This is a genomic window from Candidatus Acidiferrales bacterium (genome assembly GCA_035934015.1).
Classification (GTDB): Bacteria; Acidobacteriota; Terriglobia; order Acidiferrales; family UBA7541; genus DAHUXN01.
The window spans coordinates 1-115343 of the sequence record DASYYH010000027.1; the positions used below are offsets into that span (position 1 = coordinate 1).

Genomic DNA, 115343 nt, shown 5'->3' on the forward strand with positions numbered 1-115343 from the left:
TTGGCCACTGCCAGCGCGATGCGAGAAAAAGGCAGGAGTCCGACTTCGGCCATCGCACCTCCTGCTTCGATAGCAAACAACAATGGACCAGCGCCGAATATCTCGAATTTTCATCGCCGTAGCGAGGATGTCAACAGAGCCAGCTTTCTTCTTGACTCTATGCGATTCGCGAATGGTACAGGTCAGACATCCAATCAGACTCCTAGCCTTGTACTCTTAGTGAATCAGACCGATAATATACGGTGGAAGGACGGAAGATTTTGCGCCGAACATTGGCAATATTGGCGGGGATGGCAGCGCTAGTTACGGTTTGTTTGCTGACGTTGGCCGGAATCCACGCGCGGGCTCGGAATCGAGCTGCCGGGTCCAATGCTCCAACATCAGAAAAAACCGTTTCCAAGCGAGCCGTGAACGCTGCTCAAGATGCTTCCGACGACAAGCCTGCGATTTTGTATTTCGCCAAAGATCCCGAGCCAGTACCGCCATTTCTTACTCAGGACCTTTCCGGCAAGCCCGTCTCGACAACCGCTCTAAGAGGCAAAGTTATCCTCCTCAATTTCTGGGCGACATGGTGCGGCCCCTGCCGCGAAGAAATACCGGAATTAATTGCCTTGCAGGCTCAATATCCTGACCAGCTGGCGGTCATCGGTGCCTCGGAAGACGACATTCCGCCTGCGCAAGTTGCAAAGTTTGCGCAGAAAATGAATATCAACTATCCGGTCATCATGGCTACTCGGCAACTCGACGAGGAATACGGGGGAATCGCAGCATTCCCAACTTCATTTTTGATCAACACGCAGGGCCGCGTGGTACAGAAAGACGTCGGTGTATATTCATTCGCATACTACAATATGCAGATCCGGGCTCTCCTCGGACTTCCCGTAAACGCGAGGATCGAGACCTTCGAGGATGTGGGGCAAATTTTCTTGAAAAATGCCGCGCATGCCTCCCAGTTGCCAGGTGTCAGTTTCTCAGGCTTAACGCAGGCGCAGAAAAAAATCGCGCTGCACAGATTGAACGCCGAGTCTTGTACATGCGGATGCAAATTTACGCTGGCTCAATGCCGGATTAATGACACGAGTTGTCCCGTAAGCAACAGTATCGCCAACCAAATTGTCCGTGAAGTTGCAAAAGGAAGCACATCAAAGAACGTTTTTTCTCCGAAGACGCAATCCGAAGACCGATAACAAAAGCTGCAAATACTCGAAACATCTCGCGTTCAAATGAAACGAGCGGCGTAGTCCTCGTTGTTTCTCGAACTGAAATGCATACGCCGCTCACCCTAGTAGAAATTCTATAGGTCCGACGACATCTCGGAGAGCCTAGTGCGTGTCAGCGTACTTAAGGGCTGCGTCAAGTTCCGCAAGAGCCTCAGCGATATGGTGCCTTGCTTTGTCGCGATGACCGCCGAAATCGTGCGCCGCATGAGCCAGGTGATTGTCAGCTTGCCTTAAAAGACGCATGGCATCGTCAATCTCCGGGTGTGGCCTGGGTGCGGGCATCGCAGCCGTGGCAGTTGTCATCGATGGCCCCGGCTCTGCAGAGATTGCCAAGGGAAACGAAAGGGCGATGCCGAAGGCCATTGCGGCAAGGATCGTCAAAATGCGCTTGGAAAGTGTCATCCAGAAATCCTCCTCGTCCGACATTCGGCTCGGACAGCCGAAATCATCCAACAGAAGAATCAAATCGTCTCAAAAAGCAAACGAAACAAACCGGCCCGTATGACTCGACTGGAAAATCGAGTCGCGGTTTTTTTGGACCATATCCGGATGGAACGCGATGCGCAAATATCCGAACAGGGGATCCCAATTGCTCCTGCAATGAGGATTCTACTGTGCAAGCCGCGACGGCTCATTGCTCTCAGTGGATCATGCGTACTAAAAGTTATCTTAAAGAAGTCAGTCCAAGGCGGTGAAAACTTGGAAAGCCCTCATGCCGTATCGTTTGACTATCGAATCTTTGCAGTCTATTCTGAGTTGTTCGCTTTCCGATCCGAAGCTGAACAGACTGAGGGAGCTTTGCTCTTACATCTCTTATACGCAACTATTGCCGTCGTTCTAGTGGTTCAACTCTCTGCCTTTGCAACAAGCATTTATCTCCATCGGACGCTGGCTCACCGTGGGGTTTATTTGCACCCGGTTGTGGCATTCCCGATGCGCCTTCAGCTATGGCTCTGGACCGGAATCAACACAAAGGAGTGGGTAGCGGTGCACCGAAAGCATCATCGCCACACGGATGTAGAAGGTGATCCGCACAGTCCTGTTCTCGAAGGTTTGTGGCGGATTCTTCTTGGGAATGTCTACTACTACACGCGGGAAGCGAAGAATGCGGAAACCCTCACGACCTTCGCTCCGGACATTGGCAACGACTGGCTCGACCGCTATATTTTCGGCTTTGGCCTCGCTGGTGTGATTCTCGGAATTTCCATTTTCATGTTGATTCTGGGACCTGTTTGGGGCGGTGCGGCATTCCTGGTGCAGGCTTCGACGTACATTTTCCTCAATGCTGTCATAAACGGCGCGAATCACGCGATTGGCAAGCAGAATTTCGACAATACAGCGACGAATCTCGGTTTCATTGCATTACTTACTGCAGGAGAGGGTTGGCACAACAATCACCACGCGTATCCGACATCGGCACGCTTCAGCATATCTCGCGGCGAATTCGATCCCTCTTGGCCGGTGATTAAGATGTTGACGTGGATGCACCTTGCGCGTCCGCTGAAGCTGGCACCAAAAATGGAGTAATACGGCCTACTATGGCCGGCGATTGGAATCCCGAAAACTACTTAAAGTTCGCTGAAGAGCGTACGCAACCGTGCCGCGATTTAGCAGCACGCATTGCTGTTCCTCAAGTTCGCACCGTAATCGATCTCGGCTGCGGCCCGGGCAATAGCACGCAAGTTCTCACGGAACGCTGGCCTGGCGCTCAAGTCACAGCGCTTGACAGTGACGCGTCGATGATCAACGCCGCGATTGAATCGAATCCACGCGGGCGATGGATCACAGGCGACATCGGGAAGTGGGCCGCTGGCGAGCCGCCCAATGCTACAGCGGAAAAATCTGCTGAAAGAGTCGCTGAAAACAAATCAGAGAATGAACTTTATGACGTCGTTTTTTCCAATGCTGCTCTGCAGTGGCTGCCCGACCATGCCACGCTTTATCCTCAACTTTTTTCCCACGTCGCGCCCGGCGGCGCTCTGGCCGTTCAAATTCCAAGCAGCCAAGACCGCCCAGCCTATCGGCTTTTGCGTGAAATGGCTGCGTCAATCAGCTGGCGGAAATGGTTCCCTACGGGACGAGTCCGTACCTGGCACGCACACGACTGGGAGTTTTACTATGACTTGCTTGCCCCCTTGGCCTCACGCGTCAATGTTTGGCTGACGGAATATTTTCACGTTATGCCTGACGCTAGAACCATTGTGGAATGGTACAGCGCCACGGGCATGCGCCCATACTTGACGCCTATTACGGAAGAGACTGACCGTGGGAAATTCATCGCCGAGTATACGGAAAAGATCCGCGTCGCCTACCCGTCCCGCCCTGACGGCAACATTCTGTTTTCATTTCTTCGCATCTTCCTCATTGCCTACCGCTAAGCACGTTCACCGGCAAGCGTCCATCGCCGTAGTTAGCTCAGCCAGCCGATCGCATTTCGAGCCTCGGATGCTTGAGGTGGAAGGGTGTCGCGTTCTGATAGGCACGGGCAAACGCGAGTAGTTTGCTTTCTCCAAACAGTTGCCCAAGAAATGTAAGGCTCACGGGAGTACCGGGTCCGCCATAATTTCCAACCATTCCATCTTTGTTCTCGACCGCCGGCGGAGCATCGTCGCCGCGAAAGCCATTCGGAAGAATCAGGGCTGGATGCCCCGTGAGATTCGTCACCGTGAGCTGCTCACCATTTGTCGGCGCAACAATGACGTCAAAACTCCCGAAGGCCTTCGCTACGCCTTGCATCGCAAGGAATTTTGCGCGGTTTGCCTGAACATATTCAACGGCTGGAACGAAACGCGCGGCGCGGAAAGTATTCGGCCAGGCAGTGGGCCCCTGATCCACCATCAGTTTGTCGCGACCGGTGCGAGTCAATTCGTCGAAAGCCGCCGCTGCCTCCACGTTGAGGATCGTAACCATCGGCTGGTACGGTAGCTTCGGGAGTTCGACAGGAATCAATTTAACACCCATCTGGGACAATTTTCGAAGTGCCGCATCGTTAAACTTTTGATCTGACTCCGCTGATGCAATGAATTGTCGACGCTCCTCATCGCTGATTCCCCGAGATCCCTTCAGACGTTCTTCCAGCGCCGCTCGATCAAATTTGAATTCCGATTCGAGGTATCCGACGCGGAATTTGCGCCAATCCTGATGTGCGTTCCAATTAAAAACAGCCGGTCGAACCGAACGATCTTCCCCATCCGGCCCGGCTATCGCGTCGAGTACAAGTGCACAATCCTCGACGCAGCGACAAATAGGACCTAGCTTGTCCTGGCTCCAAGACAATGCCATCGCTCCGGTGCGCGGCACATGTCCAAATGTCGGACGCAGCCCCGTACAACCACAGCGTGTGCTGGGTGAAGAAATTGACCCGAGCGTCTCAGATCCAACCGAAAAGCCAACGCATCCTGCGGCGGTCGCTGAGGCTGGCCCCGCTGAAGAACCACTCGATCCTTGATCAGGATTCCAAGGATTGCGTGTAACACCTCCGAACCAGCGGTCTCCCTCTGCAAGCGCTCCGAGCGTGAGTTTTGCGACAAGAACGGCGCCCGCGGCGTCGAGCCGCTTAACTACAGTTGCATCCTCGTCAATTGTCTGCTCTTTGTAAGGCGCGGCGCCCCACGTGGTTGGATAGCCCTTGACTGCAAGCAGATCCTTCGCGCCCCACGGAATTCCATGCAGGGGTCCACGATATTTCCCAGCAGCGATTTCGCGATCTACCTCCTTGGCTTTGGCGAGCGCACGATCCTCGGTCGGCGTGATTACGAACTGCAAAAGGGGGTCGTAACGCTTCAGGCGGGCAAGATACATCTGCGTCAGGGCCGTTGACGAAACTTTCTTTGTGCGCAAAATCTCGGTGAGCTCACGAACAGTATAAAAAGCAACCTCCTCGAGATCCTTTGGCACTCCGCGAACACCTATCGCAGGCGCCGCGGACATTGCCGGCGGACGCTTTACTTTTTCGAGATGCATATCTGTGCTGATGAATGGGTCGAAAACCATTGCCGGTTGCACGCCGTTGGCGATGTGTAGTTGATATATCTCATCGTAGCCTTTCGCCGCGCTCTCAAGATCGCGGAGCATCATCTCGCGATCTTCCGGCGGAATGGGAACATCAGCGATGATTGCAGCCTGGCTGATCATGTCCGATGTAATTTTTTGCGCATCGCCATCCGCCATAGCCCACAGCACCCCTGGCAAAAGAGTCCCCGCAAGTCCGAATCTCGAGCAAGCGGAAAGGAAATGGCGGCGATCGATCATTATTTTCTCCATGTCAGCAGCCTCACTGGCATCACCATGGTAGAGTATCGTGCAAATCAACTCTTGATGTCGGCGGCGCATTCTCCAACTACACGGCTAGCGAGTCAATAACAATAGGAGGCCCCTCTATGAGCAGAAGAATAAGAGCATGAAATCGATTGAATACGAACGGGCTATTGGACGGTCAAAACGAGAGTGGCAGTCTTCTTCTCGCCAGAAGAATTGGTTATGGTCAAAGTATAAGTCGTCGTTTTTTCTGGTGAAACCGAAACACACCTTTCAGGGGATGGCCAAACTCCCTCCGAGGGCTTTGGTGTAAGCATCACGTCCTTTGCGTTGGAAACGCCATAGCAAATCTGAGATGAGTCCCCCCGATGGATGGCGCCAGGTGCAGCGTAGAAATTCATAATCTCAAAATTGCTCCCGCCTAGCCCCTCCGCCAATCGTCGCGCGCGTTCTCGCTCCGCCCGTGCTGCTTTTTCCTCGATGGCCTGATTTTCTTCATGACGCGAATAAAATATGCTCGCGACGACGAGGCCGACGATTACGACGACAACCCACGTAAATTTGAACAACGTCTGAGGCAATGATTTGTCGTGGGGATCATTTCCCATTTGAGAATCCTTCCAATAACCCAAGAGGCCGGATCTTCAATCTTCTTTCAGGAGCTCGCGCCATAAATCTCGTTTCAGGGCTTCTCTCAACACGATCCTCATACTTCTACTACTCTATCTCAAGTGCAACTTGGAAGGAGGAGTTTAAGCTTCAACAGCGGTCGACGGGCGTATCCGCTCAAAAATCGAGTCCAAAAAGTCGGGGATTTCAAATACGGCTCGATTAGTCTCGCGGGACGCGTTCTTTCGGCACTCGGCAAGTCTCTCAGGCTGGAGAAGCTCTGCGACAGCCGGAACGATGTTCCGGAAAGAGCGGAGTACAATGCCCACATTTCGCGTGCGGATCCATTCCGCGTTGTATCGCTCTTGGGGGAGCGTCCATGCATTGCATTCGGCGATTACCGGCAGACCCTCGGCGACGGCTTCTGAAATGCTTCCCGGTCCTGGTTTGCCGATGAAGAAATCCGAAATATGCATGTAATAAGGAATTTCGTTTGTGAATCCTTCGACAAAATAACGCACGCAAGATTTCTTCTCGCGGAGGGCTCTGGCAAGATCTCGGTTTTTTCCACAGATCAAAATCAGTTGAAGATCGATCTCAGAGCGAGCCAACCGATCGACAATTTCGACCATGACACGATTTCCATGCCCGCCGAACAACACCAGAGCCGTCGGCACATCCGGCAGTAAGTTCAGCTGATGACGTTCCAGTGCGACATCTGAGGATTGCGGCTCGTAAAAACGCGGATGGAGGATCATTCCCGAAGCCTGAAATATATGGTTCCTCCCATGTCCTAGAGCGATCGCTTGAGCGACAGCTTTTTCTGATCCACAGACGAAAAATTGTTCCTGACGCTCGATCCAAAAATGTGGCGGGTAATCAGCTAGATCAGTAAGGATAGTGACAAACGGCCGACCCGGAAAAACTTTCCTATAACTCTCGCACAAAGCGCGATTGAAGTGCGGGACAAAAGAAACCAGCATATCCGGCTGCGTCATCTCCCAATGCCGTTCGAGCAGCCGAACAATCTGCCGGCGATAAGCGCGAATGACCAGTTGCAGGACTCTCATGAGTTGCGTACTACCGAGCGTCCAGCCATTTCTGAGCATGCCGTTGTAGAAGTCCTGTATCCGGATGCCAGCGTATTTCTTCAAGATGTCAATATCGTCGAGAACTTCTTGGAGGTTGGTGAGTCGAATTTCCCATGGCCGCCGCTGGGCTTGAATGGCCATCTGAAGCGCCGTGGCTGCCGCGCGGTGGCCGCCACCGGCATCGAAAAAGCCGAATTCGATTCGCTCCATGCTTGGCCATCGTGACACCGGGAGTGCCGTCGCGTGCTACAGTTTTGTTAAATGTCCGTTACTATGCTGAAAGAGTTAAGTGCCGTGTTTTTGCAGAACTTTAGCCTCGCCGTCATGCGGGTGTAACAGGCATTTTCTACGCTCGTAGTTGTGAAGTGCGACATGCATGTCCACTCATACTTCTCCGGCCCGTGCACCACTCCTTTTTTTTCTCGGATATGCCGCGAAAGTTATAGCGATCCCGAAGAAGTTTATTCCCATCTGCGTCGCCGCGGGATGAGCCTCTTTACTCTGACGGATCACGACTCAATCGAGGGAGCCGAGAAGCTCCTGCGGCATCCCGGCTTTTTTGTGAGTGAGGAAGTTACATGCCGCATGCCGAGTGGCACGATAGCGCACATCGGCGTTTTTGATATCACTGAAAAGCAGCATATACAGGTTCAGCAACGGCGAGGCGATCTGGTTGCATTGCTCATGTATCTGACAGAGCGCCGAATTCTTTTCAGTGTCAACCACGTGTTTTCCGGTTTGACCGGTCCGCGCGCCGACGAGGATTTTCTCTGGTTCAAACAGTACTTCCCCGCTGTTGAAACACACAACAGCCACATGGCGTTTATTCAAAACGAAAATGCGGCGCAATTTGCCCGGCGGTTTTCAAAGCTGGAAATCGGAGGCAGCGATGCTCACGCTCTGCCGTCCGTCGGCAGCGCATTTACAGAAGTGCCCGATGCACGAAATAAAGAGGAATTTTTCGCCGGCCTGCGTGCAGGAATGGGTCGAATAGGCGGAGAGTCTGGGAGCACTCGAAAATTGGCAAGAGACCTTCTGCTCATCGGCCTTGAAATGATTCGAGAGGACATTCGCACCTCTCCACTTTTGCCATTGGCAATCCTTGTGCCCGTCGCCGCTTTTCTAAACTATCGTAGCGAACACAAATTTAGCAGGTATTGGTCCAAGAAGATTCTTGGCAAGCGCGAACCACGCAAACTTTCCGGCTGGATCAGTGTACCGCAGCGCGCAACGGAGGAATGGACATGACCGTGGCCAGAGCGGTTTGGAACCAGATTCAGTCTAACGATTATCGGCTAATGAAACGTGTTCATCGCTGGCGGGCGCCGCGCTGGTTTCGACTATTTATGATCTATGCCACGCGTCTGGGCGACGGATGGTTGTGGTATGCGATTGGCGTGCTTCTTGTTTTCTTCGGCGGGCCGTCTCGCTTCCCAGCCATTGGCTCCGCGGGGTTGGCGGCACTGCTCGGAATCGCCTTGTTCCGCTTCCTCAAGCAAGTGAGCAAAAGGCCGCGACCATGCGAGATTGAGCCTCATTGCTGGTCCGTGATTCTGCCCCCGGACCAGTTCTCTTTCCCTTCCGGACATTCGATCACAGCATTTGCTGTCTCTATAGTTCTTGGCTCGTTTTATCCGGAACTGCAGGTTTGCTTGCTTTTTGCCGCGGCGAGCATTGCTGTCTCGCGCATTATTTTGGGAATGCACTTTTTGAGCGATGTAATCGTGGGGTCGGTAATCGGGATATTGCTTGGACTCACATGCTTTCATTTTTTCGTGAGAATCAGATAGCTCAGCAAATCGATGCTTACATGCCGCGTCCATGCTCCTTCGACTCACGCGAGATTTGAGTTTTTTGAAAGGGTCATCGCTGATGATTCGCGCTTAGGAAGACTTAAGTGCAGCAGCAGAAGAGGATTCGTTGGTGATTCCCTCGGAAGCTCAGGTTCCGTGCTTCCCGGAGCTTGGCGCGCCTTGCCAACCGGCGGTTTCCCACATCCTGAACGCACCTCGAAAGGCGTTCCTGTTGTCGCCTAGCTCCGCGCCAGGGGGGAGTTCCTTCAATTTCTTCGCGTTTCCTCCACCGATAATCACATAGTCTGGCTCCATTGCCAGTTTCAACCTTTCAACAATATCGGCGACATATCGTCGCCACTTCTTTTTCCCATGTCGCTGCAGACCACGCAACCCGATGTAGTCCTCGTACGTCCGGTCCTTCTTATAAGGCAAATGCGCAATTTCCATCGGCTCGACAATCCCATCGACGATCATCGCCGAGCCGAGCCCTGTGCCCAGTCCCAGAAAAAGCATGCGACCACCGCGATAGCTCCCCAATGCTTGCATCGCAGCATCGTTCATTAGTTTGACGGGGTGCCCAAACGCCTTCCTGAAGTGAAAACCGACCCAACCATGCCCAAGATTATAGGGGTCTCTCAAAACCTGCCCATGCACAATGGGGCCGGGATAACCTATAGACACAACGTCGTACTTCCAGTCCTCAGCCAACCTTTTGACATCGCGGGTCATTTTTTGCGGGGTCATAGCGAGGCCGGAATTGAGTTTGCGCTCTTCGTGTTCTCCCGTCGCCAAGATCTTGACATGAGTCCCGCCAACATCAATGGCAAGGACTCTTAGTTTTCGTTTGCTGACGGAAGTCTTCATCGTGCGTCACCTTCGTAGCGGACCTGAAGTCATAAACAGTTGAATCGTCCGTACAAATTATCCACCGCGCCTTCGCCGAAAACAACGTTTATGAGGCTTTTTTTTTCGGCATATCGGAGCCGTGCTTTCGGAGATTTGCTATGGCCCCCTTGGCAGAGGTAACATCATCCGCCCCGTCACTTACGGCAGGGCTTCATGAACGCGACTTCACATCTAAAGAGCCACATTCAAGATAGTGCTGCGCCAAAGACTGGATTGCCATACTGGATGTCACGTGTCTTGCAGGAACATGCGAAAGCTTCCAAGAATCTGAGCGGCGATCCGATTCACGATTTGCGAACGGCACTGCGCCGGTGTTTGACGATCGAAAGTGCAATGTCTGAATTGGACCCACATCCTGCTTGGAAAAAATTGAGACGTACAGGCAAGAAGCTCATGAAGGGCCTGGGCTCCTTGCGAGATTCCGAAGTGCTTCTCGGTTGGCTGAGTAAATTCGAGAACGCCAATCGCACGGTCGGGCAGGCGCTGGAAACCTCTCTGCAGCTCGAATTTGATTTGGCTAAGAAAGAAGCTCAAGGGGCGCTTAAGAGCTTCGGCCGAGAGAAATGGGCCATTTTGCAAAAGCTTCTGGTCGAGCGGGCTGCACGATTAATACCCGAAACGGCGCCGGCACAATACCTGGCGCTCGAGCGCTGGGATGAAGCGTACAAGAAGCATCGCTTCGCTCTGCGAAGCCGTTCCAAAATCAGCTATCACCGTGCGCGAGCCGGTTTGAAGACTTTCCGGTACACATTGGAAAATTTCATGCCAGGCTTGCACGCCAAATGGCGTGGTGATGTGAAACAACTTCAGGATATGCTTGGCGAAGTTCATGACCTTGACGTGCTCTGGACAAAGATTGTGGCGCTTAGGCCAGCGCAAAACGATGCCGCAGGAATGGAATGGAAGACAGCGATCGAGAGCGAACGAATGTTCCGGCTGGCACAATACCGGACAAAAACCAGAGGTAAGAATTCAATATGGCAGGCATGGCGTGCTGCATTGCCCCATGGAGACGCCCAGGAAGAAGCGGCTCTGGCGAAGCTGTCCGTTTGGTCGGCGTATCGAACGCCTGAGTTCACACGTGCTGAGCGCGTAGCCACACTCAGCGCGGAGCTATACGATTTGCTTGCTGCTCGCGGATTCACTGTTGGATTGCCGACTGAGCGCGGGAGAGTCATTCTTCGGGCAGCCGCATTGCTGGAGGATGTTGGCCGAATGAGCGGCAATAAAGGGCATCACAAGGAATCCTACCGCTTGATCCACAAGTTGCCTCTTCCGCTGGGATGGAGACCATCTGAACTACAGCTCGTGGCGCTTGTGGCGCGTTACCATCGCAAGGCGTTGCCCCAGCTTAAACACAAGGAATTCAGCTCCCTTTCTAGTTCTTTCCGTCAGGCGACGCTTCTTCTCGCGGGAATTTTGCGGCTTGCCATTTGCTGCGAACAATCTCCAATACAAATTCGGAGGATGGATTTGGAAGTGACACTGGACGGGCTGTTGATTCGTGCTTACGGGTTTGACGGAGAAGAGCCGTTGCTGTCGAAGCTCGCAACGGCTAAACACCTGCTCGAAATTGCGTGTCGCAGACCGATCGCCATACTCCCCGGTGTCGCCGGCACCCCGGTCCGGACGTCTGACCTCAAAACGAAAACCGCCGCAGCCTGATTGCGGATCGCCTATTCCACGTGAGAATCACTAATCCGCCAGCTGGCGGAGGGTTTTCGGCAGGTATACGCTGATTATCGACCCTCGTGGCGGAGAAAAGTTCTCCATATCCAGTGCCGCACAACCAGCTTTCTTGAGCGCCGTCACTGTGGAGTGAGATCCGATTCCGAGGGCAATCACCAAGTCTAAATTTGGAGCATGGCCAACGCAAAGCACTTCACCGGCCTTGACGGCGGAGATTTCTTCAAACAGAACTGCAGGTTTGGCCTCTGGTTTCAAGGCTTCGGTTTGGCGTAACTTCTTTACGGGATAGCCCAAGGCCTCACACACAATCTCTGCCGTCTGCACCGCGCGCAGCAAAGGGCTTGCGAGGATAACGCCCGGTTTGATCCCTATCGCACACAGCCCGCGCGCGGCGGCTTTCGTCTTCGCAATGCCTCTCGGCGTCAGGAAACGATCCACCTCTGGCGGGCAGGCTGGGTCCGTGCGGTCAATCGCAATACCGTGCCGCATCAAAAAGAGTCTCATTTCGTCTTCTTTTCCTTCCGAATCACGCGCCGCATCAAGCCAAAACCAAGCGGCTTAAGAAATCAAGCGACTAGGCAGCCCGGTGCGCGCTCGTCGGCAGCCTTTCAAGCGATCTTGAACGACGGACATTGCGTGCACGACCGAAGCGGAACCTCCATCCGGAAACCTCTTCAAAGAACTTCGCAGCCCTGCGGCATGTACTGATAGGCAGGCTATAGTGTCCTACACAGTGCATACGAAGATGGATTGTCTTTCGATGAATCACCACATCGATGCTCTGAACCATTCGCCTGCGGTCCTTATCGAGCGCAATAGCAATTCTCAGGATTCCCGTAAGCAGCCGAACTTCTTCACGACGCCTCGGGTCAAGCAATGAATAAACCTTATGCCCTGGATCCGGACTCGATTTCCCGTGATAACGGACTAGACATGCAACAATCATCTGATTGGCTTCGCTCAATCCTGGAATCTGAGCATTACGAACAATGTATTCGCCATGCTTGTGATGCGCGGTCGAATTAATCGCATACCCCACGTCATGCAGAATCGCCGCCATCTCCAGCGGCAAGCGAAGTTCGTGCGGTAGTCCGTGAATTGGGGTCAGCTTATCGAACAGATAAGCGGCCAGGCTGCGCACGTACTCGGCATGCAAAGGATCACTGTCGAAACGCACGCCGATCCGACGCGCTTCTCGTAGAAGCGGCTCCGCAACAACGGCATAACTCTTGGGTGCGACACCAGAGTAGTGCGACGCTGCCAAATCCCAGAGAATTCCTTCCTTAACTCCAACTCCTGGAACGAGCAAGGCCCGCAAGCGTAACCATTGCGCCAGCGAACTGAAAACAATCGCAGCAATTCCAATAACCTCTGCACGGTCCTTGCGTAGGCCTAACGCCTTCATCCGCTCGCTGACGCCCAACCCCAAGATACCCCATAACCGTTCGTGCAGCAGCCGCAGGTTAATTGTGGCAATACCCCCGATTCGTGGTCCGGGCGCCAGTCGCGCCAGTGCGTCAGCGTTCCCCCCTGAAGCAACAGCGACGGCACCCGAGAGGTCCGGCGGGTTCGGCCAAACGCTTTGCAGAATCGAAAGCACGCGATGCTGCACGCGTTCGCATTCGTCTTCGCTGAATGCGCCATAAATGCCGAGAGTCTCCATTAGACGAACTGTGCCGAGCGGCAACGCAAAAATCTTGACGGGTGCGCGCTTTCGCAAAAGGCTGACTTCCAGGCTCCCGCCGCCAAGGTCCACGATGAGACGAGGCGAAAAGCGCTCCCCCACTGCGCCTAAAATCGTCGAGCGAACCAGACGCGCTTCTTCCGAGGAATCGATTACTTCCAACTCAATGCCGGTCGTGTGGCGGATTCGCCGAATCAGTTCTGCGCGATTGTGGGCTTCGCGAGCTGCGCTCGTCGCGACAGCACGGTAGCGCTTCACGTCATAACGATCGAGCAAAGTCTTGAATTTGCGGAAGGCTTGCGTGGCCTGCAACATCGTCAATCGGCTGAATTTGTGTTTCGTGAACGCGCGGTGGCCCAGTCGAACAGGCCAGCGCTCCGATTCAAGAATTTGGATCTCGGATGCCGAGTTGGCTTGCGCAATGACGAGCCGTATCGCGTTTGAACCTGCATCGATGCCCGCGATTCGAACAGGGTCAGCCAAGGTTATTGCCAGAGGTGCACCAGCGCGTGCGAAGGACGGTAGCGAATGTTGCGGATTCCCAGATAAGAAGCGATTCGCTTGCGAAGGTCCGCGTTGACCGTGCGAATCGTGTTTTCGCCGTTCAGCGTCGCGAAACCATGACGTTTTGCCAGATTTACAAACTCTTTTCGAACCATCGTCTGGTAGCCAATGAAAGAATCGTAAAGATCGTCTGACAAATGTAAATCGCGCCCCGCTTCCCAAAAGCTGATGGCCGGCGATTTCTGAAATTCCCGCTCGAAAGCGACTTGCGGCCGGACGTTAAGGAAAAAAGTCAGGTCCGGAGGAAGCGCAAGATCATAAATTCGATGAAGATACTGATGATCCAGACCGCGAACAGCCGCGCGCGCAATCAATGTGTAGTAATACCGATCAGCCAGCACAATCATCCCAGAACGCAGCGCCGGGAGAATGCGGTTTTCAAGCTGGTCAAAAAAATCCGTGGCGTACATCAACGCCAGCGTATAGCGCGTCACGGAGTTCTTCGCAAGCAGGCTGTCGATATCCTTTGCAATCAGAAAGGATCGGCGCAGCCCCATCGTTTGTACCGCAAAGCCTTGCGATTCAAGCCATTCTGTGAGTAGGGCAATTTGTGTCGAACGGCCAGAACCATCCGTGCCTTCAAGTACGATCAAATGTCCGCTCAGCTCGCTGCGATCCAGCGTCGGCAAACCGGCCGACGCTCGTGTAACGATGGATTCGCCAATCCATGGCTGTACGCCTGACGATGCGGACATCGCACTCATATATTCCTCGGGTGAATCCGCTCTTTCTGCGTTTTCTGCCATGTCCTCGATTAGCCCTTGAAACGCTTCAATTCGATATGCTCGGAAACAACATCACGCATCCTCTGTTGAAGCTGATGCACTGGCAAAGTCCCATCCATCAGAACAAAATTGTCCGACTGGACCATTTGGTCGTAGCGCGCCAGCGTAATTCCCTGAAATTTTGTGAAGCTCTCGATGGGATCAAGCGACAATCCCAAGTCCATACCAGCTTCATAATACTTCAGGCGTGGACGCCCACTGAGGATTCGCCGTATCGCAATTTCTAACGGTGCTCGAAAATAAAACGTAACGTCCGGAACGACCGCATACTGATAGAGGTTCCTCAGCCAATCCACAGGGCATCCACGGGCGCCGTCGCGCGCAAATGCGGTGTAGACGTAGCGATCCGCGAGAACAAGATGTCCACTTCGCAGCAAGGGTAGGATTTGTCGTTCGTAGCGATCCGCAAAGTCCGCCGCGTGAATCAGGGAGAACGTCACGGGAGTCAGCAGGCGGCGCCGCTTGCCCCTTCGAGTCGCCGATTTTACTAAAGGCGAGGAATTCCACTCAGTAAAGTACGTCCGGTAGCCACCCACCTCCAGCCACCGCTTCAGCAGATGGAGCTGCGTGCTTTTACCCGACCCATCAATGCCTTCAACGACGACCAGCGCCCCAGAATATGGGCGCGTCGGTTGTTTCGGCCGTTTCTCTTCGGGCTGTGCGGCCTGCTCAATCGTTGTGCTTGGAGTTCCCATTCGTCCCGACAAACTCTACTAGTCTGCTCCGAAACTGTAAATGCCGCGTGACAGCATCGTTAAAATTGCGTCAACCTACTGGTCGCGGCCCGCTACTTGCTCATTGATATCGTAGAGCGGCATAGCGGGAGTTACACCGTCGCTTTCCTGCGCAACGGTAATCGCCATAACGCGGATTTTATCATTGTCCGGCAAAGTCAGCGTTCTCACACCGGCAGGCACGTCCAGTGCATACGCGAACAGATAGGAATAGGAGTAAGGCACGTTCGCACCATCGGCAGTGTGGTGGTGTGAGGCAAACCACGCCACAGGCGCGCGCTTGATGAATCCGGGCGCTATACCAGCATAATGCGGCAGCATGATTGGCCCATTTTTCTCAATGTACGCGATAAACCTGCGGGTCCGCTGCGCGGCGTTACTGGTGTCGCTTGGATCCGGGGCCACAGGCGGTTTCAGCGCCTCCATCGTAAACGAGCGGTCATACCACTGGCCGATGAACCCTCCCCAGTCTTGAATCGTCAAAGCGTCGCTCCGGTCTCCCAGCCGAAACGTGGCTTTTTGATCGCCATCCGACGATGCCGCCAGAATATAGACCCGATTGTATCGACCGACGGGAAGTTCGATCGTTTGCCCACGAGTTACGACGGCGTCCATTTTTCCAGTTCCCGAAGGGGCCAAGTGGAAATGGATGCCTGCATACGGAATATCTGTTGGCAACATCTCGGCGGGGATCGCATCTCCGGCCGCATCGAACCCGCCCGCGGACTTCATACCGTCATTGCTGGTGACCGCCAGATCGTAGCGCACAGCAACGGAATGTGAAATCGGCGGGGTCGCATGAACGTGTGGTGGCGCAGGGGCAACTTCATAACTCTTGATTTCATAAGGGCTCAGATCTGTCACCAGCTCTCCGCCCTGAATTGCCACTTGTCCTTTCATCGGCAATTCCTGCCCATTGATTTCGCGAACGCTGACGACTGGCGCGTTGAATGACAAACGTACGTCATGCGCCGCCTTGCCAGTCATTTCAACGAGCCGCAAAACTTCGTCCTTGCCATCTTCTGCCTTCTTGAAAGCCATTACGCGCACATCGTCGCTGCTGACTCGCAACAAGGAAAGCGCCTTGCCAAACGTTCCGGCGTGCTTTGCACTCTGAAATGCAATCAATGGGTCATCGAGGCGATATGCCTGCCAGGGAGTGTCTGACTGGTCCCAATTCCCCGCATGACTTGCCAGTCCATATGTGAATTCGTGGTGCCCCCAATCCTGGGTCGCTTGGTCGCGATAATCCTGACCGGCCGGACTGACACCGGGCGTATAAAGCAAAGTCAGACGCAGAGTGTTGTCGTCCGGCTTGTCGGACCCGGTTTTCGCGCCGGAAAGAATCGTCACGCCAAAGTCATCGCTCTTATCCGTCAAATCGAACCAGCGATGCGAGGCCATCTCAAAAGTCTTCTCGTTGTCGGTTGAGCGTTGAATCGTTCCCGCGCCCCAGTTGTATGTAGCCATCGGGTTCGATGCCGTCAGCGGGAAAACCGCTTTCAACGCGGCTTCTCGTGTTTTCCAGTCAATAATGTTGCCAAATTCCACGCGATTCCCTGCATCACCCGCGGACAAGCTGATCGTCTGTACGAATTTCGAACTCTCGGTTTCGCGTTCTACGCGCAAAGCCACGCGCACAGGCCCATCCTCGGCAATCGTGACCTTGCAAATGCCCTCAACATACCCTCGCGGCGGCTGGCTCTGGTCTGACCAGTCCATATTCCATGCCGGCCATTGCGAGGGTTTCTCCGTTTGAAACGCTAACCTCATCGGCGAAGAAAGAAGCTCTCGCCCAAGCTTCTTGTCGTAGATGCTGGAGACGTCGCCGTCCTGATTCAATTCGATTCGATAGCGCGCATTTTCGAGTGAAGCGGCCGTAACCTTCAAATCGGAAGCCTTAAACGAAACTGGCGAATCGGAAGGCTCGATGTCATAAACCGCATATCCAACCGATGGCACCTTCGCCAGGAACAACACTTTCGAGATGCCATCATCTTCTCCACTCAGCTGCGCAGGCACTTCCCCGCCATCTGGCCCGTATGCACGAACTCCTTGCGGCGCGCCGCCGGCAAATTTGATTTTCGCTTCCACAACATCCTGGCGCTCAATTGAAAGAGGGTTATAAACGATGATCGGCGTTCCCTTTGTCTCCGTATCCAATTCGGAACTGATCCCGTTCGTCGCACTCTTCAATACTTGCGCAAACTGGTTCATGGCCAGCACGTCGTCATTCCACGAATATGTGTACGCCTTCGGCGTCGCTGTCCCTGCCATGATGTCGTGAAATTGGCCTCCAAGCACCAATCTCCATGCGTAATTGAGCCGGGCAAAGGGATACGGCCTGCTTCCCAGCCAATCCGCAGCAACCGACGCCGCTTCCGCCGCGCGCGCTAGATTTTCATTTTCGCGATTCCAGCGCTTGTGAACCGCCTCTGACGTGAGCGAACCTGCCGAATGATTTGTTAGCTCCAAATCGCCGTGATACTTCGGCAAGCCCCCAGTCAAATTTTCCGCGACTATGTCCTTAAACATCTGGTCTGCGGGAGACGAAACCACGTGCAGCGCCCCCATGCCCATGCGCATTTTCTGCCCCGTTGTTGGTGGCGCTTGCTCATGCTGATCTTCATCGTCATTGCGTCCCTGCGGCGGCAAAATCCCCATGCTTTTTGTGATCATCTCTTCGATCAATTTGACGGAAGCCTCGTCGGGCGACCCACCGATGTCACCCGTTCCATAATAGTGATAATCCGTGTAGGCGCCGCTCGCTTTGCCGTCCAAATCCACGCGATGTGGCCAGTCCACGAAATTGTGCGCTCCAGGAGGCGGAGTGGAAGCTGTTAAATCATAATGAACGGGAGCGCTGTAGCTACCCGGATTCAGCGCTGCAATCACGCCGTGGCCATCCGGACCGATCCACATGCCGACATTGAATGGAGTACCCACTGGCGTTTCTTCCGGAGAATCCGGGCCGCCGACCGGCGCAGAAGAACCCCATGTAAGCTTTTGTGTCGAGAAACCCTTCACGCCCGCTGCATAGAGAATGCTTGGCAAATCCGCAGGGAAACCAAAGCAATCTGGCAGCATATATTCGTCGCTGGCTTTTCCAAATTCGCGCCGAAAGTATTCATTCCCGTAGAGCACTTGGCGAATGATCGACTCCGGTGAAGGCGAATTGACGTCATTTTCTTCCATGGAGGATCCCGCCGGAAACCATTGCCCGGTCGCGACGTAGTGCCTGATTTTTGCAAAGTCCGCTGGATAATATTCCTTCATCATCATGTAGCGGTTCGCGCCTGTCCAATTGAAGATGTAGTGGGGGTATTTCGGGAACAGCGCGAAATTTTCCTTCATCGTGTTCAGCAGGTATTCTGAGATGACTTGCGGATATTCCCATCGCCACTGCGTGTCAAGGTGCGCGTAGCCGACGAGATACAGTGTCGGCTGCTTTCGCAAATTCGGCATTTTTGATGGCGCAGTCGTACTCAAGTTCTTTGCTGCTTCGCCTCGAACGGGTTTCGTTGCCGATTGTCCAATCACTGTCGAGCCCATCGAAACGAGCCCGAACAACAAGCCACCCGCTACTAACGCTCGTACATGCCAATTTTTCATCAGCTCCCCACGATGTGGATGCTGTGTCGAGCGGCATCCAACATTTCAAATCCCGACAAAAATGTCGTTTTTTATCGCGAATGCTCTGCCGCGAACCATGGCGAAACGATCTCGCAGCGCCATACTATACGCATTTTATAATCGAAGTCCCAACGCTTCATCGATTCAAACCTTTGGTGCTCCTGGCCCGCGCGTTCAATCACTCATTTGGCCAAATCGGCATTGCTTTCAATCGCGCTGCGTCCGAGCTGGCGCGAGAGCGCCCACGCAAAAACAATCGTGAGCCCCGACAACAGCGCCCCCGGCTCCCACCGATGCAGCAGTAGTTTCCCCGCACCGAACAGAGCACAGTAGACCATCGCGCAGCCGAGAATCCAACAGTAGAGATTGCTTCCTAACTCACGCGTCTGCCTAATCTCCGGCGCCTTGGCGGCAATTCTCCCCCAACCATTCACTTGCGGTCTTACTTTGCGATAGAACGAAACCAAAATCTCATCCCTCTCGGGTTTGGTCGCGAACGTCACGATCACCCATACAATCGTCGTAATCAACGTCGTCGTCAGTGCATCCTTCGCAAATTGCACCGTGCTGTCGCCTGTAAAAAGCGTCGGGCGGTTCAGCACGCGCAGCCAAAACGTGTGCCAGTCGAGAGCCAGTGTCGCCGCGAGCGACGATGCCATCGCGGAAATCTCGCTCCACGCGTTAATCCGCCACCAGAACCACCTCAAAATGTAAACCGCTCCTGTACCTGCTCCCAGCTGCAGGACGTCTTCCCATCCGGAGCGAATCGATCCGAGATGTGCCGCTACGTATCCCGTGATCGCTACGAGCAAAAGCGTAATGATTCTCGATACGCGTACATAGTGTCGTTCGCTTGCATCCCGTTTCAGGAATCGGCGATACACATCTCCAATAAGATAGGAAGAACCCCAGTTCAATTGCGTGGCGATCGTTGACATAAACGCCGCCAGGAAGCCTGCCAATACAATCCCGCGCAGCGCATGCGGCACGTAATCGTTCACGATCATCATGTAGCTGGTCTCTGGATGCGAGAGGCCCGGGTAAAGAACAATTGCTGCCAGCGCAGTCAAAATCCACGGCCACGGTCGCAGAGCGTAATGCGCGATGTTGAACCACAGTACGGAATAAAGCCCTTGCTTTTCGTCGCGGGCACTAAAAATTCTTTGCGCAATATATCCCCCGCCGCCCGGCTCCGCGCCCGGATACCAGAATGCCCACCACTGAATCCCGAGATAAGTCACAAAGGTGATCACTGGCAGTGTCCACAGCGCCTTGCCGGCAAAGCCGCGTGAGAAGTCAGGAAAAAATGAGAGCGGATCTGACCCGCCGTTCACGGCTCGCATGGCCTCGATTTTCGAGATCATATGAGTCGTTCCGCCCGCGGCAATCACTGCGTAATACGCGACCACAATCACGATGCCCATCTTCAGCACGAATTGAAACAAGTCCGTCCATAACACCCCGGACAGCCCTCCAAGCGAAACATAGATCCCCGTAAACGGAATCAGGAAGAAAATACAGATGACCAATGCACGTCCGTCCGTTCCTGCGAACATCGAACCGAGAATATTGGTCAGCCAGTGCGCAAAAGCATTCAGAAACGCCCAGTTTCGCATCGTCGGGCCCATCGTCGTTCCGACGATTCCGATCATCGCCTTTGTGACCCACCCAAGAATCAAGCAATTCATCAGTAGCCCGAGATATACCGCGCGAAATCCGCGCAAGAAAGCCGCAGGCTTGCCCGCGTAGCGTATCTCCGCAAACTGTACGTCTGTCATCAGTCCAGAACGTCGCCAAAGCCGCGCGAACAAAAACACTGTGAGCATCCCGGAAAGCAAAAACGCCCACCAGAGCCAATTCCCTGCAATTCCCTGGGTGTAAACCAACCCTGCTACCAGCAATGGCGTGTCGGCCGCAAATGTCGTCGCCACCATTGACGTTCCAGCGAGCCACCACGGCACGTTCCGCCCCGAAACGAAGTAGTCGTCGACGCTTTTCTCTGCGCTCCCCCGGAAATAAATCCCCAGCAGCAGCGTGATCAGGAGATATCCGAGAATCGCGGACCAATCCAGCAGCGTAAACTTCACCGCCGCACTTCCTTTGCCCGACAAGTGCGCTCGCGACCGTTGCTCATGCCGCCGGAGTCTATCGCTTGCCTTGGTCAAGGGGAAGGAAGAATGTGGCCGCCCCAGAGGCTCAAACGAATGGCACTTCTCGCGTAACCCGAGAGAAGTAATTTAAAAAACAAGAAAACCCATTGAAAAGTGGCGCGCCCAAGGGGACGATTTTAGAACTTTTTTGAGTCATTTGGTGGCAAGCCTCTCGCCTGCGTCCGGCGGATAGCAGAAAAAGGGAACGGTTCATCCGTCCGAAATCGTATCCGATTAGGGGCTAGAATTCGTGGGCAGGTCAATTGTACATCGTGCGCGAATAGGTGGAAGCGAAGCGCGAACTTCCCAGCCAGTCGGAGTGCTGATAATACGGCGAGCCGCTCGCCGTGTATCATTATCGGACGTGGCTAATCGCGTTTTTCTGGTTCGACTGTGCCTCTTTTCTTACGCACGGTGCGATGAGGGTTACCACTATTAGGAAAACAAAAATGCTGATACCCAGGACAAGGCCCTTATGCAGCCTTGCGAGTCGGGAGTAAGCAACGGGGCTGCCCCTGGCCTCCACCAATCCACGGATTTCCCAATGCAAGAACAGAGAGGAAACCCAGGTAGCGAAAGGGAGCAGCATCAGTAGAAGCATGGCGTTGCTCAAACAGGTCGTCAACGATTCATTTGTATGTATCGATCTGAATTCAAAATAGGCCAGTATTGCCGTGACCACCGTTACCGCGATGAAACTCGGAGAGCGAAATGGGGACCGCGAAAAGTATGTCCGAACACTCAGCTTATTTTTCATGGCACTCCTACGGGTGGTCCTCCACAAAGCTTCGTATTGAAGTATTCCCCTAGTTTGGCATTGGCATATGACATTCCTCCCCACATTAGGGAGCTGAAAGGGTCGCCAATTAATGCCGACAACAGGCTGGCAGATCCAGTCGTGTCTGTTATGCTGTTTACGCCGCGGTTCATTTGGTTGGCGGGTGGCGAACTCTTTCGACGTTCGTAACGTTCCTCCATTGATAGCACTGTGGGCCGATGATACCACACACGGGGTCTGCCTACGGCTCGGCCGAAATCACTGCGGGTGCCGCATTCATTGCGTCTTGGGCAAAGAGTGCGGGGGTTGACTTGATGAAACACCCGGCAACATGTGCGCGCTCTCGCCAAAGAAACTGGCGCGCCCGGAGGGATTCGAACCCCCGACCCCTAGCTCCGGAGGCTAGTGCTCTAATCCGCTGAGCTACGGGCGCGTAGCACGACGCAGAAATCAACACTGCCATGCCGATTTCATTCTACCGCGCAAGCCATGGGCTGCAAAACAAAACCGACGCGTTGCTCTTGCCTGCGCTTACAGGCGGGCCAAGTCGCAGATTCTCTTCGCCAGTTTCTCGATCTGTTGCGTTTTATCTACAAAAGCTACGGACAGAACCTGCGAGGAATCAACTTTCTCTGTCTGAGTTTTCAAATCTTGGGCCAGCGAAAAAAGCTGGTCAACATCCTTCTTAATTTCCTTCTGATTCGCTTCCAGAATAGCCCTCGTGCGAAGTGGAGGTACGGCTGGAGCTGTTCCCGGTCGATCCGAATTCGACGGCAAAATCTGCGGGCCTGTCGGCAATGGATGCCCGTTCTGGCCTTCGGCCAGTCGCGTCGTCAGCAAGGTTGCGCCAACGGCCGTTGCGCTCGAAATCACAGCTGCCAGGAAAAAGCGCCTCTGATTATCCATGTGCTGCACCTCCTTACAAACAATCCGCCAAATGCCGCCACAGCCGCGGTGATATAATCTCTCGCTTTCTGATTATATATGACTCTGTTCAACGACGCCTGGTTGGACGCAATAAAGCAGCGCGCGCCGCGTGTGTTGTTCGACGTGGCTACTGCTGTGATTTCCATCCTCGTTTGGCGAACGCTCACCTCCCACATGATCGTCAAGGCCGCCGCGCAGACTCGCGCCGCGCAAGCCCGCGAGGATCAGACGCGCACGATGGCCGGTGTGCTCTATAGCGTTGGCGTTGTAATTATCGCGCTCATCGCCATCCTGATGATCTTGCCGGAGTTCGGCTTCGACATCACGCCCGTTGCTGCGGCCGCTGGCCTTTTCAGCTTGGCTCTCGGATTCGGCGGGCAATATCTCGTGCGCGACATCATCAACGGATTTTTCGTTATCTTCGAGGATCAGTATGGCGTCGGCGACAATATCAAACTCAATGGCGAAACGGGCCGCGTCGAGCACATTACGCTTCGGCGCACGGTTCTGCGCAACTCGCAAGGCGCAATTGTCACCATTCCCAATGGCTTGGTCGGCCAGGTGGCAAATCTGAGTCGCGACTGGTCGCAATATTTTCTCGATATCACGATTCCCAGCGAAGCCGGCGTCCCGCAAGCATTGGCCGCTCTCGAAAAATGCGCCAAAGAGCTTCGCGACGACCCCGCCTGGTCGCCGCTTCTGATCGACGGCCCGAATGTCCTCGGCGTCGAATCTCTCGCTCTCGCTGGCACAACACTTCGCCTGCAATTCCGCAGCGCTCCCACGCGCAACGAAGACGTGGCGCGCGAGCTTCGCCGTAGAATTCTTTTGGAAATGGAGCGCGCCGGAATCAAGTTAGTCAGCGCGAATCGTGTTGTTTTTTCCGGGCCGGAAGGCCCTTTGACGACTTCTCCGCAAACAAGCGGAAAATCATAGGGAGGATAGGAATGAGCACCGTTACACATGAACAGGCAAATTTGTTGCTTCGCTTATACGAATTGCGCCGTGAACCCCGGATGCGCGAGGCCCGCGCGTGGTTTTTGGCGAATTTCAATCCATCGAGCCCGGAAGATGCAATGAGGATTGCCCCTCCCGGGACCGAGGCCAATGCTTCGTTGCGCATGGTCACGAGCTACTGGGAAATGGTGGCGAATATCGTCAGCCGTGGCCTCATTGACGAGGAGTTCTTCTTTGAGAATTCCGGCGAGCAATGGATCGTCTGGGATCGCCTCAAACCCGTCGCCGGCCCCACCCGGGAACGGATGAAGAATCCCCATGCGTATGAAAAGCTCGAGCAGCACGTCGCCCGTTTCGAAGCCTGGCGCGAACGCAGAGCTCCCGGTCACAATGACCTGATCCGCCAGATGCTGAAACAGATGATCGCTCAGGCCCCTCCAGCGAAATCGCCGGCAAAAGGTGGAAAGGGAGCGAAAAAGCGCAGCCGATAATGGAATCTGTCCTTCGAATTCAGATTCCGGCGCGTTAGTAATGGATTTGGTGCTCCGCTCGGGATCGAGAGCCGCTCAAACGCAGCTCTCGCCTGAGCGGCTCGTTTGTCTTATTTCAGCTCGCCCATTTTTTCTTCGCATCAATCCTTGAGTCGTGGGTCAGTTCGAATTTTTTTGACCGTGCTTCAACGAGTCAAAATTCGAACTGACTCATGATCAATCCTTGACACGCCCGGAGTTCTCCGTATATCTTTTCTGTGCTGCTTTAACGGCAGCGCTTATCCAGAGTGGCTGAGGGAACAGGCCCGACGAAGCCACAGCAACCTGGCGCAACCGCCAAGGTGCTAATTCCTGCCCGATGGGGAGCGATAAGATCCTCGGCAATCGATTCCTGATCGCTTGAAGATTCTGGCTCTCAATTAATTTAACCTCGCAGGCGATTTGTCTATCTCGCCTGTGGCAGGTCACTTGTATTTTCGCACCGCTCCACTGGTGGAATGCGCAGGTGACTTCACGGGTCGGCTGGCAATGCCGTCAGCCGGATCCAAAATTGCGAATTTATGGCACAGGAGAATCTTCATTGTCGCAGGAATTGAGAGCTGAACATGTGGCCGTCATCAAAATCGGTGGTTCGATCTTCAAAGACACAGCTTCGTATCGTCGCGCCGCGGAATTTGTCGCACATAGGCTGGCTGCTGCGCCGGAGGAAAAACTCGTCGTTGTCGTATCGGCGCGAAATGGCGTGACGGATTTCTTGTTGCAGGAAGCGCAGGCAATTGTCACCGAACCCAGTCCGTCTGCGCTCGATTTGCTTTGGTCCACGGGCGAGCTGCACTCTGTCGCGCTCCTTGCCTTGCATTTGCAGGCCCTGGGAATTGCCGCGTCTCCACTGAATGTACACCAGACGGGCTTACGCCTTTCCGAGCGCGGGTCCAGCGCCGCCAGGGCAGATTTCAATCCGACGGCAATCCGCGAGGCTCTGCGAAATCATCGTGCGCTCGTCGTACCTGGATTTCTCGCCGCGGATCGTTCGAGCACAATTGTGAGCCTCGGACGAGGCGGTTCCGATTTGACCGCCGTTCTTCTTGCCGCTGGCCTCGGCGCCTCTCGATGCGAACTCATCAAGGACGTGCCCGGCTATTTTTCCGACGATCCTCATTTGAACACACACGCGCGGCATCTTCCGTCTCTCTCTTTTTCGCAGGCGCTTGCTATGGCTCATGACGGATGCGACCTCGTTCAGACGCAAGCGCTCGAAGCCGCGGCGCGTCATGATCTGCCGCTCGTCGTTCGCAGCTTGGGTGAACCAGCTCCGCAAACTTGGATCACAAATGAAACGCGCGAATCTGCGGCGCAGGATGCGCAAGCGACAATCTAAGCCCGGGCTTCTGAAGTATCGGCACAGATTTTTCGCCATTGTGCGAATTCAGCGATACAATCCCGCCTTCTATCCAAAGGAGGCATCTCTGGAATGCGCCACAACGTTGCGTATCTTCGAGCCATCATTGCATTGCTTGTTTTCACAGTCTTTATTTCTATTCGCTTTGCGTCCGCGCAAACACTCGGCAAGAACTCCCTTTCAGGCATGACTTACCGCCTGGTCGGGCCGTTTCGCGGCGGGCGCGTCGAAGCGGTTCTCGGCATTCCCGGCAATCCCTACGTCTTTTATTTCGGCGCTGCTGCCGGCGGCGTCTGGAAAACGACCGACGGCGGTGGCAACTGGACGCCTCTGTTCGACCACGAGCCGGTCGCCTCAATTGGCGCGATTGCCGTGGCGCCTTCCGATCCCAACATCATTTATGTCGGCACCGGAGAACCTTGTTTTCGCGGCGACATTACCTACGGCGACGGAATGTACAAATCCGTCGATGGCGGCAAAACCTGGACGCACATCGGGCTCGATGATACGCGCCACATTTCGCGTGTGCTGATTGATCCCCATGACCCGAACATCGTTCTCGTCGCAGCGGAAGGCCACGCCTTTGGTCCAAACACGGAGCGCGGCGTCTTTCGCACGACCGATGGCGGAAAATCCTGGCAGAAGGTCTTGTACAAAGATGAGAATACCGGCGCAGTTGACCTTACTTTTGACGGCAATAACCCGCACGTGCTTTTTGCCGCGCTCTATCAAGTCGTACGCAAACCCTGGGACATCATCAGCGGCGGTCCGGGAAGCGGAATTTATAAATCTTCCGACGGCGGCACAACGTGGAAGCAAATCGAGGGCCACGGCCTGCCAGAGGGAATCCTCGGGCGCATCGGCATTTCCATTTCCGCTGCGGACCCTGACCGCGTTTATGCGCTGATCGAAGCCGAAAAAGGCGGGGTCTATCTTTCAAATGATGCTGGAGAGTCCTGGCAACTCGTAACCGGCGATCACCGTTTCTTGCAGCGCGCGTTTTATTACACGCACATTTTCTCCGACCCCAGCCACGCCGACACGATCTACATTCTCAATGTCGGCGCATACAAATCGACTGATGCAGGAAAAACTTGGATCACGCTGCGTCCGCCGCATGGCGACAATCACGCGTTGTGGATCGACCCTGAAGATTCCAACCGCATGATTACTGGTAACGATGGCGGCGCTGCCATATCCAACGACGGCGGAAAAACATGGACGTCGGAAGACAATCAGCCCACCGCGCAGTTTTATCACGTCGCTGCCGACGATCAATTTCACTACTACCTTTATGGCGCGCAGCAGGACAATTCTACTATGGCCATTGCCAGCAGCACCGACCACGGCGTCATCGGGCGTCAGGACTGGTATCCCGTCGGAGGCGGCGAGAGCGGCTATATCGTTTCCAGCGCGGATGGTGGAACGGTTTATGCCGGGGGAAACTACGGAATCATCACACGCTGGACGCGCGAGAACAATCAGGAGCATTTGATCACGCCAGCGCCTGTAATCATGGATGGCTCAGGCGCAGTAGATCAGAAGTACCGCTTCCAGTGGACCGCACCCATCGTCGCTTCGCCGTTTGATCCGCATACGATTTACATTGGCGCGCAAGTGCTCTTCAAAACCACGGACGGCGGGCAGACCTGGACAATCATCAGTCCGGATCTCACGCGCAATGACAAAAGCAAGCAGCAGCTTTCCGGCGGGCCAATCACGAAAGACAGCACAAGCGTGGAATTTTACGACACGATTTTCGCCGTCGCGGAATCGCCCGTGCAAAGAAATCTCATCTGGGCCGGCAGCGACGATGGCCTCGTGCATATCACGCGTGATGGCGGAAAAAATTGGGAAGACGTTACGCCCAAGCAAATGCCCGAATGGAGCAAGATCAGTCTCATCGAAGCTTCTCCATTCGACGCGGGCGCGGCATACATCGCCGTCGATCGTCACATGCTGGACGATTTGAATCCGTACATTTACAAGACGACGGATTTCGGCAAGACGTGGACTGAAATCATCAACGGGATTCCTACCGGCTCATTTGTTCACGCAGTTCGCGAAGATCCGAAAAGAAAAGGACTGCTTTTCGCCGGAACGGAAACGGGCGTCATGGTTTCCTTCGACGATGGCGCGCAGTGGCAGCCGCTGCAACTGAATCTGCCGACCGTGCCGGTGCATGACTTGATCATCAAGAACAATGACTTGGCGCTCGCGACACACGGCCGCGCGTTTTGGATTCTCGACGACATTACGCCGCTCCGCGAGATCCGCCCGGATACGCTCGGCCAACTAGTGCATTTGTTCGAACCTGCACCGGCATATCATTCGCACAGCGGCGGCGGTTTTTTCCGCCCGCGTGGAGCTGTGGGCCCGAATCCGCCGGGCGGCGTAATTATTGATTATGTGTTGAAATCCCCGGCCAAGAGCGACATCACGCTGGAAATTCTCGATGCCAGCGGCCATTTGGTTCGTAAATTTTCCAGCAAAAAACAAAATACGAGCGCGCCGTCCGAATTTCCGCGAGGACGAACAGCGGAAGCGCTGCCGAATAAGGCAGGGCTCAACCGATTCGTTTGGAATATGCGCACCGATGTTCCGCGCGAGGTGCCCGGAGCGGTCTATGACAATGGCCCTCCTGAAGGCATTTTGGTTGTGCCTGGAAAATACCGGGCGAAGCTCACGGTCGACGGTCAGGATTACACGGCGCCAATTCAAATCGTTCCCGATCCGCGCACGAAAACTTCCATGGAGGATTTGCAGAAGCAGTTCGATCTGGCGATGCAGGTGCGAGGCCTGGAAGAAACTGACCACAACACCGTTCTGGCGATCCGCGATTTGAGAAACCAATTGCAGGCGCTCGAAAAACGTTTCGGGGAAAGCGCCGCAGAAAAAGATGTGGTCGCGCAGGCGCAAGCTATCGACAAGAAAATGACGGTGATCGAAGAAAAGCTCATCTCCGTGAAATCGACTGCCAGTGAGGACCAGCTGAACTACGGCAACATGCTCAGCAGCCAGATTGCGTATCTGGAAAACAGCGTGGACGATTCAGACGAACCGCCGACGCAGCCGGAATACGAGCAGTACGCGGTTTACGAAAAACAGATGAATGAACTTTTGTCCCAATGGAAAGAAATTCTGAGTAAAGATGTCGTTGAGTTGAATGATCGGATGCGGCGGTCGAATACGCCGCTCATCGGCGTCGCGACGGGAAACGTTCAAAGCAAATAAATTCAAATTGCTTCGTGCAGCCAAAATAAATTTCCAGCTGCGCGGCGCGCAAGTTTTAGAAGCGCGGCGCATCCTCGGCCGGGGGATGCATCTGATATTCGTGCGGCGGCTCGGCGCCGAGGAGATAGCGAACAAAATAATCCCAGCGGCGGCGAGTCATGTACGCCGTGTCGTCGGCATAACCGTGGTGCTCATTGGGCAAAAGCAGCAGATCGAAATCCTTATTCGCCTTGATGAGTGCGTCGACAACGAGAAGCGTGTTGTAGGGCGGCACGTTGTCGTCTATGGTGCCGTGGGCCAGAAGCAAATGGCCCTTTAAGTTTTTCGCGACGAGCTCGTTCGCCTGATTGTCGTAGTTCGTGGTTCCATCGGGATTCTGGACGAGAAGCCCCTGCCACTTTTCTGCCCAATCATCTTCGTATTCGCGATTGTCATGGTTCCCGGATTCCGAGATGCCGACTTTGAAAAAATCGGGATAGCGGAACATGGCATCGGCCGTGGCAAAGCCTCCGCCCGAGTGGCCGTAAATTCCTGCGCGATCGACGTCAATCCAAGGATAACGCGCGGCGAGCTGCTTCATGCCTGCCACCTGATCGGGCAAAGTGTTGTCGCCCATGTCGCCGTAATACGCTTCGTGGAATTTTTTCGAGCGCCAGGGTGTGCCCATGCCGTCGATTTCAACGACGACAAAACCAAGCTCGGCGAGAGCCTGGCAGTCAGCGCGCGCGGCGGAAAAGTTTCGGCCTCCAACGCTGCCGGTCTGCGGGCCGGGATAAATATGATTGACGATGGGATATTTCATCTTCGGATCGAAGTTCGTGGGGCGGAACATCAGGCCGTAGAGATCGGTCACTCCATCGCGAGCTTTGACGGTGAATGGAATTGGCGGCTTCCATCCCGTGGCGAGAAGACGGGAGATATCCGTTTTTTCGATGGTCGAGACAAGCTTTCCATCACTATCGCGCAAGACGGCGACTGCCGGAGTCTCAGGTGTGGAGTAACTGTCGACGAAATACTGGCCTGACGGGGAAAGTGCGATTTCGTGGTTCGCGTTTTCGGGCGTCAATAACTGCAGATTCTTGCCATCAAAACCGATGCGGTAGAAATGGCTGTAATAAGGATTGCGGCCTTTCTCCTTTCCTACGGCGAGAAAATACAGCATGCGATTTTTCTCATCCACACGCAGAAGCTGGGTGACGTTCCCTTCTCCGGTCGTGATTTGATTCTTGAGCTTGCCGGTTTGGAGATCGTAGAGATAGAGCTGACCCCAATTGTCACGCTCGGAAAACCAGATGACTTCGTTGGATTCGGGCAAATAACGCCAGTTGACCGCACCGTTTCCGGATTCGTAGAAGGTGGCTACGGTTTCCTCGAGAACGTCGCGGACGTCTCCAGTGGCTGCATCGGCGACGCGCAGAACTTCATGCTTGTGGTCGCGCGATGTGGAAACGAAGGCGACATGCGTGGAATCGGGGCTCCAGTTGACGTCTGTAAACTGACCGGGGCGGCAGGCGATGTCATCACAAAGCGTCGAGCGATGCTGGTCGGGAGGCATTTTGAAGCGAATCACGCGCGGGCCGTCAAGATTGATGACGACACGCTGAATCGTGGTGACAACTTTGTCGCCCGGCAGCGGATATTTCCATGCTTCGAGCGTGGGATGTCCAACCAGGGTGCGGACGAGATACATATCGCCATCGCCGCGCTGGTCCTGGTGAAACGTGGCGATTTTTTTCGAGTCGGGCGACCAGAGAACGATGGGACGGTCGCTGTGAGTCCATCCGGCGTTGTCCGTGGCGTAACCGAAATCTTTCACGCCGTCGGTGGTGAGTTGCGTCTCCTGGCCAGACGAAAGATCGCGAACCCACAGATTGTAATCGCGGATGAAGATGGCTTTCGTTTTATCGGGAGAGATGGATTCCGGCGGATTCGTCGCCGCTTGACCGGGGATCTGTTCGGGCAGGTCCACGGGATTGTCATCCGCCTGGCACTGATTGGATTGCAAGTTGCATTTCCAGCCACGATTGTGGATGCGAAACGTGATCGCGTGGCCGTCGTTGAAAAATTCGAAGGTCATGAAGGGCAGGTGACGGGCGTCGTAGGTTTTGCCTGAGGCGGAAGAGAGCGCAGAGGCGACGGCGGCATGGTCAAAGGCAGGCGCGCGTGTGCCGTTCGTGGCATCGACCATGACAAATTCGTTGCCCTCGGCGGTTGTGAGGCGATACCAAAAATGGTTGTCGGGCAGCCAAGTCGCGCGCACGGTACGGTAGACGAGGGGGGTGGTGTTGTAGGGGAGGAATTTTTCGGCATGAGCGTAGTCGGCATCGGTCAGCGCGTGCGGATGAGCCGCAGCGGAGGTGTCGCCGGCCTGCGGCGGCTGTGCGGCAGCAATAGAAACAGACAAAAACAAAATGGAAATTATTGCAACGAGCGTTTTGCGCATGGAAAGTCCTCTCATGGCCCGAAAAATGGCATAGCGAGCGGGAGCATCATCGCCGAGTTGCGGCTGAGAGTAAAGAGTTTGGATTTTCGCTCTCGCGTGATTGGCGGCGGAAAGAATGCGCCGAAAACGGCGCGAAGAGCGGCCAGAAAGTGTGCAATTCTTATCGATTAGGATTGGCATCGACCCTTTCTTTTGTATGAGTTACGAAGATTTCTAATAATTACAGTGTCGATTAGAGATGGTCCGGATGACGAAGGTTCTGCAGCGGGAGTTCGCAGGCGCGACGTAGGATTTCGGCGCGTTGAAGAAAAAGGCGGCAAAACGGCAAATCGAAACATACGCGATTTTGTGGCGATTAGAATTACACCGATCCTTTGTTTTCTATAAGTTACGGCGAATTCTAATTCCGCGGTGTGGCGATTAGAAATTACAGCGCCGGTTCGACGCCGGGATTCAAGATGCGTGGCCGGCGTCCGTTTTGCGCGGCGACCAGCAAATTGCCATGCAATCAGCGGCGACGTACTCTCTCCTGCTCTACTTGCCGTCTTCATTTTCAAGTTTTCGCTCAAGCTTCACTTCCCTTTCGAGGCTCGCCAGTGATCGGGAGAGCCGCATGGGCTGCGAACATGCACGCGGCGCGCACAGAAAAATCATGGAGAATCTTGCAGAGAAATACAAGGTGTAGTGGTTGTAAGACGAAGGTCATCCAGCAGTTCGTTCCGATGCGGCCGCAAACTGATTCCGGAGCGAAATCAATAATCCATGACGTTCCAAGGCGCGGGTAAACTGCAGATTCCCTGCCCACGGCAGGCAGGCTCGTCGGAATGAAACACTTTGGTGATTTTTTTCGAGAAGCTATTGGATCAGCATCGCGTGCGGAAGAAATAGAGCGCTATTGCGACGATGGATACCAATCGAGAAGGCGGACTTCGATGCCGGTACCCTCCAAGTCCCTCTTGAGGATGCTGAGGTCCGAGCCGCGATAGTGATAAGGGATGACGATTTGAGGATGAAACGCTTTGACGGCCTCGGCGGCTTCGTCGGGAGGCATGGTGTACGGGAGATTCATGCAGACGAAGGCGACGTCGATATTCTTGAGCGCGCGCATTTCGGGAATGTTTTCCGTGTCGCCGGAAAAATAAAAGCGCTTGCCGCCGTAGGTGAGGACGTAGCCATTGCCGCGCCCCTTTGGATGATACAACTGTCCGGCGGCAGGGCCGCGCTGGATGTTGTACATGGGAATGGCTTCTATGGTCCAGGCACCCCAAGTTTTCGTTTCCCCATTGGAGATCGGAGAGCCGGTAGTACCGGTGGCGATTACGGAGGGCGGAGCGAAAATCTGCGTGCCGGGCTTGCTGATTTGCGCGATGGAGCCGGTGTCCATGTGGTCAGGGTGAATATCGGTGATGATGATCAGATCGGCAGGAGGAAGACCGGCAAAATTCGAGGGCCGGGCAGGGTCGATGTAAATGATTTTTCCGGCGGCTTCGATCATGAGGCTGGCATGGTAAATCGGCGTGATGCGAACCGGGCCGGCGGAAGTTTCAAATGTCTGCACCTGACGCGCGGGGGCAGCAGGCGAAACCCGCGCGAATGAAAGAAGAGCAGCGGCGCATGCTGCGCCGGCGATGACAACTCTAAGAGGAATCATGCTCGCACCTTTGCGAATTTCTTTCGTGCGAATGGGATGCTAGCACGTACAAACGAGGCGGGCAATCTCAACCGACGGCGGCAAGCGGAGGAGAGGGCGTTTGGGGCGCTGAAGGGCTGACGTTATTTCGCGGGAGAGACGACCGCTTGCTTATGGGCCTGCTTGTTTTCGTAAAGCAGATTATCAGCCGAGCGAAAGAAATCTTCCGGAGTGTCACCGTCGTGATATTCCGCCGCTCCTTGAGAAAACGTCACCGGAATGCGATTTGTCCCCATGTCCACGGTGATCGATTCCAAGCGGTGCAGGACGTCAGGAACTTGCGAGACTTTGCAATCGGTCAGCAGGAGCATGAATTCGTCGCCGCCCAAGCGGGCCGCTAAATCACCCTCGCGAACGACCTCTGCCAAACGATCCGCGAATCCTTTGATGACCACATCGCCAGCGAGGTGGCCGAGGCGGTCATTCGTCTGCTTGAGGTTGTTGAGGTCGAACAGCACGAGCGTCAGAGCATAGCCGCGGCGGCGGGCGCGGGCGATTTCGATTTTCAAGTGGCGCTCGGCAAAGCGGCGATTATAGAGGCCGGTGAGCGGATCGACGAGAGCCAGATTGCGCCAAAGAGAAGAATGGAACTGGCGCTCGGCAAGCTCGGTGCGCAGGCGGTTAATCAGGACTTTTTCATACGTGAGATAACAGATGAAAATCAAAATGACGCCGATGAGGCCCAGAATCGTCTCCAGCACGCTGGCGCCAAAAGCGGACTTTCTATCCGCCAAGATCGCAGGAAAAGAAAGCGAAACCACGCTGGCGGTGAGAACGAGAATCACAAGGACCGAGAAGGCCCACATCCACCAATCACGCCAGCGCAACTCGCGCAAGCGGGCGGAGTATTCCCAGGAGCGAAACGTCACATTTTTCGGGTCAGTTTCAGCGTTCTGGGCCTGCCGATCGTTGTGGTCCATAAATGGCAACGTCCATTGCGCGCAGCGTTGGGCCGACCCCAATCGAGCGAATTTCGCTGATTGTGAGGGTAGATCCTAAGAGCGCATAAGTTTAGTGAATTGTAGCAGATAGTACTTTGGCACTATTGCGCGGGGCGCATGCCTGCAGCAAACTAGTACACAATGATTGCAGCGTTCATTTGCGTGATGTCGCTTGGCGCGCTGGTGCAGTTCGCCATCTCGCAGTGGCGGTCCATTTGGGTCACGATGGCCGAGCAACCGCTCTCGAATTCGCTCGAGGCGGCGACGGGTATTGCCAACAGCGAGATTAGCGCACGACACTTCGACATGCTGGTCCGCGCATCGGAACAACTGTCCCGATCTGCACAAAAAGGCAATCTGTGGATGAAAGAGGTGAAGGTTTATTACCGCGCGCTTCAGGCATGCTTGAAATTGAGCGGGACAGCGCTGCCGAGGCTAGCGGGCTGGGCGAATCGAGAAATGACGGAATGTGCGCGGTTTGCGGCTGCGGTGCTGGACAGGCGCCTGAATAACTCCCTCGCTTACGACAACGGGACGCAAGACTCCTAAGCAATCCCTCCCGCCAATAGAAGCTCTGCTCAATCGAGAAAGAGAAGATCAAGGGCATTCGCGTACGGCAATCCGGCGAAAATTATGTATGCGGCGTGAATCGAGTTGCGCGCGAAGGTCAACCGCGGCTGTGTAGGAGAAAACAGGGTGAAAGCGGGAAAACGGAAGTCCTCCCGTATGGGGCAGAGCCATTCCAAAACGGAACGTGACGAGCGGCACAGAATCAGACGCGAACGCGAATACCGCACAAATACACGCTAACCTATTGAATCCGCTAATCATTAACAGAGGCTGATTTTCCTTCCTTTGGGCGAAATCTTGCAATTAGCGAAGGCGGGCGGTGAAAAGCGGCTCCAAGGCAGATTTGTGCCGCGGTCGTTGGGAGGAATCGGAAGGCATGCTCAGGAAAATGCAAACCGGCGAAATCTCACGGAGCAAATGGCCGAAGAGCACTGGAGATTCATCGCGATGAGGGAACGGTGATGAGGTCGAGCGGCCGCGGGAGGATGCGCATATCTCCGACGCTTTCCGTCCGCCACGAGAAAGTGGCGGGAGCGTGCAAAATTTCCGTGTTGTGCATGGTGGCGATCGTATGCGGGATTGGCATGGCTGGGACGCAGCCTGTCCTTGGCCAATCCAAAACCGAGGATTACGAGGTGAAGGCGGAGGATCTCTACAATTTCGCTGAGTTCACCGAGTGGCCTCCGAACACATTCCCCGATAAAAAATCTCCGATTGCCGTCTGCGTTTTTGGCAAGGATCCCTTTTCGGGCGATCTGGAAACAACTGTGCTTGGAAAAAACAAACAAGGACGGTCATTTGAAACGCGACACACGAATCGAGTAAACGGACTACGCGGATGCCAGATGGTCTTCGTGGATAGAACAGAGGCGAAACATCTGCCGGAAATCCTGGAAGCAGTGAAAAGCGCACCCGTGCTTTTGGTTGGAGACAGGGCCGATTTTGTGGAAAAAGGCGGGGAAATCGCGTTTGTCACCGAAGATGGCAAAGTGCATTTCATTGTCAACGTAGACGCGGTTGAACGCGCGCACTTGAAGATCAGTTCAAAGCTTCTCTTGCTGGCGAAAATCGTTCACGACGAAGCAACTAGGAAAGAAAACTAACGCGCAGATGCTTTCCAATTTTTCAATACGCCAAAAACTGCATGCCATTGTGATGCTGCCCTGCGGCGCGGCATTGCTAGCTGCCGCGCTGGCATTTACGGCTTACGACCGGCTGTCCTTCTTCACGACGAACCCTGAGGATCTGGCATCCATTGCCGAAATGGTCGGCGAAAACAGCACAGCGGCCATCAGTTTCGATGATGCGAACTCAGCAAAAGGCACGCTGGCTGCGCTCCGCGCCGAAAAGAACATCGTCGAAGCATGCATTTACGACGAAAGAGGCGAGATATTCGCGAGCTACCGCCGCGATTCTGCGCATTTGAACGAAGCCTTTCCGAGGGTTCAAGCAAACGGCATCGTGCGAACGAAAAAGACCCAGGGGCTGTTCGAGCCAATTACTCTGAACGGCGAAAAGATCGGGACGATCTATATCGAATCGGATTTTGGGAAACTGCAGGAGCGCAGCGCGCGATCTTCGACAATCCGTTTGCTGGTGTCGCTAGGCTCGCTGGGGATCGCTTTTCTGTTGTCATCGAGGCTTCAGAACGTGATTTCCGTGCCCATCCGAAGCCTCGCGGAGACGGCGCTTTCCGTATCTGCGAGTGAAAACTATGCGACGCGGGCACGGAAAACGAGCAACGATGAGATCGGTTTTCTCTATGACCAGTTCAATACGATGCTGAGCCGGATCCAACAACGCGACGCGGCGCTGCAACGGGCTCGCAACGAGTTGGAGGAAAGGGTCAATGAACGCACAGCTTTCCTGAATGCGCTGGTTGAAAACACACCGCTGGCCGTCGTTGTGGTCAACCGGGATGATGAGGTTCAACTGTGCAATCCGGCATTCGAGAAACTATTCCAGTACAAACATGAAGAGGTATTCGGACGAAGACTGGACATGCTGGTCCTCAATGAAGAGATGAGAAGGAAGATGGACAAGGCGTTTGGCATGAAGAGAGAATGCCGTTCGATAGAACTTGTGACGCAGCGGTGCCGAAAAGATGGCGCATTGATTGATGTTGAGGTCCACGGAGCGCCGTTGCTCGTGCGCGGAGAAGTGAATGGCGCGCTGCGCATCTATCAGGATATTTCCGAGCGAAAACGAGCCGAACAGGAAATGCAGCAGGCGAAAGAGGCGGCTGAGGCTGCGAGCGCGGCGAAAAGCGAGTTTCTGGCCAATATGAGCCACGAAATTCGCACGCCGATGAACGGAATCATGGGCATGACGGAGCTCGCACTGGAAACGGAATTGACTTCGGAACAGCGCGAGTACCTCGACACCGTGAAATTTTCGGCGGAGTCGCTGCTTACGGTCATCAATGACGTTCTCGACTTTTCCAAAATTGAGGCGCGGAAACTGAGTATCGACGCGATTGATTTTGATCTGCGGGACAACATCGGCGACGCGATGAAAACACTCGGCATTCGTGCACACCAGAAGCGCCTGGAAATCGCATACGACGTGCAGCCGGACGTTCCTGAAACAGTCATCGGCGATCCGGGAAGATTACGCCAGGTTTTGCTGAATCTGGTCGGCAATGCGATCAAGTTCACTGAGCAGGGCGAGGTGACCGTAACAGTCGAAGCAAGCACACAAACGCCAAATGACGCGGATCTGCACTTTGTGGTAGCGGACACAGGGATCGGCATCCCCAAGGAAAGACAGGCGGCCATCTTTGAAGCATTCACGCAAGCGGATGGGTCGATGACGCGCGAATACGGCGGCACAGGGCTGGGGCTGACGATCTCGACGCGATTGGTGGAAATGATGGGCGGGAGAATCTGGGTGGAAAGCGAGGCGGGCAAAGGGAGCCGTTTCCATTTTACGGTCCACCTTGGGAAACGCGCGGGACCGGCCAAGCCCTTAGCGATCAGCAGCGAGAGGGTGTTGCGCGGCATGCACGTGCTGGTAGTAGACGATAATGCCGTCAATCGAAGAATCCTCGAAAGAGTTTTGACCAATTGGGGGATGGAAGCCGCAACGGCGGACGGCGCGCAAGCAGCCATGGCATTGCTCGAGCAATTCAACAATACGAGCGAGCGATTCAGGCTGATTCTACTTGACGCGCGAATGCCCGGCATGGACGGGTTTACGCTGGCAAAAGAGATCAAGGATCATCCGGACTGGTCCTCGGCGACGATCATGATGCTTACGTCCGACGGCCAGCGAGGCGATGCGGCGCGTTGCAGACAACTGGGAATGGCGGCCTATCTGGTGAAACCCATCCGGCAATCCGAGTTGCTGGACGCCGTCCTGGCGCTCGCAGGAGCACGGCCGGAAACGAAGGAACCACAGCCGTTGGTCACCCAGCATTCGCTGCGCGAGCAACGGATGTCGCTCAACATTCTTCTCGCAGAGGACAATGCGGTAAATCAATTGCTCACCATGCGTTTGCTGGAAAAACACGGCTTCCAGGTGAGCGTCGCGCAAAATGGCCGAGAAGCACTCGATGCGATCGAAAAAGGCGTGTATCACCTGGTCCTTATGGATGTGCAGATGCCGGAAATGGACGGTTTCGAAGCAACGGACAGAATCCGGAAAGCGGAAGAAAAATCCGGGGGACACATACCGATTATTGCGATGACGGCGCACGCGATGGCGGGAGATCGCGAGCGTTGTCTGAAACATGGGATGGATGCCTATATTTCAAAGCCGATTCAAGGAAACGAACTCATCGCATTGATCAAGCGAATATGCAAGCTTGCTCCGGAGGCAATTGAAACGTAAAAAACGGCGTGGACGGAATGGGCAAGTTCACGGTGTCTCGCGCAGGATTTCGTCGCCATGAAGCAGCCACTACAGAAATTTCCGGTGTCCACACTTACCCCGTATGGGACCACAATGGAAGCCGACCAAACGGACTGAAACGTATGTTTTTCCTTGCAAAGTAAGCAAACGCGGCGATCTGTATTAGACGATCGCAACTGAGAAATACTTCTACGCTCGAACGTTTCCAGCGCGTGAAACATTTGGTCCATAAAGCAGCACCGGGAATGACACCCCGGCAGTGGCCCAATCCTTGTTTAACTGTTCAATCTATTATAGATAACATATCCGGATTGGGGTTGAACCAGCGGGGGATAATTTGGGGTCGCGCGAGAAACCAGCCAAATCGTGGGGAAATTCGAGCAGCTTTCCAAGGATGGTTCGAAGCCTTTCGGCCAAGCGGCAAGAAGTGATCCGGCCACTGCTAGAAAATCCGAGAAAGTATGTTCTCTATAGCCTGCGAGGCCTGGCGAAGGAATTCAACAGCGCGCCGGCGACCTTGCTGCGTATTGCGCGCGAAATGGGCTTTGCCAGCTATCGCGATTTTCGAAGCTACTTGCACGAGCTTGCGATTGCACAAGCGACGCCATTCGAAGTGCTAGAGAGCAGCGCGGGAAGTTCGAGTGTGGCGGGGCAAATTGAAGAGTCGCTGAGCCGCGATATGGCCAATCTTCGCGCTTTGCACCATAGCCTGGATGTCAAGCGCGTGATTGCGCTGGTGAAGAAGCTCTACGCCGCCGATTCCATTTTGATCCTGGGCGGTGACATGGCGGAGAGCCTTGCCCGTTTTCTAGAATACAATCTGATCGTAATCGGATTCAAGTCCATGGCGCTTTCCGGAGCGGGACACATTTCACACCGGGTTCGACAAGTAACGCGCCGCGATGTGGTGATAGCGATCAGCTACCGGCGCGGGCTGCGCCAAACCATTGAAGGATTGCGCCAAGCGAAGAACCGAGGCGCATATTGCGTGGGCATCACGGACAGCTCGATTTCGCCTGTCGCCAGATATGCGGATGAGTTTTTCTTAACGCCTACCGAGGGTCCGCTTTTTGCGGGATCGTACGTCGCGGCAATGTCGTTTCTGAATTTGCTCTTAGTTGGCTGTTCCAATTACCGCCGCGACCATACGCTGGCAATCCTCCGCGAAGCGGAAAAAGAACAGAGAACTGGCTTCCGCTGGTATTCCGAGACGTAATTCGCCCTTGACTCAGAAACATCGCAGGAATCCCGCCAGGTCAAACGGCCAACTGCGCTAGAATGACAGCTTGCGCGAAAAATATGATGTGGTCGTAATCGGTTCTGGCCCGAATGGGCTTGCTGCGGCCATTACCGTGGCGCAGGCAGGACGTTCGGTCATTGTGTTTGAAGCGCGCGAGACGATTGGCGGCGGCGCGCGAACGGAAGAATCGACGCTTCCCGGATTTTTCCACGATGTTTGCTCCTCGGTATATCCCATGGCGCTGATGTCGCCGTTTTTCCGGACTTTGCCACTAGGAAAATACGGACTCGAATGGGTTCATCCGACTTTGCCTCTGGCTCACCCCATGGACGATGGGACGGCTGCATTTCTGGATCGTTCGATTGAGAAGACGGCAGCGGATTTGGGCGCGGATGGCAAACGATACAACGAGTTGATGTCCGTTCTTGTCGAGGATTGGCCGAAGCTCGAGGATTTTCTGCTGGGACCGCCGAGCCTGCCGCAGCATCCTTTTTTGGCGGCGAGATTCGGACTGGTGGCGATGCGCTCGGCGTCTTATGTAGCGCGAAGTGCGTTCCGAGATGAGCGGGCACGGGCGCTGTTTGCAGGAATTGCGGCCCATTCGATTCTGCCCCTCGAAAAAATGCCAAGCGCGGCATTCGGGCTGGTGCTAGGGGCGGCGGGGCATCTCGTGGGCTGGCCCTTTGCGCGGGGCGGGGCGCAGAAGATTGCAGATGCACTTGGAAGACATCTGCAAGAGCTGGGAGGAGAGATTCGCACGGGCACGCCGGTCGAATCTCTGGAAGAATTTTCGACAGCGCAGACGATTCTGTGTGACGTGGGGCCGCGGCAGCTTGCGAAACTAGCGGGCCGCCGATTGGCCGACCGATTCCGACGCAAACTGGAAAGATTTCGCTATGGTCCAGGAGTCTGCAAAATGGATTGGGCGCTCGATGGGCCAATTCCGTGGAAGGCGAATGCCTGTGCTCAGGCTGGAACAGTGCATGTGGGAGGGACGCTGGAAGAAATCGCGGCGTCAGAGCGGGACTGCTGGGAGGGTCGCATATCGGAAAGGCCATTTGTTTTGGTTGCGCAGCCGAGCCTCTTTGATTCCACGCGGGCGCCCGCGAGCAAGCATGTCGGCTGGGCCTATTGCCACGTGCCGAATGGATCGGGAAAAGATATGTCGCAGGCGATTGAAAATCAGATCGAGCGGTTCGCGCCCGGATTCCGCGAACGGATTCTCAAACGCAGCGTCCGCGTGGCATCGAATCTGGAAGCCTACAACATGAACCTAGTGGGCGGGGACATCACCGGCGGCGCGGCAGAAGTGAGCCAATTCTTTCTGCGTCCAACGTGGCGTATGTATCGCACACCGGCGAGGAATATATATCTATGCTCGGCATCCGCACCTCCCGGTGGCGGTGTGCACGGCCTATGCGGGTACTTCGCGGCTAAAGCAGCGCTGCGCGATCGCTCCCGAGCCAGTTGAACATCAGCCGACCGGCGTAACTTTAGTCGCCGGAAAAGACGAGATGCGTGGCCATGAAGCGGCGGCGAAGACAGTTTAATACTGCCGCCGCCGGAGCATCGAGCCAGTCTTGCTTATTTTGAGTCGGCCTTGAAGCTGCATGATGCGCCAGCGAGCTTGCTCGGCACGACGTCGAGCTGCTGCAAATTGCTCTTTGCCAGGACGGTATTGAAGTTGACGATGTCTTTCTGTTGCATCGTCTTCCAGGCGTCCACGGTGCGGTTGTAGTTGCCGCAATCGCTCTCCCAAGTGGCGATCTGAGTGGGTGTCGGTTCCATGTCGAGACCCACCTGCATCATGCTGACCATGGTGTTGTAGTCGTCGTTCAGCATCAGGAACGAATGCAGCTCACCGGGCTTGGGTGCTTGACGACGGAAAAAGAAGCCCGCGGCCGGCGCCGCGCCGCCAACCTTGGTCAGGCTGGCATCGAGCTTCTTGGCTTGCGCGGCTACGTCACTGGGCAGGTTGCCCCGCATCAGAGATGCAAGCTGCGCCTTGACCGCGTCCACTTCGCTTTTGCCCGCGTAGCTCTGCTGCATGCCATGATACGCGAGCATCGTGAGCTGATTTTGAGCACGCAGGGCGGCCATAACCTTCGGGCTCTGGCCGACTCGCGGGTCGTTCATCACAGTTACCTGGCGCGTGTAGACTTTGCCATCCACAGTGAGCTTGAGCGTGTAAACGCCGGGAATTACCTGCGGCCCGTGGGGACCAGCTGTCGTGCTGGCCGCCACCATGTTCATCTGATTTTCGAGATCGTGCTGGAAGGCAGGCGGGTCGTCATACTGCAAATCCCAGTTGAAGCGGTTCATGCCGATGTTGGTAGAGAGCACACGCGACTCGGGCGAGGCTAGCCAGTAGCGGGGATACGCTTGTCCCTCGATCGGCGGCGGTAAAGTGCTTGAAATGGTTCGCACCACATTGCCCTTGGAATCGAAGACCTGCAACTGAATCGGTCCATTGGGTTGGTGGCTGAGGTAATAGTCCACGATCGCGCCATAGGGCGGATTAGGAGCGTTGGGCACCTCGACAGAGGTCGGCTGATCCCAGTTGCTGTTCAGCCGGGCGCGGATGGCCTGTTCCGGCTGAAATAAATAGGCTGAGGAAGACGTGACCGCACTGGCGCTGGCGGCGATCTCGCGCAGCGGAGTTATGTCATCAAGAATCCAGAGGCCGCGGCCGTAAGTGCCGATGACGAGGTCGTTCACATTGTAATTCGTGTGGATGAGAAGGTCGCGAATGGAAGTCGTGGGCAAATTCTGGCGTAGAGATTGCCAGTGGTCGCCGTTATCGAAGCTGACATAGACGGTTGACTCGGTGCCAGCGAATAGCAGGCCGGGCTGCTTGGGATCAGCGCGCAGAACATTCATCCAGCTTCCCGTGCGCTCGTCAGTGGGCAAGCCACTGACGATGCTGGTCCACGTCTTGCCGCCGTCGGTGGTGCGCCAGACAAGCGGCACGTCTTCGTCTTGTTTGGCAGGCGCGGTGGCTGCAGGGCCGCGCTGGCCGCCGATGCGACCGGTGACGTAGGCGGTGTTGACCTCATCGCCAGCCTCGATAGTGTTGAAGTTCGTGTTCGGCGGCGCGCCGGTGATGTTGCTGACGTTGTTCCAATGTCTGCCACCATCCATGGTGTTATAGATCTGGCCGTTGCTGCTCACGGACCAGACCACGCCAGCCTTTACCGTCGAGATTGAAAAATCATTGATGGTTGGCGCGGGGGGTGGGAAGGTGCCCGGCGCTGGCGTCGGCGACGGCGGCAGTGGTGTACCGCAAGCGACCGGCGACGCGCCCTTGGCCGTGGTGAGGTCTGGGCTGAAGGCTTTCCAAGAATGCGCGCCGTCGCGAGTGACCAGCAGACACTGATAGGCAACGTAGAGCGCGCTGGGATCGAACGCGGTGTCGAATTTCTTCTGGAAGTCGCGCCCGGCGCGATATTTTTCGGCATCAGCGCCGAAGTTGGGCGCGACGTTCTGCCACTGCCCGGTCGACATATTAATTTTGACCAGACCATTGCCTCCGCCGCCGGGGCCATAGCCGACAGCATAAAGAATGTGAGGACTTTCGGGATCGGGGGTAATGACGCCAAATTCAGAGGAGGGTACCGGACTCCAGTCGGTAAAGAAATCGAGCTGGCCCCACATGCCGCGGCTGTTGACCATTACAGCGCCGGTATCCTGCTGCGAAGTCACGACCCAATACGGATACTGGCTGTCTGCGGCCACGTGGTAAACCTGCGAAATGGGTTGCGTATACCAGAGGCTCCACGTATCGCCGCCGTCGAGCGTGACGCTGGCGCCCTGGTCGGCGCCGACCAACATGCGTCTGCCGTTGGTGGGATCAATCCAGAGCTTGTGGTAATCCTCTCCGCCGGGCGCGCCCTTGAACGCGTGGAAAGTGACTCCGCCGTCGGTCGAACGGTACATGGCCGTGCTCACGGTGTAGAGAACGTCAGGATTCTGCGAATCCACGAAGACACCGCAGCTATAGGAGCCCTGGCCGTTGCCGATGCGCGTGTCCTTGCCTGCCATATGTTTCCATGTGTTACCGCCGTCGTCGGAACGGAATAATCCGGAGCCGCCCTCGATATCGTTGCCAACGATGTAGATACGCCGGCCGCTGGTGCGCAAGGCAATCGCCAAGGCAACGCGGCCAGGAAAAGCAGGGATTTTGATCTGGGTCCATGTCTGACCCTCGTCGGTAGATTTGAAAACCAGCGGCGGCTTGGTCTTGGGACGAGGTCCGGTGCCGAAGAAAAAGCCACCGCCCGTGCCTTGCGTGTCTGCCACCATGACGCTGGGGTCGTCGTATGCGTATTCCACTTCGCGCGTGCCATCGTAGCCCTCGGGCTTGAGGGCATTGGTCCAAGTCTGGCCACCATCGGTCGAGCGGTAGATGCCGCCGCCGTCGTGAGTGGCATCGCCGAGAGCAGAGACAACCACGAGATTGGGATCGTTGGGATCGACGAGGATGCTGTCGATCTTCACCGTGTCATCCAGGCCAATGTGCTGCCAAGTTTTGCCGGCGTCGGTGGACTTCCACATGCCGTTGCCCAAGCTGCCGCCAATGGGATCGCCAGCTCCGGCATAAACGATATCGGGATTCGATGGAGCCACCTGAACTGCACCGATACTATCCACGCTCGTCACCTGATCGAAGATGGGATACCAAGTGACGCCTCCGCTGGTGGTTTTCCAAATGCCTCCCTGGGGGGTACCGAAATAGAAAACTCCGGGCTGACCGATCACGCCGGTAACGGAAGAGATGCGGCCGCCGTGGAAAGGCCCAACGTTGCGCCACCTAAGACCGGCGTAGAGGTCGGGCTTGACCTGCGCGGTCGCGGTCCACGTGAATGCCAGAAAACTGGCGAAGATCAGCCAATATGCAACTCGCGAAATTCGCGTCATGATGTCCATACCCCCTAGTAGAAGTCCCCTCACAGAAACAGGCGCAGTATAGTGTCACATTCCTGTTTCGGGCACAATTTCCGAATCCCTCTTTTGGACGTATTAGCGAAGAGATTTGATACAAGGGCGGAGCTTTTAGTTCTGATTCTTCGCGAAGAATGCGAGTACGCGCCGCTGAAATTCCGCTGGCTCGGTCCCGAACGCACCTGTGTGACCCGCTCCCGGCACGATCCATAATTGTTTCGGACCAATCGCTTCGTGGAAAAGCTGCTTGGAGTGCCGGCAAGGAATGGTTTTGTCGCGCGTGCCACAAATGAGCAGCACAGGGAAGGCGCGCTCAGACACGGCTTGGGCAGGGGAAACACCATCCGCGGGAAATCCGCCCTCGTTTTCCGCTGAGCGCAGCGCGAAATACGATGCCGGGCGAAAAAGCGTCCTCCCTAACAGAGAACTCACAGCCAGTCCCGCATAATCGTAGCTGACCTCGCGCAAGCTGCTGAACGATGCTTCTGCCACAACGGCCTTAATTTGCGGGTCCACTGCGGCGGACTGCAGCGCGATGGCCGCGCCCATAGATTCTCCCAGCTCAAAAACAGTTCGAGGCCTTTCGCTGGCATAGAGTGCATCAACAATCTTTTTTGTATCCCATCGCTCTTTCCAACCGAACGTGGCCAGTGTGCCATCGCTCGCACCCTGCGCGCGGGCGTCCATCATGACGGTGCCGTATCCCGCCTTCAGAAGAAAATCGGCGTATGGCGCCATTTCCGCGCGATTGTCCACAATGCCGTGAAACAGCAGAACCCAGTCGTCATTGGGCGTCCTCGAGCGAACCTTCCAACCGCGAAGCATCACGCCGTCCGGCGCTCGAATATCGAACTCCTCAGGCGTTACGCCGTCACGCGCGAAAATCCCGTCAGCCTTCGCGATTAACGCTGCATCCAGCGGTTTCCGCATTGGCCGCAAGATCCACGGGCCTAACGCAAACCCAATTGCGCCGGAAATCACCGGCGCGAACATGCTGAGACCTGCAAACCCGGCCAATACCCGTCGAATTCGCATTGGTAACAAGAGTTACGAATTCCGCGTGTGTTTGGTTCCAAGGGAAACAATTAAGCAGAATAAAAACAGAAGCGTTGGTAGGGGCGGTGGGGATTTCTACTATCATTGACCCAGAAGGATTTAGCTTTCGGCGCATCTGATTTTTCCAGTGTTGTTGGACAACATCTGGTAGCAGAACTGGTAGCATTTTCGGGCGAGCCTGTCAAACAAGTGAGCGCCTTCAGAAGTTCGCGTTGTCTTTCACGGCTCAATACAAGAATGATGCAAGTGCTTCCTAGTGCCAACGGCCTATTGGCCTACGTATGCCTGTGTGATACTATGTGACCATGAAGCGGACAGCCCTCTTCGTCAAAGAGGAGCAAATCAAGAAGCTGCTAAAGCTGTCCGACAAGACGGGCGCTCCGGTAGCGGAACTCATCCGACGAGCGATTGATCGGTACCTTCAGGAGCGAGCCAAAGAGTTGAAGTAAGCGGGACGTCGGGCGGTTCCAGCCGCCTGACGCCCCTGACCAAGCAACCTGTTAAGGAGGCTGCCGTGGCTCTACGCAACCTACCACCATCGCCATTCTTGGCGAAAGCCCGAGCACCGCAGTCTGGCTGCTCGACGCCCTACCTTCATTTCATCAACGGTGTCACGGACGACAGGAAGCAGCATGCCCTCGTCTGCGAGAGCCGACCCCTGCTGGGTCTGGAAAGCGCTGGTAGCGCCCCGCGCAGGATATTTGAACAGGTTCTGCGAACGAGCTAAGACCTGAAGGAGGCTCCGATGGCATTGCAAGTCATCCGAAGCGATAACCGCACTTCTCGAAAACTGTTAGCGGCGATCTATTCGCGAGTTTCAACCGTGGCCCACGGTCAAGACCCTGCGGTGCAAACGCGAGAACTGCGCGAATACTGCGAGCGTCGAGGCTGGGAAGTTTTCGACTGTTACGAGGACGTCGGCGTCTCGGGGAAGAAAGACTCTCGCCCTCAGTTAAATCGCCTCATGCACGACGCACACGCTCGCCGCTTCGATGTGACCGTTTGCTGGCGCTTCGACCGTTTCTCCCGGTCCGTGTCGCATCTGTGCCGGGCGCTAGAAACATTCAACGCGCTCGGCATCCAGTTCGTTTCGCTTTGCGAGCAGGTGGACACCAACACACCCACCGGAAAGCTCGTTTTTACGATCCTCGGAGCCGTAGCCGAAGGCGAGCGAAATCTCATTGCGGAGCGCGTGCGTGCAGGCTTGAAAAATGCCAGAGCCAAAGGAAAACGCCTCGGGCGACCGAGAAAAGCCGTCGATGTTGACCGAATCAACTCGCTCCGGGCGTCCGGGCATTCGTGGCGCTCGATAGCTGGTTTGATGAAAATGTCGGTCGGAACTGTTTACAGCGCTGCCCAGTCTCAGCACGCTAGTTCTCGATGCGCGTGACGCGCCGCCAGTTTAGGAGATAGACGATGTGTGACATCGGAAAACCTGTTGAGATCATCGACGTAGAACCGCTGAGCCTTCCCGCGCCGCTGCGCCGCGAGAGGGAAGTTCCGGTCGAGCAGCCCGTGACCATGGAAGTGCCTGTTGTTGCGGAGACGACCGTTGAGTCCAGACTTATCGAAAATCTCTAAGCACGGCGGTCGTGCCCTCCCCCACGCCAAGTACGGAGTGGACTTGGCGAAGGTGCCCGAAACCTACATCGAGCCTTTCGTCGCGTACCGGGCGTGGAAGTGGACAGCCGAGGGCGTCAGTTCCCTGAACGGGGAGCTTTGGACACCCAAGGTCGCGTTCGAAGCCAAGTGCCCGCATGCCGACGATCTGCGCTCGATGATTGCCGCTTGCACCACGGAATCCGCCAAGAGGTTCTGGCAAAGCAAATCCCACCACGTGCCCGACCCGGGCTGCACATGCGGCATGTACGCCGGGATCAACATGCAGCACATGATCGACAGCAACTACATCGAGCGCGGCATCCACGGCGAAGTCTACTTGTGGGGACGGCTTTACCGCCACACGCTCGGGTGGCGTGCTCAATTCGCCTACCCCAAATTTTTCATCGTTCCGACGAACATGATTCCGTTCAACATCGCGGACGCACAGGAGCGCCTCAAGAGCCTTGTCGAGTTCGATGTTGACATTTGGCTCCAGCCGGACAGGGAAGCGCGGGTCGGCGGCGAGAAGATTCCGTTGTGGGTGAGGGACTACGGCTACAGCCAGCAGGGCTTGTCATACCTCATCGAGAAGCGCAAGAAGTGGTACGGCGAGAACCCGAGGATTCATGCTCTCGCCGTGGGCGACCGATGCCTTTCGTGATGATTACTTCTGGCTCTGGTTTACAAGCTCGGCTACCGCGCCGGACGGAGGAGGAGCGTGCAGCGATGATTCGGTGGCTCAAGGAAATGTTTCTGCTCACCATCCTGCTGGTGCGGTAAGAGAGGAGACCCTGTGCTCAGATTGCTACTGAGGTCGCTGCTGAAGGACTTGCTTATCGCGGTCGTGCTTCTCGCTGGTTCGGCAACTCTCCCGTTCGCGTCGTTTTGGCTGTGTCGGTCGGAGATCGGCGGTCAAATCGTGTTCTGGGTCGGGCCTTGGACTTGCGCTGTCTGGGTCTTGCTCGTGTCGCAGCTTGTCGGCTCTCGGTTTTGGCTCGGAGCCGTCCACGTCCGCGCATGGCGAGCGGCGCACGGAGGCTATCTAGCGACGAACCTCAAAGCGACCGCATGGATGTTTTTCGGCTTGTTCGCGAGCTATGCCTGCGAGCTTGGCGTCATCTTCCTTCTTCCCCTGTCCCCGCTCGCCGTGCGTCTTTTTCCGCTCTCGACCTACGCTCCCGTGCTGCTCGCCCTCGCATGGTGCAGCCGATGAGCGCGAAAAGCCTGAAGGCAGCCCGGCGCGGGGGCAAGCGGAAGCCCGAGGAGCGCGAGAGGATCACGCCCGAGGCGCTGATGGAACTCATCCAGCGGCATAGTTCCTGCGTGCTCGACCAGCAGAGGAAGTGTCCGTTGCTCATGTACACGCGGGCTATGGCATGGGAACTGAACGTGTTCTTCGGAGTCGGCAACGAGGAGGATCGTGCGTTTCGCAGGTGCGACGACATGCCCGCAGCACGACCGCTGTCCGACCACAGTGTAGGGGAGGAAGATTGATGACGGAAGACGAAGCCGACAAGATAGTCGCGACAATGTTCGACGAACTTGTCAGCACGAAGATCGAGGGTGGCAAGGTCACGGTCGAGACTGAGGTTCTCAGCCCCGACCCGGAAGAGGTGGAGGACGCGGTCGCCGACCTCGTCCGGTCGTGGCGGCGGTTCAAGGAGATGGACGCATCGGTCGCCGCGACCTCCGGCGCGAACCTCGGCATCGAGTGGTGGCGAGCCGTTAAGCGTTTGGCGCTCGCCGACTTCCGGCTCAAGGAAATGTTTTGCGGCCCTGACCGCTCGGCTCGCAGCATGCGGAAATTCCATAAGTATAAGCTGAAGTTAATCGACGGCAGGCGCTACAGGACAGATGCCTAGTCCGCCGCTCGCTGCTGGGCTGTGCTTGTCTTTGGGCGGCATTCCGAGTCATTGTGCAGTTGGTGCAAGAGGAAACGGTGCGGTGACAATGAAACTCAGCAAGTCGAAGTTCATTGCGGGCTGCCAATGCCTCAAGCGGCTCTATTTACAGGTACACGAGCCGGAACTCGCCGCTGACCCGGACGGTGCCACAGAAGCGATTATCGAGCAAGGGCACGAGGTCGGCTTGCTTGCCCGCCAGTTGTTTCCGGCCGGGGTCGAGGTTCGCAGCGACGGCGGGTTGGGTCAGGCGATTCGCACAACGAAGCAGCTAATCGCGAATCCCGAAATTCCGGCGATTTTCGAAGGTGCCTTTGAACACGAGGGCATAATCGTCAAAGCGGATGTCCTGCAACGTCGCAAGGAGAACCTCTGGCGTCTTGTGGAAGTGAAATCCGCCACCAATTTGAGAGACCAATACGTCCCAGACTTGGCGATTCAGAGCTACGTGCTCTCCGGCTTCGGCTTGAAACTAGCGTCGGTTTGGCTGGCTCATATCAACCGAGCATACGTGCTGACGGGAACAAGGGTTGATCCCCAACAGTTGTTTTCATTTCGAAATCTCACCCAGAGAGTACGGAACTTCCAGCCCGAACTTATTTTGCGGCTGCGCTCACAACTCCATGTTCTGGCGATGCCGAAAGCTCCCGATGTTCCCATCGGAGCACAGTGTCTCAATCCGTTCATCTGCGAGTTTTTCACTCACTGCAACCCACCCAAGCCGCACAACCACATTGGCTACCTCCTTCGCCTTGATGTGAATGCAATGAAAAAGCTGGAGCAAATGGGTGTTCAGTCTATCGAAGACATACCCGCAGATTTTGAGCTAACCGAGATTCAACGGCGTGCATGTACGGCGGTACAAACGGGGCAGCCATGCTTCAGTCCAGACCTCAAGAGACAGTTCGCATCTCTCAAATTTCCGCTTTACTTTATGGATTTTGAAACTGTCAACCCAGCGATCCCGCGATTTTCTGGCATGCGTCCCTACGATCACCTGCCGTTTCAGTGGTCAGTCCATGTGCAGCGCCAGCCGGGTGATGCGCCCGAACATTTTGAGTTCTTGGCTACGGACAGAGGCGACCCTCGAACTCCGTTTATCTCCGCGCTCTGTGAGGCTTTGGGAGAAGGTGACGGCAGCATCGTCGTATACAACGAGCAATTCGAGTCACAGCGACTTTGGGAGCTAGCGAGTTGGCGGCCCGCTTACACTGATCGCATCAGGGGAATCCAACGCCGCCTCTGGGACTTGCTCCCGGTGGTGCGCAATCACGTCTATCATCCGGCTTTCCGAGGCTCATTTTCTTTGAAAGCTGTTCTGCCCGCCTTCGTCCCCAACATGACATACGAGGGAATGGAAGTCCCAGACGGGCAGGCCGCTGGACTTGCATGGGAGTCGATGATCAGCGACGGTTGCAGTGAACCGGAACGACAAGCAAAACGGAAGACGCTCTTAGCTTATTGTGGGCAGGACACACTGGCACTTGTGCGGCTTCTCGAAACACTCCAGAGTCGCTGCGCGACCTAAACTTTGATGGGAGTGTTATCAGATTTCAGCGTAAAAGCTGCCGCGAGACCTTGGAGCGTCTTTGCTTCATCAACGGCATCATGAGGAATCAGCAGGTATGACCACGGCTTGCCGCCCACTGCAATTTCGTGGTTGGTAGCGTGCTCGCACCATTCGACTGCCGCCTTCGCTTTCTCCCGTACTTCAGCAGAGGCGATCTCTTTCCTCATTTTTGTTTCGCAAATTAGCTTCGCCGCTTTCGTTTCGATGACGAAATCTGGCTCGTAGGGAGTGCCGCCAGCGTAGTAGATGTGGAACGAATCTTTGCCGGGCTTGAACCACTTCACCACATCAACGTCGTTTTCCAGCAAAACCGAAAATCGGCGCTCTGTGTCGGACTGAAACCTTTGGGCGGGATACAAGCACCTTTTGAATCCTCCGAACAGCATGCCCCGAATCATCAGTTTCTCTTCCACCGGAATCCGAAAATCTCTTGGTTGTTCGCCCACGGGAATCGAATAGCTGCTGGGTCGAAGAGTTGTGAAGCCCTTGGTTACATGCGCCTCGTATTCGCTCGCCTTTTCTTCGTAGTGCTCCTGCATTTGCGAGTGGATGAGAGCCACGAGTTGCGCTTGGTGATATTGGAGAACGTTTTTGACATCTTCCTCGTCCGCAAGATACGACTGAAGATGCTTCACCGCTTGCCCTGCCAATTTGTACAGAAGGTCGGCTTGGTCGTCATAGCTCACGTCGTCGAAATCGACTAGACCTCGGACGAGGTAGTCTTCCAATCTTTCCTCGGGAACGATTCCGTCGCCGCTAATCAGGCGGTATCGCTGGTGGTCATTCAGGTGCGCAATCAGAATGTCCTTGGCGACTGGCTGAAGTTGGACGCTCTTCAGGTCGAGATCGAAGTCCCGGTAGCCTGCGGTCACTTCGCCCTTGGGAGTTACAACGATGCGCGGGATGTCGATTGAGTTCTCGATGAAGAGGTTGACGGTCTTTGACACGATGGCGGGAATATCGGCTTGCGGAACAACCTCAGCAAGTTCGCCCTGCGCCGGAGCACTGGCTGCCTGAACCTTCTCCACGATTTTCTGGATATTCTCTGGTTTCCTCAGATCGTCCGACCGCGCCAGTCGCTCAAAATCCTTGAGCACCGTTAGAGTCGCCCGGGCTACCTCCTGCTCGCGCTTTGTGTTGAAGAGCGGCTTTTGCTCGGGAATCGTTGGGTCGGCAGCCGCCCGTTTTTCCAGATTTGATGTCACCTCAAAGACGGTCATGTTTTTATCGGGGATGTCACGACCAATTACAACTCCAGTTCTGATGATGGAGTCCGGCTTGTTTGCCTCGTCGATAATTTCTTGAAAGCGGTCGTGCGAAACGATGGTGAGGCGATCTACAGACGCGACGCCAACTCTCTTTCCGTAGGGCAGGCGCAATCCACGTCCTATCGACTGCTCGACTAATGTCTTCGAATTTGCCGCACGCAGAGGAACAATGGTGTAAAGGTTCGTAACGTCCCAACCCTCTTTCAACATGTTCACATGGATGACGATTTCGGTGGGGTTGTCCCGGCTCTCAACGGACAGAAGTTGTTGTACGGTTTCGTCCTTCTCGTCGCCCTTTTGATTCGAATGAACCGTGATCACCTTGCCTTTGTAGCGTCCCTCGAAGAACGAGTCGTCTTCAATTCGCTTCAACAAATCGTCGGCGTGGTCGGTGTTTTCAGCGACAACGAGCATGAACGGTTTAACGATAGGTTTGTCGTTATCCCTAGCGAACACTTCTAGCTCGACCTTGGTGTTCTCGTGGATTCGGACACCGTCTTCCAGTTTTAACTTCTCCAGCCCTGCCTTGTCGTAATTTTTCGCATCGAAGTTCTCTCTGGTCGCCACCGCTGGCTCCTTGACGAAGCCGTCCTTCATCGCGCTGGAGAGCGGATAGCTGTAGATCACGTTCTTAAACGGCTCAGTCTTTCCACCCGTTTCTATCTGCGGGGTGGCGGTAAGCTCCAAGCCCAAGATCGGCTTCAACTCATTGATCGCCCTCACGCCAGCCGTCGCACGGTAGCGGTGCGATTCGTCCATCATGAGCACGAGGTCGTGGAGTCCCGCTAAATAATCGAAATAGCTTTGCCCGATGTATTCGCTGAGGCGTTTGATTCGCGGGGCCTTGTCGCCGCGAACCTCGGCGTTGATCTTCGAGATGTTGAAGATGTTGATGTGAATCGGGCTGGCGTCGAACAAATCGCCAGTCTTCCCAAGAACTTCCGCGCTCCGCACGCCTCGACCGCTCTCGTAATTGTCGCCAGTGATGACTTCCGGTGGGTTCGTCGCAAACTCTGCGATTCCTTCGAACACATACTTCGGGGTGTTCGGCGTGAAGTCAGCGATCAGCTTGTTGTAGATGGTGAGGTTTGGGGCGAGAACAAAGTAGTGGCGACTCAATTTCTGCCTGAAGAGATACGCAATGAAGGCACCCATGAGCCGGGTCTTGCCGACACCCGTTGCAAGGGCAAAGCACAGGGAGGGAAAATCCCGCTCGAAATCGGTGACGGATGGAAATTCCGCTTGAATCGTCTTTAGAGCGTTGCCAATCTCCAGTTCTGACGCGCCGGATACGATACGATCCAATGCAAGGATTTCAGCGACTCGTGCCAGAATCTCCAGCGATTCCCGCTGCGGCAAACGGAGGCTTAGCCGATTCGCGATAGCGTTCACCGCAGAGTTCATTTGCCTTTGTCTCCTTTCTCGGCGGCGGTGGCAAACAACTCCATAGAGTCATTATTGCGTTTCTTGCGACCGTTCGTTTGAAGCGAGGGGACTAGTTCCGGCTCGACTGCTTGTGGCAAGTTCTTGACCTCTAGACTGTAGTCATCCCTGCCCCATTCGCAGCGATTTAGAACCATCTTCGGAATCTTCTTGATGGTCATGTTCGGGAACTGCGAAACGTCTCTTACTCGGAATGCCGAGCAGCACACCAGTAGGGATCGGTTCTCACCAACTTCGTCGCTCAGCTTTTGCAGTTGTTCGCGGGTGAGCGTCTGTGTGGTTACGTAGATAAAGTCACGCTCGGTGGAAAACCCATGGTTCCAATAATCAGCACCACTTGGTGCATACGTGAAACCCTCGAATTTGCACATAGCCTCGGCGAGCATCGCAGCGTTATATCGCTTGCTTATCACCCAGTTGCCGAACTTGTCCTTCTCAAGTAGCGAAGAGGCAAGACGGAAATAGCGGAACCCACCACCGCCTAGCCACCCAACTTCTCCAGTTATGCCACTCTCGTCGATTCCGTCGATGATGCGTTGTAATCTCGGAATTATAAGAGTGTGACAGTGATCCCTAAGCTCAACCATGATCCAGCGCCGTCTCATCTTGTGTGCTACTGCCCCTGTGGTTCCCGACCCAGCAAATGAATCGAGAACGATATCCCCGGGTCGAGAAAAGTGCTTCAAGATGATCTCCATGTATGTTTCCGGTTTCTTACCGGATCGAAAATCCACACCTCCTTCGTGTCTGCAATTTCCAAAATTTGCGGCAAGATCGTAAAAGTTCTCGATTGGTTTTTCTTTCGAGGAGCGACCGTTCAGGAGTTCCGCCAACCTGTCGAGCGGAATGCCTGAATAGAATTTCCCCTTGGTTGCTGCGGCTCTTTTGGGCCCCGTAAAGTATCTATAACCAATGCCGTCTTCGCCTATGCCGTACACCTTATAAAGGCATCCCAGCCCGTCTTCTTCTTTCCGGGGAGACAAGTATTTCGCAAGAAACTCTCCCGAGCTTGCCTTCTGTTTTATCAGGGAGCCTGTTGCCCATGTCTCTTTCAGTGCCTTAAGGTGTGGTTTAACTTTTGTGACTTCGTATTCCCCGAGACGGAATACCTCCACTTTCTTCCCCGCCACTTCAACCTGTTTCCATGGAGTCTTCTCTCGGACTTCCCACTCGAACTTTTCGACTTTATATTCTTCGGATGCTTTCAGTGGGCGGCAAAGTGCGGCATCTCTTGCATAAACAAGGCATTGTTCGATCACCTTTTGATAATCATTATCTTCGGCTAAGGTCTTGTTGCCGTACCGCACTTGAATGTACATAGAGGTTAGATAATTAGCTCGACCGAACACTTCATCCAAAAGAACTTTGAGGTAATGACCTTCCGAGTCGTCAATGTGGCAGCAGAAGAACCCATCAGGTGCAAGGAGTCTTCTGAGAATTTCAAGTCTGTCGCGCATCAGGCTAAGCCAGACAGAGTGCTCCAGACCGTCATCATAGTGCTCGAATGCGTTTCCGCTGTTGAAAGGCGGATCGATGAAAATGCAATTGATCTTGTTTCCGAACTCCTGTTCAAGCGCCTTCAACGCCAAAAGATTGTCGCCAAAGATCACACGATTATCGAATAAGTCGTCATCTGTTATTTTTGCGTGAGCATGATACGATTTACTCGCATCCTCCAGCAGAATACGCGGCTCCAATAACGGGCGACTCTCTTTGCCTATCCACGTTAATTCCAGCTTTGTTGTTTTATTCATGCTCCTGCCGCGCACCGTTCACTTCAGTGACCAACGTACCGTAAACACCGGGGTTACATTGCAATCCTGCTGAAGTTTCCTCTCTATCGTCTCGATCAGGTCTTGCCGCTGCTTATCCACCCGGTCTTGGGCATCGAACAGTTCCCGGCGCTTACGGTTTCGTGCCGATTCAAGCTCACGAACTTGCTTTTGGATGGACAACTTCTCCGCCAAAGCCACAGCGATTTGAGCGGATCGTCTCGTCTCCCGAATCTGTCGGTCGAGTTCCTTCAACTCTTGCTCCAACCCGATCTTGAGATCGTCTGACCAGCGGTCGAGCTTATCCAATTCGCTTTCGAAGAATGCCGCATTTCGCTCTGTAAGTTTCGCTAGAACTTCATTTTGTTGCCTTTGCAGACCCTCGTCCAACAGCGCTTGAAGCTGTTCAGACAAGGGAGAGCAATCTTCTCGTTTCTCTGATGCACCGAGCGAGAAGAATCGGCGGCACTGCTCCGCATCCATAGGAGTACCGTCATCGCACACGGCGCTCAAAAGAACGAAATCCTCGGTTTCGAGAGCGGTCACCGTTTGACAAGTGATCCGCATGAAGCCCTGCTTTCCGACGAGCGGCTCAAGGATAGAGATTTTCTTGCCGGAGTGCGAATATTCGAATGCCAACGCTTGCGAATCAGGCTCAAAGGCTTTACACCGCTCAATGATGCGCTGAGCGAGAGGGTGCCCCAACCTATATAAGTTGGCATCCTCGATGTTCTTGCCGCTACGGTACGGGCCGGGGTGAATCTGCTCTTCGGGGAACGGGTTCTTGATCAGCGTGAATCCATTTTGTCCATCGTCGAATTTGGCATAGGGCTGGAGGAAGAAGCGGGTCAGTTGCCAGAGCCAGTTATCGTACTTGGTCAGGGCTTCGCTGCTTTCTCGTTGGTTCACCCGCAGTTTTTCGTGAACCTCCTCGTCGAAGTTCTCTAGCAACTTTTGGCGGGTCTGTTTTATGCGCTCGTCAATCTGAACTTCCATTTCCTGCTGAAGCTGGTCGAAATTAAACTGAATCTGCTCCTCCGTCCGGCACTTTTGGTAGATGTCAGCGATACGCTTTTCGAAATCTATGCCGGAGCCGATGCTTCCAAGCACTTCGTCGCTGGCTCCGAAGACACCGCTGAAGAGCTTGAACTTCTCATCAAGCAGTTGATATACGCGCTGATCCGCAGCGTTCTTTTTGTTGAGAAAATTCACGACGACCACGTCGTGCTTTTGCCCGTACCGATGACAGCGCCCGATCCGCTGTTCGATCCGTTGCGGATTCCACGGCAGGTCGTAATTGATTACCAAGGAGCAGAACTGGAGGTTGATGCCTTCCGCAGCCGCTTCGGTCGCGACCATGATGATTGCCTCGTCTCGGAAGTAGTCAACGAGGGCAGCCCGCATGTCAGCAGTCTTCGAGCCTGTGATCAGGTCGGTGCCTTCATGCTTCTTCAGCCAGTCCTGATAAATCTCCTTCGATTTGGGATCGTTGTTCGAGCCATTGAATAGGACGACTTTGCCTTTGTAGCGGGGAAGCTCCTCAAGAATGGAGCGGACGTATTCCTGAGTCCGAGTGGACTCCGTGAAGATGATCGCCTTTTCTCTACCGCCCTTGCTTTTCGCTTCCGCTAGCCCACGCTTCAGCGCGGTTTGAAGTCTCTCGCCTTTCGAGTTTTTGACAATCGAATTCGCGAGTTCAGTAAAAAGCCGGAGCGACTGAATCTCTTCTGCCACCTTTCCCAACTCTTCCGGGCTGAGCACTCGTGGATCGGACTTCTTCTCACCCGCGCTCTCGTCCTCCTCTTCTTCCCATTCGTCCTCCAATTCCTCAAAGCTCTCGAAGGTTTCGGGTACCTCTTCAGGAGGCTCCACAACGGGTTTTTGCGCCTCAGTGGCTTTTTCCAGCTTTTCCGCCAATCCCTTCAGCGTTCCCGCAATCGCAAATGTCGATGAAGCCAAGAGCCGTCTGAGGATCAGAGTCATCAACTGCCGTTGGCTTGCTGGAAGCGCGTAGAGATTCTGCCGTTGCAGATAATCGGAGACGAGGTTGTAGAGCTTCTGCTCCGGCTCGCTCGGGATGAACTCCTCCACCAGTGCGATACGATTCGTAAACGGGATGTATTCGAGCACTTGACGCCGGAGTGTCCGTTGGCAAATCGGCTTCAGACGCTCACGTAGCGACCGAAAATCACCGTCCGTGTCCAGCCGAGAGAACTGGCTGCGAAAGCTCTTGATGTCCCCGAAAATGTGCTCATCGATGATGCTGACCAAGCCGAAAAGTTCGAGGAGCGAGTTCTGAAGGGGCGTGGCGGTCAGAAGCAACTTGTCAAACGGCGCGAGAGCAGCCTTGAGCGCATTCCCGATCTTGTTCGTGGGCTTGTACACGTTCCGAAGCCGATGCGCCTCATCAATCACTGCGAGGTTCCATGCGACTTGCCTAACATACGGCTCTTTGGAGCGAGCAAACTGGTACGAGCAGATCACGATCTCGGAGCGGTCGAATGGGTTCAGGTTCCCCGCTCGAATCTGCTCGTTGAAAGTCTTCGTTTCCAGCAGTACAGAGGGCAGGAAGAACTTGTCCGAAAGCTCCTGATGCCACTGTTTGCGGAGGCTGGCGGGAACGATGATCAAAATTTTCCTCTTTCGTTCCGCCCACCGCTGGGACAACAGAATCCCTGCTTCAATGGTTTTACCGAGACCAACTTCATCGGCGAGGATCGCCCCCTTCGAGAGCGGAGAGCGGAAAGCGAACAGCGCAGCCTCGACCTGATGCGGGTTCAAGTCAACCTGCGCGTCAGCAAGGGAAGCAGCCAGCTTCTCCATGCTGTCGGAGGCACACCGTTTTGTCAGTTCATACGCAAAGTACTTCGCGTGGTATGCAGTGCTCATCGCAAGGCGCAATCATACATCGAGAACCGATGGCGCTGTTGCCTAGATCGCCAATCCGCGCCTAAAAGCGCCTATACTGTCAGGCGCAACTATGGGCACACAGGCGAAATTAGAACTACAGCATCCTTCCTCGACTGAGAAGGACATATTTCTATGTCACAACGGCGCAGATAAGCCGTGGGTCGAGGCACTTGCCGAGCGGATCGAGCGCGAACCGTACCGCGACCGTCGTCTCGCAGTCGTTTTCGACAAATGGGATTTCGAAAAGGGCGGCAACATCGTCCTCGATATTGAGCGATTTCTGGATAAGACCCGCTTCGTAGGTGTGGTCGTATCCCGCCCAATGCTGAACGCAGAGTGGCCGAGTTTGGAACGAAGCATCGCGGTGTGGAGCGACCCTTCGGGGGCACGCGGCCGGGTGATTCCCTTGTTGAAGGACAACATAACCCTCCCGGCAACTCTGAGGGTGCGGAACTGGATCGATTTCCGCGATCCCGAGAAGTTTGAGGAGAGCTTTGCCGAACTCATTCGGTACCTGCGGGGAGAGCCAATTCCAAGGGGCAAGGGCAGCTTTCTCCCCATGGTTCCGGCAACGCGTGCACCCTATGAACCAGCCCCTGTGCTTATCACTTCTTCCGTGGGTGCTGATCGGGTAACCGAACGCTTGGTCTGCAATCTCTACAGGGTCACCAGCCTGCCCGAGAGGGTGCACTACGCGTCAACGAACCTGCGTGAGAAGAAGGAAATCCAAAAATACTGCGAAAACGCGCCGCCATTCATCCTTCGTGAAGGAAATCTTTTCACTTTCTCTGACCTCAGCACGTGCGAGGCGTTGCGTCCAGTCTTGAAGAAAGATGCACGGACTGATTCGGACGCGTTCAAGGACTGGTTCTCAGATGAGGACTACAGTCGCCGCGCCATCGAACTTCTGAACGTCTGCCTGCGACAACACGCGTGGGAGCGTCGGCTCCGCTTCGACCGCATCAAGTCGCGGTACTTTTTCCAGCCACGCGGCATTCAGGTCGAAACAGAGGAAGCCAGCTCCGGTGTGGTGAAATATCGCTACAGCGGCGGCAAGCCTGTCCGTATCGCGTGGAAAATTGGCGGTAGAACCCGATGGAGAGAAGTAACGACACGCCATATTCGCCGAGTCAAGCAGGAGGACGGCACCTACAAAGAAGAACCGTTCGGCTGGCGGCACCAAGGTTTCCGGGCTAATTTCGTGCTGGTGTTCGAGAGCTTGATGCTACGGATCGAACCGACTTATCTTCTGACAAAGGACGACGGGAAGACGCCGCGTACATCGCGGTGGGTCGGCCCGATCCTATCGCACTGGCTAAATCAAGAACGGAACGGTCAAATTCTAAGGTCGCTCCGCTTCTGGTCGCTTGTGCTGGCGAGACCAAAAGAGCTAACGATTGAGACGGGGCAGATGCCTATTCAGGTTGACCTCACGCCGATTTCGGGGGCGCTTGGGTTTGGCATTGTCAGCGACCAAGTGAATTTTGACCGCCTGATGGATGCCGAAATACGGGACGACAGGAAAGTTCCTCAGCTTGAGCTTTTTGGGGAGGAAACCTCGATTGCGTACACGGAAGAAGCGGGCTTTGCCGAGGAAGACCGCGAGGACGAGAAGGCCATCGAAAGTTAAGGCGCTTCGCGCCGTATCGCTGGAATCCTTACTGTCGCAAAACACGGACAGGCTCACTTGCACGTACCTCGCCGAGCCGGAGCTTCTGTTTGGCAACAAACAGCGATGCGTTGATCCCCGTACAGGGCTTGCTGCGTTCGGCCCATACAGCAAGACTGATGCTACGCGGCGGGAACACATTCATGTCGGGATTGTCGGCCCCGCGGACGCAATCGACAGGGCGGTTGCGCTGCTCGCCCAGATACAGAACCCGATTGATCAGAAGGAATCCGTCGATTGTGTGCTTCATCCATCGTTCCCCGGCATGAATTCAGGTGAACCATTCCAAATCGACATCACAACTCAGCCGATCTGGCGTCGCCCACTTCGTGCCCTTGACGTTCGGCTGGTTGAGCAAGAGGAGGATTTCACTCGCCGCGTTGGACTCCTGAAAAAGTTCGTCGCTGAAGAAGTTCACGCTCTTGCGGCGCTGGATTCGCCTCCTGATGTCGTCATCTGTGCCATGTCTCAGAACCTCGAAGAGCTTTGCCGAACCGGAATTGCCGAATACGACCGTGAGCATGCTGAAATCGCAGACCTATTGGGCGGCGACGTCGAGGAAGCGCCGGATGACACATCCCGCAGCTTTCGTAGGGGGCTGAAGGCGGAATGCATGGACGTTTTGCCGACGCAGTTAATTTGGCACAAGACGTTGACCGGAACCCGAGGCGTACAGGATTTGGCGACACGGGCGTGGAATCTGACTACAGCCCTCATGTACAAAGCGAAGATCATTCCGTGGCGGCTGGCGGACATAGTGGAAGGCTCGTGTTTTGTGGGCTTGTCCTTCTACCACGAAGATGAAGCACGGTCGCCGTTCCTGCGAACAAGCATCGCGCAGGCGTTTACCGACCGAGGAGAAGGATTTGTGTTACGCGGCGAAACCGTCGAATGGGACGAGCGTAAGGAAAAGGAAAAAGCCCCTCATTTGACGAGTGCTCAAGCGCAGCAGATTCTCGGTCGGGTTGTTGAGGTTTATGAGAAACAGGTCGGTATCAGGCCAAGAAAAGTCGTACTCCACAAGACATCCCGCTACAACGAAGACGAACGTGCCGGGTTTGAAGCCGCTCTAGCCGGGCAAACACCGCAATACTCATTCCTGACGATTACGCGACGAGGCATTTTCTGCCTACGACCGGGATACAAAGCTGTTTTGCGAGGAACGATCATCGACTTTGGCGGCAAGAAGGGCTTGGTGTATACGACGGGTTACGCGCCTTTCTTGCGGTGTTACTCCGGCTTTCGAATCCCGCAGCCACTCGAAATTTCGGAGAACTGGGGTTCGCTGACGTTCCACGAATGCGCTGAGGACATCCTCAGGCTGACGAAGCTCAACTGGAATACTTCTGCTTTCGCTACGCATGACCCGATCACACTCGCTTTTTCTCGACGCGTGGGCGACATCCTGAAGCTCGCCGGGAATCGCGACCCCGCAGTCCAATATCGGTACTACATGTAGGGTAGATGACGAGTTCAGAATACAGATGATGGAAAAACGCTGATTTCCGCGATTTCTGACCTGCAAAATCAAGCGGTTACCGCGCCGCAGCGAGCGGGGTTTTTCGAACGCCGTGGATCGCGCCGACCGAAGGCGGGCGAATCAAGGTTAGCCACCGGCCGCACGGAACTTCGCCGTACCGTCCGAGAAGCTGTCGTCGGGGATGCGTTCGATCCTGACGCAAATGAAGCCGTTCTCTTTCCACGTGCATGAGAACATACGGACGACGCTGTCGCTTTGGTCGCCGTCCACACCGAGGTAAACCGCTCCATCGAGCATCGAGGCAATGCCAGTGGCTTCGCCCTTTTCGATGAAGCTTCCCGCCTTCTTCGCGACGCCTACGCCGCTCTCATGATAGATGTCATACTTCCTGCCGGGGACGAGCTTGTCTTCCAGTTCTCTGCTGAATTTCTGGGATGCCTTTGCCATGCGGTGTTCCCTCCTGTTGAGTACATCCAGAAGCCACTGCGGTTCAAGCACTGAGACAGCGATTGGCCTATCTGTCCAGTCTTCATAGCTACTTCTTTTTGAATACGAAGATCGGCTCCGTTTTGAAGGCACTTTTTCCGATGTGCTTCAGTCCGACCATTTTGGACAGTTGCAGATGCAAGGTCTCGACTCGACGCCAGCCGTTGTCTTCCGCGAATTTGACGAAGACTTTTGTCAGATTTGGATACGCAGCCACGCTGGCGATGTTGATCGCGAGGATTCCATTTCTCTTGAGACCGTGGGCGCAGTTGCGGAGGGTCGCCCCGATGAACCCGTGCAGCCAACTCTCCTGCGTAGGAAATTTGCAGTGGCTTTGCGTCGGTTCGTCGCTGTAATGTTCCCACCCGAAGTAGCTGGGACTACTGAACGCACAGTCCAAGGAATTCCGCTCCGGCTGGAAATCCTCGCTTCCAACCTTGTGAAGTTCGACTTCCATCGTCCGCCGACCGAATTGTTCAGCCATCGGAACGAGTTCCGCAGCCATCTCACGAAGCCCGTCCATAGCGTAGGTCGAGGGATCGGTTCCGATGTAACGATTCACGCGGTCGCAGGCGAGCGCTCCCAGCAGGCGACCGCCAAATCCTGCCGACATGTCCCAGACCGCGCCGCCGCTTTCTGGAAGGAGCCGATGATAAACAGCGGCGGCTGCCGTGGGGCGAAAATTGGAAACGGATTGCGTGCTGGAGAAGCTCCTCAATATTTTTCGCAGCCCGCTGTCGGTGAATGCGTTCCCGAGTTTTGTCCGCCGCTCGATTGCCCTGAGAAATAGCAGATCATTGCTGAACAACTCAACTGGGGTCTTCCTGTTCCCGCACCTCACAGTCCACGCAAGGGGATGATAGTGCCAAGCCAGCGCGAGACCGTGCATCGTTTGCTTGATCCGCCCCTGCTTGTCGATGATCGTTGCGTGGTCGGCGACGAGAAGGTCGAGAAGGTCATGCCGTTTCTCATCCCTCTTCAGTGAGTAAACGGGAAAGCCCTGTTCTCGATATTGCTCGAAATCGGCGCGGCATGACGCGAGGTCGTCATGTCGAAGGAAAGGCAGCACTGCTGGTCGTGCGCTAGTGCCCATTCCGACCGTTCTCCGGCGAATCCCCAAGCATCAGCGCGTGCCGAACTCTCGCTTGCCGCACAATAGCCAAACTGACTCCGCAGGCTTTTGCTGTTTCCTCGTCGGTGCCGCCGTTCTTGGCGATGAACTTGGCGATGCCATAGTGCATGTCGGCGCAGCCGCCGCAGTCTTGAGGGAAGGGTTTCTGAGTGGGTAGAATCGGCGGCAACGTGGCACTACCGTTCATCGCACTGTTTTGAGTTCTAGCTACGGCACGGCGATTTTGTTTAGCACGACTGTTCTGATTTCCGCGACTCGTCACGGCGACGGATACCTCAACTCGCCCGTGCCGCTCGCCGAACCGATCTGCCACGGCTTGCGCGAAGCTCTGAATCACTTTGGCGAAACGCTCGCCGCTTTCAAGCGGCCCAAACACCTTCGCCATCTGGTTCTCGGTGAGCATGAGCAGTGCACGCCAATCGCCTTTGGCCAATCTGGACTGTGCCTTCTGCCCTCGCGAAGAAATTTCGCTAGGCTCGCTTAGGAGTTGCTGCACGCGGCGGGGACTGACATGCAGATTTTGCTTGATCCATTCCGTCCAGCAGGGGCGTCCGGGCACAGGGACTTGCCGCCCCGGCTGCGCCCATCGCCTCCGCGCCTCCCGCAAATAGGGGACAAGCTCTCGCAGTTTCCTGAAGCCCTGAACGCACTTGTCCACCAACTCCGCGTCCGACAGCGTTCGCACGAAGTCGTCGGCTGGCTGAGCTTGAAAATCCAGCGTTCTCCTCTGGGGCAGCAAACGGGGTTCTCCTGCTGCCAGTGTAAAGTCGGCAGGGGCATCGAGAAGCCAAAGGCAGAGGAGTCGCCAATAACCGATTCGACAAAGTGTGGCGCAGAGCCGAAGCAAATGCTTATCGAGCAAGGCTGCGATTTTGCAAAGACACCGGATGCAAACACCGCTTTGTAGGAATTTTCGGGGATCGGCGAACGAAGGGAACTTTGCGGCGGGCACTGAGGTGGGGGGTGATGGAGTACCCAAAGGGAGAGCTGTCACCTCAAGATCGCGCCCAAGTCGTCGATCTCGATCCAGCGCCGAAAACGTATGCCGCGTCTGTGTCTTAGTCGCTGGAGCAAACGGCATCGATCCAATTACGGATAACCTCCGCCACGCCCTTTCTTTTAGGCAGTCCCGCCGCGCTCTCGTGGCTCTGCCTCTTGCAGAAGGTCAGACGTTTAACTATAAATGAGATAGTAATTTCCCAAGAGAGGCTCTTCCCATGCCACGCCTACCTGTTGAGGTTGTCGCGAATGTGAAAAAGGCACGAGAAGCTGCCGTCCTCGCCGTCGAAATATACAACCGTCCCGCGACAGCCTTCCGTTCGGCTGCCTATATCGTTTTGATGGTCGTTGCATGGACGGCTCTTTTTCATGCCATTTTCCTGAGAAAGCGGATGAAGCCCTATTACCGGAAAAAAGGTTCGACACGGCGTTACGAGCGGGTAGATGGTGAATACAAAACTTGGGAACTCGGTGAGTGCATTCAGCAGTTTTACAAAGATCAAAACCCCGCGCTACGAAAGAACCTCGAATTTTTCATCGGTCTTCGGAACAAAATCGAACATCGGTTTTTACCGGAACTCGACGTTGAGATTTTTGGCGAATGTCAGGCAATGCTGATGAACTTTGAGACGCTCCTCGCCGCCGAGTTCGGTACCAATCAGGCGTTGGTCGGAGGGCTTCCTTATGCGCTCCAATTCTCGAAGACTCTCGCGCCTACGCAGTTGGTGGCAATGAGAGGAGCGGCGAAGCAACACCTCCAATCAGTGCGCAAATTTGTCACGAGTTTTAAGTCTTCGTTATCAGAGGACATCCAATCTGACGCTTCATATAGTTTCAAAGTCTTCCTTGTTCCGAAAGTCGGTGTCCACGCAAAGTCTTCCGATCTGGCTATTGAGTTTGTGAAATATGACCCAAGTAAGCCTGAAGAGATGAAGCAGTACGAAAAAGTGATCGCATTGATTAAACCCAAACAGGTATCTGTCGCGAATTTTGGTGCGCTCAAAGCTAGTCAGGTAGTCAAACAGGTGGCGGCCCAATTAGGTCGCAAATTCAATATGAACTCACACCGGAAATGTTGGATGCACTTTAACACTCGACCAGCAGGAGGCAGCCCGACTCCCGAGGCATGTGACAATCGCTATTGCTACTACGATGTTCTTCACAAGGACTACATCTACACACCCGCTTGGGTTGAGTTTCTGATAGAAAAGTTGGCGGATGCGGCGACGTATGCAATTGTGGTCGGGGGCGCAACGCCCCCGGTCGCTGCTGTAGCGGCTGCGGGCGCGTAAGTGCCAGCCTGCCTTCCCGGAGTTCTTCGACGGAGCCACCGCATCCAGCCGAATCTCCCAGCACGTAGCGCAACCAGCCTGCCTCTGCTTAGGTCTGCGCTCCCAAGGCGGCGCGGGTAGTCAGATCGACCTTGAAGGCGAACCACCCGCCGCGACATCCATCTACGCCTTCTACGAACATAGAGGATTCACGCACTGGGGCAAGGGGCGAGAAAAACTAAAACGATGAGCATTAGGTCTGCATTCGCTTGATGTTCAGAGCCTCGGATCGACTGGTTCGCTTTCCAGCGCGAGCACACCGAACACGCACTCATGTACTCGCCTCAGCGGCTCCCGCTCCACAAACCGTTGGAGGGCTTCGATACCCAACGCAAATTCACGCAGCGCCAGCGACCGTTTCGTGCCGAGACCTCTGGCTCGAAGGCGTTCGAGATGCTCCGGCGCGGTGTACTCAGGCCCGTAAATGATGCGCAGGTACTCCCGACCCCTGCACTTCACCGCAGGCTGCACGAGTCCGCGTCGGCTCTTCGTGACGAACTGGAGCGGCTTCACAACCATTCCTTCGCCACCGGATGCCGTCAGTTCTTCCCACCAATCAATGCCTTCCTTGATGCTAGCCTCGTCGTTGACATCGACCACCCTGTATGGCGTCGCCAGAAGAAGCCCCGCATCGGAGGCGCACAGGCGAGCCAGTGTGGTCATGTGCCAGACGTGGTCTTTATCGGAATGCACCACTCCTTCGCTTGCCAGCAGATGAAAGGGTGCGAGCTTTAGGTCTTCCAACGAGTGAACCGTCCAGCAGTAGCGACGGTAAGCCTCAATATAGTGTTCCGCCATTGTCCGTCGTGCGTCGAATCGTCTCATTAGTTCGGACGCTTCTGGCACATGTGTGGAAGTCGCCCGCAACGAAGCTATCGATGCTGTCAGTCCTGCCCGCGCAGCCGCCCCAGTCGGAGCGTACTGCTGGCGAAGCAAATCTTGTGCTTTGGAAGACCACGGCATGAGTTCGCAATCGAGACACAGCCAATCGGTTTTAAGCTCCTCCCACAGGCCTGCCTCGCTTGCCGCCGTCTGAATTCGACGGAGGAACTCCCTCTCCAACGCACTGTCGTTGAAGAACCGCCGGCCCGTCCGCGTGTAGCAGACGCCGATTTCGTCCTGCGTTACCCCGAATCGACGCAATGCTGCGTCCCGGTCGCGGCAAGCGATCACAACCGCACGCGACCCCATGTGTTTCTGCTCGCAGATCACCCTCTCAACATGCGCCTTGCGGAAATAGTCGAATGCCTCACTCGGATGCTCTAGCAAGTCTTTCTTTTGACTGGTCTCGCTGGGCGACATCGTCGGCGGGAGGTAGATGAGCCACTTCGGATTGGAAGCAAAGCGGCTCATCACTTCGAGCGCGGCGATTGCATTTTCCTCGCGAACGGTGAGGTTGCCGTGAAGTCTTGTTTCGACGATGCGTTTCCCGATTACGTCGTCGATGTCGAGGACATCATCCTGCTCGTGCTGCTGCGAGAGCACAATCGCCGTCTGCGCAGACGCCAAAGGCTTCGCGGGTTCGTAGTAAACGCGACGGGCTGGCACGGACAGAATTTCCTTTTCTGGATACCGGAGCGCCGTCAGCTTGCCGCCGAACACACATCCTGTGTCGATGTTGATCGTGCGGTTCAACCATTGCGGTTCTGTGATTGGCGTATGCCCGTAGACCACCGAGGCGCGTCCGCGATAGTCCGCAGCCCAGTTGTAGCGAACAGGAAGCCCGAACTCGTCAGTTTCTCCAGTGGTTTCCCCGAACAAGGCAAACGAGCGGATCGCCCCAGAACCGCGCCCTTGCATCTCTTCCTTCATTCCAGCGTGGGCTACAACCAGCTTTCCGTCGTCGAGGACATAGTGGCTGATGAGGCTGTCGAGGAATTCCGCGACCTTTCTCTTGAATTCCGGCGACTCGGCGTCAAGCTGCGCCACGGAGTCAGCAAGCCCGTGCGCCAGCTTCACGTCCTTGCCTCTTAGCTTTTGGAGAAGTTTCATGTCGTGATTTCCGGGCACGCACAGCGCTGTACCAGCTTCCACCATGCCCATTACCAAGCGCAGCACGTCGGGAATCTTCGGTCCGCGGTCTACGAGGTCGCCAATGAAGATCGCCTTGCGGCTCTCAGGCACTCTCACCTGATAACCATGGCCGTTCTTCTCGACCGAGTAACCGAGGTTCGTCATCAACTCCTGCAACTCGTCGAGGCAGCCATGCACGTCGCCGATGATGTCGAAAGGCCCGTGTTCGTTGCGCCGATTCGTCCACATGGGCTGGCGCTCGATCTCCAATCCGTCTAGTTCCTCTGGCGACCTGAAGATGTGGACTCCACGGAAGCCTTCCCGTTCGAGTCCACGCAGAGACCGACGCAACTGCTGCGCCTGATTGCGGACGACGTGGGAGCCGAAATCGCGGTTCGGTCTGCTTCGATTCCGCTCGTGGCAGAGCTTTTCGGGAAAATCGAACACGATGGCGATTGGCAGCACGTGAAATTCGCGTGCCAACGCGACGAGCGGCTTTCGCGAGTCCTGCTGCACGTTTGTCGCGTCAACGACGGTCAGCCGTCCAGCAGCGAGCCGCTTGCGGGCGATGAAGTGGAGAACTTCGAACGCTTCTTTCGTCGCGGTCTGGTCGTTTTCATCGTCCGACACCAATCCGCGACAGTAGTCGGACGACAGCACCTCGGTCGGCTTGAAGTGCTGCACCGCAAAGGTGGACTTTCCGCAGCCTGACGGGCCGACGAGCAAGACGAGCGATAGTTCGGGAACCGTGATCTTCATTGCCGGAACACGCCCATCTGCGTCGGTGCGCCGACCGCTTGATCCTCTTCGCCCACTGGCTTGAATTCCACGGAGTATCCGAACTGTTTGCCGATCCGAGACGCCCATTTCTGGAACTGCTCACGAGTCCACTCGAAGCGGTGGTCGCGGTGGCGGAACTGCCCAGCCGGAAGCGTCTCGAACTTCACGTTGTATTCCGAGTTTGGAGTGGTCAACACCACCGTCTGCGGGCGAGCAAACTCGAAGAGGACGCGCTCGAACGCAGCGAGCCGTGGCTCGTCGAGATGTTCGATGACCTCGACGACGGCGGCAGCGTCGAAGCCGGACATTCGCTTGTCCCGGTACATGAGCGAACCCTGAATGAGTTTGATCCGTTCCTTCTGCTTCGGCGGCATCGTGTCTAGGTGCAGTCGGTCGGAGGCTACTTCGAGACTCCGGTAGGACACGTCCATTCCAACAATCTCCTCGAACTGCCTGTCCTTCAGCAGTTCGCGGATGAGCTTGCCTTCTCCACAGCCCAGATCAAGCACACGTTTCGCATCGCTCGCCTTGAGTTCCGACGCTACCTGCTGGAGCCGAGCATCGTGGAGACGGAGCGGAGCCTCGACGGCTTGCTCCTGTTCCTCTTTCGTTTCCTGCTCAGCGTCTGGATCAGCGGATTCGTCTTCGGTGAGCCGCGCCAGAGCTTCCCGTGTCAGCGTTCGGAATCCGCGCAGGTAGCGGTTGACGATTGCTTCGCGTTCCGGGTGGGACTGGAGCCATCCCTCGCCGTGCCGCAACAGTTTCTCGACCTCGTCCTTTCCAACCCAGTAGTGCTTGTCGGCGTCGAGCACCGGGATCAGGACGTAGAGATGCGTCAGCAGGTCTTGCAGCGTGACTTCCCTCGCGATCTCGACCGTGTAGTACGGACTCTCGCCCCACTCTGGAAACTTCTCATCAAGCGGATGATGTTCGGCGCTCACAGAGTAGCCGAGCGGCTCGAACAGACGTCGCACGAACGCCTCACCGCCACGGCAAGGCATCGCGGCGATTCTTGCGCTGAGTGGCAAAGGCACAGTCACGAGTTCCGGGCGACCCTTGCTGTTCCCCGCCAGCGCGGAGCCAAAGACCCGTGCGATTGCGACGCTCATAAACGAAGAAGCCACATAGGGGCGGTCGTTGACATACTGCTCAAGCATCCCGCCCTCACCGGACGGGCCGCGCCGCGTCCTGACAAGCCCCACCGGGTCAACGTCGAGTAGCAGTGCTGCTGTGCAGCGATCTGCTGATGCCTGCGGGTAGAACACGTGCGCTTTCCCGAAGGAAAGCTCGAACGTCTGCAAGCGACCCGGATTCTTGTGGAGCAGGTACCCCAAGTCGGTCGCCGGAGCCTTCGTGTTAGCGATTGTCAGGAGCATAACTGAACAGCCATTATGCCGGAAGAAGGATCGAATTACTCGCCGTCCCAACAGTTCGCCGAGTTCTCGCATCTCGCATCCGCCACCGATGAAGCATGCGCGGTCTGGCGAAGTAGCTACCTGCGGCTGTATTTCCTTGTCGCCTCGTCCATCGCTCACTCCTCCTGCAAAGGCTTCGGCGATTCGTTCCGGTCGAGCCTTAGGATCAGGATGTCCTCGACGACCTCGAAACCGCTGGGCGTCAGGCCCTTTCCCAGCGCCTCGCGGATCATCGCCAACTCGTCCGGCTCCAAGCCTTGGATGAAAATGTCCGTGCGCACTATCTCAGGTTTGCGAAGCAGGCTGCTCTTGTAGCCAGCGGGAGGGTTGGCTATCACCCACCGCTCCTGCATCTGGACAGTCCACGTATGCCAGACAGCCTTTACCTTCGGCGGCGCGTAGATCGGGCAGATAAGCTTTCTCATAGCGTGTCTACCTCGCTGAGGCTTCGGGCCGAAGCAGCCTTAGCTTGAGCCTTGAACAGCGGGCATAGATCGTCGTGATTGTCCGAACCCTCGCATTCCGCGATGCAGTTGCATCCTTCGTAGCGGCCGGGGTCGGAAGGCTTTGCCACAGCCTTAGTCTTCTCGGCGAGAGGACATGTGTCTGCGTGGTAGTCCAGTTCCTCAATCTGGGCGTAGCATTCACACCCCTCGTAGCGGGTGTAGCGGTCGGGGTTGGTTTTGGTTTTGCCTCTTCCCGCTTCCAAGCTTGAGACCGCTGGAGGGTTTTCGCAGAGGTGGGATTTATCCCGAGAGAGAGCGGCACCACACTGCTTGCAGTTTTTGGGTTTTCGGTTCTTGGTTTTGCTGTTGTCTTTCTCTTCGGTCTGCGCGGCAGGCGGCGCAGCCGCCGCAGGTTTTGCTTCTGGCGCAGCCGCATGCTCAGTCGCAGAGGCAGAGGCAAACCCAACCTCAAACCCAAACCCATACGCATTGGGCAAAGGTCGGGCAACTTCGGGCAAATCCGGGCAAACTTGGGCGACCTCTCGGCAAGCCTCGACTTCCTCAGCCAACTGCTTCGCCCTCCCGAGCTTGCCTGCGGCAGACCGGACAGACCGGATGTGCTCCCGATGCGCCTTGATCTCTTCGCGCTCGGCTTCCGGCAGGCCCTCCAGATGCAGCCTGTTAATGACCGCGCTGGCGAAGCTCACCGCAGCCGGGGCTGTCATCGGCTCGCCCTTGGCGTCAAGCTTGCTGCGTTGGTTGACCGCCGCGTCCAGTCCGCCCACTATGGCGTCCAACTCAAACCTGATCAGCCACGACTGAAGCTGAGGCTCGGGCAGTTGCCCGATGCCCGGCAGCGTCTCGGCCCAGTAAGCCCGGACAATCTCCGCCGCCTCCCCGTGTTGCTTCAACTTTTCCAAAATGTCTGCTTTGCTCATATCACACCTATTGTTTGTCCTTCAGCTTGCGAGGCTGCATCACTTGCGCGGGTAGATTTGGGGAAGCCGGGTGTGATGAGACGGCTTCCCCGACGCTTGTAAGCGCCCGCATTTAGAGATACTCGGATTGAGGGAAGTTCTAAGGTTTGCGCTTTGTGCGTGACCCCAGAAGAATCCCAGCCTGCTCGCGGCGGTCTGACCGCACGCCGCCTAAAGAATGAATCGAAAAGACGAGGTCCTTAGCCGGAATCAGGATTCGCACCGTCAATTTCCCAGTGTTGATGCGTTTTTTCGATCTTGAAAGGTCACCAGCGTACTTGCAGAGCAAATACGCGATCCCTCTTATGAGGGAGGAATCGTGAGTCGATACGCCGAAATCAAGAAGGCAACTGCTCAAGTCGTGGACGTCCGAGTCGTAACGAAGGCGAGCACGGCAACAGCGCATGCGGCGATCCGAGATGTGATTGTCGGGAACCCGACCCTCTCGTACCAGCAGATCGCGGACATGCTCGGCTGCTCTCGCTGGCTGGTTTACCGCGTCGCCGTGGAGTTCGGGGTCAGGCGACCGAGAGGCACGGGCAGTACGGCTCGACGCAAGGAGGAACAGTGAAGCGCAGGAAGTATTTCGGCCGGGAACAGGCGTTCGAGGTCATTTGGCAGAACGCGGATCGCGAAGGAATGTGGCTCGCCGATGCCGCCAGCTTGGCAGCAGAGTTTGACGTGTCGGAAGACGAAGCCCACTCGGTGCTCAGTGAGCTTTGCGACCGCCGCCTCATCGAGAAGGTCTACAAGCAGACGTATGTCATCGTAAATTGGCGAGAGAGGAATGATCCTGACGGGCCATCGGAAAGCTTCTAGTATTGGCTACTCAACGAGACTGAGCCTGTACACCAAAGGGGATCGTTCCTGCCGACCAGTTCACGGTGTCATAACCGCCCAATTTGGTCGGGAACAAGATGAAGTTAACGTCCAACGGCGCTTTTCGGGCCACCCCCCCACGCCTGCCGACAACGTCCGACACGCGAAGTTCCGCGAGTCGTTGCTCGCCGGGAAGTCGCTGAAGCCGAACGCCCGAGGATGGCGGATCAATCCGCAGCGACCGCTTTCTTGCGGTGGTAGTCCACCGCGTTCGCCGCGTTCCGGGCCTTCTCGTCCTTCGTCTTCAGGGCTTGAGCATACAATTTCAAAACATCAAGGCTCTCATGCCCGATCCAAACGCGCAGGGTCAGCAAGTCCACATCCGGCTGGCGCAGCATGTTCGTCGCCCATGTGTCCCTGCAACGATGCAAGATCGCGCCCTCGACGCCAGCACGCTTGGCTACGCGCTGGATGATCCGCAGCAAGTGTCGGTTGACCTTACCGCATTTCGCCGGGAACACAAGCACATCCTTCGCGCCTCGCTTCGCCTTGAGTGCTGCGATCAGCGAATCCGATAGCGGGATGCGCCGCGTGCCAGCAGTCGTCTTGGGCTTCCAGCCGTATTCCAGCTTGGCGTGAATCCACACGGTTTTGGCAGCGTAGTCGATGTCGCCCCATTGCAGGTGCGCGGCTTCCATGTTCCTGCACCCGGAGCCTAGCATGAACCTGATGAAGAGAGCCTCGTCTTCGTCCGCCGCGCAAAGCATCGCCTCAACCTCTTCATCGGAGTACGGCGCAGGCTCGGTGTCTGGGAAGTCGGGCCAATCGTCTGATGTGAGCAGACCCCTGACGGACAGCAGCGGGTTCTTCTTAAGCATCGTGGTTGCTGACATAAGGTCGCCGACGACAGTCCAAGGCATGTAGCCCTCCGAGTACAGCCAGTCCCGATACGCCAACATATCGTGGCGATCCAAGTTCGCGACGTGCTCCTTCTTACGTTGTGTCCGGCAGAACTCAGCGAAGCGTCGAAGCTCCTGAGCCTTCACGCGGACAGTCTTGGCGACGTGGTTGTTCTCGGCCCAAAGCAAGTCGATATACTTCTCGGCGGCGTCGGCAATCCCAACGCGCCCGTCAAGTGGCGGGATTACCTTCACCGGGACGCGCTTGAGAGACGGCGTGTTCAGGGAGGGATCAGAGAGCCGAAGCTCCTTCTCCAACGCCAGCTTTCTTGCGCCCGCGAAGTCCGTGCCTTTCGGGAGCGTTTCCCAGACGCGCTTCATGTTGTCCCCTGTGTAGCGGATGATGAACGACGTGCGGTCTTTCGGATAGATTCCCCGTGAATCGGTCTTGTGGTACTTCCCGCGTTCGTCGCGGGTGTAAAGCGAAACTTTGGTGTTCACTGCGTTTTCCCCTATTTATGCGCCGGGGCTTAAGCCCCTCTAGGAGAAATACTGTCTGGCGGGGAAAATCAGGGGTTTGGGTAGCACGGTAGCAGAAAAACGGCGCAACCCTTTTGCTTTGAAGATTGGTAGGGGCGGTGGGGATCGAACCCACGACCTTCGGCTTAAAAGGCCGCTGCTCTACCACTGAGCTACGCCCCTAAAAAATAGGAGTGAACGATATTAACGTGAGCGAGGCGCGACCGCAACCGAAGCCGCACGCAAGAATCACAAAGCATCGAGGAGTTCGGCCAAATCAGCTGCTCTCCAGAAGCTCGCGCGGGAAACGGGCTCGATTGTTCGCGATGAAATCAGGACACAAAACTCTTGTTGAGAGCAGGAGATCGTTTCTCCCGTTTGCGCTTCCATTCATAATCCTTGCGCAGCTTGCCCATGTGTTTTTTGAGTTGCGCAATGACTTCGCCGAACGCAGCGCGCACGCTTCCCACGACATCATCAGCTTCTCCGGTGGCGTGGAGGGTCCCGGTGGGCAACGACAAATTCAGGGAAAGCGCGAAGCTATTGCGATGAGGAATCCGTTCAAAAGCTCCATGCAATTGCACTAAATCGGGCGCAAATCGCTTAAGAAATTTCTCCAATTTTACGGCGTTGGAATCCAGTTCTCGTTCGGTCTGTTCGCGCAGCTCTGCCTGCTTGTAGCTGAATGAGGTTTTCATGGGAAACTCCTCGGTTGTTAAACGCGGAAGGGAGGGCAAAAAATCTGTTCATGGCGTCGCCCACAAACCAAGAATAGCAGCGCAGCGGAGGGGGTGCAAGTCCCGGCTTACGGGAATGCGAAGAAAGCTTTGCTGACCGGTAGGTCAGTGAACCATCTCTTTTTATCGCGTGGATGCTGACCCTGCGGCAGGCTTTTCTACTTCTTGAACAAGTCTTCAAAAGCCTTGCGAGCGTCATCGGGGCGGCCGTTGGACGCTGGCGCGGGACTGGGACTTGTCGCGTAAGTGACTGGTGAAGTGTCCTTTTCCACGGTCATGCGAAACTCGAAAAATGCGCACTCATTCTTGGCATCTTTTCGCGGGATGCGTTCAGGCACAGGCTGCGTGCACTCGAATTGCGCGCCCGTGTCGAAATGAACGCATTGCTTGCAGCAGTGCAGCTCGGAGTGGCACTTCGGGCACTGCCCATTCTGGTCGAAGCCTGGCGCCAGGATGTTTCCGCAATTCGAACAGCGGGCGCGCATCACGGTCCCGACCATGCGCGGCGTGCGCGGGCCCATCTGCTCCTGGCGAGGGCGCGGCTCCGGCGAATGTTCCTTTTTCTTATCTTCGCGATCGCGCTCGCTATATCCCTTCTGCTTATACTTCCGTTCCATAGATTTCCTCCGGGATACTACTCATGATATTCCCAAAAAACATTGCGGAATCGCAGAAAAATCACTCGCGAACGATGCCAGGCCAAATCAAAGGCGATTCCGAGCCGCAAATCTTCCAGTCATGGAATGCGTTTTCACTGAAGCCGCAGAAACATCTCCAAACAGTTCGCGAGCAAAACATTCTTCGCAGCCATGAAATATCTCGTCTTTTTGCCAAAGTAAACGCCGGCTGAAATTAAAAACGAGCTTTCGGGGAACCTTCCGACTGGCGCTCCAAAAGGAGTACAACCATTTTACTCCTTTGCCCACCAATGGCAAATGCCTTCCACGGCCAAGTCCGGAATTAGGATCTTTCGCGGAGCGCCAGAGGCAGCGAGCAAAGCCTCTGCTGCCAAATATCCGCTGCGCACAGCGCCCTCCATAGTCGCAGGCCAGCCAGTCTGCGTCCAATCCCCTGCGAGAAAAAAATTGTCGTTCTTTGTTTTCTGCTCCGGGCGAAAAGCATCGGAGCCCGGCTCGGGCGAAAATGTCGCGTTCACTTCCTTCACGACGGTCGCTTTTTGCAGTTTCGCGCTACGTGTCGCAGGCAGCGCCTCCTGCAGCTCCGTCACGCAAAGGTCGATGATTTCCTGGCGAGAGCGCGGGATCAAATCATACGAGGCGCTAATCACAAGCTGAAGATACTGGCCGGGTTCGCGCGACGGCGTGCTTGCTGATTTTTCGACAGGGCCATAAAGCATCGATTTATTGAAAACCCATTGAACGGTGTGGTCGAGGAGGGTAAGAAACGGCTTGTCCAGCACTTCGCGGTCGTACCAAAGATGCACGCCAGTGATGGGAGATGTGCGCAAATGGCTGAGCGCGGCGAATTCGGGCCGGCTCTTGATTTCTTCCGGAAGGATCTGGAGCAGGCCGTCATGCGGAACGGCCAAGATGCACGCATCGGCGCGCATCTCGCTGCCGTCGTCCATCGCAAGTGACTGAAATCTGCCCTGCCTGAAGCGGATGCCTCGCACGGTGGCGCGCGTTTTGACCTCGCCGCCACGGCGCTCGATCGCTTCGCGACAACCTGCGTAAAGCTCTCCCAGCGGCACTGAAGGTATGCCGAGCACGTACCCTTTGCGATTGGCGAGAAATGCCTTCCAGAAAACGTCGACGCCGTAGTGCGCATCCGTGCGTTCCAATTCTTCGTCGAGCGCGCTGACCAGCACAACACGCCAGAAGCGCGCAATCGCGTCCTCCGTCTGACCGTTGCGCCGCAGCCAATCGAGCATCGAAACGCCATGAACATCGGCCGGACGCCCGCCGGAGCGCACAATCGCGAGCATGGCGCGGGCGATGGAGCGCTTGTCTCTGAAAGAAAGCGCGCCAAACCGCAAGAATGAAAAGCTGGTGTGAAACGGCGCGGGAAGCGGCGAGGAATAAATCGAACTGACGCTGCCGTTTCGGTCGGCAAAATACAGGCGGCTATAGTTCCGGATTTTCGATTCCGCTCCAACGCGGCGGTAAAAATCAGCGAGGTTCGTGCAGCAGCCGAGAGTCACGTGCTGGCAATTGTCAACATGGCTGCCATCGGGAAGGGCATAGGAAGTCGCACGCCCGCCCAGATAGGGGCGTTTTTCCACCAGATGAACGCGCAGGTCGGCGTCAGCGAGAGCTGTGGCCGCCGACAGTCCCGCCAGACCTCCGCCGACGATGATCACTGTTTCGCAGCGCATCTCTCTCCCCAAGCCAACCCATCCGCGCCCGGATCAGAATCCATACTTTTTCCGGGGTCGAAAGCCGCGGGGGCGGCGGAGCGAGAACCGCAAAGTTCCGCCGCTCGATCTTTTCCAGAATTCCGGAATAAATCCGTGCCATGGCCCACAGTGCAGCGTGGCTATCTTCGCTCACCAATCCGAGCAACGGCCAGCCTTCGCGGTAAAATTGCCAGGCGCGGTCACTTTCGAATTGCACCAACGGCGCGATTGCCGCGCTTGCATTCGCATCACCTAGCTGCTGAGGGTCGCACTGGAAGCGAGCAAAGTCTTCGTTGGGCAGGTAAACACGCCCCATGGCATGGTCGCGCGGAAGGTCACGCAAAATGTTCGTCAATTGAAATGCGATGCCGAGCTTTTCAGCAAGCTCCGGGGCGTGCGGGTCAGAAAAACCAAAAACGTAAAGGCAGCACAGGCCGACAGTCCCTGCGACACGATAACAGTATTCGCGCAAAGCATCGAAGGTCTGATACGAGGAAATCGTCAGGTCCATCTCCGCGCCGGAAATCAAATCATGAAGATAGAGCTGTGGAATCGCGTAGGCCGAAACCGCATGGCGGAGCGCGGGCCATACAGGATCGTCCTGGCTGCCGCCAGCCAATCCCTTATCCATTTCCGCGCGCCGCTCGCTCAGGCGCCGGCACTTGTCTTCGATGGTTCCCGGCTCGTCCGAGATATCGTCCACGCCGCGCATGAAGGCATACAGCGCGCATAGCGCATCGCGCTTCGCGGCCGGCAGCAGCATAAACCCGTAGTAAAAATTGCGCGCGGCTGCACGGGCGATTTTTCGACAATGATCGTAAGAGGCAGAAACAGCGACGTTATCAGGCATGCCGACCGGCAATCGAGGCGCTTTCGGTTTTTGAGCCGCCATCCTTGGGATGGCCTGACGACGAGCCAAACTTCGCGAGAAGCCGCGAGAGCATGGCGCGCCCGAGGAGCCGGGCCTGCACGCGGCGGTCAAGAGCAGGGCGATGATTCAGCGTGTCGTAACCCATGGATTCGATGGCATCGAGAACCGCACAGCCGCCGCGATTGAAGAGTTCGAGGTCCACGCGAAATTCCTTCGAGACACGCTCCGCCAAGGGCGCTCCGATTGCGAAAAGAGCACGCGTCCGTGCGATTAGATCCTTCATCAGCGCGATATAACGCGAGTCGAATCGCCTGGAAACGATATCATCTTGCGAGACGCCGTGGGACGCGGCAATCTCCAAGGGAATATAGATGCGGCCTTTTTCAAGGTCGCGCCCGACGTCCTGCCAGAAATTAGCGAGCTGTAAAGCCGTGCACGTTGCGTCGGAAAGCGATTGGCGCTCAGCGTCACCATAGCCCATGAGGTAAAGGACGAGCCGGCCGACCGGATTCGCCGAGTAACGGCAATACTCGATGACGTCGTCCCATTTCGCATAGCGGTGAACGGCCTGATCCTGCCGGAAGGCGATGAGCAAATCACGAAACGGATCGATGGGAATGCGGCATTCGCGCGCGGTTTCGCCCACAGCAATCAAAACAGGGTGAGTCGCGGCGCCGCGATACGCTCGCTCAAGCTCTTCCTGCCAGCCATTCAGCAGTTCGACCGCACGGCGAGGATCGGGAACTTCGTCGCCCAAATCATCAGCCCAGCGGCAATAGGCGTAGACATTATAAAAATGCTGATGCAGACGCTCTGGCAGCAACCAAGAGACGACGCGAAAATTTTCGTAGTGATGCGTGGCAAGCCAGCGCGTATAGCGCTGCGCTTCGGACGGAGCGCAATTTTCGGGAGGCAAGTTTCGCGCGATTTCCAGTTCGTACTGTCCGAGCATGGAGGAGCCCCGACTGATTAAGCCCAGGGATTGACCGCCGTCTTCAATTCACCGTTGCGATGCTTCATGTGTTCGAAAACGCGCGGCAATTCGGCCAACGGAATTTCGCCAGTGACGAAATCATCGGCGCGAACTTCCCCGCGCGAGATCGTGTCGAGCGCTTCGCGAATGAATCGCGGCGTGTGATGGAACGTAGCCTTGATGGTGATTTCCGAGTAATGCAGGAGCGCGGGATCGAAATGCACCTGCGTTCCATGCGGGCAGCCGCCGAACAGGTTCACTCTCCCGCCTTTTCTCACCATCTGCATGGCCCATTGCCAGGTCATGGCCGAACCGACGGCTTCGACAACGGCATCCGCGCCGCGGCCGCCTTCCGTCAACTGACGCACCAACTGCACCGGGCTGTCGATTTCAGAAACGTCAAACGCGGCGTAGGCGCCCAGGCGCTCCGCGGCCTGGATCTGATTCTTGCGTTTGCCGAGGGCAATCACGCGAACATCGCGTTCTGAAAGAACGCGAATGAACTTCAGGCCAATCGGCCCACAGCCGACGATGACCGCCGTATCGCCCGCTTGAATATTTGTCTCGTGAATTCCGCGCAGCACGCAGGCGAGAGGTTCGACCATCGCGGCGTCCCGAAAACTGACATGGTCGGGAATCTCTAAGAGATTTTGGCGCACAATCCGGCCAGGAATCCGCACGTACTCCGCGTAAGCGCCGTTATTGAACAGCAGGTCTTCACACAAATTCGGCTGGCCCTTGCGGCAATAGAGACATGAGCCGCACGGCGCAGAATTGGAGGGCACAACGCGCATGCCATTGTGAATCGTGCCCGCCACTGCCGAACCGGTTTCCTGCACAATGCCGGCCAGCTCGTGGCCAAAAATTGCCGGCGGGTGAATCATGCGCGGATGCGAGCCCTGCTTCCAGACCTTGAGGTCCGTGCCGCACGTCAGAGCCACCTGCACACGCACCAAAATCTCATCTTCGCCGACCGCAGGAATGCCGACGCGCTCGACCTTCAAATCTTCACGGCCATAGAGGACCGCCGCTGTCATTACCCCGTTGGAATCCGTCTTCATGAATGCACAATCACCACTTTCAAAGTATCTTCTTTAGGATGCGCCGCCAATTCCAGCGCTTCCGCAATGCGTTCGGTCGGGAACCGGTGAGAAACCAGTTGCGCCACAGGCATTCGCCGCTCGAACACTATCTCAGCATACTCCTGTTGCTCGGTAATTGATGCGCTATAACTTCCGAGAATTTCCTTCTCTTCAATCCCCACCGCCGCCGCCGGGAATTCGATGCGCAACACGGGATCATTATGGGCAAACAACATGACGCGGCCACCGGGCCGTGCCATGGCAAGCGCTTCGACGACAAGTTTCGGGTGCGGCGCCGCAAGCAAGACGACGTCAGCGCCTCTGCCTCGCGTGCGCTCGCGGACTTGCGTCTCTATACTATCTGATGCCGGATCGAAACTGGCCGTTGCGCCGAGCGCCAGGCTTGCAGCGCGCCGCGCCGGCAAAGGATCGGTTGTGACGATCTCCGCACCTTTCAGTTTACACAAGCCCGTCAAGAGCATGCCGATCGGCCCCTGGCCGATCACGACAGCGAATTCCCCGTCTGCAACGCGCGCTTTCCAGACGGCCTTGGCCGCTGTATTGACCGGCTCGATGAATGTCGCTTCTTCAAACGTGATATCTGCGGGAAGCGCTAACATGCCGCGCTCGACAATCCAGGGCATCGCGCGAACATACTGCCCGAATCCGCCGCCATTCGGCGTGAAGCCCGCGGTTAGGCCCACTTTCTTATATTGCGAGCATTGCGAGAATAGTTTGCGCTCACAGTAAAAGCACTTTTCGCACGGGACATGATGAAAGCTGACCACGCGGTCGCCCGGCTTGAATTTGCGCACGCCGCGGCCGACTTCGACGACCGTGCCCGCAAGTTCGTGTCCGAAGATTTGCGGAGGCTCCGCAAAACCGTGCGCGATTTTCTTAATATCGGTTCCGCAGATTCCGCATGCGGCGACACGAAACAAAACTTCTCCTTCGCCGATTTCAGGAATGGGAACTTCTTCGCAAACAACGCAGCCCTTGCCGCGATACACTCCAGCGAGCATTTTGCCGCTGGCGCGATTCTCGCGCGAATTACTTCCTATGTGCGCCGTCGTGGAACTCATTTGTGATACGCCTCGGCCATTTCCATTTGCGAAGCGGGATGCTTGGCGATGTCTGCCACGTAAGCATCCAAGACTTGCGCCAGTTTTGTTGCTGCCAACCGGCTATTGCGGCCAACGCGGACAAGGCCCGGCAATTTGTGCGGCGCGCGCGCAAGAGCCCGCGCTAGCTTCGATCGATCCAACCCTCCGTGTTCATTCAAGAAAGATTGAAAATCCATCGGCAGATTTTCGTCAGCCGAGTCGCTGATCGCGCGAATGGCAATCGCGGGAATACCGCTTGCAGAAGCCTCCGCGAGAATCGCGAAGCTCTCCATGTCAACCGCTTCCGCCATGCTGCTCAGCCGCGCCTTCCCTTCCGCCGTGAGAATCATGCTGGCTGCCGAGAGCAAGTGCTCCACGGCGATGAGTCCATGCCTCTGCGCGGCGACAAAGAGATCCGTGTTGCAATCCATCTTTCTTCCAGTTTCCAAATCCTTCGCACTGCGCGCGGCAAAGACACCTCCGATCCCAAGCGCAGGCCGCAAGGCGCCTGCAAGGCCCGATGAAATGCAGACGTCCGGCTTCCATTTCAAGGCTTCGGCAGCAACTCTTTTCGCGTGGATGGGGCCAACGCCGGTCAGCACAACGCGCGCCACCGCGTTACCAACCGCGCACTCATAAACCGGGAAAGCCACTCCCGCAACGCTGTCAAAAGAGCGCACGCCTCGCCACGGAGCGAATTCCACATCAAGAGCGAATGTGATCAGGATTTTCAAGGCCATTGTTCAAGCGGCAGAAGCCCGCGCTTCCTGCTTACGTCTTGGGAGATTTACATATCCGTGCTCAGCATACCATCCTACGGCGCGCTCGAGCGCACCTTCGACAGAACCAGGCTGGTAGCCTAATTCCTGGCGCGCCTTCGAGTCGCTGACAAACATCGTATGCCGCGCGATACGAACGCCTTCCAGCGGAATGCGCGGCTCTCGACCGGCGACGCGCGAAAAGGCCGCGTCAGCATAGGCGGCGAAAAGCGCAATCGAGTGAGAAATTTTTCGTGTCGGCGCGGCGACGTTTGTGATCTTCGCAAGCGCGTCGAGCAATTCCTTAAGCGTCATATTGCGTCCGCCGAGCAAATAGCGTTCGCCAATTTTCCCGAGCCGTGCCGCTTGAAGATGGCCTTCGGCGACGTCTTCGACGGGCGCGAAATTCAAGCCTGTGTCTATATAAGCCGGCATCTTGCCGCGCAGAAAATCCAAAATGATCTTACCGGTCGGCGTGGGCTTCCAGTCGCCGGGACCGACGGGCGTCGTCGGATTCACGATCACCACTGGCAAACCCTCGTGCGCGGCGCGCAGCGCCTCTTGCTCCGCGAGCAGCTTCGATTTCTTGTAATTTCCGATCATCTCATCGACCGTCGTCCGATTCGTTTCGTCCGGCACAGCATTGCCCCGAGGCACGGCAATCGTGGCAACGGTACTCGTATGAATGAAACGCTGGACTCGCGCACGTAAAGCCGCGGCAAGAAGATTTTTCGTTCCTGTTACGTTGCTTTCGTAAATTTCCTGAGGATTGCGGGCCCAGAGGCGGTAATCCGCAGCGACATGGTAGACCTGTTCAATCCCGGCGAGGGCGCGAACGAGCGAAGATTCGTCGCGCAAGTCGCCTTCGACCCATTCGACCTCAACCCCGGCCAGCGACTGACGCTGGCTCCCTCTGCGCGCGAGCGCCCGAACAGTTTCACCGGAAGCAGCCAGGCGACGGGCAACGTGGGAACCCACGAACCCGGTCGCGCCGGTAACCAACGTCCTCATAGAATACGGAAGGCCTCTTCCTTTTCGCGAGCTTGCGCGCCTGCGGCAGGGTCATAAGTTGCAGTTAAATTCGCCGTGTGGCCGTTTCCGTTCGTCTTCGGGACGCGATTACCATGGCCATTTGCACCTTTGCGGCCTCCGAGGCGTCCGGAAACCTGCCACTGAAGCATTTTCCAGGTATCGCCGAATTTGTGATTTCCGCCGAGCACAGCGGAAGCCTCGTATCCCGATTGCACCATGCAGTTTTCGCAGCGAGGGTCGCGGCCGTAGCCGTATTTTTCCCACGGTGTGTTGTTGATCAGGTCACCGAAGGTTTTGTGGTGCTCGTCCGTCATCAAATAGCACGGCCCTTTCCATCCGCGCGGGTTGTAGGTCGGATTGCCCCACGCCGTGCACATCAAATCGCGTTCGCCACGGAGGAATTCCATATAAATCGGCGACGTAATGACGTTGAACTGCTCCAGAAGCTTGCTCGCGCGCTGGAATTTTTCGTTCACGTCCTGGCGCGACATGAAAATGTCCTTTGTCTGCACCGATGCGTACGAATACGCAGGCGAGAGCATGTTGCCATCCACTCCCAGCGTGCGCAGAAAGGCGAAGAGTTCAGCAACTTCCTCGATGTCCGTCTCTTTGTAAATCGTCGTATTCGAGCAAACAAGGAAGCCGGCGGCTTTGGCCGCTTTGATTCCCTCAATAGCTTGGCGGAAGACGCCGTCACGTTCCACGCAAAGATCGTGCGTCTTCTCCAAGCCATCCAGGTGCACATTGAAGAAGAAGCGGGACGTCGGCTTGAATTCGCTCAGCCGTTTTTGGATGAACATGCCGTTGGTGCAAAGATAGATGTTCTTTTTGCGCGCCAAAATTTCCTTCACCAGGCGGCCAATCTCCGGATAAATCAAAGGCTCCCCGCCACAAATGGAAACGATGGGCGCGCCGCAGTCCTCAAGCGCGGCAATGCACTGCTCCACAGTCAGCATTTCATTGATCGTGCCTTTATATTCGCGGATGCGACCACAGCCGGTGCACGTCAGATTGCAAGCGTGCAGCGGCTCGAGCATCATGACCAGCGGAAATTTCTTCTCTCCGCGAATGGCCTTCCCGGCCAGATATTTCGTCAGGTTCGCCGTCAAACTTAGCGGAAACCTCATCGTTTGCCCCCATGTCCATTGCGATAAATAAATTCACTGGCGTTAAATTGAAACGGTTTCAGACTATTTTGTGGGCCTCTGCGCATGTTGCGATATCGCGCCAGCGCATAGAGCGGGAAAGAATTCCGGTACAGATGGTATTTCAAGTAAAACACGCAAGGGAAGCCTGTGCCAGTAAACGCATCTTCATCCCAGGAACCATCTTCATTCTGATGTTCGATGAGCCATTCTACGGCCCGCTGCACGGCAGGATCATCCGGAGACACAACAGCGAGCAAGCCGATTAGACCCCACGCCGTTTGCGACGCAGTGCTCGGTCCCTGTCCCTTCAGCGATGGATCGACGTAGGAAAGCGGCGTTTCGCCAAATCCTCCATCCGCATTCTGCACCTTTTTCAGCCAATCAACGGCGCGATGCCCTTCTACGCTTTCTCCCAATCCTGCAACTTCGAGAGCGCGCAGTACGCCGCTCGTTCCGTAGACATAATTGGAACCCCAGCGTCCATACCAAGCGCCTTCCGGCGTTTGCTCACGTTGCAGGTACTGAAAGGCCCTGCGAATCGCCGGGTGAGAAGCGGACCAGCCGTATTTCGCCAGGCATTCGATCGAGCGAGCCGCAACATCGGCGGTCGAAGGATCGATCATGGCGTTGTGATCCGCGAACGGAATCTGTGTCAGCAGGACGTGGTCGTTGTCGCGGTCAAACGCACCCCATCCTCCATCGCGATTCTGCATGCTCAGCAGCCATGTCAATCCGCGGCGTGCCGCCTGTTCAAAGCGCACAGGCTCGGAGTGTTCCACCGGCTGCAGTGCCATCAACACAAACGCCGTGTCGTCAACATCCGGGTAAAAGTCATTGCGAAACTCGAAAGCCCAGCCGCCCGGCGGCGCGTCTTTGTTCTTCACTTGCCAGTCGCCAGGTCCCAAAATCTGATGATCGATCAGCCATTGCGAAGCGGTTTGCAGCGCTGGATGCGCCGAGTCGACACCCGCCTCTTCGAGCGACACCATGGCGATCGCAGTGTCCCACACCGGCGAAATGCACGGCTGCATGCGTAGTGTGTCGTTCTCCTCGATTTCGAATGTGGAAACCCAGCCCATTTCGCGCATGATCAATGGATCTTCCGGGGGATAGCCCAGCGTGAGCATGGCATAAATCGAATGCGCCATAGCGGGGAAAATTGTCGCAAGACCTTCGGTGCGCTCGATATGTTGGAACATCCATCGCTTGGCCTCTTCGACAGCGCGCCGGCGAAATGGTTTCCACGGCAGCGCTTCGTGAATCTTCAGTATGCGGTCGATAGCGAGAAATAGATTGCGCCAGGAGATGATTTTCCGGCTCCATGCGAGCGCCTTGTGCTTGTTCTTGGGATCCAGGAAGAGCTCGTCCACACTCGGCATCTTCCCGGCTTTCCAATCCGGCTTCAGCGCATAAATAATCGTCAGCGGCACGACAATCGCACGGGTCCACGAAGACATGTCGTACAAATTCACGAAAAACCAATTCGGCAGCAGCAAAAGCTCAGGTGGAATTGCCGGGACCATATCCCAGCCAATCGCGCCGGTCATGGCGAGATAAAAGCGGACATAAGAATTGGTGGACTCCAGCCCGCCCAATTCGTGGATGGCCTTTCGCGCGCGCGAGAGGTGAGGGGAATCGGCAGAGTCGCCCGCGAGTCGCAGTGCAAAGTAGGCTTTCACGCTCGTATTCAGCTCAGCGGGCCCATCGGGGTAGATATTCCAGCCGCCATTTGAAAGCTGCTTTTTGCGAAGGTAATTGGCCAGCATCCGGACTTTGTCGCTCTTGATGTCTCTGCGAAGGTAGTTCAGCAGAATATGGTCGGACTCTAGAGTCGTGTCAGCTTCCAGTTCGCCCCACCAGTACCCATCCGCCGTCTGCAGCGACAACAAGTGCTGCACGCTCCGCTCAACAGCGTCCGCAACTCGCGAATCGTGTTTACCTTCGTGGACACGAACGCGCTTCACCGCCGTCGCAGTTTGTATTTGAGCTTCCGGCATTTGCATGCCTTCGGACATCGTTTCAACCTTCCCGACCAGAAATCCCACGCCAAGCCGCAATCCCTATTTGGATTGCGCGCCCGCGCTTCAGTTTGCGGGCACGAAAACACAGCAACAACTCCACGGGCTACGCGCCGCCCCGCGCAATTAAGTGATTATCGCCGCAAGGCTCTTCCGCGGCGGACACGCTTCCGGATGTAAGATGCCGCCAAGTCCCAGGACGTATCCCGCACAGCCTTGCAATAAAGTGCTATTCAAGAATGAGCTACAAATGCAAGAACTTACACACACGCTCCCCTCAAATTATCACTGGTGCATAGTACCCCGGTCAACACAAAAAGACATCCATGATTCGGTAGACGAATCTTAACTATTCAGGGTGTTGCCGATAAACCGGCGCAGTCCCGCCCCAAGAGGCTTGCCGAAGGGTTGCAGGTACACCGGGCTCGCGACAATTTGGGTTGATTCGATTCCCCGCCAAGGTTCGCCAAACATGGGGAAGCGCAAGACCACGGCAGCCGCTTGGCCGAGCGCCTCGCGTGCAGACGGCTTGAAATCCCTTCGACGAGGGTCCAAAACGAGCAGGGTCAAAGATGGGCGCAGATATCCTAAGGCAGAATTGCCTTCAATGAGAACCGCCTGAGCGCCCGCGATCAGTTGCTTGATTTCGCGCATAGCTACCGCGAGATACCCTGCGCGAATTTCGATCAAAAACGATCGATTCGCTCCCGCAGCAAGGTACCGCGACGTGTCCGACTTCCCTTCCCTGTCACTTTCTGCTTGAAACGCATAGCCCGCGCCGCCGGCGATTTGTTCCGTGTGGTGGCGGGTTATTTTTAATGCAAGCCAATCCTGCTCCGGGAATCCCCGAATAATATCGACGCCGAGTGCCGTCTTGCCAACGCCGCTGCATTGTCCGGCGATCAAAATGATTCGAGGCGACTCGCGTCCGCCGCCAATCACTCGGCGCGACATCGCGCTATTTCGCGTCACGCTTCTCTTCCAGTCTGCGAACTCGTTCTGCCAATTCGGGCAACCGCGCAAATTGCGCATATTGCTTTTTGAATTCGCCGAGTGGACGCGCCGGCGTGCCCCAAACCATTTGACCTTCACGGACCGTTTTGCCATTCAGGATGCCCGACTGCCCGCCCAAAATCGCTCCATCTTCGACTTTGCAGTGTTCGCCGAGTCCTGCTTGCCCGCCGATCAAAACATGCCGGCCAATGTCGCAGCTTCCCGAAATTCCCGTTTGTGCCGCGATAACCGTATGCTCTCCGACGCGCACGTTGTGCGCGATATGCACCAGATTATCCACCTTCACTCCTCGCTCGATGCGCGTCGTACCCAGCGACCCGCGTGCGATCGTCGAATTGCTCCCGATTTCAACATCATTGTCAATCTCGACGCCGCCGAGCTGCGGAAATTTCCAATTTTTTCCTTCGCCGTAGACGTATCCGAAACCGTCTCCACCGATGACTGCTCCTGCATGAACAATCACGCGGTTCGCCAATTTCGCGCCAGCGTAGAGCGTAACGCGCGGATACAACCGGCATGACTCTCCAATCTTCGCGCCACGTCCCACAAAGCAAAATGCTCCGATCTCCGTTCCTGCTCCAACAACCACACCCTCTTCGATCACAACGTACGGGCCGATATGCGCGCTCGCCGAGACCGTTGCCGAACCATCGATCAGAGCGGTGGGATGAACTCTTGAGGCGATTGGCTGCTGTTCCAGCATCCATGCAGCCGCTTTGGCAAACGCCAGCTTCGGCTCGCGCACGACGATGAGCGTTTTCCCGGGGAGCTTCATCCCTTCGCGCACCAGCGCACATCGGGCGGCCGAGGACTCGCAACGGGGCAGGTGCTTCGCGGCGTCGACATAGATTAAATCCTCCGCGCTCGCATCCTCCGGGCGGGCCAACCCGGAAATTACCACCCTCGCATCGCCCTCCACGGTCGCTTGCAAATGATCCGCAAGTTCCTGTGCGGTTCGCTTCATGATTTTTCTCCTCATCAAACTCTTTCACGCATTACGAAAATCATGCTTTATTGCTCGGTCTTTCGCAAAACTCTAGCGGGCATACAGCGGCGGCTCTCCCGGCGGACGATTTTTCCATCTCTTGTGCACCCAGAGCCATTGATCGGGATGGGCGCGAATGTAGTTCTCGATGGCCTGATTGAACCGAAGCGTGTTCTCGCGAATATCCGCATCTTCATCGTTCGATTGCACGAGCTTCACGGCCGGTTCAAAGCGCAGAGAATATTTCCGTTCAGAATCGTCCCAGGAGATAAACCCGGGAACGACAGCGGCGCCTGTCCGCGACGCGACGCGCGCAAGTCCCGTTGTAGTTGCAGCGGGAACGCCAAAAAAGTCGACGAAAATCCCTTCATCGAGGGAGGTGTTTTGATCCGCGAGGATTCCGATCGTGCCGCCGCTGTGGAGAACCCGCAGGATGACGCGTGCGGAATTATTTTTCTCGATCGGCTGATTGCCGGAAAGGCACCGATAGCGATTGATGAGTGCGTTGACGCGCGAATTATCGATCGCACGCGCAAGGAACGATAGAGGATTCCCATAAACTGCCTGCGCGAAGGGCGCGATTTCCCACGCGCTCATATGGCCGGTGAGAAAAATCACTCCCTTGCCCAGCCGCCGCGCGGCTTCAAAATTCTCGAAGCCATCGATCACGACGAGCCTCTCGATATTCTCGCGCGACCAATCCGGAAAATGCGCGAACTCCGCCGCCATCCAGCCGAGATGACGCGCCATGCTTCGAATCGTTTGCCGGCGTTGCGCGTCGGACCAGTCTGGAAATGCGAGACGAAGATTTACAAGCGCAGCGTGCCGCAGCGGCGGCCGGCACAGCAAAAGAAACCGGGCGATCTGCGCAGCAACAGCGCGTGCCAACGGCCGCGGAAGGAGCCCCAAAAATTTTAGAATCGTCCAGGCTGCGGCATATTCGCACCATTCACGCATCGCGCGCCATTCTGTCACAGACGTTTTCCGCGAACCAGCGCTGCTTCTTCAGAGTTGACCGACTCGTCTGATACACTCAGCCGCGATGGAAATGAGACGCGCATGGCCCCACCGAAAAATCGCCGCGGCAGTGGCCGCGCTGGCCGTTTTGCTCGTTTGCCTTTTCACGGGACTCTCCGCCATCGGCCTCGTTGGTCCCGATGAACCGCGCTACGCCTGGATCGCGCGAACCATGGCGCACAACGGCAATTGGATCACGCCGTATCTCTACGGAGCGCCCTGGTTTGAAAAGCCGATTTTCTATTATTGGGCCGCGGCCATTGGATTCAAACTCGTGCCTTCGCTGGAGTGGGCCGCGCGTTTGCCCTCGGCGTTCGCTGCGCTCGTCGCAGCTCTCGCTACGGCTTGGCTGGGGTGGAAGCGGTATGGCGAGCGAACGGCCTGGGCAATTCTGCTGATCTTCCCAACGTGCGCCGGCATCATTGCCTTCTCGCGCGCGGCTGCTCCTGACATGCTGTTCACAGCAAGCCTGGCGGTCGCACTCGTCTGCGCCACGAGTGTTTTGGAAAAGCAGGGATTATTTTGTGCATTTGACGGAAACGCTCAAAAAAATTCGCTGAGTTCGGGATCCCTCCGCGATAAGTTGCCCTTGATTTTTCTAGGAGTCTGGCTCGGCTTCGCGACACTCGCGAAAGGACCAGCCGCGCTAATTTTGTCCGGCGGAAGCGTCCTCCTATGGGCCATCGTAACGCGGCACCTGAAAAAAGCGATCCGGCTGCTTCATCCTCTCGCGATTCTATCTTTCTGTGTTGTTGCATTGCCCTGGTATGCCTTGTGCGCGTATTACAATCCCAGTTTTTTTCACACGTTCATCCTCTTGCATAATTTTCAACGCTACCTCACACCCGTCTTCCAGCATCGCCAGCCATTCTGGTTCTTCGGTCCAATTGTCCTCATCGGCCTGTTACCGTGGACAGCGCTGCTGATTGGCGCGGCAATCGACGGCCGCCGCATCTTTCGTGAGGGCTCATGGCGAAATTCTTTTGGATTTTTCGTCGCCTGCTGGGCGATCCTCCCATTCGTATTTTTCAGCTTTTCGCGATCGAAACTACCCGAATACATCTTGCCTATATTTCCGCCGCTGGTCCTTCTGCTTGGGCATTCCTTTATTCGCGCCATCGACAAGGCTCCGCGAACCGCCCAATGGCTCGGCGTGGCTACGGGCACAATGTGGGCGATTCTCGGAATTGCAGGCGCGGTTGGCTTTCAGAAGCTGCCGCCCTATGAGCCGCCGTACGCGAGCGGCACGCACAAGCTGGCTGTGGTTGCAATCTTGATCGGTGTGTTCACCGGCGTGGCCGTCGAATGCCTCAGCCTGGCTCGCCGCGCGTGGTACGCGCTGGTGTTCACGTCGCTTGTATGCGCGGCCTCGGTTTTGGTCGCCGGCGTGCGCATTTTGCCGGAGCTCGACCCTTTGCTTTCCACGCGCCCGCTCGCGCATGAAATTCAGCATTTGCTTCCGTCGCGTTCGGCCTCTCCCGATTCGCAACTTTATTCTGTTGGCAATGTCAACCGCAACTGCGGCTATGGCCTTCGCTTCTATTTAGGCCTCGATAAAATTGCGCAGTTCACGCCAGGGGGAGCGCACGAGGATTTTGTGCTCTTGAGTGGAGACGGTGACATGACATTGAACTACCTGGGAATCATTCACCGCAAAATCATTGCGAAGTTCCTTCCCTATTGTTGGGTCGAGTCGTTGCCCTCACAACAGACTTCGGGGGCAAAGTAGCAGTTATTGCGCTGGTTGTCCGCCGGGCGGCAGGTTCTGCAGGAAAAAACTCACAACCTTGTTTTCGTAATCCCGCCGCCCTTCGTCGCTCATCTCCGCGTACGTCAGCGAATCTACCAGATGATCTTTGGGCCCGGGAGCGGCCTCAAACATGTGCAGAGTTTCTTTATCCAGCTCCGCCTTATCCGTCGATTCGATGAACAGCTTAGGAATTCCCTGCAGCCTTCCGAGCTGATCCGTCAATGGGCGAACAGAACTGTACTGGCGATTCAGGAGTCGAAAGCCAATCAAACAAAATGTCCTTGCAAGAGGAAGCGAACCAAGCCCCGCGTGTCCCACTTGAATAAGAAGGAAATCGGATGGCTGGTTGTACACCGAATCCACGGCGACGGCTTCGATCTTCGACTCTCGGATCGCAGCCGAAAGCGCCGCATAGGCGCCGAGATCCGTGCCCCAGACACCGAAGCGTGCCCTGTCGATATCATCGCGCTGCTCGAGGCCGTGAATCGCCGCGAGCAATTCCTGAGTTTCCTGATAGCCCAGCGTCGTCCGGCCGGGAACAGCGCCATGGCCAATGAAATCGAAAAGAAACACGTTGAACTGGTGCTCCTGAAGAGCCGTCACGAGCGTCAGAATATCCGCCCTCTGCGATCCATATCCGTGACACAAAACAATCGTTGGCGCGCGCATCAAGCCGGGGAAAAACCATCCTTCGCGCGAGCCCGCACCGGGGATCGTGAAGTTGTATGTCGTCGGGTGACCCATCAGCAGAGTGACGTCTACGTTCGCCGGGTTCCGTGGCGGGGTCAAAACTTGATAGAGCAAGTAGCCGGAGATCGTCGTGGCAGCGAGGAAAACGAACAGCGCCAGGGCTAGGAGCGATCCCAGAACGCGTATGATACGCGCAATCACTCCACGCAGATTGGGCAAACGGCTCATTCTAAATTGATGACGTCCCCCACGTGAACGCGCGGAGTGTAGCATATTTGGCCGCTGTCGCCAGATCGGCGCAAGAAGTGCGCGGGCAATTGATTAACGAGCTGGAATGAGCTTTTTTTTGCGCCAACGCAAGAATCCGGTGGGGGCGCACTTAATCTTCTGCGAACCCTGGTCAGGTTTCACTGACATCGCAGACGAAGCGCGGCTATAATTGCAGTTTAGGAGCAAAACGGAACGTCTATGCAGGTCGTCGACCTCCGGCAAGTTTATTCTCGAACGCTCGAACCGCTCTTGCTGGAAGAAAGCGAACAGTGGCGCAAGGACCTCTACTGGGATTACCGGCCCTCACAACAACTCATTCGAAAATTCATCGATTCCCGTTCTCTGGCTGGCTATGCGGCGTTTGAAGGAAAGCAGCCTGTCGGTTACGGTTTCTATGTCTTCGAAGAGCAGAAGGGTCTAATCGGAGGATTGTTTGCGTCTCCGCGCTTCGACCAGCTCGCCATCAGCAAGAAATTGCTCTTGGAAATGTTCGATTCCTTGCGCGCGACTCCGTTCATCGAACGCATCGAGGCGCAGCTGATGCCCTTTGGCGTCGCTCTCGATGGTTTCCTGACCGAGCATCGTTTCCGCCTGCATCGCCGTCAGTTCATGCTTCTCGAGATGGCGAAGAGCGCCGCTGCTGAGGCCGTCCCGCAGAATGGATTGCGGCTGGAGCATTGGACCGATCGCTTCCTCGAGCCCTGCGCTCATCTGATTCAGCGCGCATACGCAGATCACATCGATAGCGAGATCAACGATCAGTATCGGACAGAAGCCGGCGCGATGAAATTTCTTCGCAATATAGTATTACTGCCCGGCTGCGGCCAATTTTTCCCCGAAGCTTCGTTTATCCTTCGCCCCGGCCCTACGGAGAAGCCCATTGGGATGATACTGACTTCCACCGTCGCCCCCGGCGTTGGCCATACGACGCAGATTTGCGTCTTGCCGGGCTATCAGAAAAATGGACTGGGGCGCCGTTTGATGGAGGCTTCGCTTGCCGCGTTACGCCTGCAAGGGTATCGCGCGCTTTCTCTGACGGTGACGTCGGCAAACGTGAATGCTGTTCGCCTCTATGAGAATCTGGGTTTTCGCACTGTGCAGACATTCGCCGCGGGCGTCTGGGAACCCTGACGATTCATTTTCTCGCGCGATCTTTGAGCAGATTCTTCAATTCCGACATAAATTCCTTCACATCCTTGAAATCCAAGTAAACCGACGCGAATCGCACGTAAGCAACTTTGTCGAGCTTCTTCAGGCGATTCATCAGAAGCTCGCCAATCTCAGAAGTCGTCCGCTCGCGATCTTTTGCCTCATTGACGTATCGTTCCGCCTCGTCCACCAGTCCTTCGAGCTTTGCTGTCGGTACAGGCCGCTTTTCGCAGGCGCGCAGCAATCCTTGAAGGATTTTGTGCCGGTCGAATTTTTCGCGGCGGCCATCTTTCTTGATGACCATGTAGGGAATCTCGTCGATGCGTTCGTACGTCGTAAAACGCTTTCCGCATTTCAAGCATTCGCGCCGCCGCCGGATTAGATCTCCGGCGCGGCCTTCGCGCGAGTCCACCACTTTGTCGTCCAGATGCGAGCAGAAAGGGCACTTCACCGGCGCGTCTCCCTGAGGTCTTTGGCGATATCCGCCAGCGTGGCGTGCTTGCCGCGCGCTTCGTCTTCCGATTCTTCCCGCGCCAGTTGTCGCAGACTTCCCATCGACCACCCCTCATGGATCAGCAACGGCACGCCGATTAGGCTCACTGCAGCAAACGTCAGCAGCCATGCAAGAATCGCGATTGCCGCAGCCGGCTCCTTTTCTACCCCAAGAATGATTGTCAGCGCAAGAAACGTCGCCAGTTGCATTCCTCCGCCGACAGCAGGCAGCTGCAACACGGATCCGACCATCGTGAATGCCAGCACCAGCAGCGCAGCGCGAAATTCGAAATATCCAAGTTGCGCACGGAAACTGAGAATGATCCACCAGTAGACCAGCGCCACAACCAGCCAATGAATTGTCGTATATCCCACAGCGGCCAAAACGTCCGCGGGCGAACGAATGGCCTGCAGCCCTTCGCTGAATCCGTCCACCATCGTCGCAATTTTTCCGCGCCATCCCGGATGGCTCCGCAGAGGTTCAAGGCGCGACTGCAAACCTCGCGCTCCATGCAGGCGAAAATATGTCAGCGCGCCAATCATTACGAGAAACCCCGCGAATAGCACCCATCCGGCCAGCCGCGCATCGTGAAGAAGAGCCCCTCCATCTGCTTCCGGCGACGTAACCGCGCGGGGCGGCAACGCGAGAAGAACAAGAATTGCCATCACGGCCGTCGCGCCCGCGTCGAAGATTCGCTCCAAAACGTAGACGCCGAAGCTGCTCGTCACGGGCAGACGATCTTTGCGCGCAATCAAGAGCGGCCGGATTGGTTCTCCTGCGCGACCCAGAAGGAATATCGCCGCAAAGCCCATCAGCGTCGCACTATAAACATGAGGGAAAGTGGGCCGACCCATGTAACGCGAAAAATGGACCCATCGCAACGCACGGACGGCATAGGAGACAAAGATTGTCGCCAGCGACAGAACCAGAAGAGCGACATTCGCGCTGCTCAATGACGCGCCGAGCTTCTGCCAGTCGAAGCCGCCGAGCATTGTCGCGCCGCGAAATCGGTAAAATAGCGCGACAAATATCAGAAGTCCGATGACAACCCAAATCGCTCTCTGCCAATGTCTCCGCATGGTGGCGCGTCAACGTATCAGCAAGGTTTACACAAGGTCAAGCGAAGCCACAATCGGCGAAATAAGAATGCGCACGCAAATGACATTGATTGCGGAGCACAAACATTCAATCTGCTTGTCTTGCAGTCACGCCCCAGCTAAGATGCCGTCACCATGCGGAACTTTTCGGCCTCCAATTGCGTTTCATAGATTGTGAGGCTGAAGGTGATGCCACTTGCGAGGACAATGACGATTGGAGCCGGATGCTCAACTGGTGCAGCGCTGCCTGCGGGGCGAGGGTCCAGCGTGGGAAGAGCTTGTCCGCCGCCATACGCGCCGCGTTTACAATCTGTGCTACCGCTTCACCGGCAATCCAACCGAAGCCGAGGATTTGAGCCAGGAAGTATTTCTTCGCATTTACCGGACTTTGGCCAGTTATCGGACCGCCTATGGCGGGTTCCCAACATGGCTTACCAGCGTGACGCGCAATTTGCTCGTGGACCACTATCGCCGGACTCGCCGCGACCGCGCGACCGACGCGCTCGAAGACGTGATGCCCAAAGTCGAGGAGAAACATTCGCCGGTCCGCACTCCCGACAAAGCCGCTATGGCGCGCGAATTGAGCGAGCAGGTTCAGCACGGCCTTTCGCGCCTTTCTCCGGAACTTCGCGAAGCAATTATCTTGCGCGACCTGCAGGGTTTGGAATACAACGAGATTCAAGAAGTCCTTTCAGTGCCCGAAGGAACCGTGAAGTCGAGGATCAATCGGGGAAGAATCGAGCTGGCGCGTATACTCCAAGAAATGGGGATTCGGCCGGAGTAATGTTTCAAGGCGAGTGAAGCAAATGAATTGGACTTGCGTACAAATCGAGGAGCGGCTCAGCGATTATCTGGACGGCCTGCTGCCGGAATCTGAGCGGCGGGAGTTCCGGGCGCACGTCGATTCCTGCTCGAACTGCGCGCCATTGCTGGCGCAAGTCACGCACGTCGTCAACCGTCTTCGCGCCATCGAGGAAGAGCAGCCGCCTGCTGCGCTCATCTCCAAGATTCTCGACCAGACGCTCGGCCCGCGCAAGGCTGCGCGCAATTGGCTGGGCTGGATTCCGCTCTTGTGGCAGCCGCGCTTTGCCACCGGCCTCGTTACTGTGCTGGCCACTCTCATCATCGTGTTTCACGCCATGGGCGTAAACCCATCGAACGTCACGGCCGCGAGCTTGAATCCCGTCAACTTGTATCATTCTGCGGACCGCCGTGCGCACCTCGTGTTCGCGCGCAGCGTAAAATTCGTGAATGATCTTCGCATCGTGTACGAAATTCAGTCGCGGCTGCAGCCGGCCAGCGGCCCGGCGCCAAATCAACAGGCGCCTTCCGCGACTCCGGTACAACCTGAACCCAAATCCCCGCGCCAATCCCAAGACTCCAGAGCCAACGGCAGATTCGCACTCGTCGCCGCGGTCCTGGCGGATATGCCGGGAGGGAGCTCTCGATGAATTGTGCCGTCCACACCGACGTTCAAGCCACTGGATACTGCCGCAATTGTGGCAAAGCGCTTTGCGGGCAGTGCGCGCGCGAAGTGCGCGGGGCTCTTTACTGTGAGGAGTGCCTCTCGCGCCTGGTCGTCGGTCCGCCTCCGGCGCTGCCCGTGGTTCAACCCGGTCCCAATCCAGGAGTGGCCTGTGCCTTGGGTTTTGTTCCCGGACTCGGCGCTGTTTATAACGGCGAGTACGTGAAGGGACTTATTCACGTCGTCATTTTTGGCGGCCTGATCGCCATGATGAACAGCAGCTCGATACCCGACAGCACGCTCGCCATCGTGATTGTGCTTTTCGTCGCGTTCTGCTGCTACATGCCGATCGAGGCTTACCGCACGGCCCGCGCAAAACAAATGGGAGAGAAATCCCCCAGCCTTTTTGCCGAAGGAGAGGGCTCCAGGCCTATCGGCGCGTATGTGTTGATCATTCTTGGTACTTTGTTCCTGCTTGGTTCGTTCGGCTTGCTCAGTTCCATATATGTTTGGAGATTTTGGCCGCTTGCGCTGATTGCTCTAGGCGCATTTCTGATTTGGAAGCGGGCACAGCCTCATCCATAGGGAGACACGCATTATGGCGTACTGGAGAACATGCAATTGCGCTCGTTGCCGCATTCGCGGCTTGATGGGCCCGGCCATTCTGATCACCATCGGCGTGATTTTTTTCATCGGCCAATATAACTGGGATTATTCTTTTGAAAGGCTGTGGCCGGTGATCTTGATTGTCATCGGCGTTGTGAGACTCTTGTCCGACACCGCGTCAATGGAAGGCCATGTCGATCGCATGGGCTGGCAAGTTCCGCCGCCCGGCGCTCCTCCTCAAAATCCCCCGCAGCCGCCGCAACCGCCTCGATGAGCTATTACTACCATCGGCGGCGTTCGATTTTCAGCGGATTGATTTTGATTCTTTTCGGTGTGATTTTCCTGCTTTACGAATTTCACCCCGAATTCCCCATCGGCCATTTGTTCCGCCGCTACTGGCCATTGATTCTGATCGTCTGGGGCATCGCCCACCTCATCGAACATCTCCTGGCCACCCGCACGGGCGGCCCCAGGCCCGCCGGAATTTCCGGCGGAGAGATCGCGCTCATGATCGTGCTGTTCATGGTCGTCGCAAGCATTGCTGGATTTGACTGGGTGCGCAAACAGAATCCCGATATTAATTTTGATATGGGGGACGTCTTTGACCATTCCTACGACTGGAGCAACGATTTGCCCGCCGTCTCCGCGAAGCCGAATGAAGTCATCTCGATCCTTACTCAGCGCGGCAACATCGCTATAAGTCCGAGCTCGGATTCTGAAATCCATGTTTCCGTGCACAAGAGCGCGCGAGCTTCGAATGAAAATGACGCCAGGCGCCTCGCGGACAAGATCACCGTCGCTGTGAATCCCACTGGCGACGGCTTTCAGATTCAGCCTCAGGTGACTGGCGGAGAAACTTCGGACGTGCGCGTAGATCTCGACATTCGCTTGCCTGTTCAGTCGAGCATTACCTCCCATACGACTCGTGGCGATATCACTGTGGCGCAGATGAGAGGGCCGCTCACGATCCATTCGCAAAGCGGGGATCTGGAGATCCACGACATCGCCGGCGACGTCAACGCCGAGATGGCTCACGGCGACGTCCGCGCGAATAACATCAAGGGCAATGTTCGTCTCACGGGCAGCGGAGGAGAAGTTGACCTCTCTGGTGTTTCAGGCGATGCAACAATCGAAGGCGATTTCTATGGCCCGATTCGCGCGCAAAAAGTCGACAAAACGGTCCGCTATACTTCATCCCGCACCAGCCTCACGCTGGCCCACTTGACTGGCCAATTAGAGATGGATTCAGGTGACTTGACGATTTCCGATCAGCCCGGTGGCGTTCAACTGCGAACCTCGAACAAAGACGTCACGCTGGAAAATGTCGCGGGGAGAATCGATCTGACAGATCAGCGCGGAGATGTCGAAGTCACTTTCAAGCAGCCGCCGCGCGACGAAATTTTAATCGCCGATCAGTCCGGCAATATCGACCTCACGCTTCCGGCGCAGTCCAGTTTCGAAATCTCCGCCGTATCTCGCAAAGGAGAAATCGACAACGACTTCGGCAGTTCCGGCTTGAAGTCTGGCAATAACGGCGACACAACCGTTTTGCAAGGAGTCTACGGCACGCATGGCCCGCACATCACACTCAACACAACCTACGGAACAATTTCGATCCACAAGGCCCAGTAAGGCGCCTTTCGTTTTTGCAGACTAATTGCCTTTACCCAGCTTCACGAGTCCTTCAAGAAGCTCAAAAAACTCCGGAAACGATATCTCCACGCAGTCCGCATCGCGGATCACGGTTTCTCCTTCCGCCCCGAGCGCCGCAATGGAGAACGCCATGGCGATGCGATGATCATCATGTGGATCAATCGTCGCTCCGCGCAAGCGTCCGCCGGACCGTCCCTTCACGCGCAAGCCATCCGGAAATTCTTCTACCTGTGCGCCCATCCCGCGCAGATTTTCAGCGACCGTCGCAATCCGGTCGCTTTCTTTCACACGCAACTCCTGCGCGTCGCGAATCTCGATTCCTTCCTCCGTGAAGGGGGCGAGCGCCGCAAGCACGGGCAATTCGTCGATCAGCCGCGCGGCCATCGCGCCGCAAACCTTGCCGCCCCGCACAGGGCCGTGCTTTACATGGACATCGCCAACCAGTTCGCCTTCTCGTATTCCCAGCGCCACCACGGACACCGGCGCGCCCATGGACGCCAGGAAATCCAGTATCGCCGTTCGCGTCGGATTCAATCCGACGCCCTGAATGGTCATCTCCGTATCCGGCACAATAAGCGCAGCGCAGAGGAAAAAAGCTGCGGCTGACAAATCTCCCGGCACCGTCAGCGGCCGTCCAACGAGCTTCGGCCCGCCTTGAATCGAAATCGCACCATCGCGGCGTCCGATTTTCGCACCCATCTCGCGCAAAATCAGTTCGGTGTGATCGCGCGTGGGCACCGGCTCGTGCACGATCGTTTCCCCATCGGCGAAAAGCCCGGCGAGCAAGAGCGCTGACTTTACCTGTGCACTGGCAATTTTCTGCATGAACTCGATCCCGCGCAGCTTCCCGCCGCGGATCTCCAGCGGCGCAAACTCCCCCTCCCGCGCAGAGATTTGCGCGCCCATTTCCCGCAAAGGCTCGATGACGCGCCGCATCGGGCGGCTTCGAAGCGAACGATCCCCCGTCAGTTCTGATGCGAAATCCTGTCCCGCCAGTGCCCCCGCCAGCAATCGCATCGTCGTCCCGCTGTTCCCCGCGTCGAGCGCCTTTCGCGGCGCTTTCCAGCCCGCCAAGCCCTTTCCTTCGATGATTACGCCATTGCCCTTTTCTTCGATCTGCACGCCCAGTCCGCGCAAGCAATTCAACGTACTCCGGCAGTCGGCCGCCGCGGAAAAGTTGGCAATTTCGCTTCGCCCTTCGGCGAGAGATGCCACAATTGCATACCGGTGCGAGATGGACTTATCGCCAGGCACCATCAGCACACCGCTGAACGCCTGCGCTGGACGAATTCGTTTCTTCGCCACGTTAAAATAGTAGCACGCCGTTTCGAAACAACCCCAAGCCGCTCTTCCGTGTCCAATTAGAGTGCGCATGCAGCCGCGCGAAAAGGAGCACCCAGCCCGCCGTTACCGCGACATCACAGTCGCGCAACGCGCATTGCTTCGCACAACGGCGCGGGTTATCATGAAAAGTCTTATGCGCCTGCGACCTGGTTTTTGGTTGGCCGCTCCACTTGTTGTTTTTCTAGCCCTTCCTGCTGTGGCTCAGGAAAATCCAGCAATTTTCCCTCTGAGCGGCGTCAAACCTGGAATGAAGGGCGTTGCCTATACCATATTTTCAGGCGACCAAATTGAGAAACTGGATGTTACTGTCCTGGGCGTCCTCAAGAACGCCATGGGCCCCCAGCAGGACATAATCCTTGTAGAACTGGCCGGCGCCGATGTTGCAAAGACCGGCGTCGTCGCAGGCATGAGCGGCAGCCCGGTGTATTTCGATGACAAGCTGGCCGGAGCGATCTCCCTGAAGATCGGCCTCTTCTCCAAAGATCCCATTGCTGGCGTCACTCCCATTCAAAGCATGCTCGATATCCAGAAAGCCATGGCGCAGCCAGATGCTCAGGCCGCTGCAGGCGCCGCGCCGCAAGTCCCATACGGTCCCGCAATGCAAGGTACAACGCCCACCGTCAATCAGGGTCCGATGAAAGTTCCATTGGGCGGCGGCCAATTTCTTACTCCGATCGAGACGCCTCTCATTTTTTCCGGTGTCCTCCCCGAAGCGCTATCGCGTTTTTCCTCCAATTTCCAGGCTCTGGGAATGAGCGCGATGGCAGGTGGAACGATCCCACCCACTCCCCAAGACGCGCAGATTCACCCGGGCGACATGGTTGGCTTGGATCTGATCTCAGGAGACATGTCCGTTGCCGCGGGATGCACGGTCACGGCGATTATTCACGGTCGCGTATTTGTCTGCGGCCATCCGTTCCAGGACCTCGGCGCAGTAGCTCTACCCATGAGCCGCGCTTATGTGGTCACCACATTGGCGTCCTCTCTGGAATCCACGAAAATCATGAATACGGGCGGCGTAATCGGGACTTTTCAGCAGGATACATCCACCGGCGTGGTCGGCCAGCTCGGCGGCGGTCCGCCGACGATCCCCGTGGACGTCAATCTCACAACGCCGACCCAGCAGCGCCATTTCCATTTCAGGATCATCCAGAATCCGAAGCTCACACCTGTGCTGGTCGCCATGGCTGCTTACAATGGAGTTGTTTCCAACACAGCCTATTCCGAGGGCACGACCCTGCAAATGAACGGGAACATTGATTTGGCTGGGCATCCCTCCGTCAACCTGCGCGGTATGTTTGCCCCCTCGGAGACAGGAGTGCCCGACGGATTCCAGATTGCCATGACCGTTGAAGCGGCCTTCGGCATTATCTATGCCAACCCATACGAGCAGCCCAAGATCTCCAAGGTCACGGTGAATGTTGACAGCCTGTCAAACAGCCGCTGGTCTCAAATCGAAGGCGCCTGGAGCGACAAGAGCGAAGTTGCCCCGGGAGAAAAACTCAACATTAAGGTTCTTCTTCGGCCCTATCGGGGGACGCCTTATTTGCGCGAAGTTCCCATAACTGTCCCGGCGCAAGCATCCCGCGGCAACCTTCAGATACTCGTGAGCGATGCTTCGTCGCTCGATCGCATGCGCGAGCTATTCGGTGGCGCGGTGCAAAATCGCCTGCGCGATCTGGACGAGCTGATTCGCATCATCAATCGCGAAAGGCAGAACGATTCCCTTTACGTTACGCTGCTCCAGAACACGCCCACGCTGCTTGTCGAGGACAAAGAGCTTCCTGACGTGCCTGCGTCGGAAATCAACGTTCTCGATCAGCGCCGCGCACCCGGTGGAGCGCAATTGCTCTACCAGTCCGTCATTGGCAAAAATTCTGTTCCGATGAATCAAGTCATTGCTGGCCAGCAGTATCTTTCGATCACGGTAAAGTGAACCCCATTACCGTAAGGAGTGCGAGGTAAACATGCGGCGAGTCACACTCGTGTCCATTTTGTGCGCGGCGCTGCTCTGCGCCGTTGCTGCTCACGCGGAGCACACGCGCTTTTGGAGCCAGTCCACCTTCGACGAATTTGAAAAGGGCACGCACAAAGGTGTCGCGCTTCGCAGCGATGGCATGCTTATGCCCGCTCCGGACTTCAAATCCTTCGCCGATCCCAATCTCGCCTACGTCTGGGCGCTCGTCGTAGATTCCCGCGGCCGTGTCTACGCTGCAGGAGGTTCGGACGCGAAAGTCGTTCGTCTCAGCGCAACGGAAAAGCCCGTCACGGTTTTTGAATCCACGGAACTCGAAGCGCAAGCTCTTGCCGTCGATAAGAGCGACAATCTCTACGTCGGCACCTCGCCGGACGGCAAAATCTATAAAATCACTCCGGACGGCCAGCACACCGTCTTCTTCGATCCCAAATCGAAATACATCTGGGCACTGGCGTTTGACTCTCATGGCGTCCTCTTCGCAGGAACAGGGGATAAGGGCGATGTTTTTGCCGTCGCTCCGGACGGCAAAGGCCAGCTCTTTTACAAGAGCGAAGAATCGCACGCGCGCTCTCTCGCGTTTGACCGCGGTGGCAATCTGCTCATCGGTACGGATCCAAGCGGCCTGATTATCCGCGTCCCCGTGGCATCGCGCGGCGCCGATGGCATTCCCACGGCTGGCAGCGCTTTTGTAATTTACGAAACGGCCAAGAAAGAAGTGACTGCTCTGACGACCGATGCCGACGGGAACATTTATGCTTCTGCGGTCGGAAACAAGCCAATTCGCCAGACGGGCGCTTTCACAGGAATATCTCCGGCTGCGTCACAACTCGCAGCCGCCTTTGCCGCCGCGGCGGCTCGTTCGGCTTCAAATGCCCAGCAACCGGCACAAAACGCCGCGAATCCTGCTGCGGCGGCCGCAATGCCGCCTCTCATCTTGCCCACGCTGCCCAATGCCTCTGGCGGGAGTGAAGTCTATCGCATTGCAACGGACGGCTCGCCCGAATCCCTCTGGTCTTCACCCCAGGATATTGTCTATTCGCTCGCCTTTTCGCCCGAAAATCATCTTCTTCTCGGCACAGGCAATCACGGCGAAGTCATCGAACTTGATGGCAATCTTCTTTTCTCGTCGCTCGCCACCGCCGACGCTTCGCAGGTCACTTCTCTTGTGGCCGGACCCGGCCACGCGATTTACGTAGCCACCGCGAACCCCGGAAAAATCTTCACCCTAGGCCCGGCTTACGCTGCCGAAGGAACTTTCACATCGGACACATTCGACGCCAAAATCTTTTCGCACTGGGGCCGCCTGACGTGGTGGGGTGACAACAGCTCCGGAAAAATCGAGTTTTATGCCCGGTCAGGCAATACCTCCGATCCCGACAATTACTGGAGTCCCTGGGCCGGGCCCTATTCGAATCTCTCCGGCGAAACCGTTCAATGCCCACCTGCCCGATTCATTCAATGGAAGGCTGTTTTTCAGGCCGCCGGAAGCCAGAGTCAGCCTACTTTGTCGTGGGTCAAGCTCGCCTACTTGCGAAAGAACGTTGCTCCAGTGATTGATGGCATCGCTATCCAGGACCCTGGTTTGCGAGCACAGGGCTTTCCGGGCCAAGCGGCCATAGGGTCGCAACCGACTCCTGTACAACTGCGAGCCCCGCGCACCGGCCGTGAGAGCGATGTGAATTTCGTGGATGCGGGCAGTTTTCAGCAGCGCGAGCCGAGATTCTCTCAGTTGCCGCAGGGCTTCAGTGCCAAGGGATACCAGACTGTCGTCTGGGCTGCCCATGACGACAACGACGACGAAATCGTTTATTCGCTCTACTACCGCGGCGAAGGCGAAAAAGATTGGAAGCTGTTAAAAGAAAATATCCACAGCAATTATTATTCCTGGGACACGAATTCCATGCCCGACGGCGCTTATTACTTGAAGCTCGTCGCTTCCGACGCGCCTTCGAATCCGCAAGGGCAGGCTCTCACCGCGGAAATGGTCAGCGATCGCTTCCAGATAGACAACACTCCGCCTGCGGTCGAAAACATCCATGCCGAGCCTTCCAGCGGCGATTGGCACGTGCGCTTCACGGCACACGATGCGGGCAGTGCCATTTCGCGAGCTTCCTATAGCGTCGACGCCGGCACGTGGCAAACCATCTTCCCTGTCGGCCAGCTCACCGACGCGCCCGTCGAGAGCTACGACATCGCGTTGCAAAACCTGAAGCCCGGCGAGCACACTGTGGCTGTCCGCGTCTTCGATCAGTTCGAAAACACAGCCGCCGGCAAAGTCACTTTCACCATCCCTGGCGCGCACTAGAAGCGGATTAATCCCAAGAATGGGGGTCGCGAAGCTAGTCGTTCGCCTGCGCGAGGTAATATCCGAGCCTCGCGCGAACAATCAATTGCGGGCGGTCAACTCTCACTTCGATCTGATGAACCCCGGGCTGGACAGCCCCTTGCAGTTGATAGCTCAGCCTGTACTGCGAATGAAGCTCGTCAGCAATCTGGCTTAGATCAACCTGAATGTTGCGGTCCTTGAAGGGGTGGTAATAAGCGCCACCTGTGAATGCCACGGCCGCAGCCATCGCATGACTTTTTCGTATGTGCGTGAAACGCTGGACGAGAAACACCGCCACACTCAATAAATCCATTCCCCCACCCACTCCGCCAGCCGCTCCCGGTGCAGCCATCGGCTGTTCTGTAGTCGTGGCAATGCGCTTCTCCTTATCCTCCTCGATTTCTGCACCTTCTACAGGATCATTGCGCAAATCCGCCGCTGTGCTGCTGAGTCCAATCGTGTAAATGCTGATGTTCGCGTGCTGCGCCACCTGCAACACTGCTCCCAATTTATGTTTGCTGCCGCTGTCTTGCGCTTCCGCGATCACCAGCAGCACGCGATGGCTCGTGTCCGGCTGCTTCGCGAGCAACAGCGCCCCCTCCAGCATCGCGTCGTACAGATGCATGTTGTCGTCCGCAAACGGAAGTCTCTGAATCGCTTTTTCCACTGCATCGTGGTCGCTGGTAAACGGCTGCACCATCTCCGGCGTGTCGCCCGCGCCAATCACCGTGGCCACGCCGTCCTCCGCCATCAGCGTCTCTGTGACCACGATGCCGTTGCTACGAATCTCCTGCGCCATCATCCCGATGTGCGAGCTTGTCTCAATCACCAACGCCAGCGCGAGAGGACGGTCGTCCAAGCCCCAGCGGTCGATATGCTGTTCCACTCCGTTGTCGAAAACCTGAAAATCCTTTCGCTGCAGGTCCAGGACAAAATTACCCTGCTTGTCTTCCACGGTCACCGGCGTCGTGATCTCATTCACTTGCCTCCGAATTGTGGGTGCGCTGGGATTAACTTTCTGCTGCGAGGGGTTCTGTTTGGGGATTGCGTTTTGCGCGGGAGTCTGCCGCTCCCGTGCGTTTGTTGGCGGTATGCTGCTCAACAGAAGCAATAGGCCAAACAGCGAAAGCTGCGTCGTTCGACGCATCTCCGCATTCTACGCGCCCGCCCGGCCGAGAGCCAGCCCGCCCAAAACCTGCTCTGCACGCTACGGATCGTTATGCAATAATGCCAATTTGTCTGAAAGCGAGGAGATTTCATGCTGCCGGATGCCAGCAATGGGATCATCCATAAGCAAAGCAGTCATTCGGTCGATGAAACGCTCGAAAAACTCAGGAGTATTTTGCAAGCGAAAGCCGTCAAGCTCTTCGCCGTGATTGACCACTCCGGTGAAGCACAAAAGGCCGGGCTGAAAATGCGCCCCACCAAGCTGGCAATTTTTGGTAGTCCCAAGGCAGGAACGCCCCTCATGCTGGCCGCACCAACAATCGCCATTGACCTTCCCTTGAAAATTTTGATTTGGGAGGACGCCAAGGGCAAAGTCTGGGTTTCCTATAACGGTTCGGCCTACTTGCAACAGCGGCACAGCTTGCCCAAGGCGCTGCTGCAAAATATATCCGTTGTCGAAACTTTAGCGGCGGCAATTGCCGGATAATTCCAAGCGTTGAGAATTTTTCAAAATAATCTATAGAGCAGAGGTCGAAGATGACAGCGCCACAGATTGAAAAAGCCGTCGAATCACCCGCACCGGATCTCGCAACGATCCGCGCTGCGCACGAGCGCATTCGCGCGCACATTCATCGCACGCCGGTATTCACTTCGGAGACGCTCGACGCCATGACCGGCGCTCAACTCTTTTTCAAATGCGAGAATCTGCAAAAAACCGGTTCTTTCAAATTTCGCGGCGCAACGAACGCCGTTTTTTCGCTCACCGAGGAAGAAGCCAGGCGCGGCGTCGTCACGGTTTCCTCCGGCAATCATGCCGGTGCGATTTCTCTTGCCGCGCGCCGCCGCAGAATTCCTGCATGGATCGTCATGCCGCGCAACGCCCCGCGCGCAAAGCGCGTCGCAGTGGAGTCCTACGGCGGCCAGGTCACTGAGTGCGAATACGACATCGCATCGCGCGACTCTGTTTGCAAGCAAGTCCAGGAAAAAACCGGCGCGATTCTCATTCATCCGTACAACAACGCGCGCGTCATCGCCGGCCAGGGCACTGCGGCTCTCGAGCTTCTCGAAGACGTTCTCGACCTCGACATTGTCATCGCTCCAGTCAGCGGCGGAGGACTCTTGAGTGGCACGGCCATCGCCGCAAAATCTGTGCGGCCGCAAATTCGTGTCGTGGGTGCAGAACCGAAAAATGCCGACGATGCGTATCGCTCCCTTGCCGCGGGCAAGATCGAATCTGCTGCAAAAACGGAAACTATCGCCGATGGTCTGCGAGCCGTGCTCTGCCCGCTCACGTTTTCGATTCTTCGCCAGCACATCGACGAAATCGCTCTCGTCACCGAAGAGGAAATCATCGCCACCATGCGTCTGCTCTGGGAGCGCTTGAAACTGATCGTCGAACCTTCCGGCGCTGTCTCTGCGGGAATCGTACTCCACAACAAGATCGCTGCACGCGGCAAGCGCATTGGAATCATTCTTTCCGGTGGGAACCTCGACCTCGATCAAATCCCATTCTCGCACCCGGCCGCGTAAGCGCCTCTATTCCTCGAATGGTTTCCAATCGGTCGGCGGAAATGATATCTGCCAGAACCCCGGAACGCTGTGATCGAACTCCACCGGGACTTGAAACCCTTCTCCAAGCGCTTGCGGCATCCGCGTCACGCGGCAACCGATTCGCTGGTGCGTGTGCGCATGCTCCAGAACGAATCTCGCATTCGGCGCAAACCTCTCCGGACAGTGGACCAGCGCTCCGTGGTCATTGACGTTCAAAGTGAATGCGGTCACGGCAGGCGGCTTGCCTTCGATGCTCAGGTGAAGCTTCACGCCCACCCGCAGCGTGACGCGCTGGCTGCGCCGTCGCTCTTCTCCCGGCGCCAGTTGATCTTTTTCGGTTTGGGCAGAATTCTCCGTATTCATGCCGCGGGCTTTCCTATTCGATTAAGATGGGGATGTGTTCTAAGGACAGCAGGCCTGCACCAAACTAAAGCTAGAGATCGATTCCCCAGAAATCCATCTCCGGCTCGATTAGCTCCACGCCCAGCTCCCATCCATCGACTCCCTGTTTGCCCTGATACACGACAATCGCTCCGAGGGTTCGGTGATTCGCCAGGTTCGTAAGCCGCAGGTGCCGTTCCAGAGGCATGGCCCGCGGGCTCACCAGCAGGCAGCCATAGAAGTTCACGATTCGCGTGTGTGCGTTCTCGTGTTGCGCGCGCCCCTGCTGATTTTCTGACCATTCCAGTGCGATGGGAACCTGCGAATTCATCCGCGGTCCGCGTCGCTTTTCTCGCATTTTCCCTTCCAGTGATGCAACTCGGCGTGTCTGCCCTGAGGTAGTCATCGTGATACCCGCTAAATAGAAGCTAATGCTTTTATTTACAATCGATTACGTACCAGCCACTTCGGCGGTCACGTTAGTTCAAAGGAGGCTATATCCGGCAATCGTCTGCGTCAATGGTACTCAATCTGAGGAAAAGCCTGTTCGAATGGCCTGTTTCGGGAATTTGGACGTGTTTAGGTCTGCTCTGGTCTGAGATTTCCCGGGGCCTCTCCAGTGCGTTTCACGCCCGGGACCAGCAAAGGCTCCTCGCCCAGATGCCCCACGGGAGCCGGCTCTAGAGCGCGCTTACGCTCTCCGCGGCCAAGCCACGTCTGGAAAGTATCCATGTACGTGTAAAACACAGGAGTCAGATACAGCGTCACGATTTGCGCAAAGACCAATCCGCCGACGACGCACATACCCAATGGCCGCCGCGAATCCGCGCCCTCGCCCGTTCCCAGCGCGATCGGAATCGTACCCATGATCGCCGCCATCGTGGTCATCATGATTGGCCGGAACCGGATCAGGCATCCTTCCACGGCCGCTTCCGCCGGTGTCGTGTGCCCTGCCTTTTCCAACTCAATCGCAAAGTCCACCATCATGATCGCGTTTTTCTTCACGATTCCGATCAGCATGATGATTCCCACGAACCCGTACAAATCGAGTTGCATGTGGAACAACATCAAAGCCCCCAAGCCTCCAAACGCCGCCGCCGGCAAGCCTGAAAGAATCGTGATCGGATGAATGAAGCTCTCATACAAGATGCCGAGCACGATGTAAATGACGAGAATCGCCATGACCAGCAACAGACCCAAGCCAGTCAGAGATTGTTGGAACGCTTGGGCGGTTCCTTGGAAACTTCCGGTAACGGTCAGCGGCAAGGTATCCGCGGCTACTTTCTGGATTTCATTTACTGCCTGCCCCAGCGAAACGCCCGGCACCAGATTGAACGAAACCGTAACGGACGGCATTTGCCCCAAATGGTTCACGGTCAATGGTCCCAGGCTTGTGCTTATGCTAGAAACCGCATTCAGCGGCACAAGCTGCCCGCCGGTCGAGTGAATGTAAAGATAGGACAGCATCTGCGGGTCTTCTTGATACTGCGGCTCGAGTTCCATGACGACCCAGTATTCATTGGTTGGGGCATAGATCGTCGAAATCCATCTTTGGCCGTATGCCGTATTCAGGGCGTCTTCGATTTGCTCCGGACTTACGCCGAGCGCCATGGCTTTGTCTCGGTCGATGTGAATATCGACTTGTGGGCTCTTGATTTGCAAATCCGTGGTCACATCGGCCAGTCCGGGCAGACCCTTCATCTTGTCGCTCATGATCTGCGCATACTTATAAAGCTGATCCGTGTCTGGACTCACGAGCGAGTATTGATACTGGCTCTTGGTCAGTTGTCCGCCGATGCGAATTGCGGGTGGATTCTGAAGATATACGCGCAGCCCGGGAATGCTGTTCAGCTTTGGCTCCATCTCCTGAATGACGTCGGGGATGGTCATGTGACGCTCGAAAATGGGCCGAATTTCATGGATCACGGCGCCAAGTATCGCCACTTGCCCGTACTTCGCATTCAGATGCTCATAGGTCGGGCTGTCCGTCCAGGGCCGTTCGGAACGGGAGTACAAATGGTCATAGAATTGTCCGATATTCAGTCCGGACGTTCCCGAGGCTTGGATGCTCGAGAAAAATTGCCGTGTGTTGGGATCCGCCTTCACGATCTCGTTCAGTTTCTTCTGATGCGCCTTCATGGCGTCGAAGGAAATGCCCTGCACCGCCTCGGCAAAACCAACCACCTCGTCCTGGTCCTCGTCCGGCAAAAATCCCTTCGGGATCACCCAAAACTGCCACGCTGTCGCAAAAAGCAGTCCCACCCCGATTACCATCACGGTCACGCGATGTCTCATCGACCATCGCAGCGTGACCTCGTACCATCGGAGCATCGCGTCGAACATCCGCTCCAGGGCGTTGTATAACCTTCCGTGGCCGCTCTCGCCTATGTGGGGTCGCAGGAACCGGCTGCACAGCATCGGCGTCAGCGTCAGCGACACGACGCCCGAGACCAGAATAGACGAAATAATCACCACGGCGAATTCGTGCAGCAACCGGCCGAGAATTCCCGCCATGAAAAATACCGGCAGGAAAACGGCTGCCAGGGATAGCGTCATGGAAACAATCGTGAACCCGATTTCCCGCGAGCCATTCACTGACGCTTCAAGCACTCCCTCGCCGTTTTCCATGTGCCGGACGATGTTTTCCAGCATCACGATCGCGTCGTCCACAACGAAGCCCACCGATAGCGTCAGCGCCAGCAGCGATAAGTTGTCAACCGTGTAGTCCAGCAGATACATCACGGCAAACGTGCCGATGATCGACATCGGCAGCGCCATGCTGGGGATAATCGTCGCCCAGGCATTACGCAGGAAAAGAAAAATCACCAGGATGACCAGGAAAATTGCCAGCACCAACGTGAACTTCACGTCGTTCACCGACTGGTTGATGGAAATCGACCGGTCGTGCTCAATCGTCAAAATCATCGACGGCGGCATGATTTGGCGAAAGCCGGGCAGCAGCTTCTTGATGGCGTTGTCGATTTCGATCGTATTCGTGCCCGGTTGCTTCTGAATCGCCAGGATGACTCCCGGCACTGCGTTAATCCAGTTCGCCAGTTTCGCATCGCGAACGCTGTCGTACACGTGCCCGATCTCGTCCAGTCTCACCGGTGCGCCGTTTCGATACGCCACGATGAGCTGGCGGTACGGCGCCGCACTCATCATTTGTCCGTTCGCATGCACCGTGAATGCCTTGTGCGCTCCGTAAAGCGTTCCCGTTGGCATGTTGACGTTCGCGTTTTGAACCGCTTGCTCCGCTTCATCGATGCCAATCTGCCGGCTCGCCATTTCCATTGGGTCCAGCTGGATTCGTACCGCGTAGGGCGTCGATCCGTAAACCGACACTTGCGCCACGCCGCTGACCATCGAAATCTGGTTTCCTAGCAGCGTCTCAGCGTACTCATCGACTTCCGAGATCGGTAGCGTTGGAGACGTTGCACCGAGGAAAAGAACAGGCTGATCGGCGGGATTCACTTTGCGGAACGTCGGCGGTGTCGGCATGTTCGGCGGCAATTGATTCGCCGCTGCCGTGATAGCCGCTTGTACGTCCTGCGCCGCCCCGTCAATGTTGCGGCTCAGATCGAATTGCAAGGTGATTGATGTAGATCCCAGCGCGCTCGTCGAATTCATTGAATCCAGGCCAGGAATCGTTGTGAACTGCTTCTCGAGTGGCGTCGCAATCGCCGATGCCATGGTCTCTGGACTGGCGCCGGCGAGATTCGCAGACACGGTGATCGACGGAAAATCGACGTTCGGCAAATCGCTCACAGCCAGGTCGCGATAGGCCACCATGCCGAAAATCAGCACAGCCGCCATCACCAGGCACGTCATCACCGGCCGTTTGATGAAATTTTCTGCGATCTGCATGTTGTTGCCGTCGTCCCCTACAGGCTCGTCCTGATCTTCACCTTAGAACCTTGGATCAGTCGCACTTGCCCGTCCGTCACAACTGTCTCTCCGGCCTTCATTCCTTCTGCGATCACCGTCAATCCATCCACCGTCCGCGTCACTTTCACGGTTCGCAAATCGACGGTCATATCCGGCTTGACGACAAAAAGATAGTCGCCATCTTGCCCCGTCATCACCGCCTGCGACGGGACTACAATCGCATTTTCCTGCTCCGACAGTCGCAGCACAACGTTTACGAATTCGCCCGGCCACAGCCGAAAATGAGAGTTCGCAAACGTACCAATGAGTTGAACTGTGCCGGTTGTCGGATCAACCGTGTTGTTCACGAAAGTCAGGTATCCGCCCTCCGGCGCCGAACTATCGGACGGCGTGGCCTGCACGGGCAGCTTCCCTTTCGCCATGTAATTCTTGATCTCTTCGAGATACTGCTGCGGCACTGCGAAGTTGATGTACAGCGGAGAAATCTCGTTGATCACGACAAGAATCGGAACGTCGTCGGCCTTCACCACGGTTCCCGGATATACCAGCTGTGCTCCGGTCCGTCCGCTGATCGGCGCGTAAATTGAGCAATACGAAACGTTCAACTTTGCCGCTTGCACGGCCGCTTCATCCGCTTGCACCGCCGCTTTGTCGGCTGCTTCTGTCGCAAGCTGTTGGTCCAATTGCTCCTTCGGGACTACACCCGAATCGAAAAGTTTTTGGTAACGCTCCGCTTCCACGCTGGCGAGCTCCGCATTCGCCTTGTCCTTCGCCAAATTCGCCTGCGCGAGTTGCAGCGCCGCCTGAAACGGACGGTCGTCCAGGCTGACCAGCAAATCGCCTTTCATGACGTATTGCCCTTGCGTGTAGTGCACCGCGCTGACGATTCCCGCAACTTGCGATTCAATCGAAACCGTGGAATACGCCTGCCCCGTGCCAATCGCATGCAGCTCGACGGGCATCGTCTTCTCCATGCTCTGCGCTACCATCACAGGGACGACCGGAACATCCGGGGGTGGCGCCGCATGCTCGGTGCAGCCTGCCATCCCAGCAAGAATCAAAAAAAACGGGGGGAGAAGATTTGATTTCAAAAATTTTCTCATTTTTCTCCGTAAATGTTTGTAGACAACTCCACGATTACTTGCCGCGGATCACCAACTGCTTTTGCAGTGTGTCCTCTCGACTCTAGCTGACCCAGCGCGGCCAGTCGAATGTTCTCATTCTTCCATATATCTGACGTTCCTTGATGCGTTTACGTTGCAGCCGGCGGACCAGACTTTTTGTTTCTTTTTTTGCTTCTTGGGGCTGCCCCTGGCCTGCGTCTGTGCTAGGATTTGGTGTTTGAGTCGGCGCTCCAAACACGGTTCGAGCCGCCGACGGCACTCATAATCATCGAAAGCCTCTTGGAAAGAGAAAAACGGATGGAAAACACCCAGGCCTCGCGCAACGGGAAACCTTACCTCCTGCCGGATAAGGCGCTCAAGAATCTCGACGAGTATATCGCTATTGGCGGCCTTCAGGCGCTCAAGAAAGCCTATTCGATGCCGCGGGAAGCCGTCATCGCCGAAATAAAAAAATCCGGCTTGCGCGGGCGCGGCGGCGCTGGTTTTCCGGTTGGCATCAAATGGTCCAGCATCGCCGGCGATTCTTGCGCCACCAAGTATGTCGCGTGCAACGCCACCGAAGGCGAACCCGGCACATTCAAAGACCGCATGTTGATGCGCCGCAATCCGTATCAAGTTCTCGAGGGCGTCGCCATCGCCGCTTATGCGATGAATGCCAGGAAAGCCTTCATCGCCATGAAGCATACTTTCGACGAAGCCATCGAGCGCACCGCGCAGGCGCACAAGGAAATGACCGCGCGGAATGCGCTCGGTGAAATTCCCATCGAATTCGTTTACGGTCCCGAGGATTATTTGCTCGGCGAAGAAAAAGCCATGCTCGAAGTCATCGAAGGCCGCGAAGCAATGCCGCGCGAAATGGATTTCCCTCCGTACATTCTTGGCCTGTTCGCGGGCTATCCATCGTGCATTCCGGGTCAGACGAATCCAACACTCGTCAATAATTGCGAGTCGATGTCATCCGTAACACACATCATTCGCAATGGCGCCGACTGGTTCCGCTCCATGGGCACCGCCGACACGCCCGGCCACACTATCTTCACGCTTTCCGGCGACGTGCAGCGCGAAGGCCTCTACGAATTGCCCATGGGCACCACCATGCGTGAGCTCATCGAAAAATCCGGCGGCGGATTGAAACCCGGCCGCAAACTCAAGGCAATTTTTTCCGGCGTCGCCAGCGCGGGACTTTATCCCGAAGCCGTCGATACGCCGCTCGATTTCGGCTCCATGCGCAGCGCTGGCTCCGGCCTCGGCTCGGCCGGATTCATGGTTTACGACAATTCGAATTGCATGGTGCAAGTCGCGTATTGCTTTTCAAAATTCCTGTGGATCGAATCCTGCGGCCAGTGCCGCTCCTGCAAAGAAGGAACGCAAGAAGCGACCGAACGCCTCGAAAAACTAATCAATGGCACAGGCAACGAAATCGATGTCGAAGCCATTCTCCAGGCTTCTACCAACGCGCCGCGCGGCAATCGCTGCTTTCTGCCCACGGAACATTCGCTGATCATTCCCAGCATCGTGCACACATTCCAGCGCGAATTCGAAGAGCACTATAATCGCGGCTGCCAGAATTGCCGCGTGCCCGTGCTGCCGAAGATGCACGACTTTGACGAGCAAAAGCACGAATTCCACTACACGCACGGCCGTCTGACTCCCTGATCGAATTCCCGCGCATCGAGTTCACCGCGCCGAGGTGCATTCCAGTAAACTCGCCTGATATTTTTATCGCGTCGTTTCACACCGCAAGGCATCCTATTGGCAGCGATTTCGGCCCATTCCAACGAGGAGTATCCGACACATGAAACGCATTGCCTTGTTTGCGGCGATTTTTCTGGCCGTATTGGCCACCTCGGCAAACCCGCGCACGTTCCGGGGACAAATCATGGACAGCCAGTGCGCATATAACGTTCACTCAACGACCGCTTCGCACAAAGAGATGTCGCGAATCTACGGCGGACTGACCGCGCGGGACTGCACGATTATGTGCGTTGAAAAAAATGATGGCCGCTACGTGTTCTTGGACCGCGATGGCAAGACCGCGTACAAATTGTCTTCGGACCAGAACGATTTGAAACAGTACGCCGGAAAGAAAGTCGAAATTGCCGGCGAAGTCGGTCCGAAAAAAGATTTCATCAACGTAACGCATATCAAAGCGCTCGAATAACGACTCTGTACAATCGTGCGTGCGGTTCTGCACTCGCTCGCAGGCCGCGCGCAAGTTGCGTCGTTCCGCTGAACGCCATCAGTGTTCTCCCAGTGCGTACCGCACCACAGCGAGCGCGGCGATCACGGCTGTTTCCGTGCGGAGTATTTCGCGGCCTAGCGACGCCTCGCGAAATCCATTCTTCGACGCTGCTGCGAATTCCGCGTCTGTCCAGCCGCCTTCCGGACCAATCGCCAGGCAAATTTCCTGCTCATGCGCCCCCCATAAGACTTTTTGCAGCTGTGGCGCGTCCGGCCGCTCGGAGAGCAGAATTCTTGTTCCGCCGCCCGCTTCGCAGAAAGCGTCCTCGGAAGTTGCAATCGGCAGAAGTTCGGGCGGCCGCAGCCTTCGCGATTGCTGCGCCGACTCCAGCAGAATTTTTCGCCAGCGTTCTGCTCGCTTCCTCGCCGCCAGAATCAGCGCCTTTTCGCTGCGCACCGCTGCCAACGGAATGATCTTGCTCACGCACAGTTCCGTGGCTTTTTCCAGGCACCATTCCATGCGGTCGAATTTCACAATGGAGAGCAGGAGACTGATTTTCAATTCCGGCTCCACTGCGGCAATCGGCTCGACGAGCGAAAATTCGATCGCGCCATGCGTGCGTCCCGACGCGACTTTTTCGACGCGCGCAAGCCATACGGTCTTGCCGTCGCTCAATTCGTAAAGCTGCCCTGGCTCGGCGCGCAGGACGCGTCCCAGATGCTCCGCCGCTTCACCGCGAAGTTCGGCGCGCAGGCCCTCGAATTTGTCAACAAAGAATCGGCGGCGCATCTTGTTCTGGCAGGCTAGCTGAAGATGTCCTTCACTTTGTCGAAGAAGGACGAAGAGCGCTCGATGGGGCGATTTTCGACTTTGGCGACGCGATGCAACTGCTCGAAGATGGCCTTCTGCTCTTTGGTCAGCTTCGACGGAATCACGACGCGCACGTTGACGTAGAGATCGCCCTTGCCACCGTGAGGGTCGGGCAGGCCCTTGCCCTTCTTGCGGAAAAGCGTGCCGGGCTGCGTGCCTTCGGGAATGGTGAGCTTTTCCTCGTCATTCAGAGTGGGAATGGTGATTTCCGCGCCGAGCGCAGCTTGCGCAACAGTGATGGGAATATTGCAGTAGAGATCCGCGCCGCGGCGTTCGAAGAAGGAATGCTCCTTCACTTCGATGAAAACGTACAAATCGCCCGGCGGGCCGCCGTTCGTTCCTGGCTCGCCTTCGTTGCCGACGCGCAAGCGCATGCCGTTGTCGACGCCGGCGGGAATGGCGATTTCGATGGTGTGCGCGCGCTCGATGCGGCCCTGGCCGCGGCATTCCACGCAGCTTTCTTTGATGACTTTGCCTTCGCCGTGGCATGAGGGGCATGTGCGCGAGACGGCGAAAAATCCCTGCTGATAATGCAACTGACCGCGACCTTTGCAAGCCTCGCAAATCTCCATCTTTGTGCCGGGCTTCGCGCCAGTGCCGTGGCAGGCGGAGCAATTTTCCATGCGCGGGATTTTGATTTTGGTTTTCACGCCCGCAGCGGCATCTTCGAAGGAAAGTTTCAGGTCGTAACGCAAATCCGCGCCGCGCTGCGCCCGCGGACGTCCGCCGCGGCGCTGGCCGCCGCCTCCGCCCAAAATATCCTGGAAGCCGAAGATGTCGCCGAAGACGTCCTGAAACTGCTCGAAAATCGAGCCGAAGTTGCTGGAATCGAAGACCTGGCTGGTGACTCCGGCGTGGCCGTAGCGGTCGTACGCGGCGCGCTTCTGCGCGTCGGAGAGAACGCTATAGGCTCCGCTGGCTTCGCGAAACATATGTTCCGCTTCGGCTTTATTTTCGGGATTGCGGTCGGGATGGTACTTCAACGCCGCCTTGCGGTAGGCGCTCTTGATTTCCTCGGCGGTCGCGCTGCGGCTGACGCTGAGAATTTCGTAGTAATCCCTTTTCGTGCTCGATGGCATTGGTTGTCCCGTTTACGCCGGTTCCGATGATTTCAATACGGCGCTCAATTGGCTCGAGAATTAGATGCTGCTTCCTCGCCCTCCGGATTCGAAGCGACGCGCACCATCGCGGGCCGCA

At 56.1% G+C, this 115343-nt stretch carries 95 protein-coding genes, 2 tRNA genes and 1 riboswitch (1 of these 98 running past the window's edge); of the genes, 40 read left to right on the forward strand and 57 right to left on the reverse strand.

Annotated elements, in window-relative coordinates; all coding sequences use genetic code 11:
- Positions 1-407 precede the first annotated feature (407 nt).
- Positions 408-1187, forward strand: coding sequence for a TlpA disulfide reductase family protein (locus VGR81_13090; GenBank protein HEV2289873.1), 780 nt, complete (start codon positions 408-410; stop codon positions 1185-1187).
- A 135-nt stretch (positions 1188-1322) separates the two neighbouring features.
- On the opposite strand, the gene VGR81_13095 is transcribed toward VGR81_13090, so the two are convergent.
- A complete protein-coding gene (locus VGR81_13095) occupies positions 1323-1622 on the reverse strand; it encodes a hypothetical protein (GenBank protein ID HEV2289874.1) in 300 nt (99 codons plus the stop codon).
- Positions 1623-1820: 198 nt separating this feature from the next.
- Between VGR81_13095 and VGR81_13100 the strand changes: the two genes are divergently transcribed.
- Both VGR81_13100 and VGR81_13105 read left to right on the forward strand, forming a co-directional pair.
- On the forward strand, positions 1821-2747 hold the full coding sequence (locus VGR81_13100; protein ID HEV2289875.1) for a fatty acid desaturase: 927 nt from the start codon (positions 1821-1823) through the stop codon (positions 2745-2747).
- A gap of 11 nt (positions 2748-2758) precedes the next feature.
- Positions 2759-3598 (forward strand): methyltransferase domain-containing protein, encoded by an 840-nt coding sequence (locus VGR81_13105; GenBank protein ID HEV2289876.1) that lies wholly within the window; start codon positions 2759-2761, stop codon positions 3596-3598.
- 37 nt (positions 3599-3635) lie between these two features.
- Here the strand turns inward: VGR81_13105 and VGR81_13110 are convergent, their stop codons facing one another.
- The 3 genes from VGR81_13110 to VGR81_13120 form a co-directional block, all read right to left on the reverse strand.
- Positions 3636-5483 (reverse strand): amidase, encoded by a 1848-nt coding sequence (locus VGR81_13110; GenBank protein ID HEV2289877.1) that lies wholly within the window; start codon positions 5481-5483, stop codon positions 3636-3638.
- 161 nt (positions 5484-5644) lie between these two features.
- The gene (locus tag VGR81_13115; protein ID HEV2289878.1) at positions 5645-6085 is read right to left on the reverse strand and encodes a hypothetical protein; all 441 of its coding nucleotides are present in this window, start codon (positions 6083-6085) and stop codon (positions 5645-5647) included.
- A gap of 144 nt (positions 6086-6229) precedes the next feature.
- On the reverse strand, positions 6230-7387 hold the full coding sequence (locus VGR81_13120; protein HEV2289879.1) for a glycosyltransferase: 1158 nt from the start codon (positions 7385-7387) through the stop codon (positions 6230-6232).
- A 375-nt stretch (positions 7388-7762) separates the two neighbouring features.
- Between VGR81_13120 and VGR81_13125 the strand changes: the two genes are divergently transcribed.
- On the forward strand, positions 7763-8425 hold the full coding sequence (locus tag VGR81_13125; GenBank protein ID HEV2289880.1) for a PHP-associated domain-containing protein: 663 nt from the start codon (positions 7763-7765) through the stop codon (positions 8423-8425).
- The gene (locus VGR81_13130) at positions 8422-8967 is read left to right on the forward strand and encodes a phosphatase PAP2 family protein (GenBank protein HEV2289881.1); all 546 of its coding nucleotides are present in this window, start codon (positions 8422-8424) and stop codon (positions 8965-8967) included. The genes VGR81_13125 and VGR81_13130 overlap by 4 nt, the downstream gene beginning before the upstream one ends.
- 150 nt (positions 8968-9117) lie before the next feature.
- Here the strand turns inward: VGR81_13130 and VGR81_13135 are convergent, their stop codons facing one another.
- Positions 9118-9837: an ROK family protein gene (locus VGR81_13135; protein ID HEV2289882.1), complete on the reverse strand. Its 720-nt coding sequence runs from the start codon at positions 9835-9837 to the stop codon at positions 9118-9120.
- Between the two features lie 267 nt (positions 9838-10104).
- Here VGR81_13135 and VGR81_13140 point away from each other — a divergent pair, with 267 nt between their 5' ends.
- Positions 10105-11544 (forward strand): CHAD domain-containing protein, encoded by a 1440-nt coding sequence (locus VGR81_13140; protein HEV2289883.1) that lies wholly within the window; start codon positions 10105-10107, stop codon positions 11542-11544.
- A gap of 30 nt (positions 11545-11574) precedes the next feature.
- On the opposite strand, the gene VGR81_13145 is transcribed toward VGR81_13140, so the two are convergent.
- From VGR81_13145 to VGR81_13180, 8 genes are all read right to left on the reverse strand, one after another.
- On the reverse strand, positions 11575-12072 hold the full coding sequence (locus VGR81_13145; protein ID HEV2289884.1) for a histidine phosphatase family protein: 498 nt from the start codon (positions 12070-12072) through the stop codon (positions 11575-11577).
- Between the two features lie 70 nt (positions 12073-12142).
- Positions 12143-13735 carry a Ppx/GppA phosphatase family protein gene (locus VGR81_13150; GenBank protein ID HEV2289885.1) on the reverse strand — a complete coding sequence of 531 codons (1593 nt, stop codon included), beginning with the start codon at positions 13733-13735 and terminating at the stop codon, positions 12143-12145.
- 2 nt (positions 13736-13737) lie between these two features.
- A complete protein-coding gene (tmk, locus tag VGR81_13155) occupies positions 13738-14511 on the reverse strand; it encodes a dTMP kinase (GenBank protein ID HEV2289886.1) in 774 nt (257 codons plus the stop codon).
- Between the two features lie 59 nt (positions 14512-14570).
- Positions 14571-15296, reverse strand: coding sequence for a dTMP kinase (gene tmk / locus VGR81_13160; GenBank protein ID HEV2289887.1), 726 nt, complete (start codon positions 15294-15296; stop codon positions 14571-14573).
- A gap of 75 nt (positions 15297-15371) precedes the next feature.
- Positions 15372-18947 (reverse strand): glycoside hydrolase family 38 C-terminal domain-containing protein, encoded by a 3576-nt coding sequence (locus VGR81_13165; GenBank protein HEV2289888.1) that lies wholly within the window; start codon positions 18945-18947, stop codon positions 15372-15374.
- Between the two features lie 203 nt (positions 18948-19150).
- Entirely contained in the window at positions 19151-21055 is a 1905-nt protein-coding gene (locus VGR81_13170; protein ID HEV2289889.1) for a sodium:solute symporter family protein, read from the reverse strand.
- A 1197-nt stretch (positions 21056-22252) separates the two neighbouring features.
- Positions 22253-22329, reverse strand: a tRNA-Arg gene (locus tag VGR81_13175).
- A gap of 98 nt (positions 22330-22427) precedes the next feature.
- The gene (locus tag VGR81_13180; protein HEV2289890.1) at positions 22428-22802 is read right to left on the reverse strand and encodes a hypothetical protein; all 375 of its coding nucleotides are present in this window, start codon (positions 22800-22802) and stop codon (positions 22428-22430) included.
- A gap of 78 nt (positions 22803-22880) precedes the next feature.
- Here VGR81_13180 and VGR81_13185 point away from each other — a divergent pair, with 78 nt between their 5' ends.
- The 4 genes from VGR81_13185 (at position 22881) to VGR81_13200 (ending at position 28904) form a co-directional block, all read left to right on the forward strand.
- Positions 22881-23759, forward strand: a complete 879-nt coding sequence (locus tag VGR81_13185; GenBank protein ID HEV2289891.1) for a mechanosensitive ion channel domain-containing protein — start codon at positions 22881-22883, stop codon at positions 23757-23759.
- A gap of 11 nt (positions 23760-23770) precedes the next feature.
- Positions 23771-24271, forward strand: a complete 501-nt coding sequence (locus VGR81_13190) for a hypothetical protein (protein ID HEV2289892.1) — start codon at positions 23771-23773, stop codon at positions 24269-24271.
- A 275-nt stretch (positions 24272-24546) separates the two neighbouring features.
- Positions 24547-24646, forward strand: a riboswitch (SAM riboswitch).
- Between the two features lie 217 nt (positions 24647-24863).
- A complete protein-coding gene (locus VGR81_13195; protein HEV2289893.1) occupies positions 24864-25649 on the forward strand; it encodes a hypothetical protein in 786 nt (261 codons plus the stop codon).
- 93 nt (positions 25650-25742) lie between these two features.
- Entirely contained in the window at positions 25743-28904 is a 3162-nt protein-coding gene (locus VGR81_13200; GenBank protein ID HEV2289894.1) for a hypothetical protein, read from the forward strand.
- A 55-nt stretch (positions 28905-28959) separates the two neighbouring features.
- Here VGR81_13200 and VGR81_13205 read toward each other — a convergent pair whose 3' ends face one another.
- The 3 genes from VGR81_13205 to VGR81_13215 form a co-directional block, all read right to left on the reverse strand.
- Positions 28960-31527, reverse strand: a complete 2568-nt coding sequence (locus tag VGR81_13205) for a DPP IV N-terminal domain-containing protein (protein ID HEV2289895.1) — start codon at positions 31525-31527, stop codon at positions 28960-28962.
- A 712-nt stretch (positions 31528-32239) separates the two neighbouring features.
- Positions 32240-32998: an MBL fold metallo-hydrolase gene (locus tag VGR81_13210; protein HEV2289896.1), complete on the reverse strand. Its 759-nt coding sequence runs from the start codon at positions 32996-32998 to the stop codon at positions 32240-32242.
- Between the two features lie 122 nt (positions 32999-33120).
- Positions 33121-33957, reverse strand: coding sequence for a GGDEF domain-containing protein (locus tag VGR81_13215; protein ID HEV2289897.1), 837 nt, complete (start codon positions 33955-33957; stop codon positions 33121-33123).
- A gap of 162 nt (positions 33958-34119) precedes the next feature.
- On the opposite strand from VGR81_13215, the gene VGR81_13220 reads away from it, so the two are divergent.
- From VGR81_13220 to VGR81_13240, 5 genes are all read left to right on the forward strand, one after another.
- Positions 34120-34527 carry a hypothetical protein gene (locus VGR81_13220; GenBank protein ID HEV2289898.1) on the forward strand — a complete coding sequence of 136 codons (408 nt, stop codon included), beginning with the start codon at positions 34120-34122 and terminating at the stop codon, positions 34525-34527.
- A 482-nt stretch (positions 34528-35009) separates the two neighbouring features.
- Entirely contained in the window at positions 35010-35651 is a 642-nt protein-coding gene (locus VGR81_13225) for a YfiR family protein (protein HEV2289899.1), read from the forward strand.
- Positions 35652-35658: 7 nt separating this feature from the next.
- Positions 35659-38379, forward strand: coding sequence for a response regulator (locus tag VGR81_13230; GenBank protein HEV2289900.1), 2721 nt, complete (start codon positions 35659-35661; stop codon positions 38377-38379).
- A 415-nt stretch (positions 38380-38794) separates the two neighbouring features.
- Positions 38795-39616: a MurR/RpiR family transcriptional regulator gene (locus VGR81_13235; protein HEV2289901.1), complete on the forward strand. Its 822-nt coding sequence runs from the start codon at positions 38795-38797 to the stop codon at positions 39614-39616.
- A 70-nt stretch (positions 39617-39686) separates the two neighbouring features.
- Positions 39687-41111 (forward strand): NAD(P)/FAD-dependent oxidoreductase, encoded by a 1425-nt coding sequence (locus VGR81_13240; protein ID HEV2289902.1) that lies wholly within the window; start codon positions 39687-39689, stop codon positions 41109-41111.
- A 113-nt stretch (positions 41112-41224) separates the two neighbouring features.
- On the opposite strand, the gene VGR81_13245 is transcribed toward VGR81_13240, so the two are convergent.
- Positions 41225-44557: a hypothetical protein gene (locus tag VGR81_13245; GenBank protein ID HEV2289903.1), complete on the reverse strand. Its 3333-nt coding sequence runs from the start codon at positions 44555-44557 to the stop codon at positions 41225-41227.
- Between the two features lie 135 nt (positions 44558-44692).
- The gene (locus VGR81_13250) at positions 44693-45598 is read right to left on the reverse strand and encodes an alpha/beta fold hydrolase (protein ID HEV2289904.1); all 906 of its coding nucleotides are present in this window, start codon (positions 45596-45598) and stop codon (positions 44693-44695) included.
- Between the two features lie 784 nt (positions 45599-46382).
- Here VGR81_13250 and VGR81_13255 point away from each other — a divergent pair.
- The 7 genes from VGR81_13255 to VGR81_13285 all read left to right on the forward strand — a co-directional run bounded on the left by VGR81_13255 (position 46383) and on the right by VGR81_13285 (position 50668).
- Positions 46383-47027 carry a recombinase family protein gene (locus tag VGR81_13255; protein ID HEV2289905.1) on the forward strand — a complete coding sequence of 215 codons (645 nt, stop codon included), beginning with the start codon at positions 46383-46385 and terminating at the stop codon, positions 47025-47027.
- A 26-nt stretch (positions 47028-47053) separates the two neighbouring features.
- Entirely contained in the window at positions 47054-47218 is a 165-nt protein-coding gene (locus VGR81_13260; GenBank protein ID HEV2289906.1) for a hypothetical protein, read from the forward strand.
- A 43-nt stretch (positions 47219-47261) separates the two neighbouring features.
- The gene (locus VGR81_13265) at positions 47262-47900 is read left to right on the forward strand and encodes a hypothetical protein (protein HEV2289907.1); all 639 of its coding nucleotides are present in this window, start codon (positions 47262-47264) and stop codon (positions 47898-47900) included.
- Positions 47901-48032: 132 nt separating this feature from the next.
- Positions 48033-48452 (forward strand): hypothetical protein, encoded by a 420-nt coding sequence (locus VGR81_13270; protein ID HEV2289908.1) that lies wholly within the window; start codon positions 48033-48035, stop codon positions 48450-48452.
- On the forward strand, positions 48449-48733 hold the full coding sequence (locus VGR81_13275; protein HEV2289909.1) for a hypothetical protein: 285 nt from the start codon (positions 48449-48451) through the stop codon (positions 48731-48733). Before VGR81_13270 ends, VGR81_13275 begins: the two co-directional genes overlap by 4 nt.
- Positions 48733-49101, forward strand: coding sequence for a hypothetical protein (locus VGR81_13280; GenBank protein ID HEV2289910.1), 369 nt, complete (start codon positions 48733-48735; stop codon positions 49099-49101). Before VGR81_13275 ends, VGR81_13280 begins: the two co-directional genes overlap by 1 nt.
- A 31-nt stretch (positions 49102-49132) precedes the next feature.
- Positions 49133-50668, forward strand: a complete 1536-nt coding sequence (locus VGR81_13285; protein HEV2289911.1) for a DUF2779 domain-containing protein — start codon at positions 49133-49135, stop codon at positions 50666-50668.
- Here VGR81_13285 and VGR81_13290 read toward each other — a convergent pair.
- Genes VGR81_13290 through VGR81_13300 form a run of 3 tightly spaced genes read right to left on the reverse strand, consistent with a single transcriptional unit; the run spans position 50665 to position 58082 of the window.
- The gene (locus tag VGR81_13290) at positions 50665-53382 is read right to left on the reverse strand and encodes a DEAD/DEAH box helicase family protein (GenBank protein ID HEV2289912.1); all 2718 of its coding nucleotides are present in this window, start codon (positions 53380-53382) and stop codon (positions 50665-50667) included. The two genes, VGR81_13285 and VGR81_13290, sit on opposite strands and share 4 nt — an antisense overlap.
- Complete coding sequence (locus tag VGR81_13295) at positions 53379-55175, reverse strand: site-specific DNA-methyltransferase (GenBank protein HEV2289913.1); 1797 nt, start codon at positions 55173-55175, stop codon at positions 53379-53381. The genes VGR81_13290 and VGR81_13295 overlap by 4 nt, the downstream gene beginning before the upstream one ends.
- A gap of 18 nt (positions 55176-55193) precedes the next feature.
- Positions 55194-58082 (reverse strand): SNF2-related protein, encoded by a 2889-nt coding sequence (locus tag VGR81_13300; protein ID HEV2289914.1) that lies wholly within the window; start codon positions 58080-58082, stop codon positions 55194-55196.
- 91 nt (positions 58083-58173) lie between these two features.
- On the opposite strand from VGR81_13300, the gene VGR81_13305 reads away from it, so the two are divergent.
- Positions 58174-59733, forward strand: coding sequence for a toll/interleukin-1 receptor domain-containing protein (locus VGR81_13305; protein ID HEV2289915.1), 1560 nt, complete (start codon positions 58174-58176; stop codon positions 59731-59733).
- 28 nt (positions 59734-59761) lie between these two features.
- Here the strand turns inward: VGR81_13305 and VGR81_13310 are convergent, their stop codons facing one another.
- Complete coding sequence (locus VGR81_13310; protein ID HEV2289916.1) at positions 59762-60022, reverse strand: hypothetical protein; 261 nt, start codon at positions 60020-60022, stop codon at positions 59762-59764.
- On the opposite strand from VGR81_13310, the gene VGR81_13315 reads away from it, so the two are divergent.
- Entirely contained in the window at positions 60014-61231 is a 1218-nt protein-coding gene (locus tag VGR81_13315) for a hypothetical protein (protein ID HEV2289917.1), read from the forward strand. The genes VGR81_13310 and VGR81_13315 overlap by 9 nt on opposite strands.
- Positions 61232-61378: 147 nt before the next feature.
- Here the strand turns inward: VGR81_13315 and VGR81_13320 are convergent, their stop codons facing one another.
- The 3 genes from VGR81_13320 to VGR81_13330 all read right to left on the reverse strand — a co-directional run bounded on the left by VGR81_13320 (position 61379) and on the right by VGR81_13330 (position 63609).
- The gene (locus VGR81_13320) at positions 61379-61699 is read right to left on the reverse strand and encodes a hypothetical protein (GenBank protein HEV2289918.1); all 321 of its coding nucleotides are present in this window, start codon (positions 61697-61699) and stop codon (positions 61379-61381) included.
- An 88-nt stretch (positions 61700-61787) separates the two neighbouring features.
- Positions 61788-62831 (reverse strand): hypothetical protein, encoded by a 1044-nt coding sequence (locus tag VGR81_13325; GenBank protein ID HEV2289919.1) that lies wholly within the window; start codon positions 62829-62831, stop codon positions 61788-61790.
- The gene (locus VGR81_13330) at positions 62821-63609 is read right to left on the reverse strand and encodes a hypothetical protein (protein ID HEV2289920.1); all 789 of its coding nucleotides are present in this window, start codon (positions 63607-63609) and stop codon (positions 62821-62823) included. The genes VGR81_13325 and VGR81_13330 overlap by 11 nt, the downstream gene beginning before the upstream one ends.
- A 478-nt stretch (positions 63610-64087) precedes the next feature.
- On the opposite strand from VGR81_13330, the gene VGR81_13335 reads away from it, so the two are divergent.
- Complete coding sequence (locus VGR81_13335) at positions 64088-65161, forward strand: DUF3644 domain-containing protein (protein ID HEV2289921.1); 1074 nt, start codon at positions 64088-64090, stop codon at positions 65159-65161.
- A gap of 255 nt (positions 65162-65416) precedes the next feature.
- Here the strand turns inward: VGR81_13335 and VGR81_13340 are convergent, their stop codons facing one another.
- The 4 genes from VGR81_13340 to VGR81_13355 form a co-directional block, all read right to left on the reverse strand.
- Positions 65417-67972, reverse strand: coding sequence for a polynucleotide kinase-phosphatase (locus VGR81_13340; GenBank protein ID HEV2289922.1), 2556 nt, complete (start codon positions 67970-67972; stop codon positions 65417-65419).
- Positions 67969-69441, reverse strand: a complete 1473-nt coding sequence (locus VGR81_13345) for a 3' terminal RNA ribose 2'-O-methyltransferase Hen1 (GenBank protein ID HEV2289923.1) — start codon at positions 69439-69441, stop codon at positions 67969-67971. The genes VGR81_13340 and VGR81_13345 overlap by 4 nt, the downstream gene beginning before the upstream one ends.
- Before the next feature lie 83 nt (positions 69442-69524).
- Positions 69525-69833: a hypothetical protein gene (locus tag VGR81_13350; protein HEV2289924.1), complete on the reverse strand. Its 309-nt coding sequence runs from the start codon at positions 69831-69833 to the stop codon at positions 69525-69527.
- A complete protein-coding gene (locus VGR81_13355; protein ID HEV2289925.1) occupies positions 69830-70792 on the reverse strand; it encodes a hypothetical protein in 963 nt (320 codons plus the stop codon). Before VGR81_13355 ends, VGR81_13350 begins: the two co-directional genes overlap by 4 nt.
- 358 nt (positions 70793-71150) lie before the next feature.
- Between VGR81_13355 and VGR81_13360 the strand changes: the two genes are divergently transcribed.
- On the forward strand, positions 71151-71402 hold the full coding sequence (locus VGR81_13360) for a hypothetical protein (GenBank protein HEV2289926.1): 252 nt from the start codon (positions 71151-71153) through the stop codon (positions 71400-71402).
- The gene (locus VGR81_13365; GenBank protein ID HEV2289927.1) at positions 71399-71650 is read left to right on the forward strand and encodes a hypothetical protein; all 252 of its coding nucleotides are present in this window, start codon (positions 71399-71401) and stop codon (positions 71648-71650) included. The genes VGR81_13360 and VGR81_13365 overlap by 4 nt, the downstream gene beginning before the upstream one ends.
- A gap of 227 nt (positions 71651-71877) precedes the next feature.
- Here the strand turns inward: VGR81_13365 and VGR81_13370 are convergent, their stop codons facing one another.
- The 16 genes from VGR81_13370 to VGR81_13445 form a co-directional block, all read right to left on the reverse strand.
- Positions 71878-73050 (reverse strand): site-specific integrase, encoded by a 1173-nt coding sequence (locus VGR81_13370; GenBank protein ID HEV2289928.1) that lies wholly within the window; start codon positions 73048-73050, stop codon positions 71878-71880.
- A gap of 126 nt (positions 73051-73176) precedes the next feature.
- Positions 73177-73251: transfer RNA gene (locus VGR81_13375), tRNA-Lys, on the reverse strand.
- A 149-nt stretch (positions 73252-73400) separates the two neighbouring features.
- Positions 73401-73766 carry an HPF/RaiA family ribosome-associated protein gene (locus tag VGR81_13380; protein HEV2289929.1) on the reverse strand — a complete coding sequence of 122 codons (366 nt, stop codon included), beginning with the start codon at positions 73764-73766 and terminating at the stop codon, positions 73401-73403.
- A 197-nt stretch (positions 73767-73963) separates the two neighbouring features.
- Entirely contained in the window at positions 73964-74422 is a 459-nt protein-coding gene (locus tag VGR81_13385) for a hypothetical protein (GenBank protein ID HEV2289930.1), read from the reverse strand.
- 293 nt (positions 74423-74715) lie between these two features.
- Positions 74716-76140: a hydroxysqualene dehydroxylase HpnE gene (gene hpnE / locus VGR81_13390; GenBank protein HEV2289931.1), complete on the reverse strand. Its 1425-nt coding sequence runs from the start codon at positions 76138-76140 to the stop codon at positions 74716-74718.
- Complete coding sequence (locus VGR81_13395) at positions 76070-77053, reverse strand: phytoene/squalene synthase family protein (GenBank protein HEV2289932.1); 984 nt, start codon at positions 77051-77053, stop codon at positions 76070-76072. Before VGR81_13395 ends, hpnE begins: the two co-directional genes overlap by 71 nt.
- A complete protein-coding gene (gene hpnC / locus VGR81_13400; GenBank protein ID HEV2289933.1) occupies positions 77004-77984 on the reverse strand; it encodes a squalene synthase HpnC in 981 nt (326 codons plus the stop codon). Before hpnC ends, VGR81_13395 begins: the two co-directional genes overlap by 50 nt.
- Before the next feature lie 17 nt (positions 77985-78001).
- A complete protein-coding gene (locus VGR81_13405; GenBank protein HEV2289934.1) occupies positions 78002-79066 on the reverse strand; it encodes an alcohol dehydrogenase catalytic domain-containing protein in 1065 nt (354 codons plus the stop codon).
- Positions 79063-80169 (reverse strand): alcohol dehydrogenase catalytic domain-containing protein, encoded by a 1107-nt coding sequence (locus VGR81_13410; GenBank protein ID HEV2289935.1) that lies wholly within the window; start codon positions 80167-80169, stop codon positions 79063-79065. Before VGR81_13410 ends, VGR81_13405 begins: the two co-directional genes overlap by 4 nt.
- On the reverse strand, positions 80166-80930 hold the full coding sequence (locus VGR81_13415; GenBank protein HEV2289936.1) for a hypothetical protein: 765 nt from the start codon (positions 80928-80930) through the stop codon (positions 80166-80168). Before VGR81_13415 ends, VGR81_13410 begins: the two co-directional genes overlap by 4 nt.
- Positions 80931-80933: 3 nt before the next feature.
- On the reverse strand, positions 80934-81959 hold the full coding sequence (hpnA, locus tag VGR81_13420; protein ID HEV2289937.1) for a hopanoid-associated sugar epimerase: 1026 nt from the start codon (positions 81957-81959) through the stop codon (positions 80934-80936).
- Complete coding sequence (gene hpnH, locus VGR81_13425) at positions 81956-83107, reverse strand: adenosyl-hopene transferase HpnH (protein HEV2289938.1); 1152 nt, start codon at positions 83105-83107, stop codon at positions 81956-81958. The genes hpnA and hpnH overlap by 4 nt, the downstream gene beginning before the upstream one ends.
- Positions 83104-85125, reverse strand: a complete 2022-nt coding sequence (gene shc / locus VGR81_13430) for a squalene--hopene cyclase (protein ID HEV2289939.1) — start codon at positions 85123-85125, stop codon at positions 83104-83106. The genes hpnH and shc overlap by 4 nt, the downstream gene beginning before the upstream one ends.
- A 366-nt stretch (positions 85126-85491) precedes the next feature.
- Positions 85492-86100, reverse strand: a complete 609-nt coding sequence (locus VGR81_13435) for a hypothetical protein (GenBank protein HEV2289940.1) — start codon at positions 86098-86100, stop codon at positions 85492-85494.
- 4 nt (positions 86101-86104) lie between these two features.
- Positions 86105-87124, reverse strand: a complete 1020-nt coding sequence (gene lpxD / locus VGR81_13440) for a UDP-3-O-(3-hydroxymyristoyl)glucosamine N-acyltransferase (GenBank protein ID HEV2289941.1) — start codon at positions 87122-87124, stop codon at positions 86105-86107.
- 72 nt (positions 87125-87196) lie between these two features.
- Positions 87197-88120 (reverse strand): lysophospholipid acyltransferase family protein, encoded by a 924-nt coding sequence (locus VGR81_13445; GenBank protein ID HEV2289942.1) that lies wholly within the window; start codon positions 88118-88120, stop codon positions 87197-87199.
- Positions 88121-88193: 73 nt separating this feature from the next.
- Between VGR81_13445 and VGR81_13450 the strand changes: the two genes are divergently transcribed.
- A complete protein-coding gene (locus VGR81_13450; GenBank protein HEV2289943.1) occupies positions 88194-89891 on the forward strand; it encodes a phospholipid carrier-dependent glycosyltransferase in 1698 nt (565 codons plus the stop codon).
- A gap of 3 nt (positions 89892-89894) precedes the next feature.
- Here the strand turns inward: VGR81_13450 and VGR81_13455 are convergent, their stop codons facing one another.
- Positions 89895-90830, reverse strand: coding sequence for an alpha/beta fold hydrolase (locus tag VGR81_13455; GenBank protein HEV2289944.1), 936 nt, complete (start codon positions 90828-90830; stop codon positions 89895-89897).
- A gap of 240 nt (positions 90831-91070) precedes the next feature.
- On the opposite strand from VGR81_13455, the gene VGR81_13460 reads away from it, so the two are divergent.
- Positions 91071-92003 (forward strand): GNAT family N-acetyltransferase, encoded by a 933-nt coding sequence (locus tag VGR81_13460; protein ID HEV2289945.1) that lies wholly within the window; start codon positions 91071-91073, stop codon positions 92001-92003.
- Between the two features lie 4 nt (positions 92004-92007).
- Here the strand turns inward: VGR81_13460 and nrdR are convergent, their stop codons facing one another.
- Both nrdR and VGR81_13470 read right to left on the reverse strand, forming a co-directional pair.
- Positions 92008-92472, reverse strand: coding sequence for a transcriptional regulator NrdR (nrdR, locus tag VGR81_13465; GenBank protein ID HEV2289946.1), 465 nt, complete (start codon positions 92470-92472; stop codon positions 92008-92010).
- A complete protein-coding gene (locus VGR81_13470) occupies positions 92469-93593 on the reverse strand; it encodes a lysylphosphatidylglycerol synthase transmembrane domain-containing protein (protein ID HEV2289947.1) in 1125 nt (374 codons plus the stop codon). Before VGR81_13470 ends, nrdR begins: the two co-directional genes overlap by 4 nt.
- Before the next feature lie 232 nt (positions 93594-93825).
- On the opposite strand from VGR81_13470, the gene VGR81_13475 reads away from it, so the two are divergent.
- Genes VGR81_13475 through VGR81_13495 form a run of 5 tightly spaced genes read left to right on the forward strand, consistent with a single transcriptional unit; the run spans position 93826 to position 97314 of the window.
- Positions 93826-94395 (forward strand): RNA polymerase sigma factor, encoded by a 570-nt coding sequence (locus tag VGR81_13475; protein HEV2289948.1) that lies wholly within the window; start codon positions 93826-93828, stop codon positions 94393-94395.
- A 22-nt stretch (positions 94396-94417) separates the two neighbouring features.
- Positions 94418-95062, forward strand: coding sequence for an anti-sigma factor (locus tag VGR81_13480; protein ID HEV2289949.1), 645 nt, complete (start codon positions 94418-94420; stop codon positions 95060-95062).
- Positions 95059-95661, forward strand: coding sequence for a B-box zinc finger protein (locus tag VGR81_13485; GenBank protein HEV2289950.1), 603 nt, complete (start codon positions 95059-95061; stop codon positions 95659-95661). Before VGR81_13480 ends, VGR81_13485 begins: the two co-directional genes overlap by 4 nt.
- 13 nt (positions 95662-95674) lie before the next feature.
- Positions 95675-95956: a DUF5668 domain-containing protein gene (locus VGR81_13490; GenBank protein ID HEV2289951.1), complete on the forward strand. Its 282-nt coding sequence runs from the start codon at positions 95675-95677 to the stop codon at positions 95954-95956.
- The gene (locus VGR81_13495) at positions 95953-97314 is read left to right on the forward strand and encodes a DUF4097 family beta strand repeat-containing protein (protein ID HEV2289952.1); all 1362 of its coding nucleotides are present in this window, start codon (positions 95953-95955) and stop codon (positions 97312-97314) included. The genes VGR81_13490 and VGR81_13495 overlap by 4 nt, the downstream gene beginning before the upstream one ends.
- Before the next feature lie 21 nt (positions 97315-97335).
- Here VGR81_13495 and aroA read toward each other — a convergent pair whose 3' ends face one another.
- Positions 97336-98709, reverse strand: coding sequence for a 3-phosphoshikimate 1-carboxyvinyltransferase (gene aroA / locus VGR81_13500; protein ID HEV2289953.1), 1374 nt, complete (start codon positions 98707-98709; stop codon positions 97336-97338).
- A 217-nt stretch (positions 98710-98926) separates the two neighbouring features.
- Between aroA and VGR81_13505 the strand changes: the two genes are divergently transcribed.
- On the forward strand, positions 98927-100615 hold the full coding sequence (locus VGR81_13505) for a hypothetical protein (GenBank protein HEV2289954.1): 1689 nt from the start codon (positions 98927-98929) through the stop codon (positions 100613-100615).
- Positions 100616-100646: 31 nt separating this feature from the next.
- A complete protein-coding gene (locus VGR81_13510) occupies positions 100647-102962 on the forward strand; it encodes a hypothetical protein (protein ID HEV2289955.1) in 2316 nt (771 codons plus the stop codon).
- A gap of 34 nt (positions 102963-102996) precedes the next feature.
- On the opposite strand, the gene VGR81_13515 is transcribed toward VGR81_13510, so the two are convergent.
- Positions 102997-104130 (reverse strand): VWA domain-containing protein, encoded by a 1134-nt coding sequence (locus tag VGR81_13515; GenBank protein ID HEV2289956.1) that lies wholly within the window; start codon positions 104128-104130, stop codon positions 102997-102999.
- Positions 104131-104241: 111 nt separating this feature from the next.
- Here VGR81_13515 and VGR81_13520 point away from each other — a divergent pair, with 111 nt between their 5' ends.
- Entirely contained in the window at positions 104242-104637 is a 396-nt protein-coding gene (locus VGR81_13520) for a DUF302 domain-containing protein (protein ID HEV2289957.1), read from the forward strand.
- A 50-nt stretch (positions 104638-104687) separates the two neighbouring features.
- Positions 104688-105680 (forward strand): pyridoxal-phosphate dependent enzyme, encoded by a 993-nt coding sequence (locus tag VGR81_13525; protein ID HEV2289958.1) that lies wholly within the window; start codon positions 104688-104690, stop codon positions 105678-105680.
- 6 nt (positions 105681-105686) lie between these two features.
- On the opposite strand, the gene VGR81_13530 is transcribed toward VGR81_13525, so the two are convergent.
- The 4 genes from VGR81_13530 to VGR81_13545 all read right to left on the reverse strand — a co-directional run bounded on the left by VGR81_13530 (position 105687) and on the right by VGR81_13545 (position 111073).
- Positions 105687-106064 carry a hypothetical protein gene (locus VGR81_13530; protein ID HEV2289959.1) on the reverse strand — a complete coding sequence of 126 codons (378 nt, stop codon included), beginning with the start codon at positions 106062-106064 and terminating at the stop codon, positions 105687-105689.
- Between the two features lie 70 nt (positions 106065-106134).
- Positions 106135-106413, reverse strand: a complete 279-nt coding sequence (locus VGR81_13535; protein ID HEV2289960.1) for a hypothetical protein — start codon at positions 106411-106413, stop codon at positions 106135-106137.
- Positions 106414-106661: 248 nt separating this feature from the next.
- Complete coding sequence (locus VGR81_13540; protein HEV2289961.1) at positions 106662-109949, reverse strand: efflux RND transporter permease subunit; 3288 nt, start codon at positions 109947-109949, stop codon at positions 106662-106664.
- 17 nt (positions 109950-109966) lie between these two features.
- A complete protein-coding gene (locus VGR81_13545; GenBank protein HEV2289962.1) occupies positions 109967-111073 on the reverse strand; it encodes an efflux RND transporter periplasmic adaptor subunit in 1107 nt (368 codons plus the stop codon).
- Positions 111074-111391: 318 nt separating this feature from the next.
- Here VGR81_13545 and VGR81_13550 point away from each other — a divergent pair, with 318 nt between their 5' ends.
- On the forward strand, positions 111392-112750 hold the full coding sequence (locus VGR81_13550) for an NADH-ubiquinone oxidoreductase-F iron-sulfur binding region domain-containing protein (GenBank protein HEV2289963.1): 1359 nt from the start codon (positions 111392-111394) through the stop codon (positions 112748-112750).
- Between the two features lie 139 nt (positions 112751-112889).
- Entirely contained in the window at positions 112890-113255 is a 366-nt protein-coding gene (locus VGR81_13555) for a hypothetical protein (GenBank protein HEV2289964.1), read from the forward strand.
- A 78-nt stretch (positions 113256-113333) separates the two neighbouring features.
- Here VGR81_13555 and VGR81_13560 read toward each other — a convergent pair whose 3' ends face one another.
- The 3 genes in view from VGR81_13560 to grpE are tightly spaced (at most 44 nt apart) and all read right to left on the reverse strand, a layout consistent with a single transcriptional unit that may run on beyond the window.
- Positions 113334-114065 (reverse strand): RsmE family RNA methyltransferase, encoded by a 732-nt coding sequence (locus tag VGR81_13560; GenBank protein ID HEV2289965.1) that lies wholly within the window; start codon positions 114063-114065, stop codon positions 113334-113336.
- Positions 114066-114079: 14 nt separating this feature from the next.
- On the reverse strand, positions 114080-115225 hold the full coding sequence (dnaJ, locus tag VGR81_13565; GenBank protein HEV2289966.1) for a molecular chaperone DnaJ: 1146 nt from the start codon (positions 115223-115225) through the stop codon (positions 114080-114082).
- Between the two features lie 44 nt (positions 115226-115269).
- Positions 115270-115343: the 3' portion of a nucleotide exchange factor GrpE gene (gene grpE / locus VGR81_13570; GenBank protein ID HEV2289967.1), read on the reverse strand. Its footprint extends 532 nt past the window's final position; the window shows 74 of its 606 coding nt (coding positions 533-606); its start codon lies off the right edge, out of view; its stop codon occupies positions 115270-115272.

Excerpts from the sequence above, each read along its gene's own strand:
- VGR81_13095 (HEV2289874.1), bottom strand. The coding sequence starts at position 1,622 with ATGACACTTTCCAAGCGCATTTTGACGATCCTTGCCGCAATGGCCTTC.
- VGR81_13100 (HEV2289875.1), top strand. The coding sequence starts at position 1,821 with ATGAGGATTCTACTGTGCAAGCCGCGACGGCTCATTGCTCTCAGTGGA.
- VGR81_13105 (HEV2289876.1), top strand. The coding sequence starts at position 2,759 with ATGGCCGGCGATTGGAATCCCGAAAACTACTTAAAGTTCGCTGAAGAG.
- VGR81_13110 (HEV2289877.1), bottom strand. The coding sequence starts at position 5,483 with ATGGAGAAAATAATGATCGATCGCCGCCATTTCCTTTCCGCTTGCTCG.
- VGR81_13115 (HEV2289878.1), bottom strand. The coding sequence starts at position 6,085 with ATGGGAAATGATCCCCACGACAAATCATTGCCTCAGACGTTGTTCAAA.
- VGR81_13120 (HEV2289879.1), bottom strand. The coding sequence starts at position 7,387 with ATGGAGCGAATCGAATTCGGCTTTTTCGATGCCGGTGGCGGCCACCGC.
- VGR81_13125 (HEV2289880.1), top strand. The coding sequence starts at position 7,763 with ATGCCGAGTGGCACGATAGCGCACATCGGCGTTTTTGATATCACTGAA.
- VGR81_13130 (HEV2289881.1), top strand. The coding sequence starts at position 8,422 with ATGACCGTGGCCAGAGCGGTTTGGAACCAGATTCAGTCTAACGATTAT.
- VGR81_13135 (HEV2289882.1), bottom strand. The coding sequence starts at position 9,837 with ATGAAGACTTCCGTCAGCAAACGAAAACTAAGAGTCCTTGCCATTGAT.
- VGR81_13140 (HEV2289883.1), top strand. The coding sequence starts at position 10,105 with ATGTCACGTGTCTTGCAGGAACATGCGAAAGCTTCCAAGAATCTGAGC.
- VGR81_13145 (HEV2289884.1), bottom strand. The coding sequence starts at position 12,072 with ATGAGACTCTTTTTGATGCGGCACGGTATTGCGATTGACCGCACGGAC.
- tmk (HEV2289886.1), bottom strand. The coding sequence starts at position 14,511 with ATGTCCGCATCGTCAGGCGTACAGCCATGGATTGGCGAATCCATCGTT.
- tmk (HEV2289887.1), bottom strand. The coding sequence starts at position 15,296 with ATGGGAACTCCAAGCACAACGATTGAGCAGGCCGCACAGCCCGAAGAG.
- VGR81_13165 (HEV2289888.1), bottom strand. The coding sequence starts at position 18,947 with ATGAAAAATTGGCATGTACGAGCGTTAGTAGCGGGTGGCTTGTTGTTC.
- VGR81_13180 (HEV2289890.1), bottom strand. The coding sequence starts at position 22,802 with ATGGATAATCAGAGGCGCTTTTTCCTGGCAGCTGTGATTTCGAGCGCA.
- VGR81_13185 (HEV2289891.1), top strand. The coding sequence starts at position 22,881 with ATGACTCTGTTCAACGACGCCTGGTTGGACGCAATAAAGCAGCGCGCG.
- VGR81_13190 (HEV2289892.1), top strand. The coding sequence starts at position 23,771 with ATGAGCACCGTTACACATGAACAGGCAAATTTGTTGCTTCGCTTATAC.
- VGR81_13200 (HEV2289894.1), top strand. The coding sequence starts at position 25,743 with ATGCGCCACAACGTTGCGTATCTTCGAGCCATCATTGCATTGCTTGTT.
- VGR81_13205 (HEV2289895.1), bottom strand. The coding sequence starts at position 31,527 with ATGCCAATCCTAATCGATAAGAATTGCACACTTTCTGGCCGCTCTTCG.
- VGR81_13210 (HEV2289896.1), bottom strand. The coding sequence starts at position 32,998 with ATGATTCCTCTTAGAGTTGTCATCGCCGGCGCAGCATGCGCCGCTGCT.
- VGR81_13215 (HEV2289897.1), bottom strand. The coding sequence starts at position 33,957 with ATGGACCACAACGATCGGCAGGCCCAGAACGCTGAAACTGACCCGAAA.
- VGR81_13220 (HEV2289898.1), top strand. The coding sequence starts at position 34,120 with ATGATTGCAGCGTTCATTTGCGTGATGTCGCTTGGCGCGCTGGTGCAG.
- VGR81_13225 (HEV2289899.1), top strand. The coding sequence starts at position 35,010 with ATGAGGTCGAGCGGCCGCGGGAGGATGCGCATATCTCCGACGCTTTCC.
- VGR81_13230 (HEV2289900.1), top strand. The coding sequence starts at position 35,659 with ATGCTTTCCAATTTTTCAATACGCCAAAAACTGCATGCCATTGTGATG.
- VGR81_13235 (HEV2289901.1), top strand. The coding sequence starts at position 38,795 with ATGGTTCGAAGCCTTTCGGCCAAGCGGCAAGAAGTGATCCGGCCACTG.
- VGR81_13245 (HEV2289903.1), bottom strand. The coding sequence starts at position 44,557 with ATGACGCGAATTTCGCGAGTTGCATATTGGCTGATCTTCGCCAGTTTT.
- VGR81_13255 (HEV2289905.1), top strand. The coding sequence starts at position 46,383 with ATGGCATTGCAAGTCATCCGAAGCGATAACCGCACTTCTCGAAAACTG.
- VGR81_13260 (HEV2289906.1), top strand. The coding sequence starts at position 47,054 with ATGTGTGACATCGGAAAACCTGTTGAGATCATCGACGTAGAACCGCTG.
- VGR81_13275 (HEV2289909.1), top strand. The coding sequence starts at position 48,449 with ATGAGCGCGAAAAGCCTGAAGGCAGCCCGGCGCGGGGGCAAGCGGAAG.
- VGR81_13280 (HEV2289910.1), top strand. The coding sequence starts at position 48,733 with ATGACGGAAGACGAAGCCGACAAGATAGTCGCGACAATGTTCGACGAA.
- VGR81_13290 (HEV2289912.1), bottom strand. The coding sequence starts at position 53,382 with ATGAACTCTGCGGTGAACGCTATCGCGAATCGGCTAAGCCTCCGTTTG.
- VGR81_13295 (HEV2289913.1), bottom strand. The coding sequence starts at position 55,175 with ATGAATAAAACAACAAAGCTGGAATTAACGTGGATAGGCAAAGAGAGT.
- VGR81_13300 (HEV2289914.1), bottom strand. The coding sequence starts at position 58,082 with ATGAGCACTGCATACCACGCGAAGTACTTTGCGTATGAACTGACAAAA.
- VGR81_13305 (HEV2289915.1), top strand. The coding sequence starts at position 58,174 with ATGGGCACACAGGCGAAATTAGAACTACAGCATCCTTCCTCGACTGAG.
- VGR81_13310 (HEV2289916.1), bottom strand. The coding sequence starts at position 60,022 with ATGAAGCACACAATCGACGGATTCCTTCTGATCAATCGGGTTCTGTAT.
- VGR81_13320 (HEV2289918.1), bottom strand. The coding sequence starts at position 61,699 with ATGGCAAAGGCATCCCAGAAATTCAGCAGAGAACTGGAAGACAAGCTC.
- VGR81_13325 (HEV2289919.1), bottom strand. The coding sequence starts at position 62,831 with ATGGGCACTAGCGCACGACCAGCAGTGCTGCCTTTCCTTCGACATGAC.
- VGR81_13335 (HEV2289921.1), top strand. The coding sequence starts at position 64,088 with ATGCCACGCCTACCTGTTGAGGTTGTCGCGAATGTGAAAAAGGCACGA.
- VGR81_13340 (HEV2289922.1), bottom strand. The coding sequence starts at position 67,972 with ATGAAGATCACGGTTCCCGAACTATCGCTCGTCTTGCTCGTCGGCCCG.
- VGR81_13345 (HEV2289923.1), bottom strand. The coding sequence starts at position 69,441 with ATGCGAGAACTCGGCGAACTGTTGGGACGGCGAGTAATTCGATCCTTC.
- VGR81_13350 (HEV2289924.1), bottom strand. The coding sequence starts at position 69,833 with ATGAGAAAGCTTATCTGCCCGATCTACGCGCCGCCGAAGGTAAAGGCT.
- VGR81_13355 (HEV2289925.1), bottom strand. The coding sequence starts at position 70,792 with ATGAGCAAAGCAGACATTTTGGAAAAGTTGAAGCAACACGGGGAGGCG.
- VGR81_13380 (HEV2289929.1), bottom strand. The coding sequence starts at position 73,766 with ATGAAAACCTCATTCAGCTACAAGCAGGCAGAGCTGCGCGAACAGACC.
- VGR81_13385 (HEV2289930.1), bottom strand. The coding sequence starts at position 74,422 with ATGGAACGGAAGTATAAGCAGAAGGGATATAGCGAGCGCGATCGCGAA.
- hpnE (HEV2289931.1), bottom strand. The coding sequence starts at position 76,140 with ATGCGCTGCGAAACAGTGATCATCGTCGGCGGAGGTCTGGCGGGACTG.
- VGR81_13395 (HEV2289932.1), bottom strand. The coding sequence starts at position 77,053 with ATGGCGGCTCAAAAACCGAAAGCGCCTCGATTGCCGGTCGGCATGCCT.
- hpnC (HEV2289933.1), bottom strand. The coding sequence starts at position 77,984 with ATGCTCGGACAGTACGAACTGGAAATCGCGCGAAACTTGCCTCCCGAA.
- VGR81_13405 (HEV2289934.1), bottom strand. The coding sequence starts at position 79,066 with ATGAAGACGGATTCCAACGGGGTAATGACAGCGGCGGTCCTCTATGGC.
- VGR81_13410 (HEV2289935.1), bottom strand. The coding sequence starts at position 80,169 with ATGAGTTCCACGACGGCGCACATAGGAAGTAATTCGCGCGAGAATCGC.
- VGR81_13415 (HEV2289936.1), bottom strand. The coding sequence starts at position 80,930 with ATGGCCTTGAAAATCCTGATCACATTCGCTCTTGATGTGGAATTCGCT.
- hpnA (HEV2289937.1), bottom strand. The coding sequence starts at position 81,959 with ATGAGGACGTTGGTTACCGGCGCGACCGGGTTCGTGGGTTCCCACGTT.
- hpnH (HEV2289938.1), bottom strand. The coding sequence starts at position 83,107 with ATGAGGTTTCCGCTAAGTTTGACGGCGAACCTGACGAAATATCTGGCC.
- shc (HEV2289939.1), bottom strand. The coding sequence starts at position 85,125 with ATGCCGGAAGCTCAAATACAAACTGCGACGGCGGTGAAGCGCGTTCGT.
- VGR81_13435 (HEV2289940.1), bottom strand. The coding sequence starts at position 86,100 with ATGTCGCGCCGAGTGATTGGCGGCGGACGCGAGTCGCCTCGAATCATT.
- lpxD (HEV2289941.1), bottom strand. The coding sequence starts at position 87,124 with ATGAAGCGAACCGCACAGGAACTTGCGGATCATTTGCAAGCGACCGTG.
- VGR81_13450 (HEV2289943.1), top strand. The coding sequence starts at position 88,194 with ATGAGACGCGCATGGCCCCACCGAAAAATCGCCGCGGCAGTGGCCGCG.
- VGR81_13455 (HEV2289944.1), bottom strand. The coding sequence starts at position 90,830 with ATGAGCCGTTTGCCCAATCTGCGTGGAGTGATTGCGCGTATCATACGC.
- VGR81_13460 (HEV2289945.1), top strand. The coding sequence starts at position 91,071 with ATGCAGGTCGTCGACCTCCGGCAAGTTTATTCTCGAACGCTCGAACCG.
- VGR81_13470 (HEV2289947.1), bottom strand. The coding sequence starts at position 93,593 with ATGCGGAGACATTGGCAGAGAGCGATTTGGGTTGTCATCGGACTTCTG.
- VGR81_13480 (HEV2289949.1), top strand. The coding sequence starts at position 94,418 with ATGAATTGGACTTGCGTACAAATCGAGGAGCGGCTCAGCGATTATCTG.
- VGR81_13485 (HEV2289950.1), top strand. The coding sequence starts at position 95,059 with ATGAATTGTGCCGTCCACACCGACGTTCAAGCCACTGGATACTGCCGC.
- VGR81_13490 (HEV2289951.1), top strand. The coding sequence starts at position 95,675 with ATGGCGTACTGGAGAACATGCAATTGCGCTCGTTGCCGCATTCGCGGC.
- VGR81_13495 (HEV2289952.1), top strand. The coding sequence starts at position 95,953 with ATGAGCTATTACTACCATCGGCGGCGTTCGATTTTCAGCGGATTGATT.
- aroA (HEV2289953.1), bottom strand. The coding sequence starts at position 98,709 with ATGCGCACTCTAATTGGACACGGAAGAGCGGCTTGGGGTTGTTTCGAA.
- VGR81_13505 (HEV2289954.1), top strand. The coding sequence starts at position 98,927 with ATGAAGGGCGTTGCCTATACCATATTTTCAGGCGACCAAATTGAGAAA.
- VGR81_13510 (HEV2289955.1), top strand. The coding sequence starts at position 100,647 with ATGCGGCGAGTCACACTCGTGTCCATTTTGTGCGCGGCGCTGCTCTGC.
- VGR81_13515 (HEV2289956.1), bottom strand. The coding sequence starts at position 104,130 with ATGCGTCGAACGACGCAGCTTTCGCTGTTTGGCCTATTGCTTCTGTTG.
- VGR81_13520 (HEV2289957.1), top strand. The coding sequence starts at position 104,242 with ATGCTGCCGGATGCCAGCAATGGGATCATCCATAAGCAAAGCAGTCAT.
- VGR81_13525 (HEV2289958.1), top strand. The coding sequence starts at position 104,688 with ATGACAGCGCCACAGATTGAAAAAGCCGTCGAATCACCCGCACCGGAT.
- VGR81_13530 (HEV2289959.1), bottom strand. The coding sequence starts at position 106,064 with ATGAATACGGAGAATTCTGCCCAAACCGAAAAAGATCAACTGGCGCCG.
- VGR81_13535 (HEV2289960.1), bottom strand. The coding sequence starts at position 106,413 with ATGAATTCGCAGGTTCCCATCGCACTGGAATGGTCAGAAAATCAGCAG.
- VGR81_13540 (HEV2289961.1), bottom strand. The coding sequence starts at position 109,949 with ATGCAGATCGCAGAAAATTTCATCAAACGGCCGGTGATGACGTGCCTG.
- VGR81_13545 (HEV2289962.1), bottom strand. The coding sequence starts at position 111,073 with ATGAGAAAATTTTTGAAATCAAATCTTCTCCCCCCGTTTTTTTTGATT.
- VGR81_13550 (HEV2289963.1), top strand. The coding sequence starts at position 111,392 with ATGGAAAACACCCAGGCCTCGCGCAACGGGAAACCTTACCTCCTGCCG.
- VGR81_13555 (HEV2289964.1), top strand. The coding sequence starts at position 112,890 with ATGAAACGCATTGCCTTGTTTGCGGCGATTTTTCTGGCCGTATTGGCC.
- VGR81_13560 (HEV2289965.1), bottom strand. The coding sequence starts at position 114,065 with ATGCGCCGCCGATTCTTTGTTGACAAATTCGAGGGCCTGCGCGCCGAA.
- dnaJ (HEV2289966.1), bottom strand. The coding sequence starts at position 115,225 with ATGCCATCGAGCACGAAAAGGGATTACTACGAAATTCTCAGCGTCAGC.